Below are 115,343 nucleotides of genomic sequence, written 5' to 3'. Positions count from 1 at the left end.
AAAGAACCTCCAGATGATATTGCTATGGTATTTCAATCATTTGCATTATTCCCATGGTTAACTGTTTTAGAGAATGTTGAACTGGGTTTAGAAGCTAAAGGGATTGATAGTTCTGAACGTCGTAAGCGTGCTTTATCCGTCATTGATCTTATCGGTTTAGATGGATTCGAGTCTGCATATCCGAAAGAACTCTCGGGAGGTATGCGTCAGCGTGTAGGGTTCGCTCGAGCTTTAGTTGTATTTCCTAAACTTCTCTTGATGGATGAACCATTTTCAGCACTTGATGTTTTAACTGCTGAGACGCTTCGTACGGATATTATTGATTTATGGATTGAAGGTCGTTTGCCAATCAAATCTATTTTAATGGTAACACATAATATTGAAGAAGCTATTTTAATGTGTGATCGTATTTTGGTTTTTTCATCAAATCCTGGTCGTGTGGCAGAAGAAATTCATGTTGTTCTTCCTCATCCTCGGAATCGTCTTGATCCGATTTTTCGACAATTTGTTGATAAAATTTACTCTAGAATGACTAAAAAAGAAGAAATACGCTCTGTAGGTTTTGAAGGAATTCCGGGAGCAGGTGTAGGTATGTTACTTAAACATGTATCAACTAATCTACTTTCGGGTCTTATCGAAGCAATTATTTCTGTTCCGTATAATGGTCATGCAGCTCTTCCAGAGCTAGCAAATAATTTACAACTTGAAGCGGATGAGCTTTTCCATATTGGAGAATCATTGCAGTTATTGGGAATGGTTCAATTGAGAGAAGGTGATATAACCTTGACAGAAGCAGGGAAAAAATTTGCTAATCTCGGAACAGACGCACGAAAAAAGCTTTTTGCAGAACATCTTTTAGCTTATGTGCCATTGATTAGTCTTATACGTCGTGTACTGGATGAACGTCCATCACATACAGCGCCTGCTGCACGTTTTCGTAATGAACTTGAAGATTATATGTCTGAAGAATATGCAGATGAAACTATCACTACAGCTGTATCCTGGGGACGTTATGCAGAATTATTCTCTTATGATGAACAGTCTGAACTTTTTAGTCTTGATAATCCTCAATAATATCTTCAAAATTATTGTTTCGTTATAGAGTGAAATGAGAATAAGTTTCTAGAACAAAATAAGTTTATTATATATCATATTCCAATCCATAAAAGGAATGCGCTTATAAAACATTCTTTGTCTTGGTATTAATGTAGTATTAAAATGAAAAAACCTATTATGTATATACTATAAAAAGCTCATTTATTTCCATTGCTTGCTTTCCCATAATTGTTGTAATGACATACGGTAGTTTGGATAAAGAAAATGAAACCCAAGATTTTTAATCTTGGCATTTGAAACACGTTTGTTTTCTCCATAAAAAGATTTGGTGATGCCAGAAAGAGTGACTTCTTCAAATAGTTGTTCTGGTGGTGGGAGTATTTTCATTAAGATAGATGCTGTTGTGATAACGTCTTGTGGTGGAGCAGGTTCATCATCAGTGATATTTATAATACCGCTTATATTATTTTTAATCAGAAAAATAACAGAGCGCGCAATATCTTCTACTCGTATTCGATTAAATACTTGATTTTTTTTATCAATCTTTTTGCTGTTCCTGTTTCTAAGGATATGAAAGCATTGCGTTGAGGACCATAAATACCAGAAAGTCTCAAAATTATTGTTGTAGCCTTTAGAATCTCGCCTATTCTAAGCCATTGAGTTTCAATTCCCAGACGTTTTTTAGATTGACAAGATAGCGGTTGTGCAGGAGTTTTTTCGGTAACCCATCTTCCGTCATGATTACCGTAAACACTTGTTGTGGAAATATAGCCAATCCATCTTAAATTAGGTAGAAATGACAAAAGTGCTTGATCTATTAAATGAATTAATGGATCTCCAGTATCATTAGGAGCTATAGCTTGTACAAGGTGTGTGACAGAATGCATTGTTTCCTTTAGTGTAGGAAGGATTTCTTTTCCGTCGAATAAAAAAGCAGATAAGCCCATATATCGGAGCTCTTCTATCTTTAAAATTGATCGTGAGGTTACTGATGTTTTTATGCCATTTTGCATTGCTTGCTGAGCAATAGCACGACCTGTATAACCTGCTCCAAAGATCATCAAGTGCATTATATAGATCTCCATAAGAAAATAATTTTTAAAAAATAATCTTTACGAAAAGAAAACGTTTTATCGCTTTGATTCTTGAAGGTGATAATCATAAACATAGTGTATTTTTAAAAATCAAGGTCAGTATAGTGAGAGACTGGTGCCAATCCTCGGATACGTTCAGAAAGTAAAGGGCGAAATGATGGTCTAGATTTAAGTCGTTGGTACCAATCTTTAGATTCAGGTGAGTCAAGCCAATTAATTTCTCCAAGATAATCGAGAACAGAAATAGAAGCTCCGGCAGCAAGATCTGCATAGCTAAGGCGCAGTCCAGCTAACCATGTACGTGAACTAGATAACCATGAAATATATTTCATATGTTGACGAATATTATTACGAGCTGTACGCAACACCTTTGAATCAGGAGCACCACCGCCTTGATCACGAGTCATTTGTAATTTATAAACACGTTCACGAACCAATGGTCTTGTAACATCGTTTTCCATTTTTTGCAAAAACCATTCTGTTAATCTACGGATTTCAGCCCGCTGAAAAGGATCTTCTGCTAATAAGCGACGATTCCGTTTAAGAACACCTTGTGTTTCATCAATATACTCAGAAATCACTGTTGCACCACAAAGAGCACGCATGCTGTCATCTACATATACTGGTAATGTCCCTGCTGGATTAAGAACTAAAAAATCATGACGTTTTTCCCAGGGGAACTCTTCGATCATTTCAGTTTCATAATCATATTCATTCAAAATAAGACGTATAAAACGTGAGCTGGATGACATAATGTGATGATAAAGGGTTGGCATCTATGCTCTGATAAAAAAGTATGCTAATCGAATTGTCATAAATGAACATTAAATATATATTGAATATTTATGATAAATACAAGAGAAGATAATTATATCATTCTTGAAACAACAATTATGAGGTAGAATGTCTGGATATTCTATAATTAATGCTCTTATTTTAGGAATTATTGAGGGTGTAACAGAATTTATTCCTGTTTCTTCTTCAGCGCATTTATTGCTTATAGGTCATTTCTTGGGCTTTAAATCACCAGGGAACAGTTTTTCTATATTAATCCAATTAGGAGCAATTAGTTCTTTATTGTTTGTTTATTTTCACAAGCTTCTGAAAATAGTTATAGCTTTTCCTTCTCAGGAATATGCACGACATTTTGTAGCCTGTATATTTGTTGCATCTTTACCTGCAGCAGTTATTGGCTTTTTGTCTTATCATTTTATTAAGTTTGTTTTATTTGAACAACCAATCCTTATATGTATGACATTAATTATTGGCGGTATAATATTGCTTGTTGTTGATCGTATAGATTTTAAACCTCGATATACGAATTCTATGAATTATCCTCTTTTAGTAGCATTTAAAATAGGTATTTTTCAATGTCTTTCAATTTTTCCTGGGGTTTCTCGCTCAGGATCTACTATAGTAGGAGCGTTAATAATGGGTGTAGATAAACGCTCTGCAACTGAATTTTCTTTTTTTCTTTCTATGCCAATAGTTTTTGGGGCATGTATATTAGATTTTTACAAAAATCGTTCTGTAATTATGCATGATAGTGGACTGCTAATCGTAATAGGTTTTTTCTCTGCTTTTCTATCGGGATTATTAGTTGTACGATCTTTTTTGAATTTTGTTTCTAAAAAAGGATACACGGTATTCGCTTTGTGGAGAATAATATTTGGTGTAATATCTTTAATAGCCTTATCTATATGAAATGACATTTATGCATTTAAATTTAATAGTGTTTTTTGCATGGGTCTACTCCATAAGAAGGAGCACATTTGGTCATATTATTTTTTGTAATACTTGGAGCTGTTAAAGACCCAATAACAATTATAATAAATGCGCATAGAAAAAAAAGTGTTATTGGCTTTCCCATTTAAAAACCTTTTCAAATTAATTATTAAATCGTAATAGATGAAGAATGATAAAAGATTAAATCTTCTTTAATTCAATAAAACTCATATGAGTTACTGATTTGAAGTATAATTGATTAAATCAGGTTAAATTTGTCTAAATTATTATTAAAATAAAATAAAATTTTAATTTCTATAAAATATTTGAAAAAATCGATATCATTATCTTGATAGTGTTTTATTAGAAATCGGAGACCTCAGTAAATTGTCCTTGATAACGGTAACGGAGTAAGTAAGACGGTAATACTGATGACAATAATGTAGGTGTCAAACCTATCCCTATAAGGGTACGTTTTTCAAGTTCTGCAATTTCAGAGACTATATTATCTCTTTTTAGTAATTTGACTTGGTCATTTGTTATTAAGGGTGGCCTAATAGGAATCAATGACATCATTGTACTGATTAGTGCAGATGAGCGGAAAGACAAAGAAAGGAAAGGTTTCTTGCGTCCGATCACTTTAAAAATTTTCTCCATACATTCACGAAATGTCAGGATTTCTGGTCCACCGATTTCATAAATTGTACCAGGATTAAGTTTGCCTATAACAGAAGAAGCAATGACTTCTGCGACATCTCCTACATATACAGGCTGTAACTTAGTGCGACCATTATCAATTAATGGAATAAATGGTAAAAAGCGGGTCATATTCGCAAATTTATTAAAAAATTTATCCTCAGATCCAAACACAATAGAAGGGCGTATAATAATTGTATTGGAATTGGCAGAGAGAATTAAATTTTCTCCACGACCTTTAGAACGAGCATATTTGGATTCTGAATTAGCATCAGCTCCTATAGCTGAAATATGAGTTAAAGGTACGCCAAAAGAAGCAGCAGCTTTAGCTATAGTATGGGCGCCATGTTCTTGTACAGAAATAAAAGAATTAGAGCTCGTTTCAAATAATAAGCCTACGCAGTTAATAACATGGCTTGAACCCTTAATAGCTTGTCTGACAGAATTTTCATGACAAACGTTTCCTTGAACAATGGAAAGTTGGCCAACACGGCAGAGAGGTTTTAAAAAAACGGCTAGATGAGGTTTGCGTACAACTACCTTGATTCTATAACCTCGATGCGCAAGAGACTGAACTATTCGTCGACCTATAAATCCAGAGCCTCCGAATATAGTTACTAATGGTGAAAGATTGGAAAGAGACATGAATTTTTCTTTAGTAATTAAGATAATAATACATCTTTTAGTGGATTATTCGGTGTTTATTGAAGTGCAAATATTTTTCTTAAGACATCTAAAACTCTTTAAATAATAAGTATATATTTTTTGCACTTTCTACGAAGCCCGTTAAATCGAATAAAAGACAATGGGTTATTTATATAATAATCAAATCATCTTTTAAAAACATTGCGGCTATCTCTTTCTTTTATTTTATCCCAAGATTTTTGTTGAGAAAGCATGGAACGGAGGTAGTTTACATTGTGCTCAGCATCTTCAGGAGACAATTCCTGACGAGCAATTTTATAGGCTTCATCAATACGGCCTTGTAATCCCAAAACAAAAGCTAGATTTTGTCTTACACGGCTATCTGCTCCAGGCATGGAAGCTGCAGCACGTAACTTTTCTTCAGCTATCTTTATATTCCCTGTTAATAGATAAGACATTGCCATATTAGAAAGAATTGATGGTTCATTCGGAGCTATCTCCAAAGCGTCTAGATAGTTTTTACGTGCCTCATCATGTTTGCCCATTTGGTCTAAAATAGAACCTTTTGCAGACATTAATTCCCAGTTAGGTCTATCAGGAGTCTGAGCTCGGTCAATGGTTGTAATTGCTTCTTCTAATTGTCCTGCATCTGCTTGAGCTTTCCCATAAGCAGCAAGAACACTTCTATCTTGTGGATGAAGTATCGCTACTTGTTGCATAACAGCTAAAGCTTGAGCATCTCTGCCTATCATCCTTAGTATATTGGCATAGTTTATTCCTATATCCTTATTTTTGCGATTACGGTCATAATTTCTTCCTATTGTTTCAGCAAGCTGCAGTAATTGCGTATGGTTCATCTTTTCTAAGGATTGTGAGGATAAACTTGTGGGATATCTTGTTGTATTGTTAGCACATCCTGTTATCAAAAAAACTATAGTTAATCTATAGACATTCTTTGTGATAAAAGATTTTAAAAAAAACATGGTTTTTTAACATAAGCCATGATCTAATCCTTGTTAATATTTAAAAATAAGTTATATCTATAAATAATTATTAGAGTTACATATATACTAAACGTGATTAATTTGATAGGTAAATCTGAGAGTTTTAAATGATCAAAGTATCATAGAATTTCTGAAAGAGATTAAATTCTTTCTTGATAGTTAGATTTCTTATTGTGAAGGAACATAATTTTTTTTATCTCATGATAAAGTTCATCAGATGTACGAAAAAGTTTTTTATCAAGCTCATGAACATCTAATTTTATGGCAATAAACTTTAAGGCATTTTTTTCTGGCACAAGAACCCCTACGGGAGTGCCTGCGTATTCAATTACTTGTTTTTTCATAAAAATAGCACCTAAATTATAGTTTTTTTATTGGTTGTTTTTTATAGCCTTTTAGACATATCCAACTTTTTAATTCATTAATTACTCCTGTTGTTCATAAATTACTTAATGAGGCCTCTTATTTTGTTAAGGAGCAGCATAATACAAATTCTTGACTAAAACGGGGCAGGAAAAGATATGATTTTTTATCATCTTTTGTTTGATTTTCTTTAAAGATAATCACTAAAATATAATATAAAAAAATATGTAACCATTAGTAGCGTTATGTTTTTTAATAAAACTTAAAGAGTGAATTTGTTTTTGATGGCATTTTATATATTGTTTTTCTTAATAGGTAATATTAATTTACTCCATTCTGGTAGTGCCATAGTTAACTTAAGATTATTTGCCAGGATAGGTTTATCAGAAACGAGAGCTTCACTAACATGGTCTATCCGTACAATTGCTAATCCTTTATTACCAATAACAGTGCCCAGTATTCCTACTTGTTTGCCATCAGCAAATATAGGAGTACCTCTTGGAGGTAATTTTTGTGTTCCAGTAACAATGACAGGACGTTTACGTGCTGCATTGCGGTGCTTCATTCGCGAAACCACTTCTTGTCCAAGGTAACATCCTTTGGTAAAGGAAACACCTTCATTGATATCCATAAAAATATCATGAGGGTATATTGAACATAGAGAGTAGTCAAAATTTTCCTCAACTATACAGTGATGAATCCGGAGATTGTGGTAAAGTTCAATATTATCCACATGTTCATCATATGATGCATGTACTCGGTAAACTTGTATTCCTGCAATAAGGAAACGTTCGTCTATCAAGGAAATTGTAAGATCTGGAGGAGCAGTTTTGTCCCAAAATATAGTTACACCATCAGGCTGTCTACGTTCTAATGTTATGTCTGATCGTAGACGATACATTAAAAAACGTTTTATAAGTTCGTTGCATTGTTCGACAGATGTTTCTAATAAAAAATAGGTTTCACTGACTTTATTAATAAGAAAAGAAAACAATACTTTACCTTGTGGTGTTAGTAATGCAGCATTACGCGTGATACCAGGTACTAAAGTTTGTATTTCAGAAGTGATGAGATTTTGCAAGAAAGTTTCAGAATCCTTGCCGGTAACTACAATAAAAGAACGGTAGGGTAAGTGGACAACAGGCATCTAATTAAACTTTTTATGAATTGAAAATGACGATAAAGACAATTATTGTAAAAACTTCAATTACCTACTTTTAGGAATTCCCATTTTCCATCTGGTTTAATACCAACACGGTAGAAACTGTACTCTCCTAATTCCAGCATATCAGAAAAATCTCCAGCTGTAATCAGCCTTAAAAGATCTACTTTTTCAGAGGCTGTTAATTCCTTGATAGATTTATATGCAAAATACGGCCATATATATATTTCATCAGCACTACCTGCATTTATTTGTACAAGACTTGTCGAAAGTACATCAATTAAGATTGCCATAATTTCTAACCCATCTGTATCACTGGACAATTCTTTAAGGATAGCTATGGGATTTGTATCTCTAGAATCTTGCCCAACATAAAGATCTGTTGTCTTGCCGTTTTCTTTTAAAAGAGGCTGAAGATTTTCTAGGTTTCCAGATTTTGCTGCTGAAATTATACGCTCACGCATTGATTGTACAGCTTTTGGAAGTTGTAATATATCGTGTATAATTCTTATATTTGCAGAATTTATAGTTGTATTTTCAGGTGTTATACTTTTAGGTAGTGAAGAATTTATATTATCACTGAAGGATTTTGTTGAGGATTTGTTTTCAATATACGCGTTAGATAATGCATATGATTTTACTTCAAATACAAAAAACATATTATACAAAAAAACAAGTAAATAGAAAACTCGTATCCTCTTTATTCCGAAAACACAGATTGAATGTATTTTCATAAGGTCGCTTCTTATTTTTATTGTAATGTTCTTTCAGGTGAAAATTCACCCGCTAAAATTCGCGTTAAAAGAGAATTAAGCAAAGCTTCGGCTTCATCTTCTCCATGTATTCGTACTGTTTCTCGAATTGCTTGAGTTATTGCAGCATTAGCAATAATTTCGGGTTCAATACCATCTGCCATGCCGCCAGCCCAAGCTTCATTTTGATATTCTATTGCAGCTTGCATCTTCTCGTGAATGATCATTGTATTGAGGTTATTAATATTTTGTCTCATATTGTACTCTCCGTAACATCCACTTTTAAGGAAAGAGATTAGCAGATTCTTGGCAAAACTATATTGGCAGATATTGATAATCAATCCATTAAAATTTGCTAAACTGTTCCTTGCAAATAACTCTATATAAGATATTTTATATATTTTAAATAGTATAGATTTTATAGAATATTAAAAACTTATATTTAACAACTTAACTTTCTAAATACTCATAGATAAAAAACCAAGCGACAATTTTAATTTAAAATATATCTTTAAATATTTTAAAAGTTTTATAGTTTTGTATATACTAACCACTGTACCATATATTCAGGATTTTAATTTTCAAAATCAAAAACATATGAACAACATTCGTTATCTAGTGTATATTGAGATTAAAGTCTAATGAAATATAATCCTTAAGCTATTAATTCAGATCAAAAAAGATTAATCCTTTAAAAAAGGACTATTATACAGTATATATTTTCTATCAAGGGTATCCTAAGTTTACATATCAAAAGTTTTTTGGACAATAGTTTTCCCATTAACAGTAGATTTTATATGGAATTTCAGAAAAAAATCTTAAATGTTATATGAGAAGGATTTTTTAAAAGATAAGGAAGAATTTAGAGTCGTTATTATAAAGGATAGCATTGAGGCTACCGCATGATTAATATGTTTGCGACTGCTCGCAGCAAGATTTTTGATCGGTTACGTCAAGATTTGTGTGAGTTTGAAAGTGACTGGTGTCGTTCTTTGTACGATCCAGAGAAAATGTTAAAAATGTTTCTTTCAGATTTTGAGCGTAGTCTTATGCGGCTTGTAGAAGAAGCAGGCGGTGACGATGACCCTATCTGTTTAATGTTATCAAGTTATCCTGATGTAGTCAAGAGTTGCTTTAAGAATCTGGAAGGAACTATTTTTCTTTTAGAAAATTTAGATATTTATTATAGTATTTTTAAAGATCTTCACAAAGATTTGGAGCGTTTCGAAAAAAAATTTAATGGGCATCCTGATGATCTCAAAACAGCTCTTCATATATTTCTTCTCTCTATTGGTTGTTCACTGGAATCTTTAATAGAAAAAACCGGAGGTGAAAAAATATATATTAGAAAGATGTTTAAAAATGCTGCATCTGCTGTTTGGCGTTGCTTCGAAGATCTGAAGAATAATTCTAATCTTGAGTAATTATTTACTTGATAAAAAAGTGATCATAGATCTCTTGGTAAGAGAAATTCTATAATAAAAAAATAGCGATTTCTATTGTGAGTTACCTGTTAAATTTAAGGATTTTAATATATTTCGCATTCTAGGAATTGGTACTTCACTTGTGGTTTTTGAAAAATTATCTGGCAAGACAGCTTCTTTTATAAGGATGCGGCTTTCTGCTTCTATTATTTTTTCTAATTGCTTACTTGTTTCTGAAGCAGAATTGCTGTTAACTTTTCCGGGTTGTTGATTTGAAACTCTTTCTTGCCATTCTTTGATTTTTAAAAGCTTTCCAGCTTTTAGTGCACTTCCAGTTGGAGCGTAATTTTTGGCTTTTTTCTTGGGATCTTGAGGTGCAATAGCTTTTCTTTCATTTTCAGTTGGGTCATACCAAACAACATCGTTATATTGTTCTAGGGCGTTATTATATTCAGTTTGGTAAGCTTGCTTATAAGTAGTATAAGAATGAGAGAGATCTGCTGGAATTGCTGGAAGATCAGGTGGACAACTTCCTATAGGGTCTAGGAATTTACCTGGATTTTGATTAAAAATATACTTTTTATCACATACCCCAACGATTGGTATTTGATGGGTGATTTCGAAATAATCATATCCTACTTGTAACATTTTCCAGAAAGTATAGCTTGGATAAGATCTGTGAAGAACCATGTTTTTTGCAGTCATACGAAAGGGAAATGCTTGTATTTGCAAAATCTTTTGACCTCCACGGAAACTGTCTCGGGCTAGGGCATAAATTTCTTGAATCTGTTCGTCTGTCATGGAATAGCAACCTGATGAAGAACATGATCCATGAATCATGAGGTATTTCCCTGTGCGTGCATTCGCTTTATCAAAAACATTAGGGAATCCTGTATCAATAGCTAGATAATAACTCGAGTATTGATTTAGATTTTTTTGTGTAATCTCATAGAAACCCTCTGGCGATTGTCTGTCTCCTTCATACATTTTGGGGCCGAGTTGTCCTGACCAAGCACAAATTTTATAGGATACGAGAAGGCCGTATTTTTGGTCATTCTGTTTTTTCCATACTTCAAGAATACTTTCTTCTTTAAAAATACGTATCAAAATAGGAGAACCCTTTCTCATGTTTTTTTCTTTCATGAGAAAATTAAGTTGATATGATACAGGGCGTTCTGATTTTTCACTGTTCTTAGAACAGCCTGTTACTATTATTGTTATAGCTATTATAAAAATAATACGATTGTATATCAATATATTCCTCTCGTGTACTTTGGGGTCTATTTGAAATACATATAGTTTATATATTACTAATTGGTTGATAATATTTTTATAAATTTCTTCCAATATTGAGATATTTTTGACGTCGTTTTTCACGTAATTCATCGCCAGAATAAGTAGACATGTCAGTTATTGATGCATGAATGATTTCATCAACGGCTGCAATAGCTTGAGAAGGGTTTCTATGTGCTCCACCTATAGGCTCAGGAATGATATCATCAATAACAGAAAATTTTTTTAGATCTTGCGCTGTTATTTTCATGGAATTAGCTGCTTCTTGAGAACGCGAAGAATCCCTCCAAAGAATTGAAGCTGCCCCTTCTGGAGAAATAACGCTATAGATAGAATGTTCTAACATATACACTTGATTGGCAGCAGCAATAGCAATAGCACCGCCGGAACCACCTTCACCGATAATAATTGCAATCATTGGTACACGTAAATTAAGACACATTTCTGTAGAACGTGCGATTGCCTCTCCTTGACCACGTTCTTCAGCATCAACCCCAGGATAAGCACCTGCTGTATCTACAAATGAAATTACGGGTAAATCAAAACGTTCTGCTAGCTTCATAAGACGTACAGCTTTACGATATCCTTCTGGTCGTGGGCTGCCAAAATTATGTTTAAGGCGAGATTGAGTATCGGATCCTTTTTCTTGACCTAATAAGACAACAGGTTGACCATGAAATCTCGCCAGTCCTCCCTGAAGAGCACTGTCCTCGCCAAACAAACGGTCTCCTGTCAGAGGCATAAAACAGGTAAATAATGCGGATGCATAATCAATAAAATGCGGGCGATTTGGATGTCTGGCCACCTGAGTTTTTTGCCAGGGTGTTAACTTTGAATAAATATCACGTAAAGTCTCATGAACTTTTACTTCTAGTTTCTCAAGTTCTTCTGATACATTTGCGCTTTTATCTTCCATTACAAGCTTTTTAAGCTCATGGATCCTGCCTTCTAAATCAGATATAGGTTTTTCAAAATTAAGGTAATTATGCATGGATTCCTGTTCCTGATCTGTGCATACCAAATAATATGATTGTAGAGATGTTTCAATCTTTTTTTTGAGTTTCTTTTGAAAGAGGATGGTAATTTTTGATTAATCTGTGCAAATTTTTTTGTAATACATGCGTATATATTTGGGTAGTTGATATGTCTGTATGTCCAAGTAGTGTTTGTACAGCTCGTAAATCTGCTCCTTTTTCCAAAAGATGGCTTGCAAATGCATGACGTATTACATGCGGAGATATACTGGATGGCTCGATGCCAGCTCTAATTGCTAAGGCTTTTAAATTGCGTGCAAAAACCTGGCGTGGTACGTAGCCTTCTTTTGAAGATGCAGGAAAAAGCCAAGAATTGTTTTGCACCTTTTTTGCAGAAGTTATTTTAGCGAGAGCTGTCTTATATTCATTAAGAGCGCATATGGCAGAAAATGAAAGAATAGCAAGTCTTTCTTTATTGCCTTTTCCTTGAATGATTATTGTACGTTCTTTGAGATTGAGAATGTGTGCAGGTAAGGTTACAAGTTCACTCACTCGGATACCGGTGGCATATAAAATCTCAATCATTGCAAGCATTTGTATGCGTTTCAATTTCCCTTTAGAGGTACATTGTGCCTCTTCTGCTGCTTTTTGTAATAGGCGTTCAATATTTGTTATGTTCAAGATTTTAGGGAGATTCCTTTCTTTTTTAGGAGATTCAAGAGTCTCGCTAGGGTCATCTTTTCGAAGTCCTTCTCGAAAAACAAATTTATAAAATTGTCGTATTGCAGATAATCGCCGTTTTTGAGAACTGGTTTTAAGATTTTTATGGCATTGATCCTTCAAATATGTGCGCAGATCTTCAGAGGTTGCCTTAATCAAAGGAATATCACGTTCTTTAAGGGTTAATCGAAGATTTTCAAGATCATATTTATAAGAGGAAAGGGTATTGATAGAAGAAGTGCGTTCTGCGCTCATCATTTCTATAAATGACTCTAAATGTGCCCAGCTTATATCTGTTGTTTCCATTTTTTTCAACGTAACGTAAAGGTTTTTAAAGGAATTAAAATATCTAAGAAATGTTTTAATAGATGCATTATTATAATGAATTAGTATTTTTTATGTTAAACTTTAGGGGAGGCAAGTTACAAGTTTTTTTATATAAAAACATAGTTCTTTAACTTGAAATTTCTTTATGCTAAATATTAAAACTGATGAATAAATTTACTTTAAAAAATGATATTTATTTGCGTGCTCGTGCTGCCCTTGGAAAACGTAACTTGATTCTTGTTGGATTAATGGGTGCTGGAAAGACGGTTATTGGTCAGAAAATAGCGGGTCTTCTTGAAATTCCATTTATAGATACTGATCACGAAATTGAAAGCGTATCGTCTATGACGATTGTAGAATTGTTCAATAAATATGGAGAAAATGAATTCCGAGCACTAGAAGCGCGTGTTATAAAACGTATTTTACAAGATTCTCCTTATATTGTTGCAACTGGAGGAGGTGCCTTTATCAATGAAGAATCCCGTTCTTATATAAAAAAAGGGGGGATATGTTTATGGCTTAAGGCAGATTTAGATCTTTTGTGGAAGCGTGTTAAAAAAAGAAATAATGCTCCTTTACTCAAAACAGATAACCCAAAAGAGACTGTTAGAGAATTAATGCAAGTACGTTATCAGATTTATGAACAGGCTGATATTGTTATGCAGTCACTAGATCTTCCTAAAGAAGAGATGGCAGATAAAATTATTGAAAAGATTGTTTCTTTTAATTAAATACATATAGATATTATCTATAATTTCTCCATATCGTTATATCGTTTTTTCACAATGCAATCTATCCGGATTAATCTTCAAGAACGTTCCTATGATATCCTTGTAGGGAGTGGTATGTTATCTGTTTCTGGTAATAAAATTTCTGCACTTATCAAGGGTCGTCAAGCTTTGGTTGTGACTGATTCAAATGTATTTAAATATCATTTTCAGAAATTAGAAGAAAGTTTGATGAAGGCAGGATTTATTGTTACTTTGATTACTCTTCCTGTGGGAGAAAAAACAAAAAGCTTCAACTACTTAAGAGAAATTTGTCATGCAGCATTAGAAGCACGCATAGAGCGTTTTGATGTTATAATAGCATTTGGAGGAGGTGTTATAGGAGATATCGCAGGTTTTGCTGCGGGAATTGTGCTTCGAGGAGTTCAGTTTGTTCAGATTCCAACGTCTCTGATGGCACAAGTTGATTCTTCTGTTGGTGGTAAAACAGGTATTAATACAACTTATGGAAAGAATCTTCTTGGTCTATTTAATCAGCCATGTCTTGTTCTTGCTGATACAGATGTTTTAAAAACTTTAAGTCTCCGTGAATTTCGTGCTGGATATGCTGAAGTTGTTAAGTATGGTTTGATTGATGATCCTGATTTCTTTTTCTGGCTAGAAAATAATTGGCAAGAAATATTTTCTGGTGGTGAATCACTCGTTAAGGCGATCGTAAAAAGTTGTGAAGCCAAAAGTAAAATAGTTGCTATTGATGAACATGAATATGGACAGCGTGCACTTCTTAATTTAGGTCATACTTTTGGGCATGCATTGGAAACTGCTGTTGGTTATGATAGTTCTTGTCTTGTTCATGGTGAAGCAGTTTCAATCGGAATAAGTCTTGCCTATCAGCTTTCTGTTCGTCTTCATTATGCTCCTTTGAAAGAGGCTACTCGTGTTATAGAGCATCTGAAGACAGTTGGTTTGCCAACACATATTTCTGATTGTTTGGATAGTTTCCCTTCTGTTGAGCAGCTTATGAAAGCTATGTTGCAGGATAAAAAAAATACAAATGGTCAGCTTAATTTCATATTAACGCATGGCATAGGAAAAGCTTTTATTGCAGAGAATGTTTCTAAGTGTTTAATAGAGAATTTTTTAGAAGAATATTTATTAGAGTGTAGACCTTAGAAGGATATAATAACCAATATTTCTGGTATTAATTATGTATTTTCTCATTAGGAGAGAAGGCTTCTATGATTATTGCATGTAATTCATTTTTTAATTCTTCTTGTAATAATCTGTATATTAATTGATGACGTAGAAGTCTTTTCATTCCAGTAAATTCTTCAGATACAATATGTATATGAAGGTGCGTTTCTTTGGAGCCATCAAATCCTTTTTGATGTCCAATGTGTAATTTGCTTTGATCTGTTACTTCTAAAATTTTTGGGAGGAATGCATCTGAAAGTTTCGCTTCTATTCTGCTTTTTAAAGATATATTTTTTCCGAGCATTTGATTTTATAACCTCATCTAAATTATACTTGGACACTAAGAGAGATGATTTCAAGTCTTGTTTTCTTAATTACCATCGACCATAATAGGTTATTATGAAGCTTGATTCAAAATATTTCGATCGTATACGTAAACGTCCTCGACAGTCTGTTCCTAATTCTGATAAAGTATGTCCGAAATGCCAGTGGGATGGATGTAATCGTTCAGGTGAGCATCGTGCGCCAGTAGGAAGGAATGCTGAGGGTCAGTTTTTTGTTTTTTGTTTTGAGCATGTTAAAAAGTATAATAAAGGATATAATTATTTCTCTGGCCTTTCTGATAACGAGATAGGTCGTTATCAGAAGGAGGCAATTACTGGACATCGTCCTACCTGGGTATTGGGAACGAATTCTGCCATTCGTAGTGCACAGCCTTCATCAGAAGGCAAAAATGATTATTTTCAATTGGAAGAAAGTGATAGTTTTTCTTTTATTAAAAAGAATAGCCATGGCTATAACATAGCTAGTGATAAGATGGTGCGTTATGTTAAGCCTTTGGAAGCAAATGCTTTTGAAATGTTGGGTCTTTTGGCGGATTCCTCCCCAGAAGAAATAACAAGCCGTTATAAGGACCTTGTTAAGAAACATCATCCTGATTCTAATGGAGGAGATCGTGGATCAGAAGGGCGTTTTCGGGCAGTTATTCAAGCATATCGATTGTTAAAGCAGTCAGGTTTTTGTTAATTGTTTGAGATAATTTTTCTTCCAGATTCTAGAGAAGTCAAACAACTTCTTATAAACCGATTTTAAATTTATATACCCTGTATATCTTCATTCTGAGCCATAATAAAAACTGAGATTAGTGCTGCATGTGAACAGATTTCTTAAATCCTGAAGATTTCTCATGCAGCTTATGCGTTATATAAGCATTTTTTGAACAATAAAGTTGCAAAGCTTCCAATTTTTAAACATACTCCATTTACTTTGAGACCTAAGATAAATATTTTAGTTAATATAAAAGATTTTTATATACGGACTCTTATAAAGGTAGGGCATTTTTTTTAATAATTTGGCGACGTAAAAGACGGGTGCGCAAAGATAGGCTATTTTCTTTTGTCTTCAGAAGAAAATTATCAAGTCCGCCATTGTGCTCAACAGAGCGTAGTGCAGCTGCTGAAATGCGTAATTGATAGCTTTGTCCAAGAATATCAGACATAAGTGTGACATTACAAAGATTAGGCAAAAACTTGCGTTTAGTTTTATTGTTTGCATGACTTACTTTATGACCGGACATAACAGTTTTCCCAGTCAATTCACATATTCGTGACATTAAATACCTCTTTTTTTGGGATTTTAAATAAGAATTAAGTGCTTTTCAAAATTATTACCTTTAAAAAGTATTTTCTTTCTTAAGGATATATATCCGTTTTCAGTTCTGAATATACAGAAATATCTCAAAAGATGCTAGTATTCTTTTATTATTATAGAATTTTATAGATATATAAGTAGGATAAAAAATTAAAATTTTTTAGTCGAGTTGTTTAAGGTAGATTTATTCTCTATGGAACTATACAAAATGAGGTGCACTTTAAGTATTATATTTATTTTATTGATGCCACTATTTTCTTGGGCAGTTGAAGAACAATCTCATATTGTTGAATACGATGTAAGATTTTCTAGTATACTTATTGCTCAAGCAATTTTCAAAACATCAACTCTAGAAAAGCATTACAGGATTTCAGCAAGCATTAAAGCTATTGGTTTATTCAATATGATTTCTTCTTTATCAGCTCGTATGAATGTCGAGGGTGATGTTATAGGAGATCAATTGCATTCAACATCATATATTCTTTCATATATTTATAAGAAAAAAAAACGCTTTTTTGAAGTTAAATATCAGAATGATTTTGTAAAAACGTATCAGGTTATACCGAAAAAGACTTTGTTCTTGAATGATTGGATAAAGTTATCAGAAAATGATTTGCTTAAGGTTATTGATCCGATATCTGGGCTCCTTGCCTTCAAAGAAGATCAGCTTTGTCTAAAAAAACAATTCATATTTGATGGTGAAATGCGGTATGATCTTGATTTCTTGTTTCATGGTAAAAAAAACTTTGTGACGGAGAATTTTTCTGGAGAAGCCTTTGTTTGTTCTTTGAATTTTATTCCTAAATCGGGATACAGAAAAGATCATTATAGTATCAAACATCTACAAAAATCAAATATTGAGGTATGGTTTGCTCGTTCTCCTGTTACCCACTTATACGCTCCTGTCTATGCATCAATTCCTGTAAATATTGGTACTATAACTATTATCGCCAGGAAATATTAATTGATATTATAAATCATATTTTTTAAGGATAGTTACCAATAAACCTATGGATTTTAAATATAGGTAACTCTGATATATTAGAATATATCTTTCAGATTTCGTAGTGTAATGAAAATTTCTTGATCACTCTTATCTTCCATATTGAGTTTTTTTCTTATTTCAGGATCAGATGTTCTTAGAAAAGGATTTGTTTTTTTCTCAAGAGACAGTGTTGTTGGGATTGTAAGAGCATTTTTTTTTCTTAATGTTTCTATTTCAGCAGCGTGTATTTTTAGTTCTTCATTATCACAATCAATAGAAAGTGCAAATCGTGCATTTGATTGGGTATATTCATGACCAAAATAGATGCGTGTTTCTTCGGGAAGGGATGCTATCTTTTGTAAGCTAGAAAACATTTCTTCTGGTGTACCTTCAAGTAACCTTCCACATCCTAATCGAAAAAGAACATCCCCAACGAATAGAAGCTTCTCTTTCACAAAATGATAACATATATGTCCTGTTGTATGCCCTGGAGTAAACATAACTTCTACTTTATGATCTCCAAAATGTATAATTTCTCCTTCAGAAAGCACATGATCAACTCCTGGGATTTTGTGTTTCTCCTTGCAAGAAGCGAAAATTTTACAGTTGAAGTGATTTTTAAGTTCTATATTGCCTTTTGTATGATCCGCATGATGATGAGTAATGAAGATATGAGTAAGGGACCAACCGTGATAGTTTAAAACCTTTAAAATTTCGTTTGCATTAGGAGTATCAATAGTAGCTGTGAGTTTGCTTTTATTATCGTGAATAATGATTCCTATATTATCAGGTCGACAAAGGAAGGTTTGTATGTTAAAATTCATTATAGCTCATATCTAATGTATGTTTGAAACTCTATTAAGTTTGATGATAATATTAATATGTGATTGAATTACGGGTATTTTGTTGAAATTCCTTTTTTTGTGATCAAGGATGTTTTTGAAGTCAGGGCATGCAGCTATAAGGTGTATTTAATGTATGTCGATGTCTTGGAGCTTTATAATTTTTATAACTCGCGTCTTGGAATTTTTGCTAAAGATTCTATTATTAGAGTCCTCCTTGACATTTGGCCTGATGTTTCTGATAAGAGCATACTAGGATTAGGTTATCCTCTTCCTTTTCTTGAAAGTTTTCATGGTCGTGCAGAACGTATATTAGCTTTTATGCCTGCTGGTCAAGGGGCAATAAGTTGGCCAAACCAGGCTCTTTCTGCAACAGCATTGGTATCTGAAGAAGAATTGCCACTTCCGGATGCTTCAATTGATCGTGTTTTGGTAATTCACTCTTTAGAATTTTTGAAAGATCCTTCTTTAATACTGAACGAGATCTGGAGAATATTGGCTTCTGATGGTCGCATGATTGTTATAGTTCCTAACCTCTGTGGTATGTGGTCAAACATGGAATCCAGTCCTTTTGGTTGCGGAAAGTCCTATTTTTTGCACCAAATAATTTCTTTTTTAGAAGATATAAATTTTACTCTTTCTTTTACTTCAGGCGCTATGTTTTTTCCTCCAACGAACAAAGTATTTTTTTATAAATTTCCATATTTATTTGAAAAAGTTGGGCGTATACTGTGCCCTGGATTTGCTGGGGTTTATATAGTTGAGGTAAGAAAAGTTATATATCAGGGCTTACCAGTTCATAAATTTCAGGAACGGCGTAAGTTTGTACCTGTACTTATTCCTCAGAGCGTATTGACATAATCTGTGAAGGCTAAATTCTTATAAAAAAGTTATACTCATAGATATTTTTTCAAATGCATTCACAAAGATCATTCTTAAGACGGAGAGATGAAATCATGAAAAGAACATTTACTGGACCAATACCGCGTCCCGGTATTATGGATATTGATGCTTATGTTCCTGGTAGGTCGTCTATACCTGGTGTTGTTCAATTTCATAAACTCTCTTCAAATGAGAATCCATTTGGAGCAAGCCCAAAAGTATTTCAAGTCATGCGGAATACAGTATTTAATTTTGAACGCTATCCTGATGGATCTTCTTATCAACTGCGACAAGCAATAGGCAAGGTTTATGGTATAGATTCTGCAAATATAGTTTGTGGCAATGGTTCTGATGAGCTACTGGATTTGTTGTGCAAGGCCTATCTTGGTCCAGGAGATGAAGCTATTATTACTGAATATGGTTATCTTCTGTATAAAATCCAAATAAAGGCAATGGGAGCTACTCCTATTACTGTTCAAGAAAAAAATTATGTTGTTGATGTCCATGCTATCCTTTCTGCTGTTACTGAAAGAACCAAGATTATTTTCATTTCTAATCCAGGTAATCCGACAGGTACATATGTTCCGGTCAAGGATCTTTTCTGGCTTATTAGTATGCTCCCTGATCATGTTTTACTTGTAATTGATTCTGCTTATGGTGAATATGTAAGAAAAGATGATTATGATTCAGGTTTAAAGTTAGTCAATTCCAGTACAAATGTAGTTATGACTCGTACTTTCTCTAAGGCCTATGGTTTGGCTGCATTGCGCATTGGTTGGCTGTATACGAATCCTTCTGTTGTTAATGTTTTAAATCGTATTCGAAATCCTTTTAATCTTAATTCCATAGCAATCGCTATAGGAACAGTTGCCGTTAATGATCAAGAGTTTATAAGGAATACAGTAGAATTTAATATATTTTGGCGTGAAAAAATGATTTATGAATTAGATAAAATAGGTTTAAAGGTTACTCCTTCAGTTGCAAACTTTTTGTTAATACATTTTCCGAATAAAGATGGTAAGCGTGCAATTGATGCTGATAATTTTCTTACAAGCAGAGGTTATATCCTTCGAGCTTTAGATAGTTATGGATTGCCCAATGCATTAAGGATGTCAATTGGATGTAAAGACGCTAATGAAGGGGTGATTAATGTTCTTAAAGAATTTATGGCCTAACATTAATGGATAAGCCTCATTTCAAACATATTACACTTATTGGAATTGGATTGATTGGTTCTTCTATAGCACGAGATATCCGAATTCTAGGGCTTGCAGATAAGTTGGTAGTGTCAACACGTCGTGATATCACTTTAATGAGAGCAAAGAAACTCGATCTTGGTACTCACTATACTCTTTCAATGTCTGAGGCAGTAACAGATGCTGATCTTATTATAATCTCTGTACCCGTTGGCGCATATGAAAATATTGCTAAAGAAATCGCTCCGTATTTAAAAGCAGATTCTATTGTTACTGATGTTGGATCTACTAAAGTTTCAGTGATTTCACAAATACAACCTCATATTCCTTTAGGTGTTCATTTTATTCCTGGGCATCCTATTGCAGGCACTGAAGAATCAGGACCTGATGCTGGTTTTTCAGGGTTATTCAGAAATAGGTGGTGTATTCTTACTCCGATTCCTAATACCAATCAACACGCTTTAGATCGTGTACAGGCTTTTTGGCAAGCTCTTGGTTCGCATGTTGATCATATGGATCCATTCCATCACGATCAGGTATTGGCAATAGTATCTCATTTACCACATATTATTGCATATAATATGGTCACTTCAGCTATGGACTTAGAGACAGTTGTAAAATCAGAAGTCATAAAATATTCAGCATCTGGTTTTCGTGATTTTACACGCTTGGCAGCTTCTGATCCTATTATGTGGCGTGATATCTGTGTACATAATAAAGATGCAATTTTAGTAATGTTAGATTTGTTTATAAAAAATCTTACATCTTTAAAAAGGATGATTTCTAGTCAGGATGGTAATAAGCTATTCGAGTTTTTTTCTCATACCCGTAATGTCCGCCGTTCTATCGTTGAAATTGCTCAAGATGTAGATAAACCTGATTTTGGCCGACATGATTTCGATAAGACTTAAATTTTTTACTTAAGAGGAGGAATAGTTCCTAATGGAATGAAGCCAACTTTTATAAAACCATCATATATATTTAATTTTAATGATATCGTATCATTTTTTGAGCGACGTGATAATTTTTCTAATATTTTACCAAGATAAAAATAAGTTTGATCATAGATAGGAAAAGATTCAGAAATTAATTGTTCTACTTTATGAAAATTTTCAATTTCAATATGTATATTGGCTGAAATCAGGCCATTAAAGTTACAAGAGAAAGGTCCAGAGAACGATATACGGCGATTATCTCCAAAGTCTATAGTTAAATTTTTTACTTCTCCTTTGATAAAGCATAAACTTAGGATGTCTTCTTCTAAGTTTTTATTTGGATTTTGGAATAATAAAACATCACTTTTTATAGAAAAAGGAGATAAACTGAAGGGAGTGTATCCAGAGATAAAATTTGTATTATCAAAGGAACTGTTTATTGCTAGATATTGATTGTTGTTTTTTACTCCTATTTTTGCTTCTTTTATTGTAAGGGTGCCTAAATTGATAGAAGGTAGTGAAGAAATGTCTATTTTTAGTTGTTCAATCACTGTCAATGAGTTTTTATCTTTCGTCAAAGCATTTTCTATTTTTGAAGAAAAGCTCTCCCATTGTCCTGAGAGGATAAATTGAGGGTTTTTATAGATTTTTGCAGGGGATTGCAAATTCCAAGATATTTTTTGGGGATTGAATATTGATCCAATAATTTTTAATCCGCCAACTGCAAGGGTTGTTTTTGTTTTATTATTTTTAAATGCTAATTGTGAGCAGTTGAGAATAATTGTGAAATATGAAAATTGAACATTTAAATCTGTGCATTCAATTTTTTTTGCAATAATTTCAGAAGAAATACGATTCTTGAGTTGATGGACTGTATATAGACATAATCCTATGTAAATTAAGGTGATTATAAAGGAAGCAATAATAAATCCCATAAAAATTTGAAATTTTGAATTATGAGAGACCTTTCTTAGTAAAGACATTATATTCTCCAACAGTCAATTCTGTTATCCTTTTTACAGGCAAGGTCTAAAATCCTTTATGACAGAAATAAAGCAGCAAGTTCAATAGTTTTAGCATGCAAGTCTGGTCTAAAGGGAGATTTTTAAAAAAGACATATTAGTAATATTAACACATAAATAAATGGTTTTATTATAGTCTTTATTTTTTATCCTGCACTTTTTACAGGTAAAGATTTTTTTAAAATATAGCCAATTATTTTGATAGTTTCTTAAAAGGTATATGTGGGTTATCCTTGATAGTTTCTAATAAAAGTCGATTACTTTCATATTCCATTGTTTTTTTGAGTTGTATAAAAAAGACATCTTTTGACATATTAGGGGGTATGGGTGGAAGAATACGGACCTTAAACTTTCCTGGGTATCGTATTAAGCTTCTGCGTGGCCAAAATAATCCAAAATTCATTACTATTGGTATGACTGGGACCTGAAGGGAATCATATATATAGGATATACCTTTTTTATAAACGGGTTTTGCTTCAGGAATACGTCTTGTTCCTTCAGGGTATATAACAAGTTGGCGATTATCATTCATTGCTTCTTGTGAACGCTTTATAATTTTTTTCATGACGGTATGTTTTTTTTGCGGTTTATTCCAATCATTTTTTGTTTTTTACAGTATGAGCGAACAAGAGGTATCCACAGTATTGTGTGTTTTAGTATGAATGTAGGATCTTCTAACCAAGGCCATAAGGCAAAAGTATCCCAAAAAGCTTGATGTTCAGCAGCTATGATACACTTTCCTTTCGGGAGATTCTCTAGTCCTTCAATTTGAAAACTTGTTTTTGTAATTTTTTCTAGTAGAAAATTCTGTATTTTTGCCCAGCTTTTTCCTAAAGCAAAATGTTGTTTTCGTGTCATAAAGAATTGAAGTAGATGTGAAACAACAAGAGATATCAATATGATAAGATAAAATAGAATATTAAAGACTGCAGATCGAATGTAAGTTATTATAAGACTTGGCATGTGGAATATTTATCATTAAGTTATGTTATAGGCAAGTAATTATGCTATTCGTAGAAGTGCAAGAAAAGTTTTAGTGTATTCTATAAACATAGTTTTGATAATCTTGAACTTTGATACGTAATTTTCAGGTTTAGAGTCTTTTATTATAACAGGATATGGAATAAATTCTGTTTCTGTATCTACACGTCTTAGCTCTAAGAAGCTGCGTAACATATGATAATTGTTTGTAACCACAAGAACACGTTGATAATTATGTTTATGCACCCAGTCTGATATTTCTTTTGCATTACCAATAGTATCAAGTGCTTTATAACCTATATCAACACAACATTCAAAAAAATCTTTTGTAGCGTGGGTTTTTTGTTGAAGTTGATTCTTGCTTATTGAATGATGAACTCCTGATATAAGCAATCGTTTACCTACTTTCTTTGTGAGTAATTCCAGGGCTTTTTCTATACGCTGCGGGGCACCTGTGAGTACTACAATAGCGTTAGCAGAAGGATCTTCTGGTATGTCCATGTTCATAATTAATATAGAAAACCATAAAAATCCACCTAAAAATAGTGTACCAAAGACTATGAGGATATAATACAGACTATGCGGTAGAAATAAATTACAGAGAAAAAAGTATTTTCTTTTTATCAATATCATTCATTTAAATTCTTTATATATTCTCTATGTTATCCATTCTTGATGGATCTGAACGAATAGTATCAATATCCCAAATTGTATTTATAACGGTAAAGCGGGCTGTAAGTGTTGTGAGAGAAGCAATAATAATCATTGTTATAAAGATTCCTATATATCCATTGGCTTCTAAAGAAAAGGAGCCAAATAAAATAGCTGCCTGATCAGTCTGTGCAGTTGTTATTGATCTTTTGTACCAATAATTTGCCAATAGAAAAGCCATACTTGCCAATATCCCACCAGACATAGCTCCCTTAATGCTAATTTTTAAAAAATGTCTTTGAAAGGCATTAGCAATAAAAATTGTTTCTGCACCAATGAAATGAAGTACTTCTACAATATGGCGGTTGCTTAAAAGAGCACTTCGTGTAGCAAATATTACAGTTAATATCATAGCAATAAATACAAGAAAAACAATACCAATGCCAATGCTGATTGTTGTTCTTGACATAGAAATAAGACGATTAATCCATGTACGGTGATCATCAAGAATAGCTTGAGGGGCCGTTTCCTTCAGGAGTGTTCTCATCACCTGAAAGTCAGGCGGACTGTTTGGATTAATCGAAATGACAACCAAACGTGGTATAGGTAATTGTGCAGTATCTATATTAGAGCCTAACCAAGGTTCTAATAGTTTTTTGGTTTCATCTTCGCTAATTATACGAGCGTTTTTTATACCTGCAACTGAAAGCACGATATCTCTTACGCGTTTTAAGATAACATCCATATCTACTTTTTCTTCAGGATTTATTTGAACCGTGACTTCGTTTAAAATCTGTCCTTTCCATCGCGCTGTAGTTGAATGAAGAATACTAACAATACCTAAAGTTAAGCATGCTAAGAATGACATAATTGCAATTACAACCATCAAAGAATCTCCTTGTATAGTTGCAGACGGGATGATTGTTTCTGTACGACGTAAATATACTTCTAAATTTCTATTCATGGATCTCTAGGTATCCTTCTGAAAGAACCATACGATTAGCACTTATTTGATCCATAAGAGTTATGTCATGAGTAGCAATTATCACTGCTGTCCCAAGTCGATTTAACTCAAGAAATAACTTTAGCAAACGGCGGGCCATTGGTGGGTCTACATTACCAGTAGGCTCATCAGCCAAAAGTATTTCAGGACGATCAATTAATGCACGTGCAATAGCAACACGCTGTTTTTCTCCGCCAGATAAAATCTGAGGTGGCATATTCACTCGTTCACCAAGTCCAACCCATTTAAGTAATTCAAGAACATCAGTTTGATAGCTTGCTTCTTCCTTTCCACGCACCCGTAATGGAAGTGCTACGTTTTCATACGTTGTTAAATGTTTCAAAAGCCGAAAGTCTTGGAAAACAATACCAATACGACGTCGCAAAAAAGGTAATTCTTTTCGAGGGATATCTGCTACATTTTTTCCAAAACTATGGATTAAACCACGCGTTGGTTGAAGAGACATGAATAATAAGCGTAAAAGTGTGGTTTTCCCTGCACCTGAGGGTCCGGTTAAGAAGTGAAAAGAACTTTTAGGGATATCAAAAGTGAGATTTTTTAAAACTTCTGGGCCGATACCGTAACGCAATCCAACATTATCAAATGTAATCAAGGAGTTATCTGATTGGGGTTGAAAGCTTCTTGAGTGTTGATTATTTGATGGAGATGACATTTGATGATGTACCGCAGTATTATTTTTTCTACCTACCGCTAAGGAATATAATCTTGATAGTGACGGTTTTTTATGTTCGGTATTTAATGTAGACGATGTATGATATAAGGAATCATCTTTATTGCGAAGAAATTGATTTAATCGCGATAAAGGTATATTGTTTTTTTTACTTTTTTGAAGTACTTTTCAAATCGGTACGATCTTTTCCTGAGTTAAACATATGACTATAATGGTGCCATACACCTGATCCTACTAAAGAACGAATATATCTTTTCATATTATCCTACATCTTAGTTTTTCTTTTAAAAGTAGAACCGCTTTATATCCTATTTGCCATTTGTATTGGAGACTCTCTTTTTGCAGACAGATAATGTACATCTTTTCCATTTCATATAGGATCTTTTATAAAAATTTTTGCATAGTATAAAAATACAAATTTCCTCTGTTTTTTAATATCATTTTCATAAATCATTTAATGAAATACTTATTGATGTGGTTTTTGAGTTCATTTCTTTGGCCGATAGTATATTTAAGTTAATTAAAAATTAAATTTTAGATGTTTTATTAAACATACCTTATATAAAAATTATGGCTAAGTTACAAAAAATCAACAATGATGATCTCAAATTTATGATATTCATTACCACAGAAAAAAATATTTTTTGAAAATTCATTTTAGAGATTATCATTCATAATGAAGATCGCTTTTCCATCAGGATTTTATAATAGTTCATTGAGAAGCAGATAATAGGATTTAGGGTAGGTTCATAGAAGATTATTTTATAAAATTGATATTTTATTCAATAAATAAAAATCATAATTAATTTATACATATGAGTTTACTAGAATGTACTTTCTTAAAAAGATATTTTTATGTCGTAAGGGAAATTTTCTTATATTAACAGCCTTGTTGATGCCGGTTTTGCTTTCTATGGTAGGCTTTGCCATTGATACATCCAGGATGATTATGACCCGTAGTTCATTGCAGGAAGCAACTGATGCTGCTACTTTAACGGCTGCTTCAGCAATTTTTAAAAAAGCAAACACTAATCCTGATGTCAATATTAATGTGGCCGCGATGACAGCATTGGTCAGGGATCATTTGCAAAAACAATTATTAAATCTCTTTACTCAGAGCATAGCTCAAAAACTTTCTAAGGATGCAAAGGTTACAATTGAGAAGGCCTATCATGATTCACCTGAATATAACATTCAGGCTGTTACCTTTTATGATATGCCCCTGAGCTCTTTTTCTTTTGAAAGATATATTTCAAGTCAGGGTTCAGTAATAATATCAACGAGTAGTGTATCAAAGGCTGTTCTTCCTAATCCTGATAAAAGAATTGGTGTCTCGGTTGAATATGTACAAGATTTTTCTTATTCTAAGAGCAAAAATCAATACGCAATGCATGAAACTGCAAATAGTGATTTAGCGGAATCATTGTTTGAGCGGACAGATATTGATTTGGGGAGCTATTTATTACTGGGACAAATTTCGTATGCGGGTCAAGTTTATCCTGGTGATGATTCAAATGGAACTTTATTTTGGCAGACTCCTGAAAATATAGCTCGGATTAAAAAGGGGAGTCCTCCTACACCTGGTACGAACAACTATCTGGCCATGAAGGTCGCTTATGATAAGCTGACGTCGGCCTATGAAGCATCAGAACAGAAAAAGAAGAATAACAAGATCGTAAAAAAATATGTTATTGCAGAATTTTTAACTGATAATAATGACATTACGAATGATCAGAAAACCTTGAGCCTCTGTAAAGAGATGAAACAGAGGGGGATACGCATATTTACATATGCATTTGGTGATGTTTCTAATCGAACTAAAAAACTTGCATTATCCTGTGCCACTTCTAGCGACGATAGTTATACCGGTAATAATGAAGTTGATCTGGATAAATTTTCAAAAGATGTAGGTCTTAATAAGATTGGCATTCAGTTAAAAGGAGGCGTGCGCGTTAACAGTTGAAATATTATGATACTGAATTTCAGAGGGCTTTATAAATCTAAATATGTTCTGCAAAGTCTTCTTGATCCTGAGTATTGGGATCATTGCTTGTAGCCGTATCTACAATTAATGTTCCATAGCGTTTTTTCCAGGAATGAGCTGACAGTGGTAGTAATATGATATAGATAAATACACTAACCGTCAAAACTTCCCAAGTGAAGCTCATAATCAATGCTATGTAGATGACTGCACTAAGGATAGCTGGTAAGACTAAATCTCGACGGATATTCTTAAATGTTATTTTTCCTGACCAAACAGGGAGTCGTGAACAGAGAAGAAAACCAATAATTATAGTGTAAGCTGCGAAAATATAGCTATACGTTGTTGTTATAGGCACATTTAGAAAACTTATATACATTGGACAAAGCAATAATATTGCACCAAATGGTGCAGGTACACCAACAAAATATTCATCTTGCCAGGTTGCTTTGTTATCACGCTCATTCATAATATTAAAACGTGCTAATCTGAGGCTTGTAGCAACAGTATAAAGAAGAGCTGCAATCCAACCAAAAGGATGCGCTTTATGTAATATAGCAATATATACAACTAAAGATGGTGCTACTCCAAAGTTAACAATGTCGGCAAGAGAGTCCATCTGCCCACCAAATTTTGAAGTTGCTTTCATCATGCGAGCAACCTTTCCATCAATACCATCAAGAAAAGCTGCCAGGAGTACCATAAAGACAGCTTTTTCATAGCTTTGTTCTAAAGCCAACCTTACTCCACTAAGTCCTGAACAAATTGCAAGAACAGTGATTAAATTAGGAAAAATTAATCTAAGGGATATTTCACGAAGACGGGGGCCTCGTGAAAAATTTTGTGAAGAAGAATTGATAGAAGGTATAGGTAAAACTTCTGGCTTTATATTTTTCGTCATGGTAGCAGATTTGTCATTTTAATTGTGATAGCTAATCATAGGTTTTCTAGACGAATTAAATTCAGCAAGCACTGTTTCTCCTGCGATAGTTCGTTGATCAATTGCAGTACGTATATTAACATGTTCTGGTAAAAATAAATCCACTCGTGAACCGAAACGAATTAAACCAAAGCGCTCTCCTACATCTATTTTCATAGTAGGTTTTATCCAACAAATTATTCTTCGAGCTGCGAACCCAGCAATTTGTATGACGCCTATCTTGCCATGGATTGTCTGGATGAGGACACTATGTCTTTCATTTTGTTCGCTGGCCTTGTCAAGATCAGCACTGATGAATTGACCATTGTGATGTACACTTCTGATCACTTCACCGCTAACAGGAGCACGATTGATATGACAATCAAAAATATTCATAAAAATGGAAATACGGATCATTGGTTCTGTGCCAAGTTCTAATTCTGGTGGTGGAACAACCGTACATATAGACGATACTCGTCCATCAGCAGGACTGATCACCAAATCATTATCAAGAGGGGTAACTCGTTCTGGATCTCTGAAAAAATAGGCACACCAAGCTGTCATTATAAGACTTGGCCAGAATAAGAAGTCGATTGTGAAACTACAAAAAATAGAGATACAAACTAAAATGATAACGAATGGCCATCCTTGGCGATGGATAGGTACCATCATTTTTCTTATTGTCTGTATAATCTGCATAAAAAACTCTCCTAAAAATTGATTGGCATACCTCAATGAAAGAGAATGCACATTTTTTTAAAACTAATTTCTAGCTTAGTTTAGCTATAATGAAAATATAAGTCATTAAATTTCATCTAGCGAATTTATCAATGTTTTTTACTAGAGAATATTCGATTTAACTCTATTTCTGCTTGTAAAGCTGCTTGTTGTTTTGTCCACATTGATGCATACATCCCATTATAGGATAATAATTCTGCATGGGTTCCTTGTTCAAGAACATTACCTTCATGAAGTACAATAATATTATCAACATTTACAATAGTAGAGAGTCTGTGAGCAATTATCAGTGTTGTTCGATTTTGTGATAATGATTCTAGAGCTTTCTGTATATTTCCTTCTGTAATTGTATCAAGTGCGGAAGTTGCTTCGTCAAAAATCAAAATCGGTGGGTTCTTGATAATGGCACGCGCTATAGCAACACGCTGCTTTTCTCCTCCGGATAATTTTAATCCACGTTCACCTACTATAGTGTTATAGCCTTCTTTTAGACTTTCAATGAATGCGTCTAATTGGGAAACTTTTGCTGCATGAATCATCTCTTTTTCAGAGGCTTCTGGACGGCCATAGAGGATATTATACGCTATTGTGTTATTAAAGAGCACTGTATCCTGCGGGATAATTCCAATTGCAGCCCGCAGTGATTTTTGCGTTACAGAACGAATATCCTGTCCATCAATAGAAATAGATCCATCTTGAATTTCATAAAAGCGGTAAAGAAGCCTAGAAATAGTTGATTTTCCAGCTCCTGATTTCCCAACAATCGCGACTGTATGTCCAGAAGGAATTTCGAAGCTCATGTTTTTAAGAATAGGTTTTTCTATATCATAGGAAAAATAGATATCCTTAAAAGATATTGTTCCTTTTTTAATGATTAAAGAAGGCGCATTTTTAACGTCTATTATTTCTGGTTTTTCATTGATTATATGAAATAAATCTTCAATTTCAAATAACCCTTGACGAATATCACGGTAGATTGTTCCCATAATATTAAGAGGAACAGTAAGCTGGATAAGTAATGCATTTATCAGAACAAAATCACCTACAGTTTGTTGTCCAAGTTGTACGGTATGAGCTGAAATTAACATTATTACAGTCATTCCGAGAGCAAAGATTGTTGCTTGACCTAAATTAAGCCATCCAAGTGAGTTTGCAATAATGATAGCTGCTTTTTCGTATTTTGACATAGAAGAATCAAAATTTTTAATCTCTATATGTTCAGCACAGAAACATTTTACTGTTTCGTAGTTGATTAAAGAATCAATGATTTTATTATTAGCTTCCGAATCTCTTTTATTCATTTCTTTAAAAATATTAATACGCCAATTGCTTGCTTTTATTGTAAACCATACATAAGCAACGATAGTAATACATGTTATTATAAAATAAAGAGCACCATAACTATACCATAAAAAAGCTATGGAAACGATACATTCTAGTATCGCTGGGAAGGAGTAAACTGTTATGACACGAGTAGTAGTTTCTATTCCTTTAATACCGCGTTCTATTGTTCTAGACAAAGCTCCTGTTTTACGTTGGATATGGAATCGCATTGATAAATTGTGTATTTGAGAGAAAGCATGACACGCTAAAACTCGTACTGCATTTTGTCCGACCTTGGAAAACAAGATATCACGCAACTGTGCTAGTAAAACATTTAGAAGTCGCATCAAATTGTAGGCTGCTGTTAAAGCGATGGCTCCTATACCAAACTCAGTTAACATGTTAGATGATTGCAATTGTGTATTTAAAGAATCAGTTGTCCATTTGAAAAAAAAAGGTACACTCAGCAAGACTAATTTTGAGGCCACAAGAAAAAATATAGAGGCGACAACTCTTATTTTTAAATCGGTTCTATTTTCAGGCCACATGTAAGGCCATAGATTTCTAAGAGTTTTAATAAAAATATGTGTATTAGAGAGAGTTTTTGAAAAGCTTTTCATAGAGGTGAAGATTCATACCGTTTAAAAGTATATTAATATTAATATATACTGTTTAATAAGAATTTAAAGTCAAAAAGATCCACTTCATGTATATATGTATTTATAACTGAATATTAGTAAACTTTATTCATTAAATGAATGTATTAGCTGATAACCATCAAAATATATTTATTGAATTTAATTAAAGTTTTTCTGAGAAACAGCTCCTGTCCACCTGTTAATAAGTATAGAATTGTTAAAAAAGATGAGGTTATTCATTTACCGTTTTGGTGAGAATTGTCTGCAGTGATAAGGAGTTTTCATAATCCTTGAGTTACAACTGATAGTAATTTTCTAAAACATCTTCGGAGCTACGATATCATTTTATGATGTAGGGCATTGAGAAAGAATAGAAAGAGCTTCATGGTATACCTCTTTTGATCCAGAAGCTAAAATTCGGCCACCTTGTTCTGCTCGTTCACCTTTCCAGTTCGTTATAATACCACCTGCTTGTTCAATTAAAGGAATAACAGCTCCTATATCGTAGGGTTTAAGGTCTGCTTCAATAACCAAGTCGATATAACCAGATGCCAGTAAAGTATAAGCATAGCAGTCAGCACCATATCGCGATAGTATACAACAGTTTTCTACAAGCCTGTAGTATTCTAATTCGTTGGGAGAAAATAGGGAAGGGCTGGTTGTAAAAATTATAGCATTGGAAAGAGATGAGCATGTGCGTACTTTAATAATACGATTGCCTTCTTGTCCCCAATAATAGGAGCTCTTGCCATCAGCAAAATAACGTTCTCCTGTAAAAGGATGATCAATAAGGCCTAAGATTGATTTCTTCCTGTATTGAAATCCGATCATAGTACCCCATAACGGTAATCCTGATATAAATGCTTTTGTTCCATCTATAGGATCAATGACCCAAATATTTTCTGAATCTAATCGTATAGAATCATATTCTTCGCTCAAAATTCCATGGTCAGGAAACTCTTGCAAGATAATTTTTCTTATAGCCCATTCAGCAGTTCGATCGCACTCTGTTACAGGATCAAATCCAGATTGTTGTTTATTGATTACTGCATTTTTTTTCCGAAAACGCGGTAAAGTTTCTGCTTTTGCCGTATCAGCTAAACGAAAAAAAAATGAAAGCGAAGGAAGCATTTTTATATTCTCTGTTATAACTTTTATTCAAGGAAGTTCAAAGGATTGAGTGCTATAGCATTCTTCCGAATTTCAAAATGCGTTTGGGGACGTTTTGCATCACCACTCATACCTGAAATTGCAATTGTTTGACCTCTCTGAACCTTTTGCCCTCTTTGTACTGAAATACTTTCAGCGTGTCCATAAACAGTAACTATTCCATCAGCATGACGGATTAAAACTGTATTGCCCAATTTTTTGAGACTATTCCCAACATAAATAACAACTCCATTTTCTGCTGCTTTAATAGCGGTACCTGAAGGGACAGAAATATCAATGCCATCATTATACTGTCCAGCACTATTTTTCCCAAAAGAATTAACTATAGTACCTGTAACTGGCCAGCGATATTTTCCAATGCCTGTTAATTTAGGAATTTTATCATTTAAAGTCGGTTTTTGTTGAGTGTTAGGAACAGTCGAATTTTTTACATAGTTTTTAGAAAGATTGATATTATTCTTTGATACAACATTTTTAAGCGGTTTTCCTTTGCTTTCTGTTATTGAAGAATCAATCGCTTTTCCAGAAGAATTCTCTTGTGTTATTACTAAAGTTTGTCCAGGCCTTATTGCATCTCCTGTGATATTATTCCTTACCTTTAACGAGTTAACATTTATATTCATTTTTTGTGAGATTTTTTCTAAGGTGTCTCCTACTTGTACCGTATATATATTTTTGTTTTCAACAGATTTGTTATTATAACGTTCTTTTTGTTTAGAATTTACAGGTTTATTTTCTGTTTTGTAGCTATTAGTTGTAGAAGACGACAAAGAAGATGATTTTTTCTCTGAAAGAAAAATAGTTTTTTTCTTATTTTTTTTGAAAGAATTTGTATGATTAGAAATATGTGCATTTTTTGATGCTGCTGCTGCAGGTTTATTTACTGAGAGGTTGCTATGAGTTGCTTTTTTTTGAAAGAGAGAGGTTCTCTCAACTCTTTCAATAGGTTCCGTTTGGTATACTGGATAAGTTTGATTAGACAGAGGTTCATTATTATTGATGGTATTTTCTGTAGCTTGTAGTGGTTCTAAGCTGTTAGTGCCAACATCAATATCTGGAACAGGTAGGTATTTTGTATTATTTTCAGGTGGATTTTGATTATTGGTAGGAGAAATAAATATCGGATCAGTCTTTGTTGTACTACATCCTGAGATTATTCCTACTATTGTTATCGATAATAGAAATTCATTTAATTTTTTTTTAAAAAAACATAAATTGTTAGTACACATTACAATACCAGTAAATATATTTAAAGCATATTATAATAATTAGGGTTACTGCTCAATTAAAGTATTCCAAATAATTAGAGTTTTATGAATTAAAATTATATTAAATATATTTCTAGGATTAAAGAAATAATGATATTTTAGGTGTTATAGGAAGATAAGGTGCTTGAAAGAGCTCTTCTTGCTCAAGGGAGTGTCCAGTTTTGGTAACTCGTACTACTTTGCATTCATTGTTAGGAAATATCAAGGGTATTATCATTAAGCCACCAGGAACGAGTTGATCAACATAAACACGAGGAAGAGAAGGGAACGCAGTTGTTAAAAAAATGCGATCAAATGTTCCTTCTATAGACATACCACGTGATCCATCATATTGGCGAACAATAACGCTATTTATTGATAAAATTTCAAGACGCTTTTGTGCTGCTACTACAAGAGTTTTATATCGTTCAATCGTAAAAACACGCTCTGCTATTTGAGCTATGACCGTTGCTGTAAAACCACTTCCTGTTCCCACTTCTAAAACCCTATGTCCAGCTTTTACTTTGAGATGATGAATCATTCTTGCAGCAAGATCTGCTCCTTCCATGAAGGATCCGCATTCAATAGGAATTGTACGATTAGACCATACCACATCAATAAAATGTGGAGGTGCAAAAATAGAGCGTGGAGTTTTTTCAAAAGCATTAAATAAGGTTGAGTCAACAATACCTTGTGCTTTTAAACGCGATATCATTGCAAAAAAATTTTCTTTTTCAGATTTTGAAAACGAATCACTCAATTGTCTATATTGCATCCAAAATTTAAAAAATATCTTTTTTAGAACGGAACATATAATTTATAGAAATTATAGTATTTTCTAATACAACTTTTATTGAAATTCTTGAATAATATTTTTTGAATATGCATTCAATGAATCGGGATAATATTGGATTTGATAATAATATTAGCAATCTTTTTCTTCATGTTTAGTATAAAAAACTTTTCTATGGTTGTGGAGTTCTTGATATTATTTTCCTATATGAAGGAATAGAACCTGATTATGGCTAATGATTAAGTTTTTCAATTTTCTTGAGTCCACACATATATGGTAATAAAGCATTTGGAATAGTAACAGAACCATCTTCGTTAAGATATGTTTCTAAAATGGCGATCAAACAACGGCCTACTGCTACACCAGATCCATTTAATGTATGCGTAAATCTTAAAGACTTACTATCTTTATCATGATAACGGCTATTCATGCGTCGAGATTGAAAATCATTACAAATAGAGCAAGAAGAAATTTCACGGTAATTATTTTGTCCTGGAAGCCATACTTCTATATCGTATGTTTTACAAGCACTAAAACCAATATCGCTTGTGCATAGATTAACTACTCGATAATGGAGATCAAGTCGTTTAAGGATTTCTTCTGCGCAGGCAGTCATACGTTCGTGTTCTGTAACAGAGCTTTTTGTATCAGTAATAGAAACAAGTTCACATTTCCAAAATTGATGTTGTCGTAACATACCACGTGTATCACGCCCAGCTGATCCAGCTTCTGATCGAAAAGAGGGCGTCAAAGCTGTAAATCGTAATGGAAGCTTATCGTGATCGATAATTTCATTGGCTACAAGATTAGTCAATGTTACTTCTGCTGTCGGAATTAACCAACGTTCATCTGTGGTGCAAAACATATCTGCCGCAAATTTAGGCAATTGCCCTGTTCCATACATAGCTTCTTTCCGTACTATAAACGGAGCAGAGATTTCAATATAGTTATGTTTAGTGGTATGAATGTCCAGCATAAACTGGCCTAAAGCTCGTTCTAGACAAGCTAACTGACTTGTTAGAACAGAAAAACGTGAACCTGATAATTTTACAGCGCGTTCAAAATCCATATAACCAAGCGCTTCACCGATCTCAAAATGTTCTTTGCCTAAATAAGATTTGTCTGGTTTTTCCCCTACAACGCGGGTAACAATATTATCATTTTCACTACTTCCTACAGGTACTTCATCAAGAAGAATATTAGGAAGAAAAGAAATAGCGTTTTTTAAAGAGATATCGAGTTGTCGTTCTTCATGTTCTAAAGTTGGTAGCTGCGTTTTCAAGCTTATAATTTCTTCTTTGAGATTCTGTATAAGAATATCATTTTTATCAGCTAAAGCTTGTTCAATTTGTTTAGAGATATAGTTACGACGCGCTCTTATATCCTCTACAGCTTTTATAACTTTAGAACGGTTCGCATCAAGAGAGAGAATAGATGAAGCTTGAGAGGGAAGTCCACGATTTTTTAACATCTTATCAAGAAGGTTTGGATTCTTACGAATCCATTTTATATCAAGCATAATATTTTACCACTCACAATGATTAAATGATTATTAGAAATTAAGCTTTTCCGGAGATGTCCTTGCTTATATTTCCATCTGTTTTTCTTTGATTCCGTTTGCGTTCTACAAATTTTGCTGAAAAAAATTGATATTTCATAAAGAAGAATCGTAGGCAGGGCAAGTCCGATTTGTGATAGAGGATCTGGTGGAGTAATGATGGCAGCCACTATAAATACTATAACAATAGCTATTTTTCTTTTTTTTACGAGAAATTCTGAAGAAACCATTTCTACGCGAGCAAGAAGAGTTATAAGAACTGGAAGTTGAAAAATTAATCCAAAACAAAAGACAAGACTCATGAACAATTCAAGATATTCAGATACCCTTGGAAGCATAGAAATTGGTAAAAGCCCGTTCTCTGGATACTGCTGCATTGATAGAAACAAACACATTACCATTGGTATAAAAAAGAAATAGACTAGTATTGTACCAAGAGAAAAGAGAATAGGTGCAACGATTAAAAAAGGCAAGAATGCAGAACGTTCATTTTTATAAAGACCTGGAGCAATAAATTTATATATATGAGTTACAAAGACTGGAAAAGAAATTACGAGAGCTCCAAACATTCCAATTTTGATTTGGGTCAAGAAAAATTCTTGTGGAGCTGTATATATGAGTTGAGATTTTGATATATCTGCTTTTGCTAGCAATACAGCCCACTTGTAAGGAATAAGCATATAGTTAAATAATTGTTTAGAAAAATGAAAACAAAATAAAAATGCTATTAAAAAAAAACTAGTGACCATATCAAGCGAGTTCGCAATTCTATTAAATGTTCAATAATTGATTGCGATTTTTCTTCGTAGAGCATGCTTATCAACTACTTTCTGTATTTTTTATCTCATTTTGTTTAGAAGGAGTTCTTTTTTTGCTCTTTTTGATTTAGAAGATAAATTGCTTTGATCATCTTGCTGGATAGTATTGAGATCTCTTATAGGATCCTTTTCAGAGGAATCTTTCTCATATTGAGCGACCCGATGAGAAGATTCTGGTTGGTGTATCGATTCAGACAACGATACGTTTTTTTTCGATGATGCCTCTGATGTAGAAGTTTGATTTATGTTTAAATGATCATAATCATGATAATCTTGTAGACGATTTCCTGATAAGGAAGAATTTTCTTCTTTTGTATTTGTATGGATTACATCTTCAATTTCTTTATGGATTTGTTTGATTTCTGTATCATCCAATGCTTTCTCAAATTTGCTCTGAATATCTAAAGTAATTCGTCGTATTTTTGCATTTATACGACCAAGATTTCGTAAAAGAGCAGGAAGTTCTTCAGGATTAACAAATATAATCAGAACAACAATAATAATTAGAAGCTCACTCCAGCCAATGTAAAACATCTAAATCTTTAGCTATCCTTTATTGATGAGTTATAAGATTAAACAATATAACTAACCGATTAAATGAAAAATTCAAAACTATCAATGCTGCTTGTCATTTTTATGATCTATTGTAGATTTTGTTTCTTCTTTATAAGTTGCATCTTGCTCATCCTCTGACATGCCTTTTTTAAAGTTTTTAATTCCTTTTGCTAAATCGCCCATTAATTCAGGAATTTTGCCACGTCCAAATAAAAGGAGCAAAATCACTAGAACAATTAGCCAATGCCAAATACTAAAAGTCCCCATATCATATCTCCTTGGTAGAGTAGAACTTGTATTCTTTGATTATACTTTCTAAGATTTTGAAAGATTATATAGCCTCTATCTAGCTAAAAGAGAATTTCTAATTTGGCATAACATACAAAAAATGTACCCTTACTCACATGTTTTAACATCAAACACTTATAATACCAAACTTTTCTTTAAAGAAAGAGACAATTTAAAAATCTCTACTGTAAAACAGAGAAACTACCACTAAATCTTTCTTATTTTTCAGAAGATTACATATCAGCCATATTTTAATAAAACTTTTATTAAAGTTTTCTATCTTTCGTTTTTTAATATCGTATTACATGTATAATTTCAAACATTATATTATGTAATACTTATATTATTATAAACTCATTAAAGTACTATTTTTAATAAAGTAGGAAAATCTCTTAATGAGAGAATGCTATGAATACATTAATTTTTATTTGATATTTTAAAGAGTTTCTATAAGAAGATTGGTTTTCTATACAAAAAAGAGAATTGAGATATGAAATTCTGGCCTGTAGAACTTCGAGCTCATGCAAAACAGTTGGTGGTAGATTTGACAGCTCGTAAATATACTATAGCAACAGCAGAATCATGTACAGGGGGATTGATTTCTTCTTTATTAACTGACATTCCTGGTGCTTCTGCTATTATAGAATATGGGTTTTTAGTATATTCTAATAGAGCAAAAATGCGATTTCTTGGAGTTAGCCAAAAAACTTTGGAAACTTGGGGAGCAGTCTCTTTTCAGACAGCTTTGGAAATGGCACAAGGTGCATTAATTTTTAGTCATGCAACTTTTGCAATTTCTGCTACAGGTATTGCTGGTCCTGGAGGAGGCTCTCTAGAAAAGCCGGTAGGTTTAGCTCATGTAGTCGCTATTTCACAGTCAGGAAATTTTATTCATAGTAAAATTAATGATCTATCATTGGATAGATTAGAAACGCGCTTTACTATTTTAGTTGAAGCACTTGATATGTTAAGAACAATTTCTCAACAAACACTGGAGCCGTAGACTATTTGGGCACGTTTTTCAAATGCCTCTACAAAAACACGAAAAGTATGATCAAACATTTTCTTAATTAGTGCATTAAATAAACGATTTTTCAACTCATATTCAAGGTAGAAAATAACCTCACAGCTATTATCACTGATGCTTTTAAAATCCCAGTAATTATTTAAAAAATGAAAGGGGCCATTAATATATTGAACATCTATCTTTTTCAAAGATTTTTGAAGTAAAACTTGAGTTGTTAAGCTTTCATGAATGCCCATGTAACCGACTGTCATTTCACTGACAAGTAATAGTTTATCATCAAGCTGTTCACGAGATTTAATTGTTAGTGTTTTACAAAGTGGTACGAATTGAGGATAGCTTTCTATATCGGCGACCAAATCAAACATTTTATCAGAATTATATTTAACGATGCGGCGGGTGTTAACATGATTCATAGTACTTGCTGTCTATTCCTTGCTCTCTATCCAAGATTAAATAAGCGTATTGGTGAAAAACTGAGGTAATGACTTTTCGAAATTAATATCTGATGATAACACTAAATCATTTAGAACAATAGTTGTTTGTTGCGTGCATCTTTCAATCGTATAAAATCATCGCCTGCATGGTGAGATGACCGTGTTAAAGGGCTTGATGAAACCATTAAAAAACCTTTTGTGTATGCTATTGTCTCATAGGATTTAAACTCTTCAGGAGTAATATAGCTGTCTACTTTATGATGCTTCCTTGTTGGTTGGAGGTATTGTCCAATGGTTAAAAAATCAACTTCAGCAGTACGCAAATCATCCATAAGCTGTAGAACTTCATTTCTTTTTTCACCAAGACCTACCATAATACCGGATTTTGTAAAAATTGTTGAATCGAGTTCTTTTGCTCGTTGTAAAAGCCGTATAGAATGAAAATAACGAGCTCCAGGGCGCACTGTAAGATAATTGGAAGCTACTGTCTCAAGGTTATGATTAAATACATCAGGCTTTGCAGCAATAACTCGTTCTAAAGCTCCTGGTTTACGCAAAAAATCTGGTGTTAGAACTTCAATAGTTGTAGATGGAGAGTTTTGTCTAATTGCATGTATAACTTTTTCAAAATGTTCAGCTCCTCCATCCATAAGATCATCACGATCAACAGATGTAATAACTACATGTGAAAGCTGCATAGCTTTAACAGCTTGTGATATATTTTGAGGTTCTTCTGGATCTAATGGCGCCGGTTTTCCAGTAGCAACATTACAAAATGCACAAGCCCTTGTGCAAATCATGCCCATAATCATAAAAGTAGCATGTTTTTTACTCCAGCATTCACCAATATTTGGGCATCCTGCTTCTTCACATACTGTTACTAAGTTATTATCACGTACTATTTTATAGGTTTCATTATATCCCTTTGAAAGAGAAGAACGTACACGAATCCAATCTGGTTTGTTTATAATTTCTGTATCAGGTTTATGAAACTTCTCAGGATGTCGATCCTTCCCTATAGGACTTTTTATCCATTTAGAAGTATAAGAAGGTTGCTTTTTACTATTCACATCAAAAAGCGTGACCATAACTTCCTCAATCAAGTTAAGAATAAAAGACAAAATATTATAATAATAATTAAATCAAAGCGGTTAATTATAAGTCAATCTGATCTTGTATTGCAAGCCTAGAAACTATTAAGCACATTAATTTGATATAAGAGAAGAGTTAACAACTTTTTCCTCAAGAGCTTAGCTTGCCTACAAAAAATGAAGTTTTTCGTTCAATAGAAATAAATTAAGTTTTTAAAGTGATTTAAAAAATCCTTTATGCATTAATAACACGACCATAAGCATCAAGAACACTTTCTTTCATCATCTCTGAAAGTGTGGGGTGAGGGAATACAGTATTCATGAGTTCTTTTTCTGTAGTTTCCAGGTTCATTGCGGTTACAAAACCTTGAATAAGTTCAGTCACTTCTAACCCAACCATATGTGCTCCTAAGAGTTCTCCAGTATTTCTATCAAAAATAGTTTTAATCATACCGGTGTCTTCACCAAGTGCAACAGCTTTCCCATTAGCAGAAAATGGATAACGCCCAACACAAATATCAAGGCCTTGATTTTTAGCTTCTTCTTCTGTGATCCCAACAGACGCAACTTGAGGATTACAATATATACATCCAGGAATTTTTCTCTTATCAAGAGGATGTGTGTCAGGAACAGATGCAATTTTCTCGACACATATTATCGCTTCATGTTCTGCCTTATGAGCGAGCATTGGTGCACCAGCTACATCACCAATGGCATAAATTCCGGTTACATTTGTGCGACCATAACCATCTACAAGGATACATCCATTATTGGTTTTTACTCCTAGCTTTTCTAAACCGATATTCTCAATATTTCCTTGAACACCACTAGCCAATATAAGATGATCAGCTGTTATTGAATTTAAAAAGCCAGTTTGATTTTCTATCTTAACAGAGATCGAATCTAATTCTTGCTTAACAAGAGAAATTTTTGCTTCAGTTATAATTTTTATTCCTTTTTTTTCAAGAGCTTTACCAACAATCATAGAAATTTCTAAGTCTTCTGTAGGTAGAATATTAGGTTTTAATTCTAAAAGTGTTACTTGTACTCCTAAAGATCTATAAAAAGAAGCAAACTCAACTCCGATAGCGCCGGAACCTACTATAATTAAAGATTTTGGTTTTTTTCTGGTTTTAAAGCCTCAAAATAGGTCCATATCAATTTATTATTAGGCTGTATTTCTGGAAGAGAACGTGGACGTGCACCTGTAGCAATAATAATATGTTTTGCTTTATAAACACCTTCTCCAAGAACGTCCTTGGGAACAGGATGTTGTGGTTGAACCGCTGGTTTAGAGGATTTCGATACTATAATTTCATTGGGGCTATTTATCATTGCTTCACCCCATATGACATCAATTTTATTTTTCCGCATTAAAAAGGATATGCCATTATTTAATTGTGAAGAAGCATTGCGAGAACGTTGTATTATTTCTTTTATGTTTGCAGTTACTTTCCCTTCTACGTCTATACCATAGGATTTCGCCTTATGAATATAGTCTAATATTTCAGCAGAACGCAGAAGAGACTTTGTAGGAATACACCCCCAATTCAAACAAATACCACCTAAATGTTCACGTTCAATAATCGCTACTTTAAAACCAAGCTGAGTAGCACGTATAGCTGCAACATATCCAGCAGGACCTGATCCAATGATAGCAATATCATAAGTATTTGACATAAGCGCGTCCATTTTTGGGAGTGTTCTCCTTATAAAAAAGTTTATATAATAGAAATGTACCGTAATAAGTTATATTAAAATTCCTGCTGGATTTTCAATGTAACTCTTAAAAGCAAGCAAAAGTTCAGCAGCAAGAGCTCCATCTATAGCGCGGTGGTCAGCAGAAAGAGTTACTGTCATTACAGTTGCAATTTTTATCTCATTATTTTTAACAACAGGCCTTTTTTCACCAGTGCCTACTGCAAGAATAGTTGATTGAGGAGGATTAATAATAGAAGAAAAACTCTTTATATTTAACATTCCCATATTAGATATAGAAGTCATACCTCCTTGATATTCTTCTGGCTTAAGTTTTTTTTCTTTAGCACGACGTCCAAGTTCTTTCATTTCTTGAGAAATATCAATGATTTTTTTCTGATCGGCTTTACGAATAATAGGGGTTATTAATCCTCCCTGGATACGAACTGCAACTGCTACATCAACATGATGATGTTTAATTAATGCGGTTTCTGTCCAGGAGACATTAGCACTTGGAACTTTTAACATGGACATAGCAAGAGCTTTGATTACCATGTCATTTACTGAAATTTTGATAGAAGATTGATCATTGTGTATTGATATTGAAGTATTAATTTGACTTCTTAAAGCAAGGAGTTGATCAATCTCACAATCTATAGATACATAAAAATGCGGAATTGTTTGTGTAGCTTGTTGAAGCCTTGCTGCAATGGTTTTACGCATGCTATCATGAGGTTCCAAGTCATAAGAACCTTTTTCAAATAATTTCAATATAGAGGCATCAGGCATCAAACCACTACCAAATGATGATGAAGGTGCTTTTATATTCAGAATATCATGGTTTGTTGGCAGAGAATTTTCTACATCTCTTTTAATAACACGACCATAAGGGCCAGATCCTTTAATAGAAAATATGTCAATATTTTTTTCTTTTGCAATACGACGAGCAAGAGGTGAAGAAAATACTTTTTCTTTGTTAATTGATATTTCCAACTGATTTAATTCAGCAGAATTTTCCCTTGAAAGCGGGTTTGATAAGATTTCCTCAGGAGAAGAAGAGGGGTGTTGAGTCTGTGATATATTACTTGGTTCAGAGATATCACTATCGTCTTCGCCAGATAGAAGTAAAATAACAGAGTTAACTTTAACATTCTCAGTTCCTTCAGGGACTGTGATCTCTTCTACAATGCCTTCATAGACAGATTCGACTTCCATGATAGCCTTGTCAGTTTCAATCTCACAAATAATATCGCCTGAAGATACACTGTCGCCTTCCTTAACTAGCCACTTTGCTATTTTCCCTTCCTCCATGGTTGGAGATAATGCAGGCATAGTTATTTTAATTGTCATTAATTTTTCACCTTGTTTTTGTAACAGACAATCTTCACTGCTTCAATGATCTCCTCTACACTCGGAAGAGCAAGTTTTTCAAGATTTGAAGCATATGGTGTTGGCACATCTTTTCCTGTAATTGTTAGAATAGGAGCATCAAGATAATCAAATGCCTGTTGTTGTACACGGGTTGCTATTTCGGCACCAACAGATGATTGAGGATAGCCTTCTTCAACAGTCACAAGACGACCTGTTTTTTTTACTGATTCTACAATAGTTTTAATATCCATTGGGCGTATAGTACGCAAATCTATGAGCTCTATATTTAGATTTTCTTTTTCTAATTCAGCAATTGCTTTTATGGCATACGTCATACCAATACCAAAAGATACTATAGTTGCATCATTACCTTTGAAATGAACACGTGCTTTTCCTATAGGAATCAACAGATCATCCGAAACAGGGACTTCAAAAGTTTGTCCATAAAGAATTTCATTTTCCAAGAAAATAACAGGATTTGGATCACGAATTGCCGCTTTTAGAAGTCCTTTGGCATCAGAGGCATTGTATGGCATAACAACCTTAAGGCCTGGAATATGACTATACCATGCAGCATAACATTGTGAATGTTGTGCTGCAACGCGTGCTGCTGCTCCATTAGGACCACGAAAAACAATAGGTACCTCTATTTGTCCGCCAGACATGTAACGAGTCTTTGCAGCAGAATTAATGATCTGGTCTATTGCTTGCATAGCAAAATTAAAAGTCATAAATTCCACGATTGGTTTTAGACCTGTAAAGGCTGCTCCAACACCAATGCCTGCGAAAGCATGTTCACTGATTGGCGTATCTATAACTCGCCCTGCACCAAATTCCTGCAGAAGTCCTTGAGTAATTTTATAGGCCCCCTGATATTCTGCTACTTCTTCGCCCATAATAAATACGTTTGGATCACGACGCATTTCTTCAGCTATAGCATCACGCAATGCCTCCCGTACAGTTATTGAAACTGTTGGTACATCTTTAGGTATTTCAGGGTAGTGAATATCATCTGTTTTAGACGTCTTATCAACTGAAGATGTTATCAAAGAACCTCCTTTATCGGTTATATTGAGTAATGAATTTTGTGAAAACTGAGTTTTTTTCTCAAAAGAACTCACTGAAGGCATTGAATTAACATCAACAACGTCATCTTCCTGTAATATAATGGCAATTACATTATTAACTTTAATATTTTCAGTTCCTTCAGGAACTATTATCTTATCAAGAACCCCCTCATAGACAGATTCGACTTCCATAACAGCCTTGTCAGTTTCAACTTCACAAATAATATCACCTTGTTTTATAAAATCACCTTCGTTTTTTGTCCACTTATAAATCTTTCCTTCCTCCATAGTCGGAGATAATGCAGGCATAAGCACTTCAACAGATATCATTGATCCGCTCCTGAGTTAGAGTAGAATATCAAGATAAAGTTCAGATTCATCAGGTTCCATATCATTTTGTGCAAAATTGGCGCTCGCTGTTATAATTTTGCGTACTTCACTCTCTATGATCTTGAGATCGTTTTCACTAGCCCATTCCTTTTCTAGCAATCTCATGCGTACTTTTTCAATTGGGTCATGTTCAGAGCGCATCATTTCTACTTCTTCTCGAGCACGATAGCTTGCAGGATCAGACATGGAGTGACCTCTGTAACGATAGGTAAGCATTTCTATTATAATTGGCCCATTACCAAGACGACAATGTTGGACAGCTTTGTCTGTAGCTCCTTTGACAGCTCGTATATCCATGCCATCAATTTTCATGCTTGGAATGCCAAAAGAATCGCCTCTTTTCGAAAGATCAGATTGTGCAGATGCACGCTTAACTGAGGTGCCCATAGCGTATTGATTATTTTCAATGATGTAAATGACACCTAAATTCCAGAGAGCAGCCATATTAAAGCTTTCATAAACCTGCCCTTGGTTTGCTGCACCGTCACCAAAATAAACAGCACAAACGCGGTCAGTATTACGATACTTATTAGCAAAAGCAATCCCTGTCCCAAGGGATACTTGTGCACCAACAATTCCATGACCTCCATAGAATCCATGTTTTTTTGAAAACATATGCATGGAACCGCCTTTGCCTTTTGATATCCCATTACGACGGCCTGTTAACTCTGCCATTACTGTAGACGCATCCACTGAACAAGCAAGGATATGTCCATGATCCCGATAGCCAGTGATCATTTGATCTCCTTCTTCAAGAGACATCTTTACACCAACTGCTACAGCTTCTTGACCTATATAAAGGTGACAAAAGCCACCAATCAAACCCATGCCGTATAGTTGGCCAGCTTTTTCTTCAAATCGACGAATAAGTAACATTTCCCGATATGCGAATAGCTCCTGCTGACAATTAAGGTCAATAATCATTGAATTATCAAAATAATTAGTCGCAATAAGTTCTTTTTCATTTTTACATTTTAAAACAGGGTGAGTTTTATTCAATACCATTCACACCTCCTATTGATGCCTGTAATACTCTTTCTTTTACTAGATGTTCTATAAAAAAACATAAGAAAACTCTTATACAGCAATTATAAGAACATATTTATACGCTCTTCTATCAAAGAAACTAATTAAAGCGCATTTATTTTTTACAAACAAGAAATGAACTGTTAACTAGAAATAGGAATAGAATATAACGATTTCATCGGAGCGAGACAAATTAAGATTATACCGCGCTTTTTCATCTAACATATCTTTTTCTAAAGAGCCATCACGCATTAATTCTACCTTCCGTTCTAATTTCATCCGAAAATTTTTTAACGTTTCCAGCTGATATTCATAATTAACACGGCGGTTTTCTAAAGCTTCAGTTGCTTTTAATCCATAGCTTCCTACTATCGCATGATTCCCAAAATAAATTATAAATGCAATAGCAATAGTTTGAAAAATTAATCTAAAAAGTATATTTTTTTTATGATGTTTTGTCCACATACTCGAAAACGCTTCATGTGATAACGATTAGTGAGACAAAAATATCCGAAGCCAGTTAATTTAAGTTGAATTTTATAAAATAAAAGTCAATTTATAAAAAAAATTAATTCAAGTGCTCTTTAATGGGGAGCGTACAACAGAAAGCCCTGCAAATTTTGCGTCTTTCCCTAATTCTTTTTCAATACGAATTAATTGATTATATTTTGCAAGTCGATCAGAACGTGTTAAAGAGCCTGTTTTGATTTGCTTGCAGTTGGTTGCAACTGCCAAATCAGAAATTGTTGTATCTTCTGTTTCTCCTGAACGATGTGAAACAATAGTAGTGTAGTTTGCTTTATGAGCTGTTTCTATCGCATCCATTGTTTCTGAAAGGGAACCTATTTGATTAAACTTAACAAGCATGGAATTCGCGATGCCCATTTTAATTCCATGCATTAAACGAGAAGAATTGGTTACAAATAAATCATCGCCAACGAGTTGACATGTAGAACCTATTTTATCTGTCAAGGTTTTCCAGCCATCAAAATCATCTTCTGACATACCGTCTTCAATAGAAATAATAGGATATTTCTGCACTAGATTAGAAAGATATTGAGCCATATCCTTTGATTCTAGAATGAGATTTTCCCCTTTTAGGATATATTTTCCATCTTTAAAAAGTTCATTTGCAGCACAGTCAAGTGCAATAAATATTTCTTCTCCAGGTATATATCCAGCTTTTTGAATAGATTCCATGATAAAATCAAGTACATCTGCAGCTTGTTTCAACTCAGGAGCAAAACCACCTTCGTCTCCAACATTAGTGTTATATCCGTGTTTAATAAGCTCCTTTTTTAATGTATGAAATACTTCTGAACCTATGCGGAGGGCTTCACAAATATTTTTTGCACCTGCTGGAACTATCATAAATTCTTGAAAATCAATTGTATTATCAGCATGAATACCACCATTAATGATGTTCATCATTGGAACAGGAAGAATATAAGCATTACAACCACCTATATAACGATAAAGAGGTAAGCAACATGTTTGTGCAGCAGCTTTAGCAACAGCAAGTGATACACCAAGAATAGCATTAGCCCCGAGAAGAGCTTTATTGGGAGTGCTATCAAGCTCAATCATGATATTGTCAATTTGACGCTGATGTCTGGCATCAAGTCCCACCAGCGCTTCGCAAATTTTTTCATTCACTGCCATAACAGCTTTTTGTACGCCTTTACCAAAATAACGATTGTCATGATCGCGTAATTCGATTGCTTCATAAGATCCAGTCGATGATCCAGAAGGAACAGCAGCGCGGCCGATACTGCCATTTGTGAGATGTACATCAACTTCAATAGTTGGATTGCCTCGACTGTCAAGAATTTCACGGGCAATTATATTGGTAATTGATGACATGATTTTCCTCCTGAAGATGTTGGTTTAAATAGGGATATTTATCTTATATTAAGTATGTATATTAACACTATGATTGTGCTTACATTGATTTTATACCAGCTTTACAATATTATCGATAGCAATTACTTGTTCTAAAAGTTCTGGCAGTTTATCTAGTTTTAGCATGTTTTGTCCATCAGATGGAGCTTTGTCAGGATCTTGATGTGTTTCAATAAAAATACCTGCAACACCTACAGCAACAGCAGCTCTTGTAAGAGGTGCAATAAATTCATGTTGTCCACCAGAACGATCCCCTTGCCCTCCAGGCTGTTGAACAGAGTGGCTGGCATCAAAGATTACAGGTGCGCCCATGGCTGCCATGATGGGTAGAGCACGCATATCAGATACTAGTGTATTGTAGCCAAAAGACACACCACGTTCACACAATAATACATCTAATGCACCATTAGCGTTAAGTTTATGCAGGACATTCTTCATATCCCATGGTGAAAGAAATTGTCCTTTTTTGACGTTAATGATACGTCCTGTTCGTGCTGCTGCAACTAACAAATCTGTTTGACGGCAAAGAAATGCAGGAATTTGCAAAATATCAACGACGGGCGCTACAATTTCACATTGCATTTCTGTGTGAATATCTGTCGTTATTGCCAAATTATAGGCTTTTTTCAAGTCTAATAAAATTTCCAATCCTTTATCTATTCCAATTCCGCGTTGACTTGTTAATGAGCTGCGATTCGCCTTGTCAAAAGAAGATTTATAAACAAGGCCAATATCAAATGATTGGCAAATTTCGATTAATCTTCCTGCCATCATAAATGCATGCTCACGACTTTCTAATTGGCATGGACCAGCAATCAAAGATATGGGTTTTGAATTAGAAAAAGTTATGAGTGATGGTTTATTCTCTATGTGAATTTCTGTATGAGTTTTTATCATTTTAATTTTTCAATATTCTCTAACTTGAAATGGTAAAAAAATTGTTGTTAAAATTAGGACAAATGTTTTTAATGTAAGTTAGGTTTTTATGTGAGTGAATATGTTCTATGGGTTCTAAAAAGTTAATCTTTTATAAAATATGATTAAGAATACCTCATATTTTATCTTTAAAAGAACTTTTTATGTTTTTTTTAGTAGGGATTATAATTTGGTCGTATTTTTTATCATTATAGGACAAGCTAATATAAGCTTTTTAACTATTACAGAAGTAAGGTGAATATATATATCATGCCGCATAGATGGCGCGAGGGTTAGTTTTTAAATGTTAACGCGTAAGCAGCAGGAACTCTTACTTTTTATTCATGGACGCATAAGACAAACAGGTGTATCCCCATCTTTTGATGAAATGAAAGATGCGTTGAGACTTGTGTCAAAAGCAAGTATTCATCGCTTAATAATCGCATTGGAAGAAAGAGGCTTTATTCGTCGACTGCCCAAGAGGGCTCGTGCCTTAGAGATCCTTAGACTTCCTGATGATCTGATGTCAAACACTAAAGTTGGCAATAATTTTTCTTATCATAGCGCAGAAGGCTTATCCCGCAAGCAAAATATGGGTTTTTCCTCGGTGCCTTTCATGGGTCATATAGCAGCAGAAGTGCCTATATCTAATATTCAAAATAACACACATGAAATCATGATTCCTATTAATATGTTTCAAATATTAGGGAACCATTATGCTCTTGAAGTTGAGGGAGATTCAATGAATGGAGTTGGTATCTTAGATAGTGATACTGTTATTATATGCAGCTGTGAAACTGCAAATTCAGGGGATGTTGTTGTGGCGCTTCTTAATGAAGAGAAAGCTACCTTAAGACGATTTCGTCGAAAAGGAGATTCTATTGCTTTGGAGGCCGCTAATCCCGCATATAAAACGCGGATATTCCCCCCTAAAAATGTAAAAATTCAGGGTAAATTAGTAGGATTGATTCGACGATATTGAGATATAATGGCCATTATAAAATGATGAGATATGATTTTAGTCTTTGAATTGTGGTTGAGTTGAATATCTCCAAGGGCGTTCTGTGTCATTAGTAGAATTCTTAATCACGAAAGTTGGTTTTTCATTTTTCTTTGGCGACTTGATAATGATGATTTCTAATGAGCCGCTTTTACGTAAAATTTTCGGAGTTATTAATAGTCGAACATTACATAGTGCAGGGTCTATATTAATTGCAGTCACTATAACATCAGAAGTTTTGCAAGCTATATTTATAGATTCTATCTTTTCAATTACAGAAATAATTGTTCCAGTTTCATGTTGTCCAGTACATAATAATTTATCAATGCATACAAATTGTCTAAAGGGAAATGAATTTAACAATATTTTTATAGATTTTTGATCCCATTCACTGGGAATCCTTTTATTATTTATTTTCTGGGGTTTTTGATGATTTTTCGCTGCTAGTGCTGTTTGCCATTGTGAAAATATAAAGCGTGGTGGATTCGTACGGTTGGTGAAGAGAGTGTCTTCTTTTACAAAAGCAACTAAACGACCATTATCAGATATTAAAAGATCAGGTTTAGGAGTTGGATGAAGAAAAAAGAATGCGCTCATAGATAAGACTATAATGATAGTTCCAATATGACAAAGAGCAGTTTTAAGTAGTGTTAATATAAGAAAGCCAATAAGCAAACTGATAAATAATACAGAGGGTATTCTTCCTATATAAATGACATTTCCCCATCTTGAAATACTTTGTGCAATAGCAATAATCAGCTCCAATCCCCAGCCCATGATTTGCAGAGGAATATGATCTAAAGAGAGAGGTATTAAAAATATTGTAGCAAAAGCTGCAGGGATAACTATGAATGATAGTAACGGTATGGCAGCGAGATTGGCAAGAAATCCATATACCACAATGTTATGAAAATGTTGAATTAAAAAGAGAGAAGTTGCTAGGCTGCTTATTAAAGATGTTAATAGAATTTTTTTAAAAAAATCTATTATGCCAGTAATTATAATTCCATAACGGAATGTCTTGAGAAGAGGGTGAGAGATAGCTTTGTTTTCCCACTTTGTATAGCTTGCTACAAGAGCTATAGTCGCTGCAAACGACATTTGAAAACTAGGCCCCATGACTTCTGAAGGTGTTATAAAAAGGATAACAAGAGCAGTCAATGCAATATTATGTAAACAGATTGAAATTCTATCAAGTAGGATAGAAATTAATGTAATAACGGTCATTAAATAAGCTCTTTGCGCAGAAACACTGAATCCTGATATCAAAAAATAGATTGTGACTGTAAAAAGCGCTCCAAAAGCTGCAATTTTCTTAATTGCAAAGCGTTCTGTAAAATTTGGAAATAAAGAGAGTGTTTTGCGTATGCCCAGGAAAGAAAGTCCTGCTGCAATAGCCATATTAAGTCCGGAGATTGCTATGATATGTGAAAGGCCAGATTTTCTCAGAGCTTCGTTAGTCTCAAGAGAAATCGCTCGACGTTCATCTGTAACGAGAGCAGCTGCAAAAGCTCCTGAATCTCCAGGAATTTTATGACGGATATATTCACCGATATATGTACGTGCTCTATCAAGTAACATGCTTAACTGAGATATTAAACTAGGTTTTGGATCTTTGTCAGTATATTGGCTTAAGATTGGCAAACCATAGAAATAACCGTTTGCTCCTATACTTTTAAAGTAGGAGAAAAACCTGAAATCAAAAAGACGAGGTAGAACCGGACCCGATGGTGGTGATAATCTTGCCAGTCCTTGTATGATTTTTCCTTGCATAAAAGGTTTATGTTTTATAACAGTAGATATTATTGCTCTTTGCGGGAAAGAATCCAGAGAAATGCCTTTGACATCAAGAATTTTAACGAGATAACGCCATTTTTCATTTCCCATAGCTTCACGTTTTTCTATTAAGCCTCGTAATTCTACTGTGATAGGCTTGAAAAGCATGATTTTGGGTTTTCGTTTTGTTTCGCTGGCTGCCAGTATTGCTCCCATAAAGGTGCACGTTATTGCTCCCGTAAATAGAAACATTGCCAGAGAACAACGAGAAGAGAGTATAGTTGATATTGTTGAGAGTATAAATCCTGTAACAATTAATGACAGGGAGATATTTTTTTCTTGAAGAAACCAGAGAGTTGCTCCGAATGCTAAAAAGACAGGAATAAATATGAAAGGACGACCATATTCTAATTCTGTTTTGATGCTATTTGAAAGTTGTAGATAAAGAGGTTTGTATATTTTATTTTTAAATCCTTTATCGGCAAAGCTAGGTTTTGAAATAGAAAATTTTTTCAAAAAATATTGGTTAAGTAATAACTTGAAAGATAGAAGAGTGAATATAACTGGTACTAAGTTTTTAAATTTCAACATTATTATTCTTTTTATATAAATTAATTTAAAATTTAGAACTATCGGCAATAGATTAGTTAACTTAGATTTTGTATATGGACGTTATATAATTGAAATATTAGAGTTTATAGTAATTTTGTAAGGATATTTTTATTGGGGGGAGTTCATGACAGATAAGGTTGCAACACTGAAATTAGGAAATAAGGAAGCAAAGCTACATATCAAAAGCGGCACCCTTGGGCCACCTGTTATAGATATTTCTTCTTTGTATAAGGATTTAGAGGTATTTACTTATGATATAGGTTTTTCCTCTACTGCTTCCTGTGAATCTTGTATAACATTTATTGATGGCGAGAAAGGGGTATTATTACATCGTGGCTACCCTATTGAGCAACTTTCAGAAAAAAGTGATTTTCTTGAAGTTTGTTATTTATTGCTTTACGGAGAGCTTCCTACTGTTAGCCAGAAAAAAGATTTTAATTATAGAATATCTAGACATACAATGGTGAATGAGCATATGTCTCGCTTTTTCAAAGGCTTTTCTCCTTCTTCTCATCCTATGTCTGTGATGATGGGAGCTGTTAGTGCTCTTTCAGCATTTTATTATGATTCTACAGATGTAGGAAACCCTTATCAGCGTATGGTTGCATCATTAAGAATGATTGCCAAGATGCCTACTTTAGCTGCAATGACTTATAAACATTCTATAGGACAACCTTTCTCCTATCCCAGAAATGATCTAGACTATTCTGCTAATTTTTTGAATATGTTCTTTTCAATTCCGTGTGAGGAATATCATATTGATCCAATATTATCGCGTGCTATAGATCGTATATTTATTTTGCATGCTGATCATGAACAGAATGCATCTACATCTACAGTAAGGTTGGCCGGTTCATCTGGGGCTAATCCTTTTTCTTGTATTGCTGCTGGTATCGCATGTCTTGGAGGTCCAGCGCATGGGGGGGCAAATGAAGCAGCGCTCAATATGTTGATAGAAATTGGTTCTCCTGAACGAGTTCCAGAGTATATAGCGCGTGCTAAGGATAAGAATAGTTCTTTCCGAGTATCAGGTTTCGGACATCGTGTGTATAAAAACTATGACCCTCGTGCCCGGATTATGCAAAAGACTATGTACGAAGTGCTTAAGGCGACTGGAAACGAAAATGATCCTATTATGCAAGTGGCTCTGGAATTAGAAAAGCTTGCTTTAAAGGATGAGTATTTTATTGAAAGAAAACTTTATCCGAATGTTGATTTTTATTCTGGTTTAATCTTGAGAGCGATTGGTTTCCCGTCCAGTTTATTTCCGGTATTGTTTGCAGTTGCACGAACTGCAGGATGGATTGCTCAGTTGACAGAGATGTTAGAGGATTCCTCTAAACGTATAGGTCGTCCTCGTCAGCTGTATATTGGCTTTGAAAAACGTGATTATGTTCCTTTAGATCAACGTTGATGGTTTTGAATGCTGCAAGTCTTTTTTCTTTTTTATGGATAGTATAAAGTATATATGTGTTAATTAGAAGTTTTCTACGTTCATTGCTACATTAAGTAAGTTTATCTTATAATAGCCTAACGGATTGGATAGTTTTAATAATAAAAATAGCTATTATTAATTAAACAACAATTTATTTTTTTGGCATTTTTTGATATTTCTATCATTAAAGAATAAGAATATAATGTTCTATGATATTTGAAAAAGATAAAAAATCTCTTTTGGATTATTAAGTGAGGATTAGGATCTTTAAAAGATAGATTATGCTAGAAAGAGAAATAGTTAAAAAAATAGCTATTAGACCTTATATTTTTAACTATATTGTTTTTGAGTTGAATAGTCTTTTTAGAAGAGAAAGAATATTCAAATAGTATATATTTAATTTTTAAGCTAATCTACTCGTTGATAACGATAATTTTATGAGCGTTGATGATATGTCTTCTCTGAATAATACAAATAAAGAGAATATAAAGTCTGTTTCCTTGCAGGAAGCACTTGAGGAAAGATATCTTGCATATGCTTTATCAACAATTATGCACCGTGCTCTTCCTGATGTGCGAGATGGGCTTAAACCTGTTCATCGACGAATTGTTCATGCAATGAATGAGATGGGTTTGAATTTTAATTCCTCTTTTAAAAAAAGTGCTCGGATTGTAGGCGATGTTATCGGTAAGTTCCATCCTCATGGAGATCAATCAATATATGATGCTTTAGTACGCTTAGCTCAAGATTTTTCTCAACGATATCCAATCATTGATGGGCAAGGCAATTTTGGAAATATTGATGGTGATAGTGCTGCGGCTTATCGTTATACTGAAGCACGTATGACTGAAGTAGCTGCTTTGCTATTGCAAGGTGTCGATGAAGATGCCGTTGATTTTCGCTCTACGTATAATGAAGAAGATTCTGAGCCAATTGTACTTCCAGGAAAGTTCCCTAATCTTTTAGCGAATGGTTCTTCTGGTATTGCTGTCGGTATGGCTACTTCTATACCACCGCATAATGTTTATGAAATTTGTGAAGCTGCATTATTATTGATTGATCAACCAAATGCATCATTAGAAAGTCTTACTGAACTTATTCCAGGCCCAGATTTCCCAACAGGAGGTCTTGTGATTAATAGTCATGAGAGTATTGTAGAGGCTTATCGTACTGGGAGAGGAGGATTTTGTGTCCGTTGTAAATGGAATATTGAGGATCTTGGTCGTGGTTCCTGGTGCATTGTGGTTACTGAGATTCCATATCAGGTACAGAAATCAAGATTAATCGAAAAGATAGCGGAATTATTGGTATCTAAAAAATTGCCTTTATTAGAAGATATTCGCGATGAATCGGCCGAGGACTTGCGTGTTGTATTAATTCCCAGGAGTCGTACAGTAGATCCAGCACTTTTAATGGAGTCAATGTTTATGTTGACAGAATTAGAGAGTCGCTTTCCATTAAATATGAATGTTCTATCAATGGGAAGAGTTCCTCAGGTTATGTCTCTTGATAAAGTTCTGAAGGAATGGTTGGCACATCGCCGGGAAGTGTTGTGTCGTCGATCACGATTTCGTATGGTAGCGATTGATAAACGCTTAGAAATACTCCAGGGTTTTCTAGTTGCTTATTTAAATATGGATACAATAATTTCTATTATTCGTGAAGAGGATGAGCCAAAGCCTCTCATCATGAAAAGATTTTCTCTTAATCAAAATCAAGCAGAAGCTATTCTTAATATGAGATTGCGTTCATTACGTAAATTAGAAGAGATTGAGATCAAATCAGAGTTTAATAAATTAACTGAAGAAAAAATTACTATTGAAGTGCTTTTAAGTTCTGAGGATCAGCAATGGAAAAAAATAGCACATGAAATTAATGAAGTAAAAAAACTTTTTCTAAATCTACGGCACTTGGAAAGCGTCGTACGATGTTAATTGAGACTGAAAAAACCAATAAAGAAGTGATCCATCATGCGATGCTTGAGAAGGAGTTAATAACAGTTGTTATTTCTCAAAAAGGTTGGATTCGTGTACTAAAAGGGCATTCAATAGATGTTTCTATGCTAACTTTTAAAGAAGGAGATGAGTTAAAGCTTGCTTTTCCAGCATATACTACTGATAAAATTTTGATGTTTTCAACAGGAGGTAAGGCGTATACTCTTGTAGCAAGTAAACTATCTAGTGGTCGTGGTCATGGAGAGCCTATAAGAATTTTAGTAGATATGGAGAATGATCAGGATATTGTTACTGCTTTTGTTCATGACGGAGCTCGTAAGCTATTGATTGTTGCTACGAATGGAAATGGTTTTGTTGTCCAAGAATCTAAAATAATTGCAAATACACGCAAAGGTAAACAAGTTTTTAATGTTTCATCATTTAATGAAATCAAATTCATTATTCCTGTAAAAGGTGATCATGTTGCTATCATTTCTGAAAATCGTAAACTTCTCATTTTCCCATTAGAACAAATTCCTGAAATGCTGCGAGGTAAAGGTGTTCGTCTTCAGAATTGTAAAGACGGAGGTGTTTCTATTGCATATTGTTTTGATATAACCAAGGGTCTTACGTGGTTAGATAGTGCTGGTCGTTCATTTCATCGATCTAAAGAAGAATTGTTGCAATGGATAGGCAATCGTGGTGCTGTTGGACAGCTTGCTCCAAAAGGCTTCCCACGTTCAGATAATTTTTTCTAGTAAAAGCTTTTGCTTTAAAAGGTTCTTAATTTAATAATTACATTGTTTTTAATGTTGATATTTATCTATGGATGTAAAAGTATATGAGCAGCCTCAAGTGCAAAATAAGTAAAAATACCATCACAACCCGATCGTTTAAAAGCGAGCAGTGTTTCCATGAGAACCTTTTTTTCGTCAATCCATCCATTAAGACTAGCTGCTCGAATCATAGCATATTCGCCTGAAACTTGATATGCAAATGTTGGAAGACCAAAGGTTTTTTTTATTTGATTGCAAATATCAAGGTATGGTAGACCTGGTTTAACAATGAACATATCAGCTCCCTCTTGCATGTCTATGGCAGCTTCACGGATTGCTTCCGATATGTTGGCTGAGTCTATATAATAAGTTGCTTTATTGCCTTTTAATAATTGCTGCGTGGAAATTGCCTCTCGATAAGGGGCGTAGAGAGCTGAATTAAATTTAGCAGTATAGGACATAATCCCAACATTTGTGTGTCCGTGTTTGTCAAGAGCTCTTCGGATTGCTTGGACTCTTCCATCCATCATTTCTGAAGGAGCAATAATATCTGCACCAGCATCAGCTTGTATTACTGCTACACGTGAGATTATTTCCACAGTTTTGTCGTTAATAATTTCATCTTTATATAAGATTCCATCGTGTCCATGACTTGTAAATGGATCCAGTGCCACATCAGTGATGATTCCTATATTTGGAACTGCTTTTTTTATAGCAGATATAGCTTTGTTCAGTATATTATCAGATCTTAAACTATGAGAACCGGTATCATCACGAAGCTCTATCTCAATATTAGGAAATATAGCGATTGCTGGTATTCCTAAGTCAGATGCCTTTTTGGCGATTTCTATTGTGTTATCGATACTCATACGGTTAACTCCAGGCATAGAATGGATTGGTTCGATAACATTTGTTCCAGAGACAATAAAGACAGGTAAAATAAGATCGTTAACAGTAAGATGATTCTCACACACAAGCCTTCGTATCCAATCAGATTTGCGATTTCTTCGCATTCTGAGATAGTCAATATTTTTATTAAGAGTATTACTAGTATAGGACATCTTTTTTGGTTATGTTCCTTTCTCTTGAGATATAAAATGACTTCATGTTATATAGTGTAAAATAGTCATTGTCTCTCTAATGGGGAGTTAAACTTGTTTAATATTTTTTCTTAATTAATACTATGAGTACACTACAGCTTACACGTATTGAAATGATATTTATTTTTTTTCTTCGGATTGTTTCCATTATTTCTTTTATTTTTACATTATATTATTGGAAAATGGCAGTAGGGTATTCATTTGAAGGATATCGGCGTTTTGATTTATTGCCTACTCCTTGGAAAACAGCAGTTGCTAGCCTTAGTGTTTTATTCCCTGTTTCTTCAGTAGGATTATGGCTTACAGTATCCTGGGGACCAGTTATATGGTTGCTCTCAGCTGTTATACAGATAATCATGTATTTAATTTTTCCAAACATTTTTGGATATAATTATGTACTCTGTCTTATGCACCTTTTAATTTTGGTCTTATATTTGAGCATGCGCTTTTTATTAGCACATCAAAAAAGCAATTAAAATATATTAAACACGGATCTCTAACAATAAATTTACTGTAACTGAAAAACATTATGATAGTAACAAGATATTAAGGCTGACTTTTAATTAGAATTTGATAGATATTAGATATGCTTCTTCTTTAGAAGAGTCGGATTACACTAACGACATTAGAAGAAGAGGCATATATTATGAAGACCAGAGTCCAATCAAAGGTAATGTCTGTTGTAGAGGATAAGAACAATAATAATATTAGATTCCTTTACATGGAATGCTTAAATCTTATTGAACGATTACATCGAGGCCTCTTAGATGTTACTAAGGATGAATTTGAACGTCAAGGCCGTAGTGATATTAATGCGGTACAAGCGCTTTTACTTTTTAATATTGGTAATTCTGAGTTAACTGCTGGTGAGTTGCGTTCACGAGGTTATTACTTGGGATCGAATGTATCGTATAATTTAAAGAAGTTAGTTGATCTAGGATTTGTTAATCATCAGCGCTCGCGTATAGATAGGCGCTCTGTGCGGATTAGTCTTACTAAGCCTGGGCAGGAGATAGCTGAAACTGTTGCTAAACTTTATGAAAGACATATTACCTCTATTCATAAGGTTGGAGGTCTTGATGTTAATAATTTTATTGAAATCAATAAATTATTACAGCGCCTTGATCGTTTCTGGAATGATCAAATTTTATACCGCCTTTAAACGATATATAAAATTATACCATAATTAAGAGTGATAATATAATATGTTCTTAAGCGTGTCTATATGTTGACATATATATAATTAAAATTAGTAGATTATGTCTACTTTATAAAGTAGACACTTATTGGTGTGATTCTTTTAAAGGAGTCCATTTTTTAGGGTGTAAAAATGAGTATAGAAATGGATTGTAAGAAAAAAGATTGTTCTAAACGTGTTTCGCGCCGTCTTTTTATGCAGTCTGCAGCATCATTGGGTTTAGCAGGTTTGTCAGTTCCTTCTTTTGCGCAAACAGTTTTGGATGCAGTTGTAAATGATGGGGGTCGTGCAAATTGGGGAGACCAATTTGATTCTCGATTTTCCCGTATAACTGCGAAGATCAATTCCAATACTCCTGTTTTAAGTGAGGCTACTCTTGCTAATCTTCAACAGGCGATTTTTGTTTATCAGGATATTACTAATAGAGGTGGGTGGCCACAGGTGGTAATACCACGCTCTTTGCGTATTGGCGATGTTGATCCTTCCGTTCAGGTTTTACGTGAAAGATTAATTTTGTCATATGATCTTGATAAAAGGGTAGGTATTTCTTCAGCATTCGATTCTTATGTTGATGGAGCTGTAAGGAATTTTCAAGCACGACATGGGTTACTGGCAGACGGTATTCTTGAAGAATCGACAATTCAGGCTATGAATATTCCAGCAGAAATTCGTTTGCAGCAGTTGAATAAGAATTATGCTCGTCTTCAGGCTTTGGTATCAGGGAACCTTGGTCAACGTTATGTTATGGTCAATATACCTGCTGCTTATATAGAAGCAGTTCAAGATGGATCGGTAGTATTACGCAATACTGCAATAGTTGGTAAAATAGACCGTCAAACTCCTATTTTGAATTCAGAAATCTATCAAGTGATCCTCAATCCTTTTTGGGTTGCACCGCGTTCGATTGTGCAAAAAGATATTATGCCACTTATGCGTCAAGATCCAACTTATTTAAAACGCAACAATATTCGTCTGGTTAACAATAAAGGAGTTGAGATTCCTCCAGAACAAATTGATTGGAATGCCCCTAAAGCACCAAATCTGATGTTTCGTCAAGATCCAGGCAAGATAAATGCCATGTCTTCCACTAAGATAAATTTTATGAATCCTTATTCTGTTTATATGCATGATACTCCACAGCGAGGTTTGTTTAATAAGATTATGCGTTTTGAGACATCTGGATGTGTGCGCGTGAGTAATGTGAGAGATCTTAATGTTTGGCTTCTTAGTAAAACTCCTGGTTGGACACGTCAGAGAATGGAGCGCGTTATAGAAAGTCGTGTCAATACACCTATTAAACTTGCTAATAAGGTTCCAATTCATTTTGTTTATATATCTGCATGGTCTTCCAAAGATCATGTTGTACAACTTAGAGAAGATATTTATAATCTAGATGGAAACTCGTTAGCACCAAATAGTTCTATACCCCGCAAGCCTATCCCTGAAGAGGATTTTTTATCAAATTAATAGATAATCTATTTCAACACGGCATAGGGTATTGTATTTTTTAATGTGCCCTTCTAAGCTGTTTTCGTTTATTGGTGATTTAATTGTGGTTTATTTGTATCAAAGATTAAGGTTAATTTTTCTATTTAGATATTAGGATGATATTTTATGAGTTCATTAAATACATGGGATTTTTTTAATAAATCTCTTGCACAAGTTGATCCTGATATATTTTCTATTGTTGGTCAAGAGTTGGACCGGCAACGTCAGGAGATACAATTGATTGCATCAGAAAATATAGTTTCTCGTGCTGTTTTGGAGGCACAAGGTTCTATTTTGACTAATAAATATGCTGAGGGTTATTCTGGGAAGCGTTATTACGGTGGATGCCATTATATTGATGTTATTGAAGATTTGGCAATTGAGCGTGCAAAAAAATTATTTGATGTTAATTTTGTTAATGTTCAGCCGCATTCTGGTTCGCAAATGAATCAAGCTGTTTTCCTGGCGCTTTTAAATCCTGGTGATAAGTTTATGGGCCTCGATCTCAATTCCGGTGGGCATTTGACACATGGTGCACCAGTTAATCTGTCTGGGAAGTGGTTTGATGTTGTTCCATATAGTGTGAGTAGGGATAACCATATTCTTGATATGGATGAAATTGAGGATTTAGCTATTAAATCAAAACCTAAGCTTATTATGGCAGGCGGTTCATCTTATCCTCGTTTTTGGGATTGGCAACGTTTTCGTAAGATTGCAGATATTGTAGGAGCCTATTTTGTAGTTGATATGGCTCATATTGCTGGTCTTGTTGCTGGTGGACAACATTTGTCACCAATACCACATGCTCATGTAGTCACTACTACAGTCCACAAGTCCTTGCGTGGTCCACGTGGAGGTATGATTATGACGAATGATGAGAAATTAGCTGCAAAGATTAATTCTGCTATATTTCCTGGATTACAAGGTGGTCCACTTATGCATATCATTGCATCTAAAGCTGTAGCGTTTAAGGAAGCGTTGCGTCCTGAATTCAAAGAATATACTTCTCAGGTTGTAAAGAATTCTAAAACTCTTGCTAAAAAACTCAAGGTCCATGGTTTTAATATTGTGTCTGGTGATACGGATAACCACATTGTTTTGGTGAATTTAAAAAATAAGAATCTTACAGGTAAAGCAGTAGAAGCTGCTCTTGGTCGTGTGTATATTACGTGCAATAAGAATAGTATCCCATTTGATTTAGAAAAGCCTTATGTTACTTCTGGTATTCGATTGGGATCTCCAGCAGCAACAACGAGAGGGTTTAAAGAAGCAGAGTTTGAATATCTTGCTGATCTTATCGCTGAGGTTGTTCTTGGAATATCAAGCGTTTCTGATAAAGCTTATGAATATTTAGAAAATGATATTCGTAATAAAGTCAATGAACTTATAAAAGCTTTTCCTATCTATGATTATCTTGATTAAGTAAAATTTTTTATACTATATTCAGTTAATATTTGAAGTCCTGTCATGGTTTGTAATCTTGATGACTATAAGGGAGTTTTAATATTTATTTTAAAGGTAAAGTTATTCAGATTATATAAATATGATAATGGTGTTTTGTATAGGAAAGAGATTTTTTAGAAATTTAAAATGTCTATATCGTTAATTGACCAAAAATTTATGGCTGCTACATTACGCTTTTCTCGTTGGGGAATGGGTCTCACATCTGTTAACCCTTGTGTTGGTTGTTTGATCGTAAAAGATAATGTGGTTGTTGGAAAAGCTATTACAGCTTTTAATGGTCGGCCTCATGCCGAGACTCAAGCTCTTTCTGAAGCAGGAGAAAATGCTGTAGGGGCAACTGTTTATGTTAGCTTAGAGCCCTGTTCTCATTATGGTCAAGTCCCTCCTTGTGCTCAGGTTCTTATAAATGCAAAAGTAGCTCGTGTTGTTGTGTGTATTCGTGATCCTGATAGACGTGTATCAGGTCGTGGGTTGTTAATGTTATCACAAGCAGGAATTATTGTTGAAGAAGGAATCTTGCAGCAAGAAGCTTATCATGTTTTAGATGCGTATTTAATTCGCCAGCTAAAAAAACGCGTTCATGTTACATTAAAGTTGGCAGTATCAGCCGATAATATGATTGGTCTTCGAAATGTTGGAAATTTTCCTGTTACAGGAGATATTGCTAACGCACAGTCGCATATTGTTAGGGCTCATTCAGATGCTATTTTAGTAGGCATAGGTACAGCATTAATTGATGACCCTGAACTAACATGTAGATTAAATGGTCTTGAGTCACGTTCTCCTATTCGTATTATTCTGGATCCACGTTTGGAGTTACCGAAAACCTCTAAACTAGTAAAGACGTTATCGTTGTCTCCAGTTATAGTTGTTACCTCTAGTAATAATAGTAAGTCCATTGTTGATCTGGAAAAAGAAGGTATAAATATTCTTTATTGCAATTGCTATGATATTAAAAAATTACTTTTTATGTTAGTAGAACATGGTATTACTTCTTTACTCGTAGAAGGTGGGGCAAAGGTAGCACACTCTTTTTTAAAATTAGATCTTGTTGATACTCTTATACTTTATAAATCAAAAAAAATTATTGGGAATCAAGGTATACCATCGCCGATTTGTATAGATAAGATTGAAAAAACATTTGAAAAAATTCGATGTGATTCTTTCGGTTCTGATGATTGTGTGGAATACTCAAGGCGAAGACAATGTTTACAGGAATTGTTACAGATATAGGACAACTTATAGAAGTTATTCCAATAAATAAAGGTATAAGATTACGTGTTGAAACAGCTTATGATGTTTCTTGCATTAAAGTAGGTTCTTCAATAGCGCATTCTGGCGTGTGTCTTACTGTTACTTCTGTTGCATCAAAAGATTCTTCTAAGAATTGGTATGAAGTAGAAGTTTGGCAGGAGGCAATTGATAGAACGACAGTAAGCTCGTGGCGTGTAGGGGATCAAATTAATTTAGAGCGCTCTCTTAAAATTGAGGATGAATTGGGAGGGCATATTATGCTAGGTCATGTGGATGGCGTTGCAAAGATAATTTTTATGGATGCTGAAGGAGATGCTATTCGTTGTCGTTTAAGAATACCAAAATATTTAGAAAAATTTATTGCTGTTAAAGGATCTGTAGCTCTTGATGGAACATCATTAACTGTTAATAGCCTCAACGAAAGTTCTTTTGATGTATTATTAGTTCAGCATACGCTTAAAGTAACAACTTGGAAAATAAGAAAAAAAGGTGATTTTGTTAACTTAGAGGTTGATACTATTGCTAGATACATTTCTAGGCTATTGGAGCATAATAATAATATTTAATAATCTTTTAAAAATTAGTGCTCATGTAAAATGTAATTTTTTAGATTATACTTTGTATTTGAGAAAGTGATGTTATATGCCTTTAAGGAATTTTAATAATGGAGCAACTTCTGATTTACGACTTCTATTAATAGAAGCACGTTTTTATAATCAATTATCTACTGAATTGCTTAAAGGGGCTATTTCAGTTCTTGACAGCGTTAATGCAATTTTTGATATAGTAACGGTTCCTGGTGTTTTAGAAATTCCAGCAGCAGTTAGTATGGCAGTGAATGCAAAACATAATAAAGATATTCAATATGATGGTTTTATTGTTTTAGGTGTTGTTATTAAGGGGCAAACATCTCATTTTGATATTATAACTCGTGAATCGATTCGTGGGCTAATAACTCTTTCTGTTAGTAAATGTTTAGCCGTTGGGAATGGGATTGTTATGGTAGATAATGAAGAACAAGCGTGGGCTCGTGTTAGTTGTTTGCAGTTAGACAAAGGAGGTTTTGCTGCTCGTGCTGCATTGAAAATGATTGAATTAAAGAAACAATTATGTCAGTAAATTAATGATATGGAAGACGATAGGTTTCTTTTTAAAACCGCTAATCAACGAGGGGTTGCTCGCCTTTTCGCTGTGCAGGCTTTGTATCAGATGGATATAGGTAGGTATGGTGTATTAGAAGTAATAGCGGAATATGAGAAATATCGCTTTGGACAAGAAATAGACGGCGATATTTATTTGAAGGCAGATACTGGATGGTTCCGTAAGATAATGCATGGAGTTGTCAATAATCAGAAGAAAATTGATTCATTGGTTACTTCTTCTTTGGCAGAGGGGTGGTCTCTATCTAGACTAGATTTAATTATAAGGGCTATACTTCGTGCAGGATGTTTTGAATTACTGGAATGTACAACTATTCCAGCAGCTGTTGTGATTTCTGAATATGTTGAAATAGCCCATGCTTTCTTTAATAAAGAAGAGCCGAAGTTTGTGAATGCTGTTTTAGATAAAATTTCATGCACATTAGCACTTAAAGAGTAAGCAACACATTGCTTGCGAAGAATTATTGAAATATTAAATCAACCTCTACCACGATATGTTGGAACTCCTGGATCAGGAATTAATGCCCCTTTTGGAGGAGAAGAGGTTTGCCAAAAGACATCAATAGGAATGCCTCCGCGTGGGTACCAATATGCACATATACGAAGCCATTGTGGTTCAAGTAATGTTACCAGTCTTTGGGCAATATAGAGTGAACAATCTTCATGGAATGCACGATGATTGCGGAAAGAAGTTAGAAATAGTTTAAAAGATTTGGATTCTACAAGCCATTTATTAGGAACATAATCTATAATAATGTATGCAAAATCTGGTTGACTGGTTACAGGACATAGTGACGTAAATTCTGGAGCTGTAAAACGTACTACATAACATAATTCCTTGTAAGTTGATGGTATTTTCTCAAGCAATGCAGTTTCAGGGCTGTCACTAAAAGTTGTTTTTTCTCCAAGTATGGATAAACTAGGTGTATCTTTCTTATGCATGATCTAAAACTTTTGGTAATGCAACGTTAATTCCATGAGCTTTTTCGCTTTCCGGTTCAATATGTATTGCTATCATTGCTCCTGGTGTAGAATTCTCTATAGCTTTTTCCAAACGATCACAAATTTTATGTGCGTTTGCAACTGTCATATCAGAGCGTACAACTAAATGAAAGTCAACGAAAAAAAGTGCACCTGCTTGCCGTGTTTTGAGATCATGAACTCCAAGTGATCCAATAGCATGAGCTGCAATTGTTTTTCTAATTTTTTCTTCAAGCTCTGGATCTACAGCACTATCCATCAGTCCTTTGATAGAATCATATACTAATTTGCAACCTTGATAACAGATATGAATGGCCACCATAGTCGCTATGATAGGATCAACTATAGTGTAGCCGGTTACCATAACTATAATCAACCCGAAAACTATACTTATTGATGTAAGTACATCTGAATTTATATGTTGCCCGTCTGCTTGGAGAGCAGGTGAGCGTTTTTCCTTCCCAGTTTTAATAAGAAAATATCCCCAAAAAAAATTAATTACGCTTGCAAAGATTGTTATTGTTAAACCAATTATAGGTGTTTCTGAGATTGAGGTCTTTACAGTATTGAACCATACTTCCTGGAGTATCATGAATGCTATTGCAATAATTAGGATACCTTCTACAACAGCTGCAATGTATTCTGCTTTTTGATGACCAAAAGGATGATTATTATCAGCTGGCTGTTGTGCATATCTTATAGTAAAATAGGTTATTAGTGCTGTAGCAATATTAATAATTGATTCTAAGCTATCAGAAAGTAATGAGACAAAACCTGTAAGATACCATGCTAAGAACTTTAGGCTTGTAACTAATATTGATACTGGTATTCCAATGAATGCAAGTTTTAAGATAATGTTGTTATTATTAACTATCATAATGAATCAGGATAAGTATTTTTTATTGTGATGTTAGAGACTATATTTCTTATCATAAGCATACCAGCATTGTCTCCAAGTGTCATGATTGATTCGGGATGAAATTGAACAGCAGAGATAGGCTCATTAATATGTTCAATTCCCATTATTGTTCCATCCTCGCTTTTTGCAGTGACGATAAATTCTTTCGGTAATGTATCGGGGTCAATACAAATTGAATGATAACGTCCTACTGTTATCTTGTTGTTGAGTCCAGCAAATACAATACCTGGATTTTGAACATAAATCGTTGAGGGTTTGCCATGTATAGGTTCAGGAAGATAACGAAGTTTAGAACCATAAGCCTCTGCAATGGCTTGTAAACCAAGACATACTCCGAAGATAGGTATCTTGTTTTGCCGTAACATGTTTATGGTTGTCTTGCAGTTAAAATCATCAGGCATGCCAGGGCCAGGAGATAAAACTGATAAATGAGGAGAAAATATATTCAGAATCTCTTGAGATATTGGCGTTCGAATAGTTAAGACTTCTGCGCCTGTTTGTCGAAAATAATTTGCAAGAGTATGAACAAAGCTATCTTCATGATCAATAAAAAGTATCCGTAATCCTTTTCCGGGTTTATGTGTTTCAGAATTCATGTTACTTTTAGGAATGTCATTTCTTATTGCTGATAGAAGAGCAGAAGCTTTTAACTCAGTTTCGGTTTCTTCTTTATCGGGATTGGAATCGCTGAGCAAAGTCGCTCCAACACGTACCTCTGCTATGCCATTTTTGATATGCATTGTTCGTAATGTTAGACCCGTATTCATGTTTCTATTAAAATCAATCCAACCAATAACACCTCCATACCAGGAACGAGGACTTTTTCCGTGCGATTCAAGAAAACGAATAGCCGATAATTTCGGAGCGCCAGTAACAGTAACTGCCCATGCATGGGATAAAAAACCATCAAAAGCATCGATTTCATCTCGAAGAATGCCTTGTATATGATCAACAGGTGTATAAGACGAGAATATATTTCAATTTGACGTCGTCCTGACACTTTTACTGAGCCCGGTTTACAAACACGACTCTTATCATTTCGGTCAACATCAGGACACATTGTTAATTCTGCTCGATCCTTTTGTGAATTCAGTAATTTTAGAATTTGTTCATGATCGGCTATTGGATCTTTACCACGTTTAAATTTTTCTTTTGCTTTTGTAATTACTTCTTTATATTCTAGAGGCTTATGGTCTACTGGTGGAGGAGTGGTATCAGTATAACGAAAAGGGTTCTGGTTTAATCTCATGGCCTTTCCCTTCAGTAGATATGCCATCTTTTCTTTAGAGAAATTATACTAGTTACTTCATGCCTTTGAAGAGTAATCATCTATAAATAGATTTCATCAGGTAAATAGAGAACTACATCTCTTTGTTCATCTGGGCGCTGTAATTTCAAGTCTATTTTTCAAATTGAAATACCGTGTCATAGCCAAATGCTCCATAGAGTCTTAGCACGTTTTTTAAAGAATAAGCTATTTTATAATTGAAGCAAGAAAAATTACTATAAATTTAGCCTGCTAAGGAAAAATAAATTTTTTATAAAAGATTTATTTAAAAAATGCGTATCTTTTTAAGAAAGTACTGTTAAAAACAGACAATAAATCTTTTTCTAATAAAAAAAGGTCTTCTCTTTTGCGATTTTTGTAATTAACGCTTAAAATTAAGTAAAAAGCTATATTTTTGTTGGAAATAGTAACATTCTTAATAAGATTTCGGTAGTGCGTTGTTATGAATAACATTCAAGAACAAAAAAATAATTCAAAGGGTATGTTGATTTGATAATATTCATAATTCATACGCAATAAGATTTACAGTTAATCTTTTTATTACATTAATAAAACTTGAATTCAGATTTAAAAAAGATTAGTAGATGAGTAAGGTTTATAAATAGAAATGGTTTTAAATTGAAAGTGGTTCATGTTTATTGTTAATTTAAACAATTATTTTATGAAAAAAAACATTATATGGAGTCTACTTTTTTATTTCATGGCTTCGAATGCTTTTTCAATAGAGTCTGAAAAGTGTACTTCAGTGCGTTTTTCAGATGTTGGTTGGACAGATATTTCTACTACCACAAGTTTGGCTTCTATTGTTTTGGAAGCATTAGGATATCATACAGATATTAAATTGCTTTCTGTGCCGATTACTTTCAAGTCCTTAAAAGATAAAACAATAGATGTATTCTTGGGTGATTGGATTCCTTCCATGTCTTCACACATTAAGCCATATATTCTTGATAAATCTATTGAGGTTGTTCATGAAAATCTTAAAGGAGCGAAATACACACTTGCAGTTAATGCAGCTGCAGTTTCCTTAGGTATAAAGGATTTTAAGGACATATCGCTTCATAAAGATGCGTTAAAGGGAAATATATATGGTATTGATCCAGGGAATGATGGTAATACTCACATTTTGGATATGATTGCTAAAAATAAATTCAACCTTAAAGGTTTTCATCTTGTAGAATCATCTGAGCAAGGGATGTTGGCACAGGTTATGCGTTCTGAAAGAGATAATCAGCCGATAGTTTTCTTGGCTTGGGAGCCTCATCCTATGAACATTAATTTTAAAATAAATTATTTAACTGGTGGAGATGAATATTTTGGTCCTAATTTTGGCGAAGCAATTGTATATACAGTAGTGCGTTCGGATTATTTGAAAGAGTGTCCTAATGTTGCTCAATTTCTTAGAAATCTTACTTTCTCTCTGAAAATGGAAAATGAAATTATGGATGAGATTCTTAATAAAAAGAAAGACCCAAAAATTGCTGGGAAAAAGTGGCTCAGTAACAATACTAAAATATTAGACAGCTGGCTTTCTGGAGTAGTAGATATTAAAGGAAATTATGATCTTGCTTCTGTAAAGAAAAAGTTGCAAGATTAAATATTGAAATTTTACTAGATTAAACATAGATTTTGGATTTAAGGTAGTTGTGTTTACAGTGGTTATTGAAAGTTTGAACTGGATTGCCAAAACGCACCTTCCATTAGGAGATTATGTTAGGTTAGTTTTCGATAAGTTATCTAACAATTATGGATTTTTTTTTGAGCAACTTTCATTTTTTTTGCTAAAAATTATAAACTCTCTTTTATTTATATTACAATGGCCTAATCCTTTAGTGTCTACTATTATTATTTCTAGTATAACTTTTGTTATGAGGCGTTGTATATTAGTTTCACTTTTTACTGCTATGGGCTTGCTGTTGATTATAAATCAAGGGTATTGGAAGGAAACTACTGAAACTTTAGCTCTTGTTTTGGTTTCTACTTTTATGTCTATGGCAATAGGAGTTCCTCTTGGCGTTCTTTCTGCACGTCGAAAGTGGTTGTATGCGATTGTACGGATAAGTCTTGATTTGATGCAGACTATTCCTACGTTTGTTTATCTCATACCTGTGTTAGTGCTTTTTGGTCTTGGAATGGTTCCAGGTCTAATTGCAACGATTATATTTTCAATACCGGCTTCTGTTCGCCTTACTCGATTAGGAGTCATTTCAACACCTCCGGATCTAACTGAAGCTGCTCTTGCATTTGGGGCTACTCCAGGTCAAGTTTTTCGTAAAGTCGAGTTGCCATTTGCTATTCCACAAATTATGGCTGCTCTGACTCAGACGATTATGTTATCTTTGTCAATGGTTGTAATAGCAGCTCTTGTTGGCGCTGATGGATTGGGAGTTCCTGTATTGCGTGCGCTTAATACTGTAGATATTGGAAAAGGTTTTGAGGCTGGCTTTTGTATTGTAATCTTGGCGATTATTCTTGATCGTATGTTTAGTATTGTGGGCGTAAGAGATACTGTATGAGTGATTATGCAGTCAAGTTTTCTGAGGTCGATATTGTTTTTGGTTCTCGACCAAGAAAAGCTTTGAAAATGATTGATGGGGGTGCAACTAGAGACGAAATTGATACGTCAACAGGCATGGTGTTAGCAGTTATAAATGCTAGTCTCGAAGTTAAGAAAGAAGAAATCCTTGTTTTGATGGGCCTTTCTGGGTCTGGTAAGTCTACGTTGCTTCGTTCTGTAAATGGGTTAGCTCCTGTTACTCGTGGTGAAGTTTTGGTTGCAACTGAAAAAGGTTTTGTTAATCCTTATGCAACAGATGCAAGGACGTTGCGTCATTTGCGTATGAATACTGTTTCAATGGTTTTTCAGCAATTTGCTCTTTTTCCGTGGCGTACAGTAGCTGATAATGTCGGATTAGGATTAGAGTTGTTGGGTATCTCCAGCCGAGAGCGTAAGAATAGAATTTATCAGCAACTTGAATTAGTGAATTTAACAAAATGGGCTGATCGTAAAGTTAGAGAGTTATCAGGAGGTATGCAGCAGCGTGTAGGTTTGGCGCGTGCTTTTGCTACTGGTGCTCCTATTTTGCTTATGGATGAGCCATTTTCTTCACTTGATCCATTGATAAGAGTGCGCTTGCAAGATGAATTGTTAGAGTTTCAAAGAAAGCTTAAGAAAACTATTATTTTTGTTAGTCATGATCTTGATGAGGCTTTTCGTCTTGGAAATCGTATTGTTATGATGGAGGGCGGCTCCATTGTCCAATGTGGTACTCCTAAAGATATTATACTCCGTCCTGCTAATCATTACGTTTCTGCATTTGTCGAAAAATTAAATCCAATTAATATGCTTATTGCAGGAGATGTAATGCGGAAAGATATTCCTGTTGATGTTTGTCAAATTACAGGAACGGCTGTTAAGTCAGAACCTTTGATAAATATTCTTGCTGCAATGGCACGTCAGCCAGGATCAATAGGTGTTGTTAAAAATGGTGCTATTATTGGAGTTATTACTGCCGAAGATATTATAAAGGGATTAACTTGTTATAGAAGATAATGCAATTCTTATTCATTTTATGGGTGTAGAACACTTATAAATATATCTTGTTATTACAAAATTGAGTATTATAGGTAGTTCTGAAAGCTTGATATCATATTTTAATTCTTAAGTATTAGCTTAAGAAAAATTTTTATTTCCTCTATTACTATATTGAGAATATAACATGCTTAAAACGCATTAAATCGAATATTTAATGAATATTTTTAAAATATGATCAACTATTAAAGGATTTAAATTAAAATATATGATTAAAAATTTATTTAAAAAAGTAATGCAGTCAATTTTATCTCGAGATGGAGCTGCAGCTCTTGAATTTGCGTTGCTTGCTTTCCCATATTTTTTAGTTGTTTTTGCTATATTTGAGACTTCTATAGCTCTTATTGGAGAACAAATTATTGAAAACGCTACATATGAAATAAGTCGTCAAATACGTACGGGTGATCTAAGAGTGAGCAATACTACTGAAGCACAATTTCGGCAAAAGTTTTGTGATCAAATATCAATCCTCATTTCTTGCTCTAGCAGTGAAATCAGTAATCCATATAATCTTTATATCAATGTTCAAGAACTTTCATCAATGGACAATATAAAGTTAACGATACCCCGAAAGTCTAGTAGTCCTGATAGCGATATAGATACTTCAGGTTTTGGTTTTAAGCCTGGTGGCCCTTCTACACTTAATGAAATGCAAGTGTTTTATCATTGGCCAATTACATTAGATATTATGCGCAAGTATATGACCACAGTTAAGCACTCAGATAAGAGCGAAGGCGATTATCTCATAATGGCAACTATGGTATTTAAAAATGAACCTTTCTAAGAAAATAATATTATGAAAATAAAAAGCAGAAAAAATTTACTCCATTTGTTCCAATGTCGCAGTGGCGTTGGTGCAATAGAAATGACTATTATTTTTCCTTTACTTGTTATCATTTATTTAGGAACGTACGAGATAACAAATCTCTATTCTGTAGTAAAGCGTGTGACACAGATTTCAAGCTCTATGGCAGATATGTGTACAAGAGAAACAAATGTTAGCCAGTTATACTTTAAGGGTATGCAAAAGTTGGCAAAAGCTATTATGCTTCCATATGCTTTTAGTAACATGGACATCAAAGTATATGGATATTGGACTGATGATAATAAACAAACTGTGCAAAAATGGGGTTGGCCAAACAATGCTAAAGATCCAGGTCCTCTACCAAGCGTAGCTGATCCAAAAGTATTTACTGTTACAACGGTAATTTCTTTACAATACAAAATGTTAGGATTTTTGAGTAATCAATGGAGTGAAATTAATATTGTAAAGACGGATTCTTTACGTCAACGCGAAGGAAAGGAAATTATTTGCTCAGATTGTTCTTCTTAATGTCTATCGATTAAATATTGATAAAGTTTTAAAAATATAGTCTATAAACATTAGTTTATGCTCAAAAGGTATCCAAGATTTTTTCTTTCATATATTACTCGTTTCTCATCTGCTATATATTTAAGAGTTAAAGGGTAGAGCCGGTGTTCTACAAAAAGTACTCTGGAAGCAAGGTTTTCTTGAGTATCATCAGGAAAAACAGGGACTGCCGCTTGTGCAAGAATGGGGCCATTGTCTATAGCTTCGGTTACGATATGAACAGTACACCCTGTAATTTTAACCCCAGCTTCTAAAGCTCTACGATGAGTATGCAGGCCTGGAAATAGCGGTAGCAAAGATGGATGGATATTAAGTATTCGATCTTTATAATGAGAAATGAAATGGCTACTTAAAACCCGCATATAACCAGCAAGGCAAATAAAATCAGGCTTTATATTACTAAGTTCTTTGAGGATTTTTTCTTCATGTTCTTTTTGAGACACGTTATTTTCACGAGGGAATATATATGTCGGAATATTTTTTTCTCTTGCTTTCATAAGTCCACGAGCATGTATATTATCTGAAAAAACTGCTACAATTTTAGCCGGATAATCTGGTAATTCTGTCTCATTAATAAGTGAGAGCATGTTACTACCTTCACCAGAGATAAATATAACAACATTTTTTCGAATCATACTGATAACTCATTTATATAGAGAATTTCAGGCATTTCAGTCTTACGGGGTATAACTTGTCCAAGATGAACTACGCTTTCTCCTTCACTTTCAAGAATTTTTGTTATTCGTGTTGCATTATCTTGTCCAACAATAACAGCCATTCCAATACCACAGTTAAAAGTGCGTAACATTTCAGAATTGAGAATATTCCCTTTTTTCTTTAACCAAGAAAAAATCTTTTGTGGTTTTATAGAGTTGAGATTTATTTCAGCTGTTAAATGAGAAGGAAGAATACGCGGAATATTTTCTGTAAAACCTCCACCGGTTATATGTGCTAGTGCTTTTATTTTGTTGGTTTTTTTTATCGCTGCAAGAAGAGATTTTACATAAATTCGGGTTGGTGTTAATAATGCTTCTCCTAGACTTTGATGAGGAGAGAAAGGTGATGGGTCTTTCAAAGACACTTGGGAAAGGTTAATAATATTACGAACCAATGAAAATCCATTTGAATGCAGCCCTGAAGAAGCAAGTCCAAGAATGACGTCATTTTCATGAATATCATGAGAAGGTAAAATTTGATTACGTTCTACAGCTCCAACAGCAAATCCTGCAAGATCGTAATCATTATTATTATATAGGCCTGGCATTTCAGCAGTTTCTCCACCAATAAGAGCGCATCCTGCTTGAAAACAACCTATGGTAATTCCTTTAATAATAGAAGCTCCTTGATCAGGATCAAGTTTACCAGTTGCAAAATAATCAAGGAAAAATAGAGGTTCAGCTCCATGAGTTATGATATCATTTACGCACATAGCCACGAGATCTATGCCAACAGTACTGTTCATATTCATTGCTGTTGCAATTTTTAGTTTTGTTCCGATTCCATCACTAGAGGCAACAAGAACAGGGTCTGAAAACCCAGTAGCTTTTATGTCAAATAATGCCCCAAATCCACCAATTTCTCCATTGGCTCCTGAACGTTGGGTAGATTTTATAAACGGCTTTATCTTTTCTAACATAAGATTGCTTGCACTTATATTAACTCCAGAATTCTGATATGTCAGATTGTTTTTGGTTAGATCACTCACAGCATCACTCCTTGTAGGCCTGGTCTGTTTTTTAATATATATGGACTTCATGCAAGCACATAAATGATTTGTTATTTATTCTTTTTATTTATTTATAATATAATTATAATGAGTTTGTATGTAATTTTTATATTGGTTTATCACTTTCATATATCATACTAAAGTGCTTTACATTGGAATATAGATTTTAATGTTTGTATTGAAGGGTATTCAATTAAAAGTTGTATAATTTTTTAAGGGGCTATCATCTATGGATTTTATTATGAAAAATGAGAGGATAGCATCTCTTAAAGAAGATATATATCAAAGAAGAGATTACAAACAATTACCTTTAGCTTTTCCTCCGTGTATTAATGATATTAGTCGTGAAGAGATTTTGATCTCAAAATCTCTTGAGGCAGCTGTGCATCTTATTGATACTTGGCCGGTTTGGCCTTCATCTGTAGTGATTTTGGTTGGTCCACGTGGATCTGGCAAGTCTTATATTGCCAATGTTTGGTGTAAAATCAGTAAAGCTCATAAAATTCATGCTACAAAGGGATCAAATTCTGCATTTATTGTTACACAAGGACCAGCGCTTTTGGAAGATGCTGATCATGTTAATTTTGATGAAACAGAATTATTCCATATTATTAATAGTGTTTATCAAAAGTCTTCAAGTTTATTGATAACTTCCAGGACATTTCCATCATCATGGACAGTGCATTTGCCTGATTTATATTCTCGATTACAAGCAGCAACAGTTGTGAAGATAGGCTTACCTGATGAGGATTTTTTGATACGAGTGATCGTTAAGATGTTTGCAGATCGTCAGCTCTTTGTTGAAGAGAGAGTAATTGCATATATTGTACAACGAATGGAGCGTTCATTAGCTTCTGCTGAAAACTTAGTAGATAGTTTGGATAAGATGGCATTGGCACGTGGTGTTGCTATAACACGTTCTTTAGCAGCTGAAGTACTCATGAAATTAGAAAATGTTAATTGTGATTAAATGGAGTTTTAATTTCAGTGTATTATTAATAGAATGAGCTTTTAAAGCTAAAAAAATTGTATGTAATAAAAGGCAAATCTTATGGCTGATCATACAGTGAAATATGATGAATTTGATATTTCGTCTTATAGTAGAGAAGAGCTTAGGATGAGTTCGCAACGTTTTATTAATCGAGAGGTATCATGGCTTCAGTTTAATCGAAGAGTTCTTGCAGAAACGTTTAACACAGCGCATCCTTTATTAGAAAGAGTAAGATTTCTTTCAATTTCCGCAGTGAATTTAGACGAATTTTTTATGGTACGCGTTGCAGGTCTCGAAGCTCAAGTAAAGCGAGGTGAGTCAGTCAGGAGTCCTGATGGGAAAACCTCTGCTGAGCAATTAAATAATATATTGCATGAGATTGATATATTGCAGCATGAACAGCAAGCTGTCTTTTCTATGTTACGAAAATCCTTAGAAAAAGAAGGCATTACTGTTATTCGATTTGAAGAGCTTACATTAGAAGATCGTAGTTGGCTTGCCAAGGTATTTGAAAAATCTATTTTACCTGTTCTTAGACCTCTATTAATAGATAGTGTTCATTATTTTCCTTTTATTCCTAATCTTGCTCTTTCGATGGGAATTCGTCTTGTCGGTGATAGTGAAGATATTCCAAAGATAGCATTATTACAGCTCTCCAAGACACTTTCGAGATTTATACAATTGCAAAATCATGAGAGTGGTACCCGTTATATTCCTTTGGAAGATGTTGTTTCTTTGTTTATAGGCCAATTGTTTCCTGGTTATAATGTACAGGATTTTGGTATTTTTCGTATTATTAGAGATAGTAGCGATATAGAATTTGAAGAAGAAGCAGAAAATTTGGTTTTGTTTTTTAAAAATGCTTTAGAACAACGTCGATGTGGTTCAATAATTCGCATAGAGATTAATCCTGGAATGCCAGAAGGATTACGTCAGTTTTTTGTTAAGAAGTTAGCTGTTTCAGATAACTATGTTTCTGTTTCCTCAGGATTATTAGCACTTAATACTCTTTCAGAGATAGCGTGTTTGCCTCGTGAAGATTTAAAATTTAAACAATATAATGCTCGTTTTCCAGATTGTTTAGGAAAACATGGTAGGGATTGTTTTGCGTCAATGCGTGAACAAGATATAATTATACATCATCCATATGAATCTTTTGATATGGTTGTACAGTTTTTGCGTCAAGCTGCACAAGATCCTGATGTTCTTGTGATTAAGCAAACATTATATCGAACTTCTAATGATAGTCCGATTGTGCGCGCATTAATTGTTGCAGCAGAAGCAGGAAAATCTGTAACGGCTCTTGTTGAATTGAAGGCCCGTTTTAATGAAGAGGCTAATATACGTTGTGCACGGGATCTTGAACGGGCAGGTGTTAAGGTTGTTTTTGGTGTTTTTACACTTAAAATTCATGCAAAAATGTCAATGGTCGTACGACGTGAGGATAAAAAATTACGGACTTATTGTCATTTCGGAACAGGAAATTACCATCCAGTTGTGGCACAGGTTTATACAGATTTATCCTTTTTTACCTGTGATAAGAGTATAGCTCATGACATGACTAATATTTTCAATTTTATTATGAGTTACAGTAAACCAGAAGAAGAGATGATTGTTGCTTTCTCGCCGTACACATTACGACCCCGCATTTTGAAGCATATTCAAGATGAGATCGAATATGCTCATTCTGGATGTTTAGCTAGTATATGGATGAAATTAAATTCATTGGTAGATCCTGAAATTATTGATGCTCTTTATATAGCGAGTGAATCTGGTGTAAAAATCGATTTGGTGGTCCGTGGTATTTGCTGTTTACGGCCACAGGTTTCAGGGCTATCTAAGAATATTAGAGTAAAATCTATAGTGGGTCGTTTCCTCGAACATAGTCGTATTTTTGTTTTGGTAACGGTTATGGTTTGCCTTCTGAAGAGGCTATTGCCTATATAGGGTCTGCTGATATGATGCCACGTAATCTTGATAGGAGAGTTGAGGTTCTTGTTCCTATTCGTAATCCATTGGTTCATAGAAAGGTTGTTTCAGAAATTATGTTCGGCAATTTGCTTGATAATAAGCAGAGTTATGAAATTTCTTCAGAAGGAATGTCAAGACGTTTAGAAGTAGAAGAAGATGAGGAAGCTTTTAGTGTTCAGGAATATTTTATGAACAATTTAGGATTTTCAGGGATGGGAGATTCTTTGGAATCAAAGGTTCCAAAACTTGTAGCTAAATTCTTACGCGATCGCAATAGGAACACAGATTAATGTTTTTTACTGCAGGGTATAGTTACTCTCAGAAGGTCCCTCTTGTATCAGTTATAGATATCGGGTCTAATTCAATTCGTTTAGTAATTTATGAAAATATAAATAGAGTTCTTGTCATATTTTATAATGAAAAAGTTATGTGTGGTTTAGGACGGGGCATTTCTTTTAATGGTTATATGGAAGAAAATAATATAAAGCGTGCTTTAAAAGCCTTAAAGCGTTTTAAAGCACTTTTATGTCAATTATCTGTAACTTCTGTTTTTGTTTTAGCTACAGCAGCTGTTCGCGATGCATTGAATGGTATTGAGTTTATTCGTCGTTCTGAAGATATTTTTGGACAAAAAATATTAGTTCTTTCTGGACAAGAAGAAGCTTTTTATTCATCTATGGGAGTAATTTCAGGACATCATTCTCTTAAAGACGGTATCGTTGGAGATCTTGGTGGTGGCTCTCTTGATTTGGCAGGTATTGTTGGCAATCTTGTTAAAGGAGGAATAACATTACCAATAGGTTGCATTCCTCTTTTAGAACATTATGAAAAAGGCATGATGTCTGAAGCTGGTGCTTATGTACGTGAATATTTAAAAAATGTAGTATTATTAAAAAATCATAAAAAGAAGTTTTTTATGCTGTTGGTGGTACTTGGCGTGCTGTTGCTAGATTACATTTATATATCAATAATTATCCATTACCTGTGATTCATGGATATGAAATTGACTTTCATCAGACATATCAATTTTTAAACGATATTATCCTGGGAAAATTTAAAAAACTACCTGCGTGGAAGAAAATTTCTAAAAACAGGCGTTCGTTGTTACCTTTTGGTGCATTGATAATGAAAGAAATTATTGAAATTATGGAACCTTCTGCAGTATCTTTTTCTTCGTTTGGTATACGAGAAGGTTATATATATTCTCAACTTTCTGAAAGTGAGCGTAAACGTGATCCTTTGCTGTTAGAGGCAGAGTATTTGTGTTCTTTGTATACCTATGCTCCACAATATTCGCATGATCTTGTAGAGTGGACAGGCAAAATAATGCCTTTCTTTGATATACAAGAAACCGATGAAGAAGCACGATATCGTAAAGTGTTTTGTCTTTTATCAAATATTCAAGGGCATTCTTGTTTCAGATATGTTTCTTCTGGTGGATTGGATATTATGATGTCTTGTCTCCTGTTTATAGGAATCACGCATGCCGGTCGTGCTTATATTGAGCTTGTTAATTATTATCGACAAAAAGGTATAAAAGATCATGATGTTTTGATGCCATTAACTGGCATTGCTAAACCACGTTTGGTCTATCTAGCTAAGTTATTGGGGGGTATTTTGCGTGTTATTTATTTTTTTACAGCATCAATGCCTGATATTCTCAAGTATATTTATATTCGAAAAGTGAACCAAGAAGGTCCTCTTTTGCAGTTTGTATTTCCTAAAAAATTAGAAGAATTAGCTGGAGAGAAAACCGAAAATAGCCTTCGGCGACTCTCTAGAGTTTCTAATCAGAAAATAGGATATTGCTTTGAATAAAAAACATAATCTTAATATATATTGCTTTAGGCTTTTATCGCATCAGCCTTTAAGACATTCTATATTCTTTTTTATGACCTGAATTGCTTTTCTATAAAGAATCAAGGAAAGTCTTAAGTCTTAAGATGACCAACCACTTGCATAAATAATAGAAAAAGTAGCGACTATGCGCTCGTCTAAGTTGATTTTTTGTTTTTCATAAAGTTCAGCAGCGCGTAAAAAGAAAGATTTTCTAACAGGTTTTCGGCTGCGTGCAACAAGAGGATTGCTCATTCCCATCATTCGCAGATCGTTGATTAATTGAAAGAGAGAATTATAATATACGGGATAAATTTCTTGATCGACAACAGGCATACTAAATCCAGCTTGTTGCATGAGATCTCCAATACTTTTTACGTCTGCAAATGGAATAACCCGTGGGCTAGTACCGCTGTTAATTTCTGTTTCTGCTTTTAAAAGAGCTTGACGTAACTCAGTAAGTGTTCCAACTCCTGGGATCGCAGCTAAAAATAACCCTCCGGGTTTTAAAGAGCGATGAATTTCAACGAGAATCTTTGGTACATTATTAATGATATGCAGATTTAATGGTGATAATATCAGATCCATTGATTTAGGTGCTAAAGGAAGTTCATCCAAGGGTGCTTCAACGATTTCTTCGTCAGCGAAAGAAAATTCTTGGCTTGTTTCTACACGTTTCATACGGAGAATTTTTCCTGTTGCTAAACAAGCACGACTAACAACACCAGTTGTACCATGTAATTCCACAGCATCATTAAAATTGCGATTAATCATTGTAAGACGAGACCCTAATTCAGAGGCAACAATTTTTAGCAAGAAGTCTGCATAAGCACTCCTTTTTTTGAAAGCACGAAGACGATTTGCAGTTATGAGATTCGTGTCAAAGAGAATTTTCATTTTGCAACCTTAAAAGTGTTATACAATGAGATTAATGTTTTAGTAGCATTTTATATGGATATAGAGTTTGAATAAGCTTATGGTATATTTTTTAAGAATTTTAGATATATGTATATGCATAAATGAGAGGGTTTTTCTCTCATTCAAATATACAAGTTATTGAATCTTAGCGTGGTGTTTGAAAAAAAGTAAATTTCCTTTTAAAGCAAGGATTTTTTGTCAAACTCTTTTTATTGAGTTGCATCCGATTTTATATTAGTAGATGGGTGTTTGTTATGAATATTGTTATTCATCAGTTCTTTTTAATACAGCAGTAAAAGCTTGTTGAGGTATTTCTACTTTACCAAAGCGGCGCATACGTTTTTTCCCTTCTTTTTGCTTTTCAAGGAGTTTACGTTTGCGTGTAGCATCACCACCATAGCATTTTGCAGTTACATCTTTACGGCGTGCTTTTACTGTTTCACGAGCAATAATACGCCCGCCAATAGCTGCTTGGATTGCAATTTGAAACATTTGTTGTGGAATAAGTTCCTTTAGTTTTTCACAAATATTTCTTCCACGCTTTTCAGCAACTGAACGGTGTACAAGTAAAGATAGAGCTTCGATTACTTCGTCGTTTACCAAGATAGATAATTTAACCAAATCACTTTCACGATAATCTATCAAACTGTAATCAAAAGATGCGTATCCTTTAGAAAGAGATTTCAGTCGATCATAAAAATCAAATACAACTTCATTAAGAGGTAATTCGTATGATATGATAATTCGGTTGCCAATGTAGCTTATTTCAATTTGGATACCACGTCGATCTTGGCAAAGTTTAAGGATAGAGCCTAGATATTCGTCTGGAGTTATGATCGTTACTTTAATCCATGGTTCTTTGAATTCAGCAATTTTAACAATATCTGGCATGTCAGCAGGATTTCCTAGCGCTATTTCACTGCCATCTTGCATGGTCAGATGATAGATGACAGAAGGAGAAGTTCCTATAAGATCTAGATTGAACTCTCGTTCAAGACGTTCTTGAATAATTTCCAGATGAAGAAGACCAAGAAAGCCGCATCGAAATCCAAATCCAAGGGCTGCTGACCGCTCCATTTCAAATGTAAATGAAGCATCGTTAAGACGTAATTTTCCTATAGCTGCACGGAGATTTTCAAAATGAGTAGAATCAACAGGAAATAGGCCACAAAATACTACTGGTTGTATAGGTTTGAAGCCGGGAAGGGCTAAAGCTGTTGGTCGGCGATCATCAGTTATTGTATCACCGACACGGGTATCAGAAACTTCTTTAATAGAAGCAGTAATAAAACCAATTTCTCCTGGATAAAGAGTTTCTACATCCACCATTTTAGGAGTAAGAACCCCGACGCGTTCAATTTGATATTTTGCTCCTGTTCCCATCATGCGTATTGTTTGACCTTTGGAGAGCTTTCCGTCTATAATTCTGGCTATCACAATAACTCCAAGATAGCTATTGTACCAACTGTCAATCAGTAAAGCTTTGAGAGGGGAAGTTGCTCCTCCGGGACTTAAGGGCGCAGGTAATCTTTGAATTATTGCTTCAAGAACATCAGGAATGCCTTGACCTGTTTTAGCTGAAATAAGGATAGAATCTTCTGAATCAATTCCTATTACATCTGTGATTTGTTTTTTTACACGATCGGGTTCCGCAGCAGGGAGATCAACCTTGTTTAATACAGTTATGATTTCATGGTTATTGTTAATGGCTTGATAAACATTAGCAAGTGTTTGGGCTTCTACACCTTGGCTAGCATCTACAACAAGAAGAGATCCTTCACAGGCGGAGAGCGAGCGAGAGACTTCATAGGTGAAATCCACATGACCAGGCGTATCAATGAGATTGAGAATATAGCTTTTCCCATCATTTCCTTTATAATCAAGGCGTACAGTTTGTGCTTTTATGGTAATACCACGTTCGCGTTCGATATCCATGTTATCAAGTACTTGTTCTGACATTTCACGTTCAGTAAGTCCTCCACAATATTGGATCAATCGATCTGCAAGTGTTGACTTTCCATGATCAATATGGGCTACAATAGAAAAGTTGCGTATGTTTGAAAGGGGGCTTTGTTCTTTATACATTATTGCTCATGGTTACAGATATTTGATAATTAAAAGTCAACCTTTAGCCTATATCAAGGACATACAGATAAATCCAGCATGTTTTTATGTATGGTACATTTTGGAGATATGTATTTTATACTTTATGTGATACTTGCAGTAATTAACGGTTAAAACTGAATATTAGGTTATTTGTAAAACGACGCTTTAATAACTCCAGTTAATAGGTAAGCTTGAGATTTAAAGTAAAAAGATATACAATGTTTGTTATATGTTTAGGGAGGAAATAATTGGATGGCAATTTGTGTAGAAAGTTTAATTTTATTTTTCTTTGTGTAAAATTGAGGATCAAGGTCCTCTGAGTTAAATAAATAATGTTATAATTTAATAAATTATAAGCTGTTTAGAGATTTAGACTCTTGACTTCAAATGTATGATAATACCATTTTATAATTAGGTCAGGAGTACAATTAAGGAGAACAAGACAATTCGCAGGATATTTAGGGCGGATCCATATGCAAAAGATGGACCACGTGTGAATAAGGCAATACGTGTGCCAAAAGTCCAACTGATAAATGCTGATGGACACAATATGGGGGAAGTAAGTACTAGTGACGCTTTACGTATGGCGGAAGAGGCTGGGCTTGATCTTATGGAGATTTCATCAAATACCAATCCTCCTGTTTGTAAAATATTGGATTTAGGTAAGTTAAAATATTCAAATCAAAAGAAGGCAGCAGAGGCAAGAAAAAAGCAGAAAATTATAGAAGTTAAAGAAATAAAGATGCGTCCTAACATTGATACTCATGATTATGAGGTCAAGATGAAGGCTATGAGAAGATTCTTTGAAGATGGTCATAAGGTAAAGCTGACTCTTAAATTTCGTGGGCGTGAAATGGCACATCAAGATCTTGGAATGAAGCTTTTTATGAAAATTAAAGATCAAATACAGGATGTAGCCAAAGTTGAAACTGATCCTAAACTTGAAGGTCGTCAAGTGATGATGGTTTTGGCTCCAAGGTAATCTTATTTTTTATCCTTCATAATAGTGTCTTTCTTTATAAGAGTGATAAATATTTGTTGAATTTATAAGATGTCTGTAGTTTATTAGTATAAATAATCTGACATGCGTGATCAATGGTTTTGGAATATTAAACTTAGGGGGTGCATTTTAATTATTTGTTATCCTTTAGGAAGTGGAGTAAAGAATGCCTAAAATGAAAACAAATTCTTCTGCTAAGAAACGGTTTAAAATTACTGCTAGTGGGAAAGTAAAGGCACAAGCAGCAGGGAAGCGTCATGGAATGATAAAAAGATCCAATAAGTTTATTCGTGAGGCACGTGGCACTATGGTTCTTTCTAATTATGATGCAAAGAAAGTGATAATGCATTATCTTCCAAATGGTCTCTGATTTTTTGGTGAGGGGTATATATAAGGAAATAGTTTAATGACTCGTGTGAAGAGAGGCGTTACTACTAACGCTAAGCATAAGAAGGTTTTAAAGTTAGCAAAGGGTTTTTATGGTCGTCGTAAAAATACAATACGTGCCGCAAAAGCTGCTGTAGATCGTGCTATGCAATATGCTTATTGTCATCGTAAGCTTAGGAAAAGAGATTTCAGGTCTCTTTGGATACAAAGGATTAATGCCGCTGTACGTTTTTATGGATTGACATATTCTAGATTTATGAATGGCTTGAATAAAGCAGATATTAAAATTGATCGTAAGATTTTATCTGATATGGCAATTAGTCAACCAGAAGCTTTCCATAAGATTGTTGACATTGCTATTAGTAAATTACCCTCTCTTGATAAAGAATCTTGATAAAAAGTTTAAATCTGCTGCTTAAAGAGGCGGTTGAGCTTTTTGGATTTTTAAAGAGTTTTATGGTTGTTTTCAGTATACAAAGGTTAAATCTTTAATGGATGACTTTAGTGAATTAAGAATACACCTTCTTGATTCTATTTCTTCTTCTAATAATGAGGATGAGCTTGATGCTGTTCGTGTTGCAGCATTTGGCAAGAATGGTTCTTTTAACATATTGCTAAAGCAACTTAAGGAATTAGATTTAGATACAATGAAGCTTCAAGGTGCTGCTTTCAATAAACTGAAAGATGAGATTTCTGAAGCTATTTCCCTTCGTAAGACTGTAATAAGAAATAAGGCTCTAGAGCTGCGTTTGGCTTCTGAAGTCGTTGATGTAACATTACCAGTTCGTTCGTCCTCTGTAAAACGTGGTCGGATTCATCCAATTACACAGGTTTTAGATGAGGTAACAGCTATTTTTTATGATATGGGTTTTGTCTTGGCAGAAGGACCTGATATTGAGACAAATTATTATAATTTTACCGCTTTGAATTTTCCAGAAGATCATCCTGCACGTGATATGCATGATACTTTTTTTCTCTCTCAAGTTTCGGAGGGAGGAGAGCGTAAGGTTTTGCGTACGCATACTTCACCTGTACAGATCCGTGTTATGGAAAAGCAGTCACTGCCAATAAGAATTATTGTTCCTGGTAGAACATATCGTCGAGATTCTGATGCTACACATTCTCCTATGTTTCATCAAGTTGAAGGTCTTGTTGTTGATAAAATAGCCAATGTAGCAAACCTTCGTTGGGTTTTAGAAACTTTTTGTGCCTCTTTCTTTGAAGTTCCATCAGTAAAGATGCGTTTTCGTCCATCCTTTTTCCCTTTTACAGAGCCTTCATTTGAAGTAGATATTCAGTGCAGTCATTTTAATGGTGTTATAAGATTCGATGAAGGAACGAAATGGATGGAAATACTCGGTTGTGGTATGGTTCATCCTAAGGTTTTACAAGGTGTTGGTATAGATTCTGATGTATATCAAGGATTTGCTTGGGGAATAGGTCTTGAGCGTATAACCATGCTAAAGTATGGTATGCCGGATATGCGTGATTTTTTCAGCTCTGATGTTCGTTGGATAAACCATTATGGTTTTTCTCCGATTGATATGCCAACGCTTTTTGCGGGGTTAAGTTCATAAAGGATTGAAACCCTTGAAGTTTACACTTTCTTGGTTAAAAAATTATCTTGATACTGATGCTGGTCTTGAACAGATCTGTGATCGTTTGACTTCTATTGGTCTTGAAGTTGAAAATGTCGATAATCGAAAAATTTTTTCATCTTTGATCATTGGACAGGTGTTATCGTGTTGGAAGCATCCTGATGCAGATCATCTTATGGTTTTAAAAGTAGATATAGGTCAAGAACTACCAGTTCAGGTGGTTTGTGGGGCTTTGAATGTTCGTATTGGTATGAAGGGCGTTTGGGCTCCTCCAGGAAGTGATATCCCAGGATTAGGAATTAGGATTGATGTAAGTAAAATTCGAGGTGTTGAAAGTTGTGGTATGATGTGTTCCGAAAAGGAACTTATGCTTTCTGATAATCATCTTGGTATTATAGAACTTTCTTCTGATTCTCCTGTAGGGGTATGTTTTGGTAATTATGAAGACGGTTTATCTGATCCAATCATTGAAATTGCTTTGACACCAAACCGATCAGATTGTGCAGGCGTTTATGGTATTGCTCGTGATCTTGCTGCTTCTGGCTTGGGGATTCTTAAAGAACGTTCTGTTCCATCTTTTTTAATCTTTGATAATGTAATGCCATTAGATGTTCGTTTTGAATTGGATGAACCTAATTTTTGTCAAGGGTTTTCTATGCGTCTCGTGCGGGGAGTTCGAAATGGTCCTTCACCGAAATGGATGCGTAGACGATTAGACGCTATAGGGGTGCGCCCTGTTAATGCTCTTGTGGATATTGCTAATTATATAACTTTTGATCAAGGTTATCCTGTGCATATTTTTGATGCTGCTAAACTAAAAGGGGATCTTGTTATACGTCGAGGGCGTCATAATGAAAAAATTAAGGTTCTTTGTGATCGTGAATACGAATTATCTTCTGATCAGGTGGTTATTGCTTCAGATAACGGTGTTGCGGCTATTGCAGGGATTATTAGTAGCATGAATTCTTGTTGTGATGACAACACTACAGATGTTCTTATAGAATCATCTTTATGGAATTCTTTGAATATAGCTCATACTGGTCGTTCTTTGGGTATCATGACAGATTCAAGGTATCGTTTTGAGAGAGGTGTTGATCCGCAAGATATGATCCGTGCTCTTGATCAAGCAACTGAGTTTATTATTGAATTATGTGAGGGAAAAGCTTCTCCAGTTATCGTTAAAAATTTTTTGATGTCTAAATTACGCAAGATTAAATTCTCGGTTTCAGAGGTAATGAGGCTGACAGGATTATCAATTTCTCATGAAGAGAGCCTTGCTATTTTGAAAAATCTTGGATTTATTATAGAGATTTCAGAAGAAGAAGAAGTTCTTGTTTCAGTTCCTTCTTGGCGTTTAGATATTGAAGGTAAGGCTGATTTGGTTGAGGAAATATTAAGAATTTATGGGGTTGATAAAATTTTTGGAAAGCCTCTTGTTCAGAGTCAGAGAGTTGTACATAACGCTTTAACCTTACAGCAAAGCAGAACTCGTTTGGCTAAACGAGTTCTGGCAATGAGAGCCATGATGGAAGTTGTGACTTTATCTTTTATACCTAAGCTAGATGCCACACTTTTTAGAGGTGAAAGTTGTGAGGTAGAGCTTGCGAATCCCATTTCTAAAGAGATGTCGCATATGAGACCTTCCTTACTTCCAGGTTTGTTGGCAGCTGTTGGTCGCAATGTTGATCGTGCTTTTACTGATGTTGCTATTTTTGAAGTATCTCATCTTTATGAAAATGATTTACCTGAAGGACAGCGATGTGTTGCCAGTGGTGTTAGAAGGGGAAGTGCAGTTATAGGTGGTTCTGGGCGGTTTTGGTCTGAAAAAGAAAATAAAAATGGTAAATTTGTAGATGTATTTGATGCTAAGGCAGATGCTTTATCTGTGATCGAGGCCTTTATGTCTGTCAGTTCTATTCGAATTGAAACAAATGCTCCTTCTTGGTATCATCCTGGACGTTCTGGTTTAATTAAGATAGGAGAAAAAATTACACTTGGTCATTTTGGTGAGTTTCATCCTAAAACTTTAGAAGCATTAGGCTTATCAGGAAACGTATGTGGTTTTGAAATTTATCTTGACTCTATTCCAGTCTCAAGGAAAAAGAATATTTCGACAAAACCGGTTTTAACTCTATCACCTTTTCAACCAATTAAGCGTGATTTTGCTTTTGTTGTAGATAAGTTTGTATCGAGTAGTTCATTAGTTAGCTCTGTGATGAATTCTGATCGTAAGCTTATTATAGATGTTACAGTCTTTGATGTATTTGAGAGAGAGAATCTTGGTAAGGGAAAAAAATCTGTTGCTCTTGAAGTAACGATACAGCCTTTGAAGAAGACATTGTCTGAAGATGATTTCAATTTATTAACACAGCGTATAATAGATAATGTTTTTAAAACGACAGGAGCGCTGTTGCGTACTTAATTTCAAAAAAGATTTAAAATGATTTCTTAAAGAATTATTTGTGTGTTTTTTGTATTGGTGAAAGTATTTTTTCTATTAAAATTTTCTCTAAAAGACTGTTTTCTCTTTAGTTTATACCTTCTATAGATATTTTAAAAGCTCTGAACTTACATTAGGATCTTTTCAGTGTGAAGAAATATATTTTTTAGCAATGATAGTTGCTTGTACTTTCTTATACAATCTATAAAAAGGTTTTTTTAAACCAGTCTGCGGAATTTTATCAATATAATGATTGCTCTATCTCTCTTAGAGAACTCTTTTATAAGGATTTATTTATAATATAAAGAGATATGTTCTTTTATATTCTTTCTTTACTGAATTTTTTAGAAGATTGTAGATGACTACTTTAATCATGCAGATAAATAAGAGGTTTAGTTCTCTAATTGATAAAATATTTATGATTGACCTATCGCAACCAGAACTTCTGAGAGCGCAATATGAAGAAACAGTTGAAAAGGGAATCGTTTGTTATTTTATACTTGTATTCATTTCTTGTTTGCAGGCATATAGGTATTTTATTCTTGCCCCTTTTTGGATAACAGTTTTATTCCCTATACTGTTGTATATTCCAGTTTCTTTGACATTGTTGTATTGGTGGCTTTATTCAACTAAAGATTTTTTAAAAGTATCTGAATTAACGAATAAGTTGCGTGTTTTTTGTTTAATTTTTGTTTTCTTGCTATTGTTTTGAGCTTTTGGTTTGCTTTATTAGCAATTTATGGAAATACAGAGACAAAATTTATTTTATTTTTTTCATATATTATATCCGTGATATCTACTTTAATATGTATATTGAATTTACGACAATTGATTGTAATATTGGCTATTTTAATACAGCCTATATTTTTATGGATTCTATATACTCAGAGTTCAGGAGCTGCTTTATTTTTAGGAATTGAAAGTTTTATAATTTTAATTTTAGTCCTTTATACAGCAATACAATCTTCTGAAAATTTCATAGCACTTGTTAATTCTAGGAATGAACTCGCTCAACAACGTAATGACTTTATACGTTTGAGTGAGAATCATTTTCGGATGGCTAATATAGATATTTTAACCGGTTTACCTAATCGGCGTTGTTTTTTTGAAGATCTTAAAATGCTTTCTGAGAAAAATTCAGGAAAGGACTTGGATTTTTCTATAGGTATAGTTGATCTTGATAATTTTAAATCTATTAACAACCTTTATGGCCATATTGCAGGTGATCATGTTTTGTGTTGTGCAGCTAAACGTCTTGAAGAGACTGTAGGAAAATGTTCAGCTATTTATAGGCTGGGGGGTGATGAATTCGGAATTATTATTTCCAGAAAAATGAATCAAGAAGCTCTTTTAGAGATAGCTACAAGAGTTATTAATACTATTAAAGTTCCATTTTCATTTGGTTCTATTCCTTTGGTATTGGGATGTTCTATTGGTTATGCGTCTTATCCAAAAGTAACGAATAATATTGATTTGCTTTATAAATATGCTGATTACGCACTTTATTATTCCAAGCACCATGGTCGTAGTCGAGCTATTGTTTTCAATAGTGATCATGAGAAAAAAATTAAGGAACAAGGATTTGTGCAGAAGGTTTTGTGTCAAGCTAATTTAGAGAAAGAGTTTTATATTGTTTACCAGCCAATTATAGAAAAACAATCCAATAAGGTCGTGGCTTTTGAATGTTTAATGCGTTTGCGAAGTCCTGTTATTGACGAAGTTTCTCCTGAAATTTTTATCGTTTTGGCTGAGCAGTCAGGGTTGATTACTTCTATTACACCAGTACTTTTACGTAAGGCATTGCAAGATGTTATTAAATGGAGCTCTAATATTCGGATAAATTTTAATTTATCTGCTTATGATATCTGTACTCCGGGACAAATAGATAAGATTCTCTCTGTTTTTCCTGAAACAGGAATTGATCCTTCTCGGATTGATTTTGAGCTTACTGAAACAGCAATCACCTATAATCTTGAATTAGCATGCCAGAACTTAAAACGATTGCGTGATGTAGGGGCTAATATTGTTCTTGATGATTTTGGTACAGGGTATTCAAGTCTATCTCATTTACATGGTCTTCCACTTAAAAAGATCAAGATTAGTCGTATCTTTGTTCAAGATATAGAAGGTGATGGCAATAGCTATAAAATAGTAAAATTCCTTAGCTTGTTATGTAAGGATATGGGATTGGATTGCATTGCTGAAGGTGTGGAAAATATTAATCAAGTACAAATTCTATCAGAAATAGGGTATAACTTATTTCAGGGGCATTATTTTGCGAAGCCTATGTTGGGTAGTGGGGTTTTATCTTATCTTGATAAAAGAACTTTTATTATTTGATAAAGCAAAAATATTGATCATTATTAATAGGATTCTAGAACATCCTTTCTCTAAGGAATCTTCCTGATCAATTAATATTATATTAAAAATCAGTTATTTTAGTGATTACTTCTGTATTTTAATGAGAATAGTTTTGCCTTTTAATGCAGTAAGCGTAAAATACTTGTTGTTTTTATGCAACATTTGTGAAAGACTATGTTAAAGATCGTTAATTTTTTTTAATTATCAATTGCACCTTTTTTTATTTTCTGTATTTTGGTTCATAATGAGTTATGTGTTTTTCTTCTATATTTTTATTGTGTAATAATTGTTTAAATGAAGCTTTGAGGGAGAGTTGTTTATGAAAATTAAAAATGTGTTACTGAGCTCAGTAGCTTGTTTGCTGGCTGTTTCTTCTGCTAAAGCAGCTGATGCTGTAAAAGCTGAGCCTGAGACTGCTGAAGGTGTGCGTGTTTGTGAAGCTTTTGGTTCAGGGTATTTTTATCTTCCTGGTTCTGAAACTTGCTTCAAGATAGGTGGTTATCTTCGATTTGAAGGTGACTATGGTAAAAATCAATATGGAACTGCCGGAAATCTAAGGTCTTGGGATGCTTTTGCACGCGCTCAGGTTGACCTTAATGCAAAAACTGATACAGAATTAGGTGATCTTAGTTCTTTGATTAGTCTACGTGCAGATGGACGTAATTCAACATCTCGTTCAGTATTTTTGAATCAAGGTTATTTAAGCTTAAGTGGTTTTAAAGTTGGTTACTTTAGGGGTTGGTGGGATGATGATATCGTAGGAGAAACTGATACGCTTGCCAATGATGAAACGAGACTTGTTTCAGCATCCTATACATATAATGCTGGTCTCTTTGGCGCAGGTATTTCTTTGGATGGTTTAGGAAGATATGGAAATAAGGATATTGGAGTAGGAGGAAAGCTTTCTGCTGCTTTTGGTCCTGTAAAGGCTAATGTTATAGCGGGATATGATGGTGGTACCAAGAAAGCCGCTGTTCGTGGTATTGTAAGCTCTGAAGTAGGTCCAGGTACATTAGAAGTTGCTGCTGTGTTCGCAAATGGTATGAACTACTATTATGGTGTTTCCAGGGCTTCTTTAGCTGTTGGGTATCAGTTGCATGTTACTGACAAGTTTAAGATTACTCCTGGATTCCAATATTTCTGGGGTCTTGGTAAATACTCTGCCTATGCTGATAGCGCTGGTGCTCCAGTTAAGGTTTCTCTTAATACTTGGAGATCAGGTTTAGCATTTGATTATGAGATAATAAAGAATTTGGATGCTTTGTTGAGTGTTCAGTTCCAACCTAAGTTCATTGAGAGTACTGGTAAAGTTGCTAAAAATCAAGTTACTGGTTTTATTAGGTTGCAGAGGACATTCTAATTATAATATATTTTGTTTTTTAGTATGACGGCTTTAATTAATAAAGCCGTCATAGTGGGGAGGCGGGTATTTTTAAAGAAATATTTTATAGAGATGAAAATAATTTCATCTTTTTAGTTTTTTCTTTTTAATGCAATGTTATTCAAAATTTTAATAAATATATCAGTATCTGATTTTAAAGTCTTTAGTATAAAAAATTTTTTCTGGCTGGGGAACTTGGATTCGAACCAAGATTAACGGAGTCAGAGTCCGCCGTTCTACCGTTGAACTATTCCCCATTATTTTCTTTTTAAAGCTTAATTTCTTTTATATCTTATAAGATATAAGACCTTAGGCTTTTTCTTTTTGCATATTAACACCTAAAGTAAAATACTCAATAAGAAGATATGTCTTATAATGTTATATTATCATATAAAAGCAATAAATATGCAATGTCAATTTTCCGATTCAAAGTTTATATAAAAATTTATTTCCAATCTTTAAAAAAGTAACAATAAATTTTTATTGTTACTTTAAAACGACAAAGAGTATACTCTTACAAAAGAGTTAGAAGTTTCAATAAAAATTTTATAAATAAACTGATTTGAGACAAATATCAAAATAAAAAAATGGAGAACTGGAGGCATATGAGGCAAAGATTGATATCAATTAAACCTGGAATTGGGGGATCATATAGTCTTTGTAATCCTTTTCAACGACCTTTTTTCCCTAACCAATCACATTTTTTTTCCAAAATAAAAAGCCTAATAAAAGGTTGAAGGATAAAATTTCTAATAATATTTATGCTGCTCTTGATCTTGGTACAAATAATTGTCGTTTATTAATTGCTAAGCCTGCGAAATTCGGTCAATTTCATGTAGTTGACTCATTCTCTCGGGTTGTTCGTTTAGGAGAAGGTTTGGCTTCTACTGGTAAGATTTCATTAGATGCTATGAATCGTGCTATTGAGGCTTTGCATATTTGTTCAGAGAAGATGAAAGTTAGCCATGTTAAAAAAATGAGACTTATTGCTACTGAAGCTTGTCGCATAGCGAAAAATGGATCTGATTTTATCGGTCGTGTTATGAGAGAAACAGGATTAGAACTTGAAATTATTGATCGTAAAACTGAAGCAAAATTGGCTGTATCAGGGTGTTCTTCTTTAATTGGTCAAGATGCTCGTTCTGTAGTATTGTTTGATATTGGCGGAGGATCATCAGAAATAGCTGTCCTTAATATAGAAAACGATCGCTCTCAGTGCCTAGCCAATCATATCACACATTGGATATCATTGCCAGTAGGAGTTGTTTCCTTATCAGAACGTTATGGAGGCCACGATATTTCTATACAGATTTTTAATAGGATGGTAGAAGAAGTAGAAGATTTTTTATCATGCTTTGAATGTCCCTTTCCTAAGTTTTCTTTGAATAGTAATAATTTTTATCTTATAGGAACTTCTGGAACATTGACCATTCTTGCAAGTTTAAATCTTGGCTTGCTGCGTTATGACAGGCGCAAGGTTGATGGTCTTTGGCTTTTAAATTCTGAAATCTCATCCGTGCAAAAAAAACTTTTGTCTTGGGAATTTGAGAGGCTTGTTGCTAATCCTTGTATTGGAGCAGAGCGAGCAGATTTGGTTTTAGCGGGATGTGCTATACTGGAAGCAATACGACGTCGTTGGCCAAGTAAACGTATGCGTGTTGCTGATCGAGGTTTACGGGAAGGTTTGTTAATAGATATGATGATTAGTGATGGCATTAATATTAGATATTAACGCTGTGATAAGCTAAACAATTTTTATCTTATTTCGTATGGTATTAGTTGTTAAGAATTTAACATAATAGAGAAAGTATTAATGATAAAGCCATTTCCTAATTCTAGACCTTATGGGCGTAGCCTTGTCCAAAGAGTAAAGAAGAGGCGTATACAGGTTTCTTCACGGCATTGGTTAACTAGACATATCAATGATCCTTATGTTCATCAAGCAAAGCTTGAGGGTTGGCGTGCGCGTTCTGCTTATAAACTTCTCCAAATTAATGAAAAGCATCATATCATTAAACATGCAAGACGCATTGTTGACCTCGGTGCAGCTCCAGGAAGTTGGTCACAGATTTCTGCTAAGTTGAGTGGTTCAAGTAATGATGATGTGCGTGTTGCTGCTATAGATATTCTAGAAATGGAACCAATTCCAGGAGTTAAAATCTTCAAGAATGACTTTTTAGATTTAGAAAATTGGGAGTTTATTTTTGAAGCAATCGGGGGTGCTCCAGATTTAGTGATTTCTGATATGGCATCACCGGTAACGGGTCACCAGAAAACTGATCACTTGCGGACTATGCATTTATGTGAAGAGGCTATGTATTTTACTTTAAAAGTATTGAATGAAGGTGGTGATTTCCTTGTTAAGACTTTTCAGGGTGGTACAGAATGTAATATTCTCAATACATTAAAGAAAAATTTTCGACAAGTTATCCATGTTAAACCAGCAGCTTCAAGGCCGGAATCAGTAGAAATGTTTCTATTAGCTAAGGGCTTTAAAGGCAAGAAATAAATTACAAATTACAAGTTATAATATTTTCTTGATTTTCGTTTATTCCTTCTCAGAGCAATTGAAATTTTTTAAAGGAAAGCTAGTCTAACTGTTTAATATTCTTGTAAAATTACAAGCTTGCAAGATTTTAAATTAAGAAAATATCTCTATAAAAACTAAATTAGTTTAACCGAGAGAATTTTTTAAAAATGGTGGGCATGACAAGAATCGAACTTGCAACCCCTACGATGTCAACGTAGTGCTCTACCACTAAGCTACACGCCCTTTTATATACTAAAATCTTTTAGGACAAAAAATAGTGTTTCGTCAACAAATTTTAGCTCTCATATTCATCTTATACGCTTAAGCAGCAAGTAATTTATTTACCTCATTAACCAGATCGCGTAGATGAAAAGGTTTGGAAAGAACTTTTGCATCTTTAGGGGTATTCGAATAAGAATTTAACGCTACAGCTGCAAAACCTGTAATAAACATTACCTTTAAATCTGGATCGAGTTCAGTTGCTCGGCGTGCCAACTCAATTCCATCCATTTCTGGCATAACTATATCGGTTAATAGTAAAGAGAAAGGCTCTTCGCGCAATCTATTATAAGCACTTGTTCCATTATCAAAGGATATAACTTTATAACCAGCTTTTTCTAATGCTTTCACTAGAAATCTACGCATATCATCATCATCTTCAGCAAGGAGAATTTTTTGATTCATTGTTGAGAACCATTATTTCTAAAGATATTTTTGTTTTTTTTCATGAACTAACAATAATACTCCTCTTAATCTATCTGAAAATTGCATTATTTAAAATATAACTATTTTATGGTAAAAAAGTTATAAATTTATTTTTCTTTTACTCAATCTCATTACATTTTGATTTTAATGACATAACAACAACTTCTAACTGAATAAAAGTTGTTGTTATTCACTATGCAACTATTTGATTATGAAATGATTGTTGATAAAGTTGTTGTAATTATGAATTTAGCTTTCTATTACCATCTCGGAATAATAGATCCTTCTTTAAAATTGTTTAAAATATATTTTTTTATATCATCATTATGATAAGCTTCAATAAGGATCTTTACCCAGTCTTTATCTTTATCTTCAGTTCGTACAGCAATGATATTACTATATGGGCCGTCTTTATCTTCTCTAAGAATAGCATCAGAAGGCTTTAGTCCAGCTTCAATAGCGTAATTCGTGTTAATTGCAGCAGCATCAACATCTTTGAGAGAGCGTGGCAGTTGAGCGGCGTCAATTTCAATAAAGTTAATTTTTTTAGAATTCTCTATGATATCATTAGGAGTTGCTTTAAGGCCGATACCGTCTTTTAATTTAATAACTCCTTTCTTTGCTAAGATAAGAAGAGCTCTTCCTCCATTTGTTGGGTCATTGGGTATAGCAATGGAAGCATTATCAGGTAGTTGACTAAACGTTTTTAATTTACTGGAGTATATCCCCATAGGAGAGTTAATTGTATAGGCAACATCTACAATATCATAAGCATGATCTGCTATTTGATTGCTAAGGTAAGGTTTATGCTGGAAAGAATTTGCATCAATTTCTCCATTTGCAAGGGCTTGATTAGGTAATATGTAATCAGAAAACTCAATGATATTGATATTGAGGCCTTTTTTGGCTGCAATTTCTTTAACTTTTTCCATTATTTGTGCATGTTCTCCAGGAGAAACGCCAACTTTTATATCTTTTGCTTGTGTTGTTGTGTAGAGTAACGATGTTAGAAATAAAACTAACCAGAAATGACGCATGAATAATCCTCCTTTAAAAAAATATTTTTAATTGTTACGTGATCGTTTATCAAAGCGCTTGGCAAAAGCGTTTCCAACACTTTGTACGACTTGAACAATGATGATAAGTATAAAAACAACAATTAACATTACATCTGGCATAAAACGTTGGTAGCCATAACGTATTGCTAAATCTCCCAAACCTCCACCACCAACAGCTCCAACCATCGCTGAGTAGCCTATCAGGCTGATCATAGTCACTGTTAAACTGAGTATTATTCCAGGTTTGGCTTCTGCCAACAGGACTTTTGTAATAATTTGTAAGGGAGTCGCTCCCATTGAACGTGCGGTTTCAACAAGCTCAATATTAACTTCACGAATGGAAGTTTCAATTAATCGCGCTATAAAAGGTATAGCTGAAATAGTTAATGGTACAACAGAAGCTTTAGTTCCAATAGAAGTGCCTGTTAACAAGCGTGTAAATGGTATAATTGCAATAACAAGAATTATAAATGGTACAGAGCGTAAGGCATTAACAACTAAACCAATTAATTTATTAGCGATAGGAAATGAAAAGAGCTCGTTTTTACGACTCGTTGCTAAAAATATACCAATAGGCAAACCTATTGTTGTTCCGATGATTCCAGAAACACTCACAATATAGAAAGTTTCTAGAAAAGCTTTTAAAATAACGGGGATAAGAATATCAGTTGACATATCCTAGGGCCTCCGTAACTAATTTGTGTTTCTCAAAGAAGTTTTGTGCTGCTTGTTGGGCATGATAATGATATGAAATGACTAAGGAACCGAAAGCTTCACCATCTATTTCGTCAATAGCACCGCTAATGATATTTACATCTGTTTCAATAGCTTTGATAAGCTGTGAAATGAGAGGCGTTTCAGAGGTTTCACCCAGAAAAGAAACACGTATAACTTGATGGCTTTGAGAATTTGGAGTATCATGAAATTTAGAGATGAGTTTTTCTGGAAGCTTGTAAATTGGTAGGCCATTCAGCAACCCTTTCGTAACTTTGTGTTGCGGATTACTGATAATGTCTATTGTTTTCCCGCTTTCAACGATTTTTCCGTCATGAAGGACAAGCACAAAAGAAGTTACATCCTTAATTACATCCATCTCGTGGGTAATGAGAAGTACGGTGAGACCAAGCTCAGAATTTATTTTTTTTAGTAACTCTAGAATATAGTAGGTTGTCTCAGGGTCAAGAGCTGAAGTCGCTTCATCAGAGAGTAGAATTTTTGGTTGTGTTGTTAATGCACGCGCGATTCCAACGCGTTGCTTTTGTCCTCCAGAAAGTTCAACAGGATAATGGTTGCGCTTATCTGCAATTCCTACAAGCTCAAGGAGAGGCATGACTCGCGAATAAATTTTTTCTTTATTATATCCAGAAATCTCAAGAGGTAGGGCTACATTATCATATACTGTACGCGAAGAAAGAAGATTAAAATGTTGGAAAATCATACTCACTTCTCGACGCAATTTTTGTAGGCTAGAACCATTAAGAGTTGTGAGATCAACGCCATTGACAATTACTTTACCTGTTGTAGGCTGTTCTAATTTATTAATGAGACGAATAAAAGTTGATTTTCCAGCTCCAGAGCGACCAATAATTCCAGTGATTTTATGGCGATGAATCGAACAATCAATGCTAGAAAGTGCATGGAACTTATAATTTTTTGATTCAAATTTCTTGGTAACATTTGATAAAATAACAGCTAAATTGTCATCTATATTAAATGTTAAAGAAGGAGAGATATTATTCATATAATTTCCACAAAATCTACATCACCCCCTTAATTTATAATTAAAAAGAAGTGAGGGCAGATTAAAAATAACTTTGTGGCTTACAAGACATATACTTTATTTTAGATGTATGCAATCAAATTTTTATGAAAAAATATCATTTTTCAGAGACAAAATTTCTTTCTATTACGCGTGCAATTTTTTCTGCAATAAACAATGTTTGAATTGAATATTTTCTTTAAAAGATCTTTTGCATGACATAATATTAAGATAAATGTTAGTTTGTTATTTGCATATTGCATAAAAAATATCTATTTTATGCTTACCGTTGATTAAGAGAAACAAGATTTCTTTATAGAAAATATAGAGGCATATAAATGATTAAGAAAAAGCTTCCTAGAGTTATATTTCATACACGTGTTGAAGAAAAAGTGAACAATAATACAGCTTTTAGTTGGGCAACTTTAAGTACGGATGATTATTTTTCTGGCAAAAAAGTTGTGCTATTTTCTTTGCCAGGTGCTTTTACTCCTACATGCTCAACATATCAATTCCCTGATTTTGAAAAGCTTGCGGGTGAATTTCGTGCTGAAGGTATTGATGAAATATATTGTATTTCAGTGAATGATGCTTTTGTTATGAATGCTTGGGGGAAGAGTCAAAATCTTAAGAATGTTAAGTTAATTCCAGATGGTTCTGGTGAGTTTACACGCAAGATGGGGATGCTTGTTTACAAAGATAATGTTGGTTTTGGTTTGCGTTCTTGGCGATATGCTGCAATTGTTAATGATCGAGTTATAGAGCATTGGTTTGAGGAAGAAGGGTTTGCTGATAATTGTCCTACAGATCCTTATGGAGTGTCGTCCCCACAAAATATTTTAAAATATCTTCGGGAAAATAAAAAATGATTTTTATCAGAAAATCTCCTTTTTTAAGAAAGATGAATTTGTATATGTTTTAGTCTATAGAAGGCGTTTTTATTGATGGTTATTATTCTTTAAAAGTTGCATGTAGATCTATATGTAAAAAAGCAATGATAAGGGGCTATTACATCGCTTATTTCAAAAATTCTCTTCTCTAATTATAGAATCCTATAATGAAGAGAACAGAACATCTTTTATTAAAAATATTCAGCATTGGTTTTGATTAAAATTCGTATAAGATTTTAAGTGTATGGAAATCATTTATGAATTCTTATTATAAGATTATTAAAAAAAATGTTAGACAAGTAAAAGAACTAAGAGCAAGCTGGGTAGCGCATGTTTTAAATCTTGATTGGCCATCAGAATTTTCTTTATCCATTGAAAATAAGCATGAGCGTGTAAGAGTCCAAAAACAAGAAATGATACGCATTCTTGATGAAATTCAAGATATGCATATGAATACAATTGTACTTCAAGTTAAGCCATCTGCAGAGGTTTTATACCATTCTGATATATTACCTTGGTCTCGCTATTTGACAGGTACGTTGGGAAATGAACCAGGATTTGATCCTTTAGCCTATGTGTTGGAAGCAGCGCATGCCCGTAATATATCAGTATATGCTTGGTTAAACCCATATAGGGTATCTATGGATACAAATCAATCTACAATAGATGAATTCATGAGATTATCCCATAGTTCATGTCCAAGTGTTTTTACACAGCATCATGAGTGGATAAAAACATCATACAATCGATTTGTTTTAGATCCAGGTCTTCCTGAAGTGAGAAAGTGGCTTGTTGATATTATAGAAGAAATAGTGCGTCGTTATAATATTGACGGGATTCAATTTGATGATTATTTCTATTATGAATCAGATGGATTTGCACTTGATGATCAAAGTACATATGAAAAATATGGTGTAGGCCTTAGTAAGGAAAGCTGGAGAAGGCACAACACGTATCAGCTTATTAAAGAGATTTCTCAAAAGATAAAAATCATTAAGCCGCATGTGCAGTTTGGAATCAGTCCAGCAATTGTATGGAGAAATAAAGACAAAGACCCCTCCGGTTCAGACACGCAAGTTCTTTCAACAAATTATGATGATAGTTATGCAGATACACGTCAATGGGTTTTTGAAGGGATCATTGATACCATAACCCCTCAGATTTATTCAACCTTTGCATATAAAAAAGCTCGATATGATGTAGTTTTAAGATGGTGGTCTGATGTTGTCAAGAAAACTGATAAGACTAAACTGTATGTAGGGATGGCTCTTTATAAAGTAGGAGTGGCGAGTTCTACACAGCCAGATTGGACAATTAAGGAGGGTGTTCCTGAAATTGAAAGACAATTGCTTTTAAACGAAGAGCTTCCAGAAGTAAAAGGATGTATGTTATTTAGGCATCTTTTTTTACGTGAACCGCAAACCCAAGCTGTTGTTTCTTATCTGAAAAAAAAATGGCAAAACTCTTATTAGAAAAGTAATTATAAAACCGTTCAACGAAAAAGAAGCTTTGAGTTATAAAGGTTTTGTGTTCCAGGGATATATTGTTCTTAGGAGTTATTATTAAAAGATTATGATTTTAGAAGGAAGAGATAGATTGGTTTTGAGTTCAAAACATGGTGGTATTGATATTTTATCTCATCTTGGAGATGTAAATGGCTGAACAACTTGAGTTGCCAAAAAATGCGAGAAAAGAAGAAACTTATAAGATTATTATTCCGCAGATTAAAGTTGTCATCAGCGAATCATATGACCTAATCGCTAATCTAGCCAATGTAACCGCAATTTTGAAACAAGCCTTTGAATTTCATTGGGTTGGTTTTTATCGCGTGATAGAACCTCAAACTTTGATACTTGGGCCATTTCAGGGGCTATTGGCTTGTGTGCGTATTCCATTTGGCAGTGGTGTTTGCGGTCAAGCGGCAAGTAATCAAAAAACAATTCTGGTTCCAGATGTTAATCAATTTCCTGGGCATATTGCTTGTAGCAGTTTATCAAAATCTGAAATAGTTGTTCCTCTCGTATATAAAGGAGAAACGAAGTTGGTTTTGGACATTGATAGCGATAAACTTGATGCTTTTAATGCAATAGATCAGAATTATCTGGAGCAAATTATAAAAATTATCTGTGTCAGAAATTTTCTGAATAAAAACCTGTGAGAGATTAAGATATCTTGAAAAATTTTATTCATTTCAATGATGAAAATTTTTTATCAATATTTTGGTGCCCAGAAGAGGACTCGAACCTCCAAACCTTGCAGTACAGGTACCTGAAACCTGCGCGTCTACCAATTCCGCCACCTGGGCATGCAAAAGATTCTAAAGGTCTCTCAGATATCTTGTCAATTATTTTATAAAAAGTGTAGAAATAATATTTCTGTTATTTTTGGCTTTATACTGAATATTGATTTCCCAGACTATCATTTAAGAAGTGTAATATAGAACACTATCCAAGACAGCAATATTAAGAAAATGGACAATAAAATGTAGGGTTTTTATAGTCAGAAAGGGTAAATATGCTAACCTGTTTTCTATAATAGTGTTGATGTAAAGAAATCAATCCAATCAAGTAAAAGAATAATTTTTGAATAGAAACATTAATTTTAATATGTCTTTTTTAAAAGGACAAAAAGCTCTTTTATATTATTTAAATCAAGGAAAATTATTGGTTCAGGATTTTTCTCGGACTTTTCTGAATTTTCTTTATCCCCATCTTTGTCCTATTTGTAAAATTATTGTAGATCGTCGCCGTTGTTTGTGTGCAAAGTGCTGGGCAGGTGTTTGTTTTATATCTTCTCCAATGTGTCCAATTATGGGAACTCCTTTTGCATATAATCATGGTAAGGGTGCCCTCAATATTCAGGTAATAACCAATCCTCCAGCATTTTATAAATTACGCTCAGTAGCCCTTCATGAAGGAGTAGCTCGTGATCTTGTTCATCTTTTGAAATATTATGACCGTATTGATCTTGCTCCCATGATGGCGTCTTGGATGCTACGTGTTGGTCATACATTAATTATTGATAGTGATTTGATTATAGCTGTACCTTTACATCGATTACGTTTAATAGAGAGGAAATATAATCAATCTGCTGAGTTGGCGCGTTTAATTGCTTTATATAGTAATAAACCTGCCCTTTTTGGAACCCTTATACGTATCCATTCTACTCGAACACAAGTTGGATTATCTTTAAAATCCAGAGAGGAAAATTTGCGTAATGCCTTTATTCTGGTTAAAGGATTAGAAAAGTTAGTGGCAGGGAAGAAAATAGTTCTTGTCGATGATGTTTATACAACTGGTACAACAGTGACTGCTGCAACTAATGTTCTTAAAAAAGCAGGAGCTTCACGTGTTAGTGTTCTTACTTTTTCTCTTTCATCAAAACGATAGTGGTTGTTTCTTTAAAGAAAAATTGAGTCATTCAATGTATTGAAAACATATTATGACTAATATACTTTTTTTAATTTGATTTCATCGATTTTGGCAGCCGCATAGGCTATTGCTTTTTGGTACACAGTTGACGCATTCCACGATTTAATAGCTTTAAAATTTGGTTCATCTGGTTGATATCCTACCCCAGGTTGCCAGCCATTCTTTTTAAAGAAATTAGCGGTTGAAGCAAAAGCATCTGCTTTAGAGTTGATAATATCAACCACATTATCATTATTGCCGTCTACACCAAATTTTTTTAAGTTGCTTGGAAGAAATTGAAATTGTCCAATTTCTCCGTGAAGAGCACCTCGAGAGTTTGGGTCCATTTTCCCTTCTGCAATGAGTTCCAAGGCAATATTAAATTGTTCGGTGAAAAAAGCGGAGCGACGACAATCATACGCTAACGTTGCTAAGGCAGAAAGTGTGTGCTGTTTGCCGATGGAAGTACCAAAGGCAGTTTCCATACCCCAGATTGCGAGTAAAGGACCAGCAGGAACTCCATAAATTTCTTTGATAGATTTAAAAAGATTGGCATACTTTTTTTTAAGTACTTTTCCTTTGTTAACAATGTTATTAACTCCACGTTTTTGTAAGAAATCATCAAAGGAAAGCTTCAAACTTGATTGATTGCGGTCGGCATTGATCGTCGCTAAATTATAAGAGATAGTGGGGAATATTTTGTTAAGGATTTCTTGATCTATTCCTTTATTTATTGCATCGGTATGAGCGTTTGATAACCATTTTTTGAATCCATCGCTTGTATTTCCACAGGCTAAGGCTAATTCAGGTAAAACTACTGCAATTATAGAACTTATTATTAATAACTTAGGATTTTTAAAAAGCATTGATCATGCTCCTTTTGATAAGGATAATTTAATGAGAATTTTTTACAAGATTACGTTCCACCAAAAGCTCAGCAATTTGAACGGTATTTAATGCTGCTCCTTTACGCAAGTTATCAGAAACAAGCCATAAGTTAAGACAATTTTCGAGAGTTTCATCTTCCCTGATGCGTGAAATATATACAACATCTTCACCAACACACTCATAAGGTGTTATATATCCTCCATCTTCGTGTTTATCTAAAACTAAACAACCAGGGGCTTTACTTAAAATATCGCGTGCTTGTTCAGCTGTAATACTTTCTTCAAACTCTATATTTACTGCTTCTGCGTGCCCAATAAATACAGGAACACGTACAGCAGTAGCAGTGACTTTGATTTTTGGATCAAGTATTTTTTTGTTTCGACAAGCAGCTTCCATTCTTCTTTAGTTGATCCATCTTCCATAAAAAGATCAATGTGTGGAATAATATTGAAAGCAATACGCTTCGTGAATTTTCTTTTTCTACCGGATCGGCTACAAAGACAGCTCGTGTTTGAGTAAATAACTCATCCATAGCCTCTTTTCCTGCGCCAGAGACTGATTGATATGTTGAAACAACAATACGCTTTATAGATGCAAAATCGTGGAGTGGTTTTAAACCAACAACGAGTTGAATGGTTGAACAATTAGGATTTGCGATAATATTTCTATTAGAATAGAGATATATGGCTTCAGGGTTTACTTCTGGTACAATGAGTGGAATATTGATGTCATAGCGCCAGGCTGAGGAGTTATCAATCACAATACAGCCAGTAGCTCCTATTTTAGGAGAGATCTTTTTTGATAATTCATTTCCTGCTGACATAAGACAAATATCAGTATCAGAAAAATCATAATCTTCAAGATTGCGAACCTTGATAGTTTTTTGTCCATAAGAAAGTTCTAAGCCAATTGAACGCCTTGATGCTAAGGGAACAACTTCTCGAGCTGGGAAATTTCGCTCAGCAAGAATATTGAGGATTTCTCTACCAACATTTCCTGTTGCTCCGACAACTGCAATTTTAAAAGCCATAGTTTTTCAGAATACTTTCTTTTAATAAGATCATTTATTTTCAATATATTTGCAAGAAGGCTTGCTTAATAGTGCATTAAATATATCCATGCTTAAAAATTAACAACCTTCCGTCAGCTTTTATTTTTCAAAAAAATCTTGTCTAAGAAGAAAATATTTCTTTTTATGGGTACGAGATCAAGAAAAATAGTTAAAATATAATATATAATGATTTTAATCTCAATATCCAGTCTCTTTTTGTCATGCAATACTCTTGACCTTTTCCTTGTTTTTAGTTTTTTTAGAATCATTATGTGAAGTATGCTTTATCAACATGATAAATAGATAAAGATGGATTTTTGGCAATCTAGGTTGTGTTTGGTCTAGGTAAGTGTGATGTATATTCTCATCTATTGAGATAACATTAATATTATACTCTCAAAGAGGCCAGGTATTTTTATTGGTAATGATTTAAATAAAGGTATTGTTGCTACTTCTTGTACAGACTATAGGATATTTTTAGACTTAAAATTATTAAGAGTTTTTCTTGATTAAGAGAAGGTTTTATTATTGTATCCTGGTTACAGAGAATCCTTTTTGACGCAAAAGTTCAATAAATCCTTGTGATTTAGGCAAATGCAATGCGCCGATAGCTATAAATGCGTTACCATTATTTAATATAGGAAGAGATTTTTCTAGCATTAGCTGATTTCGTTCCACAAGAATTTTTTCTTCAAATATTTTGTAATTTTTTTCTGTAGGGCTATCCTTAGGAATTGAAGCTTCAATTTTAGCAATGATCATTCCAATGTCTCCTTGCAGATAAAGATTTATAATCTCTTCTGTCAGGGTATCAGTGTTATCACTTGTCTTTAAAGCGTCAATGAGTAGATCTATGTGGGTTTGAAGAGGAATAGATGCTACAAGAGAAAGCTGTTCTTTTAAGGTTTCTAGACCTTGTAATTTTTTCCTAGCGCTAAGTGCTTCAAGTGCAAGTTTTTTATCAAAAAAATCAATACCATGAGATTGGGCAATAAAATCATGAGCAGGAGTAGTAACGATGCTTTTTAATATCCATGGTTTTAAGTGGTTTGTAGATTTTAAATTCAATCCTCGTTGATTAAGATTTTTTTCTAAAATCTTCAACATTTCAGAAGATAAAAAATCGTTTATTGTTTTTTTATCTGTAAATATCACTAAATCTGGATTACTTTTTATCAAAGCAAGAATAGCTTTTGTGTCACTGATATCAGCAGATTCAACAACAATAGTTTGCATTTTGTTGTAAATAGATTGTATCTTTGGAGATAGATGTAGGCGTGGATCTGTAAGATGGAGTGTCCCAAGTAGATAGGATGGAGCAACATTTTCTTTGGTAATCATCCAGAATATACCTTTACTATTGGGAATAGCATTTGCAATTTTTCTGAGGGCACTGTTTCTTTCTTTTTGGAAGGTTATAGAGGATGATTTGTTATTATTCTGGTATTCTTTTCTTTCTTCAGCAACACTCTTGTTAACCAGAAAGACTGTGCTTAAAATTGCAATAGTAAAGCGCATCAATGCTTCCTTTTAAAGAAAAGAGATGAAAAACATTCATTAGTAATCCATCCCAAGGTTAAGCTTTAGGTTATGAGCAGGAAAGAATTGTTTTTCCAATTTTTTGAATACATCTATAATTTTGAGAATCGTTCATTTTTTAGAGTTTAAAATGAAATTTTTAATATTTTCTGATGAACGTGGATGAGAGCGATCATATATCTTCAAAAGATTTGTACTTTCAATATCTGTATAAACTTGGGTAGTTGATAAATTGGAATGTCCTAAAAGTTCTTGAATGGAGCGTAGGTCCGCGCCTTTAGAAAGCAAATGGGTGGCAAACGAATGGCGAAAAGTATGAGGAGTCGTAGTTTCTGGTAACCCTAATCTTCTCCGGAGGTCTCGTATAGTACGTTGGAATACTCCTGGATTCAAAGGTTTCCCATGTAAACCACGGAAAATAGGAGCTTTAGGTACAAGAGGAAAAGGATAAATCTTGCAGTATTGTATAGTAGCCTGTTTCGCAGGAAATAAAAAAGGCACTAGTCTTGTTTTTTTCCTTTACCATGAATACGTAAAGATTCCTCGTTATTATGTATATCTTCTGGTGTAAGTGCAAGTGCTTCAGAGATACGCAATCCACAGCCATAAAGAAGATATAAAATGGCTAAGTCACGAGCATTCATCCAGGATTCTTTATGGATATTTATTTTTTCATGAAATAGCTTTAATGTTTGTATTTCGTTTAGAGCTTTTGGAAGAGATTTTTGTTTTCTAGGTGATTGAATTGCAAGAATTTTTGCCGAGTTAAGATGAATTTCTTTTTCAAGATATTTAATAAAAGATCTGATGGCAGAAAGAGTGCGTCTTAAAGAATTCGCTGTAATTCCCTCATGACGACGGGAAGAAATAAAAGCACGCAGGGCAGATGGATGTAATTCGCATATCGTTTTTTTTCCTATAGGAGCTTCTGTATAAGATGTCATAAAGATAAGAAACTGGCGTGTATCTCGTTCATATGCTTCTACAGTTAATCGGGATAAACGACGTTCTGTTTCCAGAATATCAATCCAGTGTTGACGTAAAGCCCATAATTCTTGCTTGATGAGAGGATATGACTTCTTTTCCATTGCTTTGTAAATCTTTATGAATGGTACTGTTTATCATAGATTTAAGAGATTATTTCTTTTTTCTGCCACACAGGAGCATTCTCCATTGTATTGGTTTTTGAATGTTTTGTGGTACTGGGCAAAACCCATGAGATCCAAAAGGTCCACATTTCAATATTCGAAATAAGCTTAACCATCCGCCAATCCATAATCCATAACGTGCAATCGCCTCGTATGCGTATTCTGAACAGGTTGGTAGATGTCGACAAGAGTTTCCTATCAAATTAGAAAATGTGAGTTGGTAGATTCGAATTAGTCCCATGCCAATCAATCGACCAGGTGTTTTAGGAAAGTGTCCAATCCAATTGCGGTTTCGATAATTATCTTTTTTGGACAAAGATATCACTCCTTTTTTTGTTCAAGGTGAACTTTATTTTAGAAAAAGTATATTCTATATAAAGGGAACAAGGAAGATTTTTTATGAAATTCATAATTGTCTTATGCCTTAAAGAATTCAGAAAATCTGTTAAAATTTGAAGAATAATACAAGACTCCTTATAAAAAATAAATATACAATATTTGTTGTTGTGCCTTGGCGTTGTAAGGTGTGTAATAATTTATATATATAGTAATGCATTTTTTATGGTAATCGTAAATATTATATATATATTGTATGAGTTTGGTTTCTCAGCCAAAGGGAGTTCATTGATTAAGGCTTATGGCGAGTTTGGATAACTAAAATACGGATGGAAGATATTGTCTTATTCTGATTTGAAACCTGTAAAGCCCACTTTAAAAGAAGTAGAGGAAGCTGTAAAAACAATTATTAGGTGGATAGGGGATGACCCAGAACGTGAAGGGCTTAAAGATACACCTGCCCGCGTTGTCAAATCATATGCCGAACTCTTTGATGGTTACAATAAAAGTATTGATAATATGGCGGCTTCTTCTTTTGAAGAGGTTGGTGGTTATAATGATATTGTCTTATTAAAGGACATTCCATTTTTTTCACATTGTGAGCACCATATCGTGCCAATTATTGGTAAAGCACATATAGCATATTTCCCTGAAAAACGTGTTATTGGCTTGTCAAAAATTGTTCGTATTGTAAATCTTTATGCGCATCGATTGCAAACACAAGAAAAAATAACCGCCCAGATTGCTAATGGTATGGAGAAAGTTCTGCATTCTCGAGGTGTTGCTATTCTTGTTGAAGGTGAGCATATGTGCATGTCCATGCGTGGGATTCGAACAGTAAATGTTAAAACCATTACCACTTCTTTTACGGGTGTATTTTCTAATATATCTGAAAATCAGAGTCGTTTTATGAAAATGGTTGGTTATGACAGATGAAATGTTTATGATTTATGAATAGGTAGAAATTATGAGCCATTTTCTTTCTTCAGATAAAGAAGCTCTGCAAGATGAAGATACATTCAAACCACGTTTTGATGAGAATGGTTTAATTACAGCGGTTATAACAGATGTTAAAGATGGTGATCTTTTAATGGTTGCTCATATGAATGAGCAAGCTTTGTCTCTTACTCTTGAAACCGGTATCGCTCATTATTTTAGTCGTTCTCGTAATAGAATTTGGAAAAAGGGAGAAGTTTCCGGTCATTTTCAAAGAGTTGAGGAGATTCTTATTGATTGTGATCAAGACTGTGTGCAGCTTAAGGTATATTTACCTAAGTGGCAGGCTGCTTGTCATACAGGTCGTCGATCATGTTTTTATTCTATTGTGTATTTGGACGGACACAAGATAAAAAAAAGAGTGTTTGATTCGGTACGGCTGTTTGATCCAAAGATTGTTTATGGTAACAATCAATAGGTTTTATGGTTAACTGGGTAATATGCATATTTTGTATAATGAATTTTTATTTCTAGGGGATTAGTGCATAGAAGATTGTTTTTCTATTGTTTCTATTAATTTTGAATATACAGATATTAATGAATTTAGTATAAGTTATTAATATGTGCATTGGTTGTTTATTTTTAGCTGAATCTTATTTTTAAATCATTGTGCTGTTTTAATTTAGGATAAGATTAATAATGCGTTTAAAAACGAGTAAAAAGGTCTTTGATTATTGGAATAAATTGCGTGGAGATGAGAGCGTTCTCTTGCAGAAGCTGATTAAGCTAGCACCAATAAGTCATTTTTTATCCAACTTATTTATTCTTGAGATTATTGATTCTAAATTTCACTTTCGGTTAGCAGGCACTGAAATTTGTATGATATTTGAAAATGAGTTGAATGGAAAATTTTTCTCTGAAATTTGGGACAATGTCTTTAAAAAAAAGAGTGAGATGTTAGCTCAAGATGTGATGAAAAAACTGAAATCACTTATTATTTATGCATCGAGTCAGACAATATACAAGCAATTACTAGAAGTCGAGGTTGTGCTCATGCCGTTGTGTTCTGGGGATGTAGGTTGTGATAGAATTCTTGGCTGTTTGAGTATAGATGGTAAGGAATTCCGCTATATTGCGTCTCCAATTGAAATTCTGAAAATCAATCATTTTACAATAATAGATGACACAAAAATAGAAAACTCTTCTTTAGAAGAGAAGGCTTTTGATTTTTATACTTCGTCTTCTGTGGAGGATTCTTGGTTTGGTTATTATCGTAAAAAAATGTTGCACTTTAAAGTTTTTAATGGAGATAAAAAAGAGTATTGATATTTAAACTGTATGGTTGTTTAAAAAACAATCTGTTAAAAGATATCAGTTATACTGATATCTCTATTAGAAATTTATCAGAGATTATGATCCATGATGTCTTACAATTTCCGCAATCCACAATTTCTTGATCAACGAGCATTTCAACGGGTTGGCGTTCAATTGAACGCTGTGCTTCTATTGATTGATAATAGTGAGCATCAGTGTTTTGTTCATGAGATATCTCCAGGAGATATTTGTTTTTCTTGTAATGTTTTTATGAAGCTGACAGACTTTGTTATTATTTTTGTCGAAAAGATTGGTCGTATAGAAGGTAACATCATAAAAGTTGATGATACTAAGAATGCTTTTGTGGCAACAATTCGAGCTCTTGACAAAGATCGACAAAAATTAGCATCGAAGCTAGTTTGGTTAGCCAATAAAGACGAGTTAAAATTGCAAGATCATCGACAGCATGAGCGTATATTTCCACGTAAAAGTGATGCAACATTAATTTTGGAAAATAAAAAGTCTTATCCTTGTCAAGTTGTTAATATATCATTATCTGGAGTTTTTTTAAAGACAGAATTGACACTACAACTTAATTCGATCGTACAGTTTAATGGCATATCTGCGCGTGTTGTTCGTTCTTCTCCCGAAGGGGTTGCTATAGCATTTTCTGAAGTTCAGCCAAAAGAGATGTTAAATCATTTTTGCTTTTATTAAAGTTATGAGAAATTTTCTTTATGATAAAGATGAGATCTATAATACCTATTTTATAATTTTTTTATATAAAAATATTTTCGAGAATGTGTTAATTAGTTTAACTTTGACTTTTTCAAAAATATTAATTTTTTTAGATAGATATTATACTTTATTTAAATCTCCGTAAGAGACACTCTTACCCAGATTTAAGTATATTCTTATAAAAATTTTTATTTTTTTGAAGTAATAAAAAAGTTTGTTATTACTCTTCTAAAAAGATTTTGGAGAGTATATGAAGGAAAAAAGTCTATTAGCAATAAGTGCTATGTTTTCCTTGTTATTGTATATTCCTTCGATTAATGCTCAAGAAAAATCGAAAATGCTGATTTCAGGCCCAACTTCTCAGCCTATAGGTCATTATGAATTCTGCAAAAAATATTTTAAGGAGTGTCAATATGTTGGTGGAGATAAAGGTAGATTTAAATTAACTGATAAAAGATGGAAAGTACTTAATTCTATTAACCATCTAGTGAATGTTTCTTATAAGTCGTTAACAGATCAAGAGATATATGGAGTTGAAGAAAAGTGGGAATATCCTGTTACGGCTGCTGATTGTGAAGACTTTGTTCTTATAAAGAGAAAAAAACTTTTAGAAAAAGGGTTTCCTGTTTCAGATTTGCTGATTACCGTTGTGTTAAAGCCAGACACTCAGGCCCATGCTGTTCTTGTTGTAAGGACAGATAGGGGTGATTTTATACTTGATAATATGCACGATGATATATTATTGTGGTTAAAGACTGAGTATAAATATATAAAGAGACAATCTCCAAGGCATCCTGGGCATTGGCAGAAAATTTTAGATAATCATATGCATCAAGTTAGTAAGAAATAAGTAAAATCTTTTATTTAAGACTTTATCAGTCTTAAAAAATTGCTGTTTTAGTGTTTTATTTGAAATTATTTCAGCTGCACAGAAGAGCTTATCATTGGGAGTAAGGTTATGGCAAAAATTATCGAAACGTCAACAGGTCGTGAAGCTTTAACGTTTGATGATGTTTTGTTACTGCCAGGATATTCTGAAGTTTTGCCAGCACATATTAATATTACTACAAAGATCGCTGAAGGTTTTGAACTTAACCTTCCTATTATATCAGCTGCCATGGATAAAGTAACAGATTCTCGTCTTTCTATAGCTATGGCGCAGGCTGGTGGCCTAGGAGTTATACATCGAAATTTATCTCCTTTTGAACAGGCTGAACAAGTTCGTCAGGTTAAAAAATTTGAAAGTGGTATGGTTGTTAATCCAGTAACGATTTCTCCAAATTCATCCTTAGCTCAAGCACTAGATTTGATGAAAAAGCATAGTATATCTGGTATTCCAGTTGTTGAGGATAATTCGTCTCATCCTTCTTACGTCAAGGCTGGGCGTTTGGTGGGGATCCTCACTAATAGAGATGTACGATTTGCATCTGATATTTCCCAGAAAGTTGGAGAGTTGATGACTCAAAAGCTTATCACTGTTAAAAAGAGCGTTTCTCTCCAGGAAGCTAAAAGTTTGCTTCATCATCATCGTATTGAAAAACTTTTGGTTGTAGATGATTATGGCTGTTGTATCGGTTTGATTACTGTTAAAGATATAGAAAAGTCGAAACTTAATCCAAATGCAACTAAAGACAATGAAGGACGTCTTCGGACTGCTGCTGCTGTTTCAGTAGGTAAAGATGCAAATGAGCGAATAGAACTTCTCGTTGATGCAGGAGTAGATCTTGTTGTTATAGATACTGCTCATGGCCATTCACAAAAAATTCTTGAGACTGTACAAGAGATTAAGAAAAAATTCAGTTCTATGCTAGTGATGGCTGGTAATGTTGCAACTGCTGAAGGGACAGCTGCGCTTATTGATTCTGGTGCTGATATAGTTAAGGTTGGTATTGGGCCTGGATCGATTTGTACAACAAGAATTGTAACAGGTGCCGGAGTTCCTCAGCTTGCAGCAATTATGTCTGCTGTTGAGATTGCTCAACGTTCATCTGTTCCTGTCATTGCTGATGGGGGTATCAAGTTTTCTGGCGATATTGCTAAAGCAATTGCTGCAGGTGCTGAAGCTGTTATGATTGGTTCATTGTTGGCTGGGACCGATGAAAGTCCAGGAGAAGTTTTTTTATATCAAGGTCGTTCCTTTAAGGCTTATCGAGGAATGGGTTCTGTTGCGGCTATGTCACGTGGCTCGGCAGGGCGATATTTTCAAGATGAGATTACAGATGCATTAAAGTTAGTTCCAGAAGGAGTAGAAGGGCAGGTTCCTTATAAGGGGCCAGTTTCTTCTGTTCTTCATCAGTTGGCAGGTGGTCTTAAGGCATCTATGGGTTATGTTGGGGCAGGTAGTATAAAAGAGTTTCAGGATAAGGCAGTTTTTGTACGTATATCTTGGGCCGGATTAAAAGAGTCTCATCCACATGATGTAATAATCACACGCGAAAGCCCTAACTATCCTGCATCGAATTAATATTAAACTATAATTAAAAGATCCTTTACATGATCTGCTATCTATATTATATGTTGATTTTTTAAAGAACTTGTGTTTAATTTTTGTTATTTTTTATGGATATTATTATTAATGTATATTTTAAAAAGATTAATTGATTTGAAAAGGATCTTGATTGTTTTATGTATTGTTTTTCTTTGGTTAAAGATACCAGTATTGGCAAATGATCAAAAAGAGAAGGAGTTAACACCTGTTCATGTAACATCAAATCGGAATGTAAATATAACAGAAGGCTCAGTTGTTATTGGTAAGAAAAATATTAATTATCAGGCTGAAACAGGTATGTTAGAGTTGTACATCGATGATGGTGCTGACCCAGTAACGCGTATTTTTTATATTGCGTATTTCAAAAAAAACGAGAGTGAAAAACGCCCTATAACGTTTGTTTATGGTGGTGGCCCTGGTTCATCTTCTACTCATCTACATATAGGAGGATTAGGACCTAAGCGTGTTGTACCCCCTTCGCCCCAGACAACAAAGCTTCCACCGTATCAGATGATCAATAATGAATATAGCCTTCTTGATTCTAGTGATCTGGTTTTTATTGATGCCCCAGGTACAGGCTACGGTAATTTTTTTAGTACATCTAACGTTAAAATTGAAAGAGAAAAAGAAAATAGAGATAGTGCAATAAACGTTTACGGTTCTCATGGTGATTCTCATGCGTTTTCACAATTTATAATTCAATTTTTAACCGATCATCAACGCTGGAATTCACCGAAATATTTATTGGGCGAAAGCTATGGTACAGTACGTTCTGTACTATTGGCTGAAGATCTTGGTATAAACGGTGTAGGTGTTAATGGTATTATTCTTATATCGCCAGTGATGAATTATTATACTAATATTGATACTTCTCTTTTAAGTCCAGGTATAGATTATCCTTATTATCTTACATTACCTACTTATGCCGCTATCGCCTGGTATCATAATATGTTGCCAGGAAAACATGAAGATCAAAAGATTTTTTTGAGTAATGTGGAGCAGTTTGCATTAGGTCCTTATGCTAAGGCTTTGCAGAAAGGCATTAACTTATCAAAAAATGATAAAAAAAATATCGCTGCACAACTTTATCAGTTTACAGGTATTTCTACTGATGATTGGATTAAGGCTGATTTGCGTTTGAATGACGAGGAATTTTCTAAAAAGTTGTTAAACGATAGAGATGAAGTCATTGGTCGTTTAGATGCTCGTTTCAGTGGCTCGTCAATGGATAAGGTGCCTTTACAAGGTCATCATGATCCAAGTTCATCAGCAATTTATTATGCGTATGCTGCTCAAATTAATAATTATTTAGAAAAAACATTAAAGTTTTATTTTAAACAAAATTATAAATTAGCTTCTAGTGATCCGTTTTCCAGTTGGAGGTGGAGTAAAAAATCATTAAATGTGTTGCCAACTCTTGCATTTATTATGAAAGAAGTTCCTGCAATGAAAGTAATGGTAATTAGTGGTATTTATGATTTAGCAACTCCCTATTTTACTGCAAAGTATGATATGGATCATTTGCCTATCTCACCCAAATTGCATGAGAATATAAGTTTTTATTTGTATGATACAGGTCATGCGCCCTATTTAGATGAGCCTTCGTTAAAGAAAATGTATGTTGATATGACCGAATTTATTGTAAGTACACATGTGAGTTAAGCTGATTTGAATAAATGGATAAGCTGTTATTGAGATAATTCCTGTAGTTCTATAGTGTGTGAAATGTTGATAAATAAATTATATAAAAGAAAGAGAGTATTGTTTTCTAGTTTTTCAAACATCATGAACATGGAAGTTTCTATGGAATGCTAAAAAAAGCCCATCAAAACACATAGAACCCATTTTGATTAATTAATTTCTAAAGAAATATGTATGCTCTAAAACTAGAAATTATTTTTCTAGTTCAACCTTAAGACGATCAATTTCATTAAATGTTAGGTTAGTAAGTTTGCTTTCTATTATGCCTTGTGTTTTTAAAAGATCATAAATAGGAGAATTTTCTCCTTCTTGAAGGGCTGCAAGTGCAACAATGCGTGCAGCAAGCATATCTACTTTATTTTGAATTGTTTTCTTCTGATCAGGAGAGAGATGATCTTGCAGGAGACTACGAATTTCAGAAGCATGATTCCATAACTCAGACGCAACTATAAATTCATTTATTTTTTTAGAAATCAATTTTTTCCCTGTTAATAAAAACTATATTTTTTCGATTGTTATTTAATTAATGACCTTAAGTATATATTTGATATTTTTCATACAATAAAAAGTTCATGTTTTTATATAATATTCAATCAAAATGGATTCCATGTAGGTGTTGGACTTATTTTTAGGTAGCCAGCGCTTATGCCAAGATGCAAACCAAGTCCGGTTCGAATAGGAACAATTGTTATTTCTTTATTACGAAGTACTGTCATTCCTAATCCAGCAACAATAAATGCTGAAACACCTGCCCTGCCATAGCGAGTATAAATTGAATTTATATTAGGTAGGTTATATACAAGCATCATACAACGACTTCCATTGCCGCCTACATCCAATCCTAGTGATGGTCCTTGCCAAAATACATTATATTGTCCTGCATTTCTTGTATTAAGTGTACCCTCCCCATATGTTACCCCTAATATTAAAGATCCTGTTCCTTCTCGTCCTAGAATATATCCATTAGGAAGACCATAATTTTCAAAAGCATTTTCAACAATTTTGGCTAATCCACCACTAGCAGATCCAAAGAAATTACTTCCTGTTTGAACAATTTCATCTAAAGAGTATTGATCTTTATCTTCAAGTCTTGCAAATGCAGGAGTATTGATCCATAGGATGCATAAAGAAGATACGATTAGAATATATGTTGTTTTAATAAGATTTATATATGCCTTACTTAAAGGTTGCAGATATAAAATACACATTTAATCTCCAATTTATTACTTTAATTACATATAAATTAAATCACTTTAATAAACTAAACCTGTTAAGTATAGTATTATTTTTAATGAAAGCTTATAAATTATTTTCCTTAGGTTTTATTGTCGTATAATATAATCTCAGGATAAAACTTAAGGGGAGATCTGTTGTGATCAATACAATTAATTTTAATCTTTCTGCGAGTGATCTTTCTTCGTTACTTTGTAGTCGTATTTGTCATGACCTTATTTCACCAGTAGGGGCCGTAAATAATGGCCTAGAACTTTTAGACGAGGGAGCAGTTGATGATAAAGAAGCGTTAGATCTGATTCGTATTAGCGCTTTACATGCGATTGTTCGTCTCAAATTTTTGCGACTGGCTTTAGGATATTTCAGTAAAAAGAGTTCACTTTTGGATTTTGATGAAATTGAAAAAATTATAAAAGATTTTATTGATATTGAAAAAAAAGTTTCAATCACATGGGAACGTTCTGAGGTTGAGCTTTTTAAAGACAATATTAAACTTTTACTAAATCTTTTTATGGTTAGTTATCATACTATTCCTAAGGGAGGGGATATCAATATTAGCATTACAAATTCTAATAACAAGCCACGTCTCTCTTTCATGGTTAAAGGAGATT

Annotated in this window: 106 protein-coding genes, 3 tRNA genes and 8 pseudogenes (2 of these 117 cut by a window edge); 54 read left to right on the top strand and 63 right to left on the bottom strand. The window is 34.0% G+C overall.

Going from position 1 to position 115,343, the window contains the following annotated elements; all coding sequences use genetic code 11:
- Positions 1-1,074, top strand: partial view of an ABC transporter ATP-binding protein gene (locus tag B488_RS05590; protein ID WP_015273565.1) — the 3' portion only. 240 nt of this gene lie to the left of the window's left edge; the window shows 1,074 of its 1,314 coding nt (coding positions 241-1,314); its start codon lies off the left edge, out of view; its stop codon occupies positions 1,072-1,074.
- A 183-nt stretch (positions 1,075-1,257) separates the two neighbouring features.
- On the opposite strand, the pseudogene B488_RS05585 reads toward B488_RS05590, so the two are convergent.
- Both B488_RS05585 and B488_RS05580 read right to left on the bottom strand, forming a co-directional pair.
- A pseudogene (locus B488_RS05585) lies at positions 1,258-2,126 on the bottom strand (SDR family oxidoreductase).
- Positions 2,127-2,233: 107 nt separating this feature from the next.
- Positions 2,234-2,926, bottom strand: coding sequence for a glutathione S-transferase family protein (locus tag B488_RS05580; RefSeq protein ID WP_015273563.1), 693 nt, complete (start codon positions 2,924-2,926; stop codon positions 2,234-2,236).
- A gap of 127 nt (positions 2,927-3,053) precedes the next feature.
- Here B488_RS05580 and B488_RS05575 point away from each other — a divergent pair, with 127 nt between their 5' ends.
- Positions 3,054-3,854 carry an undecaprenyl-diphosphate phosphatase gene (locus tag B488_RS05575; RefSeq protein WP_015273562.1) on the top strand — a complete coding sequence of 267 codons (801 nt, stop codon included), beginning with the start codon at positions 3,054-3,056 and terminating at the stop codon, positions 3,852-3,854.
- Between the two features lie 384 nt (positions 3,855-4,238).
- Here the strand turns inward: B488_RS05575 and B488_RS05565 are convergent, their stop codons facing one another.
- The 6 genes from B488_RS05565 to B488_RS05540 form a co-directional block, all read right to left on the bottom strand.
- Positions 4,239-5,216 (bottom strand): complex I NDUFA9 subunit family protein, encoded by a 978-nt coding sequence (locus B488_RS05565; RefSeq protein ID WP_015273560.1) that lies wholly within the window; start codon positions 5,214-5,216, stop codon positions 4,239-4,241.
- 185 nt (positions 5,217-5,401) lie between these two features.
- The gene (locus B488_RS05560; RefSeq protein WP_015273559.1) at positions 5,402-6,199 is read right to left on the bottom strand and encodes a tetratricopeptide repeat protein; all 798 of its coding nucleotides are present in this window, start codon (positions 6,197-6,199) and stop codon (positions 5,402-5,404) included.
- A gap of 161 nt (positions 6,200-6,360) precedes the next feature.
- The gene (locus B488_RS05555) at positions 6,361-6,564 is read right to left on the bottom strand and encodes a hypothetical protein (protein ID WP_015273558.1); all 204 of its coding nucleotides are present in this window, start codon (positions 6,562-6,564) and stop codon (positions 6,361-6,363) included.
- A 311-nt stretch (positions 6,565-6,875) separates the two neighbouring features.
- The gene (gene ygfZ, locus B488_RS05550; protein WP_015273557.1) at positions 6,876-7,730 is read right to left on the bottom strand and encodes a CAF17-like 4Fe-4S cluster assembly/insertion protein YgfZ; all 855 of its coding nucleotides are present in this window, start codon (positions 7,728-7,730) and stop codon (positions 6,876-6,878) included.
- 56 nt (positions 7,731-7,786) lie between these two features.
- Positions 7,787-8,479 (bottom strand): hypothetical protein, encoded by a 693-nt coding sequence (locus B488_RS05545; RefSeq protein WP_051012129.1) that lies wholly within the window; start codon positions 8,477-8,479, stop codon positions 7,787-7,789.
- A 17-nt stretch (positions 8,480-8,496) separates the two neighbouring features.
- Positions 8,497-8,754, bottom strand: coding sequence for a hypothetical protein (locus B488_RS05540; RefSeq protein WP_015273555.1), 258 nt, complete (start codon positions 8,752-8,754; stop codon positions 8,497-8,499).
- Positions 8,755-9,399: 645 nt separating this feature from the next.
- On the opposite strand from B488_RS05540, the gene B488_RS05535 reads away from it, so the two are divergent.
- Positions 9,400-9,921 (top strand): hypothetical protein, encoded by a 522-nt coding sequence (locus tag B488_RS05535; protein WP_015273554.1) that lies wholly within the window; start codon positions 9,400-9,402, stop codon positions 9,919-9,921.
- A 72-nt stretch (positions 9,922-9,993) separates the two neighbouring features.
- On the opposite strand, the gene B488_RS05530 is transcribed toward B488_RS05535, so the two are convergent.
- The 3 genes from B488_RS05530 to B488_RS05520 form a co-directional block, all read right to left on the bottom strand.
- Positions 9,994-11,175, bottom strand: a complete 1,182-nt coding sequence (locus B488_RS05530) for a L,D-transpeptidase family protein (RefSeq protein ID WP_015273553.1) — start codon at positions 11,173-11,175, stop codon at positions 9,994-9,996.
- A gap of 76 nt (positions 11,176-11,251) precedes the next feature.
- Positions 11,252-12,205 (bottom strand): acetyl-CoA carboxylase carboxyltransferase subunit alpha, encoded by a 954-nt coding sequence (locus B488_RS05525; RefSeq protein WP_015273552.1) that lies wholly within the window; start codon positions 12,203-12,205, stop codon positions 11,252-11,254.
- Positions 12,206-12,257: 52 nt separating this feature from the next.
- Entirely contained in the window at positions 12,258-13,214 is a 957-nt protein-coding gene (locus B488_RS05520; protein WP_015273551.1) for a site-specific tyrosine recombinase XerD, read from the bottom strand.
- Between the two features lie 185 nt (positions 13,215-13,399).
- Between B488_RS05520 and B488_RS05515 the strand changes: the two genes are divergently transcribed.
- A complete protein-coding gene (locus tag B488_RS05515; RefSeq protein WP_015273550.1) occupies positions 13,400-13,966 on the top strand; it encodes a shikimate kinase in 567 nt (188 codons plus the stop codon).
- A gap of 54 nt (positions 13,967-14,020) precedes the next feature.
- Positions 14,021-15,136 (top strand): 3-dehydroquinate synthase, encoded by a 1,116-nt coding sequence (gene aroB / locus B488_RS05510; RefSeq protein ID WP_015273549.1) that lies wholly within the window; start codon positions 14,021-14,023, stop codon positions 15,134-15,136.
- Positions 15,137-15,164: 28 nt separating this feature from the next.
- On the opposite strand, the gene B488_RS05505 is transcribed toward aroB, so the two are convergent.
- Positions 15,165-15,461, bottom strand: a complete 297-nt coding sequence (locus tag B488_RS05505; RefSeq protein WP_015273548.1) for a BolA family protein — start codon at positions 15,459-15,461, stop codon at positions 15,165-15,167.
- 95 nt (positions 15,462-15,556) lie between these two features.
- Here B488_RS05505 and B488_RS05500 point away from each other — a divergent pair, with 95 nt between their 5' ends.
- Positions 15,557-16,183, top strand: coding sequence for a J domain-containing protein (locus B488_RS05500; protein WP_015273547.1), 627 nt, complete (start codon positions 15,557-15,559; stop codon positions 16,181-16,183).
- A 295-nt stretch (positions 16,184-16,478) separates the two neighbouring features.
- Here the strand turns inward: B488_RS05500 and rpmB are convergent, their stop codons facing one another.
- On the bottom strand, positions 16,479-16,769 hold the full coding sequence (gene rpmB, locus B488_RS05495) for a 50S ribosomal protein L28 (protein ID WP_015273546.1): 291 nt from the start codon (positions 16,767-16,769) through the stop codon (positions 16,479-16,481).
- Between the two features lie 246 nt (positions 16,770-17,015).
- Here rpmB and B488_RS05490 point away from each other — a divergent pair, with 246 nt between their 5' ends.
- The gene (locus B488_RS05490) at positions 17,016-17,771 is read left to right on the top strand and encodes a DUF3108 domain-containing protein (RefSeq protein ID WP_015273545.1); all 756 of its coding nucleotides are present in this window, start codon (positions 17,016-17,018) and stop codon (positions 17,769-17,771) included.
- A gap of 77 nt (positions 17,772-17,848) precedes the next feature.
- Here B488_RS05490 and gloB read toward each other — a convergent pair whose 3' ends face one another.
- Positions 17,849-18,619, bottom strand: a complete 771-nt coding sequence (gene gloB, locus B488_RS05485; protein WP_425277622.1) for a hydroxyacylglutathione hydrolase — start codon at positions 18,617-18,619, stop codon at positions 17,849-17,851.
- 147 nt (positions 18,620-18,766) lie between these two features.
- On the opposite strand from gloB, the gene B488_RS05480 reads away from it, so the two are divergent.
- The 3 genes from B488_RS05480 to B488_RS05470 all read left to right on the top strand — a co-directional run bounded on the left by B488_RS05480 (position 18,767) and on the right by B488_RS05470 (position 21,623).
- Positions 18,767-19,495, top strand: coding sequence for a class I SAM-dependent methyltransferase (locus tag B488_RS05480; RefSeq protein WP_015273543.1), 729 nt, complete (start codon positions 18,767-18,769; stop codon positions 19,493-19,495).
- Between the two features lie 95 nt (positions 19,496-19,590).
- Positions 19,591-20,691, top strand: coding sequence for a histidinol-phosphate transaminase (hisC, locus tag B488_RS05475; RefSeq protein ID WP_015273542.1), 1,101 nt, complete (start codon positions 19,591-19,593; stop codon positions 20,689-20,691).
- Positions 20,692-20,696: 5 nt separating this feature from the next.
- Entirely contained in the window at positions 20,697-21,623 is a 927-nt protein-coding gene (locus B488_RS05470) for a prephenate/arogenate dehydrogenase family protein (RefSeq protein ID WP_015273541.1), read from the top strand.
- 5 nt (positions 21,624-21,628) lie between these two features.
- Here B488_RS05470 and B488_RS05465 read toward each other — a convergent pair whose 3' ends face one another.
- The 6 genes from B488_RS05465 to ftsE form a co-directional block, all read right to left on the bottom strand.
- Complete coding sequence (locus tag B488_RS05465; RefSeq protein WP_015273540.1) at positions 21,629-22,630, bottom strand: DUF2125 domain-containing protein; 1,002 nt, start codon at positions 22,628-22,630, stop codon at positions 21,629-21,631.
- Between the two features lie 232 nt (positions 22,631-22,862).
- Positions 22,863-23,234 (bottom strand): lysophospholipid acyltransferase family protein, encoded by a 372-nt coding sequence (locus tag B488_RS07460; RefSeq protein ID WP_280109463.1) that lies wholly within the window; start codon positions 23,232-23,234, stop codon positions 22,863-22,865.
- Complete coding sequence (locus B488_RS07455; protein ID WP_280109462.1) at positions 23,231-23,632, bottom strand: lysophospholipid acyltransferase family protein; 402 nt, start codon at positions 23,630-23,632, stop codon at positions 23,231-23,233. The genes B488_RS07460 and B488_RS07455 overlap by 4 nt, the downstream gene beginning before the upstream one ends.
- 39 nt (positions 23,633-23,671) lie before the next feature.
- Positions 23,672-24,157: a YdcF family protein gene (locus B488_RS05455; protein WP_244422691.1), complete on the bottom strand. Its 486-nt coding sequence runs from the start codon at positions 24,155-24,157 to the stop codon at positions 23,672-23,674.
- Between the two features lie 139 nt (positions 24,158-24,296).
- A complete protein-coding gene (locus B488_RS05450) occupies positions 24,297-25,265 on the bottom strand; it encodes a cell division protein FtsX (protein WP_015273537.1) in 969 nt (322 codons plus the stop codon).
- Positions 25,258-25,917 (bottom strand): cell division ATP-binding protein FtsE, encoded by a 660-nt coding sequence (ftsE, locus tag B488_RS05445; RefSeq protein WP_041770780.1) that lies wholly within the window; start codon positions 25,915-25,917, stop codon positions 25,258-25,260. The genes B488_RS05450 and ftsE overlap by 8 nt, the downstream gene beginning before the upstream one ends.
- 907 nt (positions 25,918-26,824) lie before the next feature.
- Between ftsE and B488_RS05440 the strand changes: the two genes are divergently transcribed.
- Positions 26,825-27,958, top strand: a complete 1,134-nt coding sequence (locus B488_RS05440; protein ID WP_015273535.1) for a TadE/TadG family type IV pilus assembly protein — start codon at positions 26,825-26,827, stop codon at positions 27,956-27,958.
- Between the two features lie 37 nt (positions 27,959-27,995).
- Here the strand turns inward: B488_RS05440 and pssA are convergent, their stop codons facing one another.
- From pssA to B488_RS05390, 10 genes and pseudogenes are all read right to left on the bottom strand, one after another.
- Positions 27,996-28,877 (bottom strand): CDP-diacylglycerol--serine O-phosphatidyltransferase, encoded by an 882-nt coding sequence (pssA, locus tag B488_RS05435; RefSeq protein WP_015273534.1) that lies wholly within the window; start codon positions 28,875-28,877, stop codon positions 27,996-27,998.
- An 18-nt stretch (positions 28,878-28,895) separates the two neighbouring features.
- Positions 28,896-29,594 (bottom strand): phosphatidylserine decarboxylase, encoded by a 699-nt coding sequence (locus tag B488_RS05430; protein ID WP_015273533.1) that lies wholly within the window; start codon positions 29,592-29,594, stop codon positions 28,896-28,898.
- A 128-nt stretch (positions 29,595-29,722) separates the two neighbouring features.
- Complete coding sequence (locus B488_RS05425) at positions 29,723-31,588, bottom strand: ABCB family ABC transporter ATP-binding protein/permease (RefSeq protein WP_425277621.1); 1,866 nt, start codon at positions 31,586-31,588, stop codon at positions 29,723-29,725.
- Between the two features lie 351 nt (positions 31,589-31,939).
- Positions 31,940-32,725, bottom strand: coding sequence for a histidinol-phosphatase (hisN, locus tag B488_RS05420; protein ID WP_015273531.1), 786 nt, complete (start codon positions 32,723-32,725; stop codon positions 31,940-31,942).
- 23 nt (positions 32,726-32,748) lie between these two features.
- Complete coding sequence (locus B488_RS07365) at positions 32,749-33,993, bottom strand: peptidoglycan DD-metalloendopeptidase family protein (RefSeq protein WP_015273530.1); 1,245 nt, start codon at positions 33,991-33,993, stop codon at positions 32,749-32,751.
- Positions 33,994-34,111: 118 nt separating this feature from the next.
- Complete coding sequence (locus B488_RS05410) at positions 34,112-34,786, bottom strand: protein-L-isoaspartate(D-aspartate) O-methyltransferase (RefSeq protein WP_015273529.1); 675 nt, start codon at positions 34,784-34,786, stop codon at positions 34,112-34,114.
- Between the two features lie 250 nt (positions 34,787-35,036).
- Entirely contained in the window at positions 35,037-36,323 is a 1,287-nt protein-coding gene (gene serS / locus B488_RS05405; protein ID WP_015273528.1) for a serine--tRNA ligase, read from the bottom strand.
- Between the two features lie 40 nt (positions 36,324-36,363).
- A pseudogene (gene tatC, locus B488_RS05400) lies at positions 36,364-37,176 on the bottom strand (twin-arginine translocase subunit TatC).
- A gap of 25 nt (positions 37,177-37,201) precedes the next feature.
- Positions 37,202-37,714, bottom strand: a complete 513-nt coding sequence (tatB, locus tag B488_RS06940; RefSeq protein ID WP_015273526.1) for a Sec-independent protein translocase protein TatB — start codon at positions 37,712-37,714, stop codon at positions 37,202-37,204.
- An 81-nt stretch (positions 37,715-37,795) separates the two neighbouring features.
- Positions 37,796-38,002: a twin-arginine translocase TatA/TatE family subunit gene (locus B488_RS05390; RefSeq protein ID WP_015273525.1), complete on the bottom strand. Its 207-nt coding sequence runs from the start codon at positions 38,000-38,002 to the stop codon at positions 37,796-37,798.
- Positions 38,003-38,513: 511 nt separating this feature from the next.
- Here B488_RS05390 and B488_RS05385 point away from each other — a divergent pair.
- Entirely contained in the window at positions 38,514-39,026 is a 513-nt protein-coding gene (locus B488_RS05385; protein WP_015273524.1) for a CinA family protein, read from the top strand.
- On the opposite strand, the gene B488_RS05380 is transcribed toward B488_RS05385, so the two are convergent.
- From B488_RS05380 to kdsA, 9 genes and pseudogenes are all read right to left on the bottom strand, one after another.
- Positions 39,005-39,463 (bottom strand): type II toxin-antitoxin system RatA family toxin, encoded by a 459-nt coding sequence (locus B488_RS05380; RefSeq protein ID WP_015273523.1) that lies wholly within the window; start codon positions 39,461-39,463, stop codon positions 39,005-39,007. The two genes, B488_RS05385 and B488_RS05380, sit on opposite strands and share 22 nt — an antisense overlap.
- A gap of 110 nt (positions 39,464-39,573) precedes the next feature.
- Positions 39,574-40,572 carry a lipoyl synthase gene (gene lipA / locus B488_RS05375; protein ID WP_015273522.1) on the bottom strand — a complete coding sequence of 333 codons (999 nt, stop codon included), beginning with the start codon at positions 40,570-40,572 and terminating at the stop codon, positions 39,574-39,576.
- Between the two features lie 238 nt (positions 40,573-40,810).
- Positions 40,811-42,255 (bottom strand): annotated as a pseudogene (gene lpdA / locus B488_RS05370) (dihydrolipoyl dehydrogenase).
- Positions 42,256-42,324: 69 nt separating this feature from the next.
- Positions 42,325-43,623 (bottom strand): pyruvate dehydrogenase complex dihydrolipoamide acetyltransferase, encoded by a 1,299-nt coding sequence (locus B488_RS05365; RefSeq protein ID WP_015273520.1) that lies wholly within the window; start codon positions 43,621-43,623, stop codon positions 42,325-42,327.
- Complete coding sequence (locus B488_RS05360; protein ID WP_041771156.1) at positions 43,623-45,038, bottom strand: pyruvate dehydrogenase complex E1 component subunit beta; 1,416 nt, start codon at positions 45,036-45,038, stop codon at positions 43,623-43,625. Before B488_RS05360 ends, B488_RS05365 begins: the two co-directional genes overlap by 1 nt.
- 18 nt (positions 45,039-45,056) lie before the next feature.
- Positions 45,057-46,106 carry a pyruvate dehydrogenase (acetyl-transferring) E1 component subunit alpha gene (gene pdhA / locus B488_RS05355; RefSeq protein ID WP_015273518.1) on the bottom strand — a complete coding sequence of 350 codons (1,050 nt, stop codon included), beginning with the start codon at positions 46,104-46,106 and terminating at the stop codon, positions 45,057-45,059.
- A 168-nt stretch (positions 46,107-46,274) separates the two neighbouring features.
- The gene (locus B488_RS05350; protein ID WP_015273517.1) at positions 46,275-46,592 is read right to left on the bottom strand and encodes an FtsB family cell division protein; all 318 of its coding nucleotides are present in this window, start codon (positions 46,590-46,592) and stop codon (positions 46,275-46,277) included.
- A 108-nt stretch (positions 46,593-46,700) separates the two neighbouring features.
- On the bottom strand, positions 46,701-47,990 hold the full coding sequence (gene eno / locus B488_RS05345; protein ID WP_015273516.1) for a phosphopyruvate hydratase: 1,290 nt from the start codon (positions 47,988-47,990) through the stop codon (positions 46,701-46,703).
- A gap of 90 nt (positions 47,991-48,080) precedes the next feature.
- A complete protein-coding gene (gene kdsA / locus B488_RS05340) occupies positions 48,081-48,926 on the bottom strand; it encodes a 3-deoxy-8-phosphooctulonate synthase (protein WP_015273515.1) in 846 nt (281 codons plus the stop codon).
- Positions 48,927-49,248: 322 nt separating this feature from the next.
- Between kdsA and lexA the strand changes: the two genes are divergently transcribed.
- Positions 49,249-49,926: a transcriptional repressor LexA gene (gene lexA / locus B488_RS05335; RefSeq protein ID WP_015273514.1), complete on the top strand. Its 678-nt coding sequence runs from the start codon at positions 49,249-49,251 to the stop codon at positions 49,924-49,926.
- Positions 49,927-49,962: 36 nt separating this feature from the next.
- Here lexA and B488_RS05330 read toward each other — a convergent pair whose 3' ends face one another.
- Positions 49,963-52,311, bottom strand: a complete 2,349-nt coding sequence (locus tag B488_RS05330) for a ComEC/Rec2 family competence protein (RefSeq protein WP_015273513.1) — start codon at positions 52,309-52,311, stop codon at positions 49,963-49,965.
- A 145-nt stretch (positions 52,312-52,456) separates the two neighbouring features.
- Between B488_RS05330 and B488_RS05325 the strand changes: the two genes are divergently transcribed.
- A complete protein-coding gene (locus B488_RS05325) occupies positions 52,457-53,746 on the top strand; it encodes a citrate synthase (protein WP_015273512.1) in 1,290 nt (429 codons plus the stop codon).
- A gap of 473 nt (positions 53,747-54,219) precedes the next feature.
- Positions 54,220-56,459 (top strand): annotated as a pseudogene (gene parC / locus B488_RS05320) (DNA topoisomerase IV subunit A).
- A gap of 65 nt (positions 56,460-56,524) precedes the next feature.
- Here parC and hemB read toward each other — a convergent pair.
- Positions 56,525-57,538: a porphobilinogen synthase gene (gene hemB / locus B488_RS05315; protein WP_015273510.1), complete on the bottom strand. Its 1,014-nt coding sequence runs from the start codon at positions 57,536-57,538 to the stop codon at positions 56,525-56,527.
- Positions 57,539-57,660: 122 nt separating this feature from the next.
- Here hemB and B488_RS07360 point away from each other — a divergent pair, with 122 nt between their 5' ends.
- From B488_RS07360 to nusB, 8 genes are all read left to right on the top strand, one after another.
- Positions 57,661-58,053, top strand: coding sequence for a DUF6163 family protein (locus B488_RS07360; protein ID WP_041770772.1), 393 nt, complete (start codon positions 57,661-57,663; stop codon positions 58,051-58,053).
- 170 nt (positions 58,054-58,223) lie between these two features.
- Positions 58,224-58,739, top strand: coding sequence for a transcriptional regulator LdtR (ldtR, locus tag B488_RS05305; RefSeq protein WP_015273508.1), 516 nt, complete (start codon positions 58,224-58,226; stop codon positions 58,737-58,739).
- A gap of 168 nt (positions 58,740-58,907) precedes the next feature.
- Positions 58,908-60,242: a L,D-transpeptidase family protein gene (locus tag B488_RS05300; RefSeq protein WP_015273507.1), complete on the top strand. Its 1,335-nt coding sequence runs from the start codon at positions 58,908-58,910 to the stop codon at positions 60,240-60,242.
- Between the two features lie 147 nt (positions 60,243-60,389).
- Positions 60,390-61,685 carry a serine hydroxymethyltransferase gene (glyA, locus tag B488_RS05295; RefSeq protein WP_015273506.1) on the top strand — a complete coding sequence of 432 codons (1,296 nt, stop codon included), beginning with the start codon at positions 60,390-60,392 and terminating at the stop codon, positions 61,683-61,685.
- 168 nt (positions 61,686-61,853) lie between these two features.
- On the top strand, positions 61,854-62,960 hold the full coding sequence (ribD, locus tag B488_RS05290; protein WP_015273504.1) for a bifunctional diaminohydroxyphosphoribosylaminopyrimidine deaminase/5-amino-6-(5-phosphoribosylamino)uracil reductase RibD: 1,107 nt from the start codon (positions 61,854-61,856) through the stop codon (positions 62,958-62,960).
- Positions 62,933-63,547 carry a riboflavin synthase gene (locus B488_RS05285; protein ID WP_015273503.1) on the top strand — a complete coding sequence of 205 codons (615 nt, stop codon included), beginning with the start codon at positions 62,933-62,935 and terminating at the stop codon, positions 63,545-63,547. The genes ribD and B488_RS05285 overlap by 28 nt, the downstream gene beginning before the upstream one ends.
- Positions 63,548-63,623: 76 nt before the next feature.
- A complete protein-coding gene (locus B488_RS05280; protein WP_015273502.1) occupies positions 63,624-64,100 on the top strand; it encodes a 6,7-dimethyl-8-ribityllumazine synthase in 477 nt (158 codons plus the stop codon).
- Between the two features lie 9 nt (positions 64,101-64,109).
- Positions 64,110-64,580: a transcription antitermination factor NusB gene (gene nusB / locus B488_RS05275; protein ID WP_015273501.1), complete on the top strand. Its 471-nt coding sequence runs from the start codon at positions 64,110-64,112 to the stop codon at positions 64,578-64,580.
- Between the two features lie 38 nt (positions 64,581-64,618).
- Here nusB and queF read toward each other — a convergent pair whose 3' ends face one another.
- The 3 genes and pseudogenes from queF to B488_RS07045 form a co-directional block, all read right to left on the bottom strand.
- Positions 64,619-65,083, bottom strand: a complete 465-nt coding sequence (gene queF / locus B488_RS05270) for a preQ(1) synthase (protein ID WP_015273500.1) — start codon at positions 65,081-65,083, stop codon at positions 64,619-64,621.
- Positions 65,076-65,999: a cation diffusion facilitator family transporter gene (locus tag B488_RS05265; protein ID WP_015273499.1), complete on the bottom strand. Its 924-nt coding sequence runs from the start codon at positions 65,997-65,999 to the stop codon at positions 65,076-65,078. Before B488_RS05265 ends, queF begins: the two co-directional genes overlap by 8 nt.
- Positions 65,996-67,495 (bottom strand): annotated as a pseudogene (locus tag B488_RS07045) (anthranilate synthase component I); the annotation flags it as partial. The pseudogene B488_RS07045 and the gene B488_RS05265, both read right to left, overlap by 4 nt.
- A 495-nt stretch (positions 67,496-67,990) precedes the next feature.
- Here B488_RS07045 and choX point away from each other — a divergent pair.
- The 5 genes from choX (at position 67,991) to B488_RS05235 (ending at position 72,254) form a co-directional block, all read left to right on the top strand.
- On the top strand, positions 67,991-68,926 hold the full coding sequence (gene choX, locus B488_RS05255) for a choline ABC transporter substrate-binding protein (RefSeq protein ID WP_051012172.1): 936 nt from the start codon (positions 67,991-67,993) through the stop codon (positions 68,924-68,926).
- 73 nt (positions 68,927-68,999) lie between these two features.
- Positions 69,000-69,845 carry a choline ABC transporter permease subunit gene (choW, locus tag B488_RS05250; protein ID WP_041771152.1) on the top strand — a complete coding sequence of 282 codons (846 nt, stop codon included), beginning with the start codon at positions 69,000-69,002 and terminating at the stop codon, positions 69,843-69,845.
- Complete coding sequence (choV, locus tag B488_RS05245; RefSeq protein ID WP_015273494.1) at positions 69,842-70,882, top strand: choline ABC transporter ATP-binding protein; 1,041 nt, start codon at positions 69,842-69,844, stop codon at positions 70,880-70,882. The genes choW and choV overlap by 4 nt, the downstream gene beginning before the upstream one ends.
- Positions 70,883-71,129: 247 nt before the next feature.
- Positions 71,130-71,705: a TadE/TadG family type IV pilus assembly protein gene (locus tag B488_RS05240; RefSeq protein ID WP_015273493.1), complete on the top strand. Its 576-nt coding sequence runs from the start codon at positions 71,130-71,132 to the stop codon at positions 71,703-71,705.
- A 12-nt stretch (positions 71,706-71,717) separates the two neighbouring features.
- Entirely contained in the window at positions 71,718-72,254 is a 537-nt protein-coding gene (locus B488_RS05235; protein WP_015273492.1) for a TadE/TadG family type IV pilus assembly protein, read from the top strand.
- Between the two features lie 50 nt (positions 72,255-72,304).
- On the opposite strand, the gene purN is transcribed toward B488_RS05235, so the two are convergent.
- A complete protein-coding gene (gene purN, locus B488_RS05230) occupies positions 72,305-72,928 on the bottom strand; it encodes a phosphoribosylglycinamide formyltransferase (protein WP_015273491.1) in 624 nt (207 codons plus the stop codon).
- Complete coding sequence (gene purM / locus B488_RS05225; RefSeq protein ID WP_015273490.1) at positions 72,925-73,998, bottom strand: phosphoribosylformylglycinamidine cyclo-ligase; 1,074 nt, start codon at positions 73,996-73,998, stop codon at positions 72,925-72,927. The genes purN and purM overlap by 4 nt, the downstream gene beginning before the upstream one ends.
- 262 nt (positions 73,999-74,260) lie before the next feature.
- Here purM and B488_RS05220 point away from each other — a divergent pair, with 262 nt between their 5' ends.
- The 4 genes and pseudogenes from B488_RS05220 to B488_RS07445 all read left to right on the top strand — a co-directional run bounded on the left by B488_RS05220 (position 74,261) and on the right by B488_RS07445 (position 78,799).
- Positions 74,261-74,989, top strand: coding sequence for a P-loop NTPase family protein (locus B488_RS05220; RefSeq protein ID WP_051012170.1), 729 nt, complete (start codon positions 74,261-74,263; stop codon positions 74,987-74,989).
- Positions 74,990-75,070: 81 nt separating this feature from the next.
- Positions 75,071-77,271, top strand: a pseudogene (locus B488_RS05215) (RNA degradosome polyphosphate kinase).
- Positions 77,271-77,969 carry a Ppx/GppA phosphatase family protein gene (locus tag B488_RS07450; protein WP_051012127.1) on the top strand — a complete coding sequence of 233 codons (699 nt, stop codon included), beginning with the start codon at positions 77,271-77,273 and terminating at the stop codon, positions 77,967-77,969. The pseudogene B488_RS05215 and the gene B488_RS07450 overlap by 1 nt, the downstream one beginning before the upstream one ends.
- The gene (locus tag B488_RS07445) at positions 77,945-78,799 is read left to right on the top strand and encodes a Ppx/GppA phosphatase family protein (protein WP_081583176.1); all 855 of its coding nucleotides are present in this window, start codon (positions 77,945-77,947) and stop codon (positions 78,797-78,799) included. Before B488_RS07450 ends, B488_RS07445 begins: the two co-directional genes overlap by 25 nt.
- 120 nt (positions 78,800-78,919) lie before the next feature.
- Here B488_RS07445 and B488_RS05205 read toward each other — a convergent pair whose 3' ends face one another.
- Both B488_RS05205 and lepA read right to left on the bottom strand, forming a co-directional pair.
- Complete coding sequence (locus tag B488_RS05205) at positions 78,920-79,714, bottom strand: methyltransferase domain-containing protein (RefSeq protein WP_015273486.1); 795 nt, start codon at positions 79,712-79,714, stop codon at positions 78,920-78,922.
- A gap of 285 nt (positions 79,715-79,999) precedes the next feature.
- Positions 80,000-81,820 carry a translation elongation factor 4 gene (gene lepA, locus B488_RS05200; protein ID WP_015273485.1) on the bottom strand — a complete coding sequence of 607 codons (1,821 nt, stop codon included), beginning with the start codon at positions 81,818-81,820 and terminating at the stop codon, positions 80,000-80,002.
- Between the two features lie 466 nt (positions 81,821-82,286).
- Between lepA and infC the strand changes: the two genes are divergently transcribed.
- From infC to B488_RS05160, 8 genes are all read left to right on the top strand, one after another.
- Positions 82,287-82,823, top strand: a complete 537-nt coding sequence (gene infC / locus B488_RS05195; RefSeq protein ID WP_041770766.1) for a translation initiation factor IF-3 — start codon at positions 82,287-82,289, stop codon at positions 82,821-82,823.
- Between the two features lie 184 nt (positions 82,824-83,007).
- On the top strand, positions 83,008-83,211 hold the full coding sequence (rpmI, locus tag B488_RS05190; RefSeq protein WP_041770764.1) for a 50S ribosomal protein L35: 204 nt from the start codon (positions 83,008-83,010) through the stop codon (positions 83,209-83,211).
- 36 nt (positions 83,212-83,247) lie between these two features.
- Positions 83,248-83,622, top strand: coding sequence for a 50S ribosomal protein L20 (gene rplT, locus B488_RS05185; protein WP_015273482.1), 375 nt, complete (start codon positions 83,248-83,250; stop codon positions 83,620-83,622).
- A gap of 97 nt (positions 83,623-83,719) precedes the next feature.
- On the top strand, positions 83,720-84,805 hold the full coding sequence (gene pheS / locus B488_RS05180; protein WP_015273481.1) for a phenylalanine--tRNA ligase subunit alpha: 1,086 nt from the start codon (positions 83,720-83,722) through the stop codon (positions 84,803-84,805).
- A gap of 13 nt (positions 84,806-84,818) precedes the next feature.
- Complete coding sequence (gene pheT / locus B488_RS05175; protein ID WP_015273480.1) at positions 84,819-87,248, top strand: phenylalanine--tRNA ligase subunit beta; 2,430 nt, start codon at positions 84,819-84,821, stop codon at positions 87,246-87,248.
- A 436-nt stretch (positions 87,249-87,684) separates the two neighbouring features.
- Positions 87,685-87,978 carry a hypothetical protein gene (locus tag B488_RS05170; protein ID WP_144049209.1) on the top strand — a complete coding sequence of 98 codons (294 nt, stop codon included), beginning with the start codon at positions 87,685-87,687 and terminating at the stop codon, positions 87,976-87,978.
- Positions 87,979-88,106: 128 nt separating this feature from the next.
- Positions 88,107-89,606: a putative bifunctional diguanylate cyclase/phosphodiesterase gene (locus B488_RS05165; RefSeq protein WP_015273478.1), complete on the top strand. Its 1,500-nt coding sequence runs from the start codon at positions 88,107-88,109 to the stop codon at positions 89,604-89,606.
- Positions 89,607-89,946: 340 nt separating this feature from the next.
- The gene (locus B488_RS05160) at positions 89,947-90,987 is read left to right on the top strand and encodes a porin (RefSeq protein WP_015273477.1); all 1,041 of its coding nucleotides are present in this window, start codon (positions 89,947-89,949) and stop codon (positions 90,985-90,987) included.
- Between the two features lie 204 nt (positions 90,988-91,191).
- On the opposite strand, the gene B488_RS05155 is transcribed toward B488_RS05160, so the two are convergent.
- A tRNA-Gln gene (locus tag B488_RS05155) sits at positions 91,192-91,265 on the bottom strand.
- A 500-nt stretch (positions 91,266-91,765) separates the two neighbouring features.
- Between B488_RS05155 and B488_RS05150 the strand changes: the two are divergent.
- Together B488_RS05150 and B488_RS05145 are read left to right on the top strand one after the other, a co-directional pair.
- A pseudogene (locus tag B488_RS05150) lies at positions 91,766-92,740 on the top strand (Ppx/GppA phosphatase family protein); the annotation flags it as partial.
- 81 nt (positions 92,741-92,821) lie between these two features.
- Entirely contained in the window at positions 92,822-93,517 is a 696-nt protein-coding gene (locus tag B488_RS05145) for an RlmE family RNA methyltransferase (protein ID WP_015273475.1), read from the top strand.
- A gap of 189 nt (positions 93,518-93,706) precedes the next feature.
- Here B488_RS05145 and B488_RS05140 read toward each other — a convergent pair.
- The 5 genes from B488_RS05140 to B488_RS05120 all read right to left on the bottom strand — a co-directional run bounded on the left by B488_RS05140 (position 93,707) and on the right by B488_RS05120 (position 97,042).
- A tRNA-Val gene (locus tag B488_RS05140) sits at positions 93,707-93,781 on the bottom strand.
- Positions 93,782-93,859: 78 nt separating this feature from the next.
- The gene (cpdR, locus tag B488_RS05135) at positions 93,860-94,222 is read right to left on the bottom strand and encodes a cell cycle two-component system response regulator CpdR (protein ID WP_015273474.1); all 363 of its coding nucleotides are present in this window, start codon (positions 94,220-94,222) and stop codon (positions 93,860-93,862) included.
- 281 nt (positions 94,223-94,503) lie between these two features.
- Positions 94,504-95,280, bottom strand: coding sequence for a MetQ/NlpA family ABC transporter substrate-binding protein (locus B488_RS05130; protein ID WP_015273473.1), 777 nt, complete (start codon positions 95,278-95,280; stop codon positions 94,504-94,506).
- 27 nt (positions 95,281-95,307) lie between these two features.
- Positions 95,308-95,976 (bottom strand): methionine ABC transporter permease, encoded by a 669-nt coding sequence (locus B488_RS05125; RefSeq protein ID WP_015273472.1) that lies wholly within the window; start codon positions 95,974-95,976, stop codon positions 95,308-95,310.
- Positions 95,966-97,042: a methionine ABC transporter ATP-binding protein gene (locus tag B488_RS05120; protein ID WP_015273471.1), complete on the bottom strand. Its 1,077-nt coding sequence runs from the start codon at positions 97,040-97,042 to the stop codon at positions 95,966-95,968. Before B488_RS05120 ends, B488_RS05125 begins: the two co-directional genes overlap by 11 nt.
- A 356-nt stretch (positions 97,043-97,398) precedes the next feature.
- Here B488_RS05120 and B488_RS05115 point away from each other — a divergent pair, with 356 nt between their 5' ends.
- The 3 genes from B488_RS05115 (at position 97,399) to B488_RS05105 (ending at position 100,108) form a co-directional block, all read left to right on the top strand.
- Positions 97,399-97,929, top strand: coding sequence for a peroxiredoxin (locus B488_RS05115; protein WP_015273470.1), 531 nt, complete (start codon positions 97,399-97,401; stop codon positions 97,927-97,929).
- Positions 97,930-98,207: 278 nt separating this feature from the next.
- A complete protein-coding gene (locus B488_RS05110) occupies positions 98,208-99,422 on the top strand; it encodes a glycoside hydrolase family 10-like protein (protein WP_015273469.1) in 1,215 nt (404 codons plus the stop codon).
- Between the two features lie 182 nt (positions 99,423-99,604).
- Positions 99,605-100,108, top strand: coding sequence for a GAF domain-containing protein (locus tag B488_RS05105; protein WP_015273468.1), 504 nt, complete (start codon positions 99,605-99,607; stop codon positions 100,106-100,108).
- Between the two features lie 62 nt (positions 100,109-100,170).
- On the opposite strand, the gene B488_RS05100 is transcribed toward B488_RS05105, so the two are convergent.
- A tRNA-Leu gene (locus B488_RS05100) sits at positions 100,171-100,255 on the bottom strand.
- 301 nt (positions 100,256-100,556) lie between these two features.
- On the opposite strand from B488_RS05100, the gene B488_RS05095 reads away from it, so the two are divergent.
- Positions 100,557-101,339, top strand: a complete 783-nt coding sequence (locus tag B488_RS05095) for a ComF family protein (protein WP_041770759.1) — start codon at positions 100,557-100,559, stop codon at positions 101,337-101,339.
- Positions 101,340-101,395: 56 nt separating this feature from the next.
- Here the strand turns inward: B488_RS05095 and B488_RS05090 are convergent, their stop codons facing one another.
- The 6 genes and pseudogenes from B488_RS05090 to yidD all read right to left on the bottom strand — a co-directional run bounded on the left by B488_RS05090 (position 101,396) and on the right by yidD (position 106,302).
- A complete protein-coding gene (locus B488_RS05090) occupies positions 101,396-102,226 on the bottom strand; it encodes a lytic murein transglycosylase (RefSeq protein WP_015273466.1) in 831 nt (276 codons plus the stop codon).
- A 28-nt stretch (positions 102,227-102,254) separates the two neighbouring features.
- Positions 102,255-103,278: pseudogene (locus tag B488_RS05085) on the bottom strand (aspartate-semialdehyde dehydrogenase).
- Positions 103,279-103,824: 546 nt separating this feature from the next.
- Positions 103,825-104,817, bottom strand: coding sequence for a TraB/GumN family protein (locus B488_RS05080; RefSeq protein WP_015273464.1), 993 nt, complete (start codon positions 104,815-104,817; stop codon positions 103,825-103,827).
- A 132-nt stretch (positions 104,818-104,949) separates the two neighbouring features.
- Positions 104,950-105,339 (bottom strand): tyrosine-type recombinase/integrase, encoded by a 390-nt coding sequence (locus tag B488_RS07480; protein WP_341871662.1) that lies wholly within the window; start codon positions 105,337-105,339, stop codon positions 104,950-104,952.
- Positions 105,339-105,926 carry a site-specific integrase gene (locus tag B488_RS07475; protein WP_341871661.1) on the bottom strand — a complete coding sequence of 196 codons (588 nt, stop codon included), beginning with the start codon at positions 105,924-105,926 and terminating at the stop codon, positions 105,339-105,341. The genes B488_RS07480 and B488_RS07475 overlap by 1 nt, the downstream gene beginning before the upstream one ends.
- A 49-nt stretch (positions 105,927-105,975) precedes the next feature.
- The gene (gene yidD / locus B488_RS05070; RefSeq protein ID WP_051012125.1) at positions 105,976-106,302 is read right to left on the bottom strand and encodes a membrane protein insertion efficiency factor YidD; all 327 of its coding nucleotides are present in this window, start codon (positions 106,300-106,302) and stop codon (positions 105,976-105,978) included.
- 359 nt (positions 106,303-106,661) lie between these two features.
- Here yidD and folE point away from each other — a divergent pair, with 359 nt between their 5' ends.
- The 7 genes from folE (at position 106,662) to B488_RS05035 (ending at position 113,460) form a co-directional block, all read left to right on the top strand.
- Positions 106,662-107,258 (top strand): GTP cyclohydrolase I FolE, encoded by a 597-nt coding sequence (gene folE / locus B488_RS05065; RefSeq protein WP_015273460.1) that lies wholly within the window; start codon positions 106,662-106,664, stop codon positions 107,256-107,258.
- Positions 107,259-107,289: 31 nt separating this feature from the next.
- Entirely contained in the window at positions 107,290-107,736 is a 447-nt protein-coding gene (gene hisI, locus B488_RS05060) for a phosphoribosyl-AMP cyclohydrolase (RefSeq protein WP_015273459.1), read from the top strand.
- A 221-nt stretch (positions 107,737-107,957) separates the two neighbouring features.
- Entirely contained in the window at positions 107,958-108,584 is a 627-nt protein-coding gene (locus tag B488_RS05055) for a PAS domain-containing protein (protein ID WP_015273458.1), read from the top strand.
- A 93-nt stretch (positions 108,585-108,677) separates the two neighbouring features.
- A complete protein-coding gene (locus B488_RS05050) occupies positions 108,678-109,289 on the top strand; it encodes a PilZ domain-containing protein (protein ID WP_015273457.1) in 612 nt (203 codons plus the stop codon).
- Between the two features lie 271 nt (positions 109,290-109,560).
- Entirely contained in the window at positions 109,561-110,160 is a 600-nt protein-coding gene (locus B488_RS05045; RefSeq protein WP_015273456.1) for a transglutaminase-like cysteine peptidase, read from the top strand.
- A 108-nt stretch (positions 110,161-110,268) separates the two neighbouring features.
- Entirely contained in the window at positions 110,269-111,774 is a 1,506-nt protein-coding gene (gene guaB / locus B488_RS05040; RefSeq protein WP_015273455.1) for an IMP dehydrogenase, read from the top strand.
- A 195-nt stretch (positions 111,775-111,969) separates the two neighbouring features.
- A complete protein-coding gene (locus B488_RS05035) occupies positions 111,970-113,460 on the top strand; it encodes a S10 family peptidase (protein WP_187287611.1) in 1,491 nt (496 codons plus the stop codon).
- Positions 113,461-113,691: 231 nt separating this feature from the next.
- Here B488_RS05035 and B488_RS05030 read toward each other — a convergent pair whose 3' ends face one another.
- Positions 113,692-113,976, bottom strand: coding sequence for a hypothetical protein (locus tag B488_RS05030; RefSeq protein WP_015273453.1), 285 nt, complete (start codon positions 113,974-113,976; stop codon positions 113,692-113,694).
- Positions 113,977-114,092: 116 nt separating this feature from the next.
- Positions 114,093-114,707 (bottom strand): DUF1134 domain-containing protein, encoded by a 615-nt coding sequence (locus tag B488_RS05025; RefSeq protein WP_015273452.1) that lies wholly within the window; start codon positions 114,705-114,707, stop codon positions 114,093-114,095.
- Positions 114,708-114,871: 164 nt separating this feature from the next.
- Between B488_RS05025 and B488_RS05020 the strand changes: the two genes are divergently transcribed.
- Positions 114,872-115,343, top strand: the 5' portion of a protein-coding gene (locus tag B488_RS05020) for a histidine phosphotransferase family protein (protein WP_015273451.1). Its footprint extends 173 nt past the window's final position; the window shows 472 of its 645 coding nt (coding positions 1-472); it begins with the start codon at positions 114,872-114,874; its stop codon lies off the right edge, out of view.

Origin of the sequence: Liberibacter crescens BT-1 (assembly GCF_000325745.1) — a bacterium.
Classification (GTDB): Bacteria; Pseudomonadota; Alphaproteobacteria; order Rhizobiales; family Rhizobiaceae; genus Liberibacter; species Liberibacter crescens.
The sequence above is the reverse complement of the archived record's forward strand: the minus strand, read 5'-3'. Positions and strand labels throughout refer to the sequence as shown.

Excerpts from the sequence above, each read along its gene's own strand:
- B488_RS05580 (WP_015273563.1), bottom strand. The coding sequence starts at position 2,926 with ATGCCAACCCTTTATCATCACATTATGTCATCCAGCTCACGTTTTATA.
- B488_RS05575 (WP_015273562.1), top strand. The coding sequence starts at position 3,054 with ATGTCTGGATATTCTATAATTAATGCTCTTATTTTAGGAATTATTGAG.
- B488_RS05565 (WP_015273560.1), bottom strand. The coding sequence starts at position 5,216 with ATGTCTCTTTCCAATCTTTCACCATTAGTAACTATATTCGGAGGCTCT.
- B488_RS05560 (WP_015273559.1), bottom strand. The coding sequence starts at position 6,199 with ATGTTTTTTTTAAAATCTTTTATCACAAAGAATGTCTATAGATTAACT.
- B488_RS05555 (WP_015273558.1), bottom strand. The coding sequence starts at position 6,564 with ATGAAAAAACAAGTAATTGAATACGCAGGCACTCCCGTAGGGGTTCTT.
- ygfZ (WP_015273557.1), bottom strand. The coding sequence starts at position 7,730 with ATGCCTGTTGTCCACTTACCCTACCGTTCTTTTATTGTAGTTACCGGC.
- B488_RS05545 (WP_051012129.1), bottom strand. The coding sequence starts at position 8,479 with ATGAAAATACATTCAATCTGTGTTTTCGGAATAAAGAGGATACGAGTT.
- B488_RS05540 (WP_015273555.1), bottom strand. The coding sequence starts at position 8,754 with ATGAGACAAAATATTAATAACCTCAATACAATGATCATTCACGAGAAG.
- B488_RS05535 (WP_015273554.1), top strand. The coding sequence starts at position 9,400 with ATGATTAATATGTTTGCGACTGCTCGCAGCAAGATTTTTGATCGGTTA.
- B488_RS05525 (WP_015273552.1), bottom strand. The coding sequence starts at position 12,205 with ATGCATAATTACCTTAATTTTGAAAAACCTATATCTGATTTAGAAGGC.
- B488_RS05520 (WP_015273551.1), bottom strand. The coding sequence starts at position 13,214 with ATGGAAACAACAGATATAAGCTGGGCACATTTAGAGTCATTTATAGAA.
- B488_RS05515 (WP_015273550.1), top strand. The coding sequence starts at position 13,400 with ATGAATAAATTTACTTTAAAAAATGATATTTATTTGCGTGCTCGTGCT.
- aroB (WP_015273549.1), top strand. The coding sequence starts at position 14,021 with ATGCAATCTATCCGGATTAATCTTCAAGAACGTTCCTATGATATCCTT.
- B488_RS05505 (WP_015273548.1), bottom strand. The coding sequence starts at position 15,461 with ATGCTCGGAAAAAATATATCTTTAAAAAGCAGAATAGAAGCGAAACTT.
- B488_RS05500 (WP_015273547.1), top strand. The coding sequence starts at position 15,557 with ATGAAGCTTGATTCAAAATATTTCGATCGTATACGTAAACGTCCTCGA.
- rpmB (WP_015273546.1), bottom strand. The coding sequence starts at position 16,769 with ATGTCACGAATATGTGAATTGACTGGGAAAACTGTTATGTCCGGTCAT.
- B488_RS05490 (WP_015273545.1), top strand. The coding sequence starts at position 17,016 with ATGAGGTGCACTTTAAGTATTATATTTATTTTATTGATGCCACTATTT.
- B488_RS05480 (WP_015273543.1), top strand. The coding sequence starts at position 18,767 with ATGTATGTCGATGTCTTGGAGCTTTATAATTTTTATAACTCGCGTCTT.
- hisC (WP_015273542.1), top strand. The coding sequence starts at position 19,591 with ATGAAAAGAACATTTACTGGACCAATACCGCGTCCCGGTATTATGGAT.
- B488_RS05470 (WP_015273541.1), top strand. The coding sequence starts at position 20,697 with ATGGATAAGCCTCATTTCAAACATATTACACTTATTGGAATTGGATTG.
- B488_RS05465 (WP_015273540.1), bottom strand. The coding sequence starts at position 22,630 with ATGTCTTTACTAAGAAAGGTCTCTCATAATTCAAAATTTCAAATTTTT.
- B488_RS07460 (WP_280109463.1), bottom strand. The coding sequence starts at position 23,234 with ATGAAAAAAATTATAAAGCGTTCACAAGAAGCAATGAATGATAATCGC.
- B488_RS07455 (WP_280109462.1), bottom strand. The coding sequence starts at position 23,632 with ATGCCAAGTCTTATAATAACTTACATTCGATCTGCAGTCTTTAATATT.
- B488_RS05455 (WP_244422691.1), bottom strand. The coding sequence starts at position 24,157 with ATGAACATGGACATACCAGAAGATCCTTCTGCTAACGCTATTGTAGTA.
- B488_RS05450 (WP_015273537.1), bottom strand. The coding sequence starts at position 25,265 with ATGAATAGAAATTTAGAAGTATATTTACGTCGTACAGAAACAATCATC.
- B488_RS05440 (WP_015273535.1), top strand. The coding sequence starts at position 26,825 with ATGTACTTTCTTAAAAAGATATTTTTATGTCGTAAGGGAAATTTTCTT.
- pssA (WP_015273534.1), bottom strand. The coding sequence starts at position 28,877 with ATGACGAAAAATATAAAGCCAGAAGTTTTACCTATACCTTCTATCAAT.
- B488_RS05430 (WP_015273533.1), bottom strand. The coding sequence starts at position 29,594 with ATGCAGATTATACAGACAATAAGAAAAATGATGGTACCTATCCATCGC.
- hisN (WP_015273531.1), bottom strand. The coding sequence starts at position 32,725 with ATGCTTCCTTCGCTTTCATTTTTTTTTCGTTTAGCTGATACGGCAAAA.
- B488_RS07365 (WP_015273530.1), bottom strand. The coding sequence starts at position 33,993 with ATGTGTACTAACAATTTATGTTTTTTTAAAAAAAAATTAAATGAATTT.
- B488_RS05410 (WP_015273529.1), bottom strand. The coding sequence starts at position 34,786 with ATGCAATATAGACAATTGAGTGATTCGTTTTCAAAATCTGAAAAAGAA.
- serS (WP_015273528.1), bottom strand. The coding sequence starts at position 36,323 with ATGCTTGATATAAAATGGATTCGTAAGAATCCAAACCTTCTTGATAAG.
- tatB (WP_015273526.1), bottom strand. The coding sequence starts at position 37,714 with ATGTTTTACATTGGCTGGAGTGAGCTTCTAATTATTATTGTTGTTCTG.
- B488_RS05390 (WP_015273525.1), bottom strand. The coding sequence starts at position 38,002 with ATGGGGACTTTTAGTATTTGGCATTGGCTAATTGTTCTAGTGATTTTG.
- B488_RS05385 (WP_015273524.1), top strand. The coding sequence starts at position 38,514 with ATGAAATTCTGGCCTGTAGAACTTCGAGCTCATGCAAAACAGTTGGTG.
- B488_RS05380 (WP_015273523.1), bottom strand. The coding sequence starts at position 39,463 with ATGAATCATGTTAACACCCGCCGCATCGTTAAATATAATTCTGATAAA.
- lipA (WP_015273522.1), bottom strand. The coding sequence starts at position 40,572 with ATGGTCACGCTTTTTGATGTGAATAGTAAAAAGCAACCTTCTTATACT.
- B488_RS05365 (WP_015273520.1), bottom strand. The coding sequence starts at position 43,623 with ATGACAATTAAAATAACTATGCCTGCATTATCTCCAACCATGGAGGAA.
- pdhA (WP_015273518.1), bottom strand. The coding sequence starts at position 46,106 with ATGGTATTGAATAAAACTCACCCTGTTTTAAAATGTAAAAATGAAAAA.
- B488_RS05350 (WP_015273517.1), bottom strand. The coding sequence starts at position 46,592 with ATGTGGACAAAACATCATAAAAAAAATATACTTTTTAGATTAATTTTT.
- eno (WP_015273516.1), bottom strand. The coding sequence starts at position 47,990 with ATGTCATCAATTACCAATATAATTGCCCGTGAAATTCTTGACAGTCGA.
- kdsA (WP_015273515.1), bottom strand. The coding sequence starts at position 48,926 with ATGATAAAAACTCATACAGAAATTCACATAGAGAATAAACCATCACTC.
- lexA (WP_015273514.1), top strand. The coding sequence starts at position 49,249 with ATGTTAACGCGTAAGCAGCAGGAACTCTTACTTTTTATTCATGGACGC.
- B488_RS05330 (WP_015273513.1), bottom strand. The coding sequence starts at position 52,311 with ATGTTGAAATTTAAAAACTTAGTACCAGTTATATTCACTCTTCTATCT.
- B488_RS05325 (WP_015273512.1), top strand. The coding sequence starts at position 52,457 with ATGACAGATAAGGTTGCAACACTGAAATTAGGAAATAAGGAAGCAAAG.
- hemB (WP_015273510.1), bottom strand. The coding sequence starts at position 57,538 with ATGTCCTATACTAGTAATACTCTTAATAAAAATATTGACTATCTCAGA.
- B488_RS07360 (WP_041770772.1), top strand. The coding sequence starts at position 57,661 with ATGAGTACACTACAGCTTACACGTATTGAAATGATATTTATTTTTTTT.
- ldtR (WP_015273508.1), top strand. The coding sequence starts at position 58,224 with ATGAAGACCAGAGTCCAATCAAAGGTAATGTCTGTTGTAGAGGATAAG.
- B488_RS05300 (WP_015273507.1), top strand. The coding sequence starts at position 58,908 with ATGAGTATAGAAATGGATTGTAAGAAAAAAGATTGTTCTAAACGTGTT.
- glyA (WP_015273506.1), top strand. The coding sequence starts at position 60,390 with ATGAGTTCATTAAATACATGGGATTTTTTTAATAAATCTCTTGCACAA.
- ribD (WP_015273504.1), top strand. The coding sequence starts at position 61,854 with ATGTCTATATCGTTAATTGACCAAAAATTTATGGCTGCTACATTACGC.
- B488_RS05285 (WP_015273503.1), top strand. The coding sequence starts at position 62,933 with ATGTTTACAGGAATTGTTACAGATATAGGACAACTTATAGAAGTTATT.
- B488_RS05280 (WP_015273502.1), top strand. The coding sequence starts at position 63,624 with ATGCCTTTAAGGAATTTTAATAATGGAGCAACTTCTGATTTACGACTT.
- nusB (WP_015273501.1), top strand. The coding sequence starts at position 64,110 with ATGGAAGACGATAGGTTTCTTTTTAAAACCGCTAATCAACGAGGGGTT.
- queF (WP_015273500.1), bottom strand. The coding sequence starts at position 65,083 with ATGCATAAGAAAGATACACCTAGTTTATCCATACTTGGAGAAAAAACA.
- B488_RS05265 (WP_015273499.1), bottom strand. The coding sequence starts at position 65,999 with ATGATAGTTAATAATAACAACATTATCTTAAAACTTGCATTCATTGGA.
- choX (WP_051012172.1), top strand. The coding sequence starts at position 67,991 with ATGAAAAAAAACATTATATGGAGTCTACTTTTTTATTTCATGGCTTCG.
- choV (WP_015273494.1), top strand. The coding sequence starts at position 69,842 with ATGAGTGATTATGCAGTCAAGTTTTCTGAGGTCGATATTGTTTTTGGT.
- B488_RS05240 (WP_015273493.1), top strand. The coding sequence starts at position 71,130 with ATGATTAAAAATTTATTTAAAAAAGTAATGCAGTCAATTTTATCTCGA.
- B488_RS05235 (WP_015273492.1), top strand. The coding sequence starts at position 71,718 with ATGAAAATAAAAAGCAGAAAAAATTTACTCCATTTGTTCCAATGTCGC.
- purN (WP_015273491.1), bottom strand. The coding sequence starts at position 72,928 with ATGATTCGAAAAAATGTTGTTATATTTATCTCTGGTGAAGGTAGTAAC.
- B488_RS05220 (WP_051012170.1), top strand. The coding sequence starts at position 74,261 with ATGAAAAATGAGAGGATAGCATCTCTTAAAGAAGATATATATCAAAGA.
- B488_RS07450 (WP_051012127.1), top strand. The coding sequence starts at position 77,271 with ATGTTTTTTACTGCAGGGTATAGTTACTCTCAGAAGGTCCCTCTTGTA.
- B488_RS05205 (WP_015273486.1), bottom strand. The coding sequence starts at position 79,714 with ATGAAAATTCTCTTTGACACGAATCTCATAACTGCAAATCGTCTTCGT.
- lepA (WP_015273485.1), bottom strand. The coding sequence starts at position 81,820 with ATGTATAAAGAACAAAGCCCCCTTTCAAACATACGCAACTTTTCTATT.
- rpmI (WP_041770764.1), top strand. The coding sequence starts at position 83,008 with ATGCCTAAAATGAAAACAAATTCTTCTGCTAAGAAACGGTTTAAAATT.
- rplT (WP_015273482.1), top strand. The coding sequence starts at position 83,248 with ATGACTCGTGTGAAGAGAGGCGTTACTACTAACGCTAAGCATAAGAAG.
- pheS (WP_015273481.1), top strand. The coding sequence starts at position 83,720 with ATGGATGACTTTAGTGAATTAAGAATACACCTTCTTGATTCTATTTCT.
- B488_RS05170 (WP_144049209.1), top strand. The coding sequence starts at position 87,685 with ATGATTGACCTATCGCAACCAGAACTTCTGAGAGCGCAATATGAAGAA.
- B488_RS05160 (WP_015273477.1), top strand. The coding sequence starts at position 89,947 with ATGAAAATTAAAAATGTGTTACTGAGCTCAGTAGCTTGTTTGCTGGCT.
- B488_RS05145 (WP_015273475.1), top strand. The coding sequence starts at position 92,822 with ATGATAAAGCCATTTCCTAATTCTAGACCTTATGGGCGTAGCCTTGTC.
- cpdR (WP_015273474.1), bottom strand. The coding sequence starts at position 94,222 with ATGAATCAAAAAATTCTCCTTGCTGAAGATGATGATGATATGCGTAGA.
- B488_RS05130 (WP_015273473.1), bottom strand. The coding sequence starts at position 95,280 with ATGCGTCATTTCTGGTTAGTTTTATTTCTAACATCGTTACTCTACACA.
- B488_RS05125 (WP_015273472.1), bottom strand. The coding sequence starts at position 95,976 with ATGTCAACTGATATTCTTATCCCCGTTATTTTAAAAGCTTTTCTAGAA.
- B488_RS05120 (WP_015273471.1), bottom strand. The coding sequence starts at position 97,042 with ATGAATAATATCTCTCCTTCTTTAACATTTAATATAGATGACAATTTA.
- B488_RS05115 (WP_015273470.1), top strand. The coding sequence starts at position 97,399 with ATGATTAAGAAAAAGCTTCCTAGAGTTATATTTCATACACGTGTTGAA.
- B488_RS05110 (WP_015273469.1), top strand. The coding sequence starts at position 98,208 with ATGAATTCTTATTATAAGATTATTAAAAAAAATGTTAGACAAGTAAAA.
- B488_RS05105 (WP_015273468.1), top strand. The coding sequence starts at position 99,605 with ATGGCTGAACAACTTGAGTTGCCAAAAAATGCGAGAAAAGAAGAAACT.
- B488_RS05095 (WP_041770759.1), top strand. The coding sequence starts at position 100,557 with ATGTCTTTTTTAAAAGGACAAAAAGCTCTTTTATATTATTTAAATCAA.
- B488_RS05090 (WP_015273466.1), bottom strand. The coding sequence starts at position 102,226 with ATGCTTTTTAAAAATCCTAAGTTATTAATAATAAGTTCTATAATTGCA.
- B488_RS05080 (WP_015273464.1), bottom strand. The coding sequence starts at position 104,817 with ATGCGCTTTACTATTGCAATTTTAAGCACAGTCTTTCTGGTTAACAAG.
- B488_RS07475 (WP_341871661.1), bottom strand. The coding sequence starts at position 105,926 with ATGGAAAAGAAGTCATATCCTCTCATCAAGCAAGAATTATGGGCTTTA.
- hisI (WP_015273459.1), top strand. The coding sequence starts at position 107,290 with ATGAGCCATTTTCTTTCTTCAGATAAAGAAGCTCTGCAAGATGAAGAT.
- B488_RS05055 (WP_015273458.1), top strand. The coding sequence starts at position 107,958 with ATGCGTTTAAAAACGAGTAAAAAGGTCTTTGATTATTGGAATAAATTG.
- B488_RS05050 (WP_015273457.1), top strand. The coding sequence starts at position 108,678 with ATGATGTCTTACAATTTCCGCAATCCACAATTTCTTGATCAACGAGCA.
- B488_RS05045 (WP_015273456.1), top strand. The coding sequence starts at position 109,561 with ATGAAGGAAAAAAGTCTATTAGCAATAAGTGCTATGTTTTCCTTGTTA.
- guaB (WP_015273455.1), top strand. The coding sequence starts at position 110,269 with ATGGCAAAAATTATCGAAACGTCAACAGGTCGTGAAGCTTTAACGTTT.
- B488_RS05025 (WP_015273452.1), bottom strand. The coding sequence starts at position 114,707 with ATGTGTATTTTATATCTGCAACCTTTAAGTAAGGCATATATAAATCTT.